Here is a 115,343-nt window from a genome sequence, read left to right as displayed (position 1 = left end):
CCTCCGGAAGCGCGTCGAGCAGGCCCGCGGCCCACTTGAGGTACGAATCGGAGTCGGCCACGGCGAGCAGACGGGTCAAGGAGCGACCTTTCCTTCACTTGTTCGGGGAGAGTCCGGCGGCGCCCCGCTCGTCTGCTGGGGCTGGTGCGCGAACAACTGGAGATGGGAACGGAGCGACGGGGCGGCCGAGGAGGTCCACCAGTCGTCCGGCACGTCCACGGCCTCCACCGGCACGCCCCGGGCCGACAGCAGTACGCGCAGCGAGGTCACGGCGGTGGACGGCAGGCTCAGCACCCGCTGGCCCGGCCGCAGGTCGCGCAGGGTCATCTCGGCCGGGGCTCCGGCGTCGTACACGGTCAGGCCGGAGATGCGGCGCACCCGGTCGAGGTCGCGGGGATCCTCGCGACGATGGGGGTAGTACGCGACGGGCTCCTCGATCCGCTCCAGCCAGCGCAGGTAGCGGTCACGGTGGATGAGCCCGTTGCGTACGAGCGAGGTGCCGAGCACGACCGTGCGCTCCGGTGGCGGCCGGTCGGCGGGCTGGGCGCGCAGCCAGGCGAAGTCGTGCCGGACCAGCCGGACGCCCGCGCCCTCCACCTCCTCGGCGAGGCCGGCGGGCACGGGGAGCGCGGTGAAGACCGACGGCCGGCGCGTGCGCAGGCGGAGCCCCGCCGCCGCGCCCAGGACCCTGCGGCCCAGGCTCGCCGTCGCCCGGGCGCGCAGCAGGGGGCGCCGCGCGACCAGTAACTCCAGCAGACGGATCGTGGCGAGCCCGTCGTCCACGAGCACGGTGTGCCCGGGAACGGCCGTCACGAGGGCGAGCTGGACCCGTCCCGAGAAGGCGTCGCCCACCGCCCAGGTGCGGCTCGGCCGGGGAATCCGCTCGGACGGCTCGGCGAACTCCAGCCCCTCGGGCAGCCCGAGCCGCCCCAGCTCACGCCGGGTGAGCCGGAGCGCGGGCAGCCCTGCCCGCGGCACCACACGGGTGGTGCGGCCGAGGAGCCCCGCATGGTGCGCCTCGACGACGCACAGAAGCTGCAGGGGGGACTCCACCCATGCGACGGCCTGCCCCTGCCCGGCGGCGTGGCGCCGTCCCTCGTCATCCACGCCGCGTGAGGATTCGTTCACGACGCGCTCACCCTAGCCATCCCATGCGACGTACGAGGGAACTCGGGGTGAACGGACCCCGAAGGGATCATGCCGGGGCGTTCGGGCAGCATAGGGGCATGGAAGTCATCGACTTGAACAACGGCGTTCCCATGCCCCGGCTCGGCTTCGGCGTCTGGCAGGTGGCCGACGACGAGGCGGAGAAGGCCGTGACGACGGCGCTCGAACACGGCTACCGGAGCATCGACACGGCCAGGCTCTACCAGAACGAGGAGGGCGTCGGCCGGGCCCTGCGCGCCTCCGGCATCCCCCGCGAGGAGCTGTTCGTCACCACGAAGCTGTGGAACGACCAGCAGGGCTACGACGAGGCGCTGCGCGCGTTCGACGACAGCACGCGGCGGCTCGGCCTGGAGACCGTCGACCTCTATCTGATCCACTGGCCGTCCCCGAAGCAGAACCGGTACGTCGAGACGTGGCAGGCCCTGGAGAAGCTGTACGCCGACGGCCGGGTCCGGGCGATCGGGGTGTCCAACTTCACGGTGGAGACGCTGGAGCGGCTGCTCACCGAGACCGGCGTGGTCCCCGTGCTCAACCAGATCGAGCTGCACCCGCAGCTCGCCCAGCGGGAGCTGCGTGAATTCCACGCGCGGCACGGCATCGCCACCGAGGCGTGGAGCCCGCTCGGGCAGGGCCGGGGCCTGCTCGACCTGCCGGTCCTCGCCGAGATCGGCGCCAGGCACGGCAGGACCGCCGCGCAGGTGGTGCTGCGCTGGCATCTCCAGCTCGGCAACGTGGTGATCCCGAAGTCGGTGACGCCCTCGCGCATCAGGGAGAACATCGAGGTCTTCGACTTCGAGCTGAGCGCGGACGACATGGCCGCGATCGACGCCCTCGACGCCGGCCGCCGCCTCGGGCCCGACCCCGCCACCTTCGGTTGAACTCCTCCCCGGCCTGAGGCCGGAGATTCTCCCGTCGTGTCGCGGTTAAGCGGCGTGCGGGGGTTGACGCTTCGCGGACCGGGCAGCCCCGAGGTCTCCACGTCCTGACACCGCGGTTCCTGCGGCGTTGCGTATGTTGATCGCGGCGTTGGTGTCGGCGTGCCCGGCCCACCCGCACGCGGAGTTGACACAGGCGTACCTGATCCCGTTCCGGGCCGCCGGGTCGCGGTGGCCGCACCGGTGGCAGGTCTGCGAGGTGCCCGGTGCGGGGACCTTCACCACCAGCCCGCCGCGATCACGGGTCTTGTATTCCAGCAGGGTGACGGTGCGGCCCCACGCCTGCCCGGTGATGGCGCGGTTCAGCCCCGCCTTCTGCCGCACGTTCCGGCCGGGGCGCTCGACCGTGCCCGTGGCGGAGCGGACCATGTTCATGATCGGCAGGTCTTCCACCACGACCACGCCGTAGGTGCGCGCGAGTTCGGTGGTGGTCTGGTGCTGCCAGTCGACGGCTCGGCGCTTGGCTGTCGCGCGGAGCCGGGCTATCCGGTCATAGGTACGGGCCAGCCGTCTGGATATGGACCGGCCGGGAGAGCGAGTACGGCGCTGGCGGGCGGACTTCTTCTCCAGCCGGCGAAGGCGTTCCTTCTCACCGCTGGTGAGCCATTCCCCATGCTCACTCGTGGTGCCGTCCGACAACGCCAGGGCGACGGTGACTCCCCGGTCGATCCCGACCGGCTCGCCCCGGTGGACGACCGGGGCCGCCGCGACCACGGCTTCGGTGCGGAACACGATCTGCCACCCGAAGGCGTCCTTGACCAGCCGCGCGCCGGTGATCCGCCCGGCCGGTCCACCCCTGGTGACGCCGGGCAGGTCCCTGGTCCACCGGAAGCGCACCCGCCCGACCTTGGGCAGGTTGACCGCGCCCCACCGCCGGTTCAGCCGGGCGATGTTCAGGTCCCGCCCCTGGGGGACATCCACCGCCAACCGGGACCGGGACCGGCTCTTGAAGCCGGGCCGCCCGGCGGGATGGGCGGGGTCGAAGAAGTTCGCCCACGCCTGCCGGTAGGTTCTCAGCACCGCTTGGGCCGCCTGGGCGGGCAGCCGCCCCACCCAGTCGATCTCGCGGCGGGCCCGCCGGATCGCGGCGTCGCAGTCCTTGACCGAGGCCAACCGGCCCTGCCGGAAGGTGCAGTACTCGTGCAGCAGGTTCCACAGCGCGCGGGCGGTGTGGGCCTGACCGTCCAGCACCGCCACCTGGGCGGCGGTGAGGTCGAGTCGCGCCACGTGCGCCCGCGCCTGCCTGGCCACCTCCACGCCCGGATCGTACCCCCGGGTTTACGCCACCGTGACGGAATCCACACGGTGAGTGACCCGATCTGCGGCGCGGGCGGGCTGGGCGGCCAACCGCACTGAAGGGCGTCTCGGAGCGGATCCCAGCGAGATATACACCGCTCCCGTCCGCTGGTACCCCGTGGAGCGGACACTTCTGGGTGCGGCTGCCCCCTTGCCGGAAGCGTGGGCAACACACCGCTCACGGTCCTCAAGCACTACATCGACTGCTTGACCCATGAGCTGACCTGTTCTCGGGCGTAGGGCCAGGGCACGCTCGCGCCCTGGCGGGCACTCCCGCGTGGGCCTTCACCCCCGGCGTGAACGCCGGAGCACTGGCCCACCGGTCGGTAGAACCGCACCCTATAGAAGCGCCCTATAGAAGACGGTCACCCCGCCCTCCCCGCGGCACTCGCCGCGCGGAGGGCGGAGGGCGGAGGGAGCGCGGGACGGCGCGCGGGCGCGCTCAGGGCCCAGCGCAAGGCGGGCCCAGCGTGAGGGGGCAGGCCCGGCGCGAGCGCGATGAGTGTGGGCAGGCACGGCCGGGCGGGGGCGCATGTCGCGCCGAAGCTCCCCGAACCGGACGCGGCGCGTCCGCATGGTCACCCTCCGTGCGTTTCCCCAGGCGGGCGGAGGGATATGGTTGCTGCCGTGCCGCAACCGCGACGATCGACGAAACTGTGGGCAGGGCTCGCCGCGGCGCTCCTGCTGGCTCTCGGACTCACCGGCGCCGCCCGGGTCGAGCCCGCTCCGACGGAGCACCGGCCCAACATCGTGCTGATCCTGACCGACGACCTCGACGCGGCGGATCTCAGCCGGTTCCCCAACATCTCCAATCTGCTGGTGAGCCAGGGCACCACCCTGTCGCGGTTCTTCGTCACCAATCCCTGGTGCTGTCCCTCCCGCTCCTCGATCCTCCGGTCGCAGTACATGCACAGCCATCAGGTCGAGAGCAACCGGGCGCCGACCGGCGGGTTCACGAGGTTCCGGCCGCTGGAGACGTCCACGCTCGGGACGTGGATGCACGACGCGGGCTACCGGACCGCGCTCTTCGGCAAGTATCTCAACAACTACCCCCAGGGCGCGCCGCGCACGTACGTCCCGCCCGGCTGGGACGAGTGGGCCGTGCCGGTCACCCGCCTCTACCAGGAGTACGGCTACGCGCTCAACGACAACGGCGTGATCCGGCACCACGGCCACGCGCCGGAGGACTACCTGGAGGACGTGCTGAGCGCCAAGGCGGCGGCGTTCGCCTCGTCGGGAGGCGCACCGTTCTTCCTCTACCTCGCCCCCGTCGCGCCGCACCTGCCCGCGCACCACGCGGCGCGCCACGCGGACGCCTTCGCCGACGAGCAGGCGCCGCGGACCGCGTCGTTCGACCAGGCCGACCTGTCCGCCGAGCCCGGCTGGCTCCAGGAGCGGACGCCGCTGTCGGCCGCCGACGTGCGCAGGATCGACCGGGTCCATCGCGACCGGCTGCGCGCCATGCTCGGCGTGGACGACATGGTGGGCGCCCTCGTCGACGCACTGACCCGGGCGGGCCGGCTCGACGACACCTATATCTTCTTCACCTCCGACAACGGCTTCCATCTCGGGCAGCACCGGCTGCGGCCGGGCAAGACGACGCCCTTCGAGGAGGACATCCGGGTGCCGATGGTGGTGCGCGGGCCCGGCGTGCCGGCCGGGGGCGTGATCGACAGGCTCGCCTCGACCGTCGACCTCGCGCCGACGTTCGCCGAGCTGGGCGGAGCCTCCGTGCCGCTCTCCGCCGAGGGCCGGTCACTCGTCCCGCTGCTGCGCGGGCTCGACGTGCCCTGGCGCGACGCCGTCCTGGTCGAGTTCTACCACCCCTCCTATTCACCGCAGTCGCCGCCGAGCTACGCCGTGCTGCGCACCGGCCGGTACGCGTACGTGGAGTACGAGACCGGGGAGCGGCAGCTTTACGATCTGCAGGAGGACCCGGCGGAGCTGCGCAACATCGCGGGCACGGCGGAGCCGGGCGTCGTCGCCGTGCTGTCGGCCCGGCTGGCGCTGCTGCGGGCCTGCGCCGGCATGACCTGCGCGCTGACGGACGCCGCCGGTCTCGGTGACGGCACGGCATAACGGCGACGCCGGTCGCAGATTTGGGGCATCCGGTATTCATTTCTGCCCATATGGTGATGGGAGCGCTCCCATGCGTAGTATGTCCCGTAACATCCCTTTTGGAGTGCCTAACCCCCTGCGGAGTAACAGTTAGGTTTCGGCATATTGACGCCCGCGTTGCTCATAGAGGACCCTTCGTGGGAGCGCTCCCAACAGTGCTCGCTCATACAAGCACAACCATTGATCGCGGGCCGTGACGTCGGGGACCGGCCTGGGATGAACCTCCCAAGAGATTCGGGTACCACCTGAGAGGGGTCCGGAAGAATGTTCAACAACTCGCGCCGCGGCAGGCTGCTCGCGGTCGCCGCGGTGGCGGCGCTGGCGCTCGGCGTCACCACCGCCTGCGGCTCGGACGACAAGCCCGCGGACAACGCGGCAGGCGGCTCCACCGCGGCGGCGGGTCCCGTGACCATCACGCTTCAGACGTTCGGCGGCGGCAAGAACTTCGGTTACAAGGAGGCCGTCGACAAGTGGAACGCCGAGCACAAGGACATCACGATCAAGTATGACAACCTGACCGACCAGTTCGAGCAGGTCTACTGGCCGCAGATGATCCAGTGGCTGCAGTCCGGCGCGGGCGCCGGCGACGTCGTCGGCATCGACGAGGGCGGCATGGGCCTCGCGAAGGCACACCCCGAGTGGTGGGCCGACCTCGGCGAGTTCGGCCTGCAGAACCGCAAGGCCGACTTCGCGGACTGGAAGTGGGAGAACGGCGTCACCGCCGACGGCAAGCTGTTCGGCCTCGGCACCGACGTCGGCGGCATGAGCCTCTGCTACCGCCGTGACCTGTTCGAGAAGGCGGGCCTGCCGGCCGACCGCGACGAGGTCAGCAAGCTCTGGCCGACGTGGGACGACTTCGTCAAGGTCGCCCACAAGTTCCAGGACAAGATCAAGGACACCAAGTTCGTCGACGGCACCAACACGCTCTACAACGTGGTCCTGGTGCAGGAGGCCGCCAAGAACGGCAACGTCTCCTACTTCGACAAGGACAACAACCTGATCGTCGACAAGAACCCGGCGGTCAAGTCGGCGTACGACTTCGCCCAGAAGATCAGCCAGGAGGGCCTCACGGCCAAGCTGCGCAACTTCACGCCCGAGTGGAACACCGGCATGAAGAAGTCGCAGTTCGCCACCCTCGGCTGCCCGTCCTGGATGCTCGGCGCGGTCAGCGGTGACGGCGGCGCCGGACCGGACTTCAAGGGCAAGTGGGACGTCGCGGCGGTGCCCGGCGGCGGCGGCAACTGGGGCGGCTCCTGGCTCGCGGTGCCGAAGCAGTCCAAGCACCCCAAGGAGGCCGCGCAGGTCCTCGACTACCTGACCGGTAAGGACGCCGAGGTCAGCGTCTTCAACTTCGCCGGCAACATGCCGAGCAACGTGCAGGCGCAGCAGGACCCGGCCGTCCAGGGCGCGAAGAACGAGTACTTCAACGACGCCCCGGTCGGCGACATCTTCGCCAAGTCCGCCTCCGCGCTCCAGCCGGTCTTCCTCGGCGTGAAGCACGCCCAGGTCAAGAACGCGGTCGAGTCGGTCGTCTCCGCCATCGACGACGGCTCGGTGCCGTACGCGAACGGCTGGAAGAAGCTCGTCGACGACGCAGTGAAGGCCGCGGGCTGATCCTGCCCGCCAGGTGAGCACCGGCCCGCCGCAGCGGCACCCCGCCGGCGGGCCGGTCGCCTGCTTTCACCCGAAAGGTAACTTATGAGCCTGCACGTCGACGCCGGGCGACCCACCCGCGCACCGATGCCGCCCGGCCGGAGGCACGTCCGGCCGAGATCGGGCCGGTCCTTCCTCACCTGGCTGGACCTCAAGGCCGCTCCGTACCTCCTGGTCTCTCCCTACTACCTGCTCTTCCTGCTCTTCGGGCTCTTCCCGCTCGGGTTCACCCTGTACTACTCGTTCTTCGACTACGACCTCACCGGCACGGTCGAGTGGACGGGCCTCGGCAACTACACCGCCATGCTCGGCGACGCCGACTTCTGGAAAGCGGTCGTCAACACCCTCGCGATGTTCGTCATCGCGACGGTCCCCCAGATGCTGCTGGCCCTGCTGCTGGCCAACGCGCTGAACAAGCGGATGAAGGCGCAGCTGTTCGTCCGGCTGGGCGTCCTGCTCCCCCTCGTCACCTCCGTCGTCGCGGTGGCGGTCGTCTTCACCCAGCTGTACGGCCGCGACTACGGCGTGGTCAACTGGGTGCTGAGCTGGTTCGGCATCGATCCCGTCAGTTGGAAGACCGAGCGCCTCCCCTCCTGGCTCGCCATCGCGACGATGATCGACTGGCGCTGGACCGGTTACAACGCGATCATCTTCCTGGCCGGCATGCAGACGATCCCCAAGGACCTCTACGAGGCGGCCTCGATCGACGGCGCGTCCCGGCGGCGCCAGTTCTGGCAGATCACGATCCCGATGCTCCGGCCCACGATGATCTTCGTGGTGCTGAACTCCACCATCGGCGGTCTCACGCTGTTCTCCGAGCCGACGACGTTCTACAACGGCAACGTCCACGGCGGCACCGACAGCCAGTTCCAGACCGTCTCGATGTTCATCTTCGAGCAGGGCTTCCGCGAGTTCGACTACGGCTACGCGTCCGCGGCCGCCTGGCTGCTGTTCCTGCTCATCCTCGTCGGGTCGGCCATCAACTTCATGCTCATCCGCCGGATCGGGGGCAACAAGTGACCACGCTCTCCGCGCCCGCCAGCACGCGGCGGCGCCGCGCCAAGGCGCCGGGAGGCGCCGCCGGCATCTGGTCGGCCACGCCGATGACGAGGCTCATCCTCGCGGTCACGATCATCATCTCGGCGTTCCCGCTGTACTACATGATCGTCATCGCCTCGCGCACCAACACCGAGGCGACCGACATGCCGCCGCCGTTCCTGCCGGGCGGCAACCTCGGGGAGAACATCAACCGGGTGCTCACCAACCCCGACGCGCACTACCTGACCGGTCTCACCAACTCGCTGATCATCTCTGCGACGGTGACGGTCTCGGTGGTGCTGATCTCGACGTTCGCCGGTTTCGCGTTCGCCCGGCTGAACTTCCGGGGCGGCAAGATCCTGCTGCTGTTCGTGCTGCTGACGATGATGGTCCCGCTGCAGCAGATGGGCATCGTCCCCCTCTACCGGCTCATGGTCAACCTCGAATGGGTCGGCTCGATCAAGGCGGTGATCCTGCCCTTCCTGCTCAACGGCTTCGGCGTCTTCCTCATGACGCAGTACACCGAGCAGGCCGTGCCCAACGAACTGGTCGAGGCCGCCCGCGTCGACGGCGCCTCCACGCTGCGGATCTGGTGGAACGTCATCCTGCCCGCCGTACGGCCGGGCATGGGAGTGCTGGGCATCAACACGTTCATGCTGAACTGGAACGAGTTCATGTGGCCGCTGATCGTGCTGAACCCGGACAACCCGACGGTCCAGGTCGCGATCAACTCGCTCAACGCGAAGTACGGGACGGACTACGTGCTGATCTTCAGTGGCACGCTCTTGTCGATCCTCCCGCTCATCGTCGTCTTCATCCTGTTCGGCCGACAGATCATCGGCGGACTCATGGAAGGTGCGGTCAAGGCGTGACAACGCAAGACACACGACCAGAGGCGGAGGCGGCCGGCCTGATGTTCCCCACAGGGTTCGTCTGGGGCGCCGCGACCTCCGCATACCAGATCGAGGGTGGACTCACCGCGGACGGGCGGGGCACCTCGATCTGGGACAGTTTCTGCCGTCAGGAAGGCCGGATCGTCGGCGGCGACCACGCCGAGACCGCGATCGACCACTACAACCGGTACCGCGACGACGTGAAGCTGATGGCCGACCTCGGCCTGACGGCCTACCGGTTCTCGGTCTCCTGGCCGCGGATCCAGCCCGACGGCTCGGGCGCGTACAACGCCAAGGGCCTCGACTTCTACAAGAGGCTGGTCGACGAGCTGCTCAGCTACGGCATCGACCCGTGGCTGACGCTCTACCACTGGGACCTCCCGCAGGCCCTGGAAGACGCGGGCGGGTGGCCCGCGCGGGACACGTCGAAGCGCTTCGCCGACTTCGCCGCGACCGTCCACGCCGAGCTCTCCGACCGGGTCAGGAACTGGAGCACGGTCAACGAGCCCTGGTGCTCGGCGTTCCTGGGGTACGCCTCGGGCGAGCACGCGCCGGGCAGGCGTGAGCCGGCCGCCGCGCTGCGCGCCGCGCACCACCTCAACCTCGCGCACGGCCTGGCCGTGCAGGCGATGCGGGCGCAGAACGCCGGCTCGCAGATCGGCGGGTGCGTGAACCTCTACCCGGTCACGCCGGCCACCGCCAGCGAGGCCGACCAGGACGCCGCCCGCCGCATCGACGGGCTGCAGAACCGGTTCTTCCTGGACGCGCTGCTCAAGGGCGCGTACCCGGAGGACGTGCTGGCCGACCTGAGCCACATCTCCGACATGTCCTTCATCCAGGACGGCGACCTGGCCGCGATCGGCGCTCCGCTCGACATGCTGCTGGTCAACTACTACAGCCGCTTCACCGTGTCGGGCGCCCCCGGCGGCGCCGTGTCGGCCGCTGCCGCCCCGACCGACTCCGGCTCGCCGTGGATCGGCAGCGAGCACGTCGGGTTCGTCAACGCCGGCCGCCCGGTCACCGCGATGGGCTGGGAGGTCGACGACAGCGGACTGTACGAGACGCTGCGGCGCCTCGCCGACGAGTACCCGCGCGTCCCCCTCTACATCTCCGAGAACGGCGCGGCGTACGACGACGTGCTCGGCGAGGACGGGACCGTGCACGACCCCGATCGCGTCGCCTACATCGAGGCGCACCTGCGCACCTGCCACGCCGCCATCGAGTCCGGCGTCCCGCTCCAGGGCTACTTCGCCTGGTCCCTGATGGACAACTTCGAGTGGGCCTGGGGATACGGCAAGCGCTTCGGCCTCGTCTACGTGGACTACGAGACCCAGGCGAGGACGCTGAAATCGAGCGCGTTGTGGTATGCCGACACCATCAGGCACGGCGGCCTGCTGGGTCGGGCACAATAAGCGCAGACGCGATAAGGGGGCAGTATAGATGAACGGGGACCGCCGTTCCGGAGGTCGGCCGACTCTGGAAGCGGTCGCCGCGCGTGCCGGTGTCGGCCGCGGCACCGTGTCGCGGGTCATCAACGGCTCACCGAAGGTGAGCGACCGTGCCCGCGACGCGGTGTTACTGGCGATCCAGGAGCTCGGCTACGTGCCCAATCGGGCGGCGCGTACCCTCGTGACCAACCGGACCGACACCATCGCCCTGGTGGTGTCGGAATCGGAGCAGCGCGTCTTCGACGAGCCGTACTTCGCCGGGCTGATCCGCGGGATCGGCTCGGCGCTGGGTGAGACCGGCCTCCAGCTGATCCTCACGATGGCGCAGAACCGCACCGAGCACGACCGCCTGGAGCACTACCTGACCGGGCAGCACGTCGACGGCGTCCTGCTCACCTCGGTGCACGGCGCCGACCCCCTGCCGGGACGGCTGGAGGATCTGGGCGTGCCCACCGTGCTCGGTGGCCGGCCCGTCGGGCTGAACCCCTACAGCTTCGTCGACATGGACAACCGCGCGGGCGCGCGGCAGGCGGTCAAGTATCTGGTCTCCAAGGGCCGGAGCCGGATCGCCACAATCGCCGGTCCCCAGGACATGGGCGTGGGTGTCGACCGTCTGGCCGGGTACCGCGACGCGCTGCTCGCCACCGGGATGAGCGAACGCGTCTCGTACGGCGACTTCTCCGAGGAGAGCGGCTCGGCGGCCATGCGTGAGCTGCTGGCCCGCCATCCCGATCTCGACGCGGTGTTCACGGCGTCCGACCCCATGGCGGTCGGGGCGCTGCGCGTGCTCAAGGAGAACGGCATGGTGGTGCCGGACGACGTCGCGCTGATCGGTTTCGAGGACTCGAAGGTCGCCCTGCACACCGATCCTCCGCTGACCAGCGTGCACCAGCCGACGGAGGCGATGGGCCGGCAGATGGTGCAGCTCCTGATCGCCCGCATCAACGGCGAGCCGCTGGAGCAGCCGGTCGTCATACTCGACACGCACCTGGTGATCCGCGCCTCCGCCTGAGGCGGCCACGAACGACGAGACCGCCGCACATCCCCGATGTGTGCGGCGGTCTCGTCGTCGTCGTCCCCTTCGAGAGGGCTGCCTTCGAGAGGGCTCAGCCCTCGGCGGACGAGAGCAGGCGCTCGGCCTCCTCCTCCGACATGCCCTCCAGCTCGGCGACCAGCAGGTCCTCCAGCGCGGCCGCCAGGTCGGCCACGGTGCGCCGCTCGAAGATCGTCCGGACCGGCACCTCCACCCCGGTCGTACGGCGCAGCCGGGCCGCGATCCGCGTCGCGAGCAGCGAGTGCCCGCCGAGGGCGAAGAAGTCGTCGTCCGCGCCGACGGAGGCGACGCCGAGCAGCTCGGCCCAGACCTCGGCCACCAGCAGCTCCGCGTCCGTGCTCGGCGGGACGTGCCCGGCCGACGGCCCCCGGACCGGCTCGGGCAGCGCCGCGCGGTCCACCTTGCCGCGGCTGGTGAGCGGCAGCACGTCGAGACCGACCCAGGCGGTCGGGACGAGATGCCGGGGCAGGGTCCGCGCGAGATGCGCGGCGAGCTCCTCCCCCGTCGCGGTCCCCGTCACGTACGCCACGAGCTCCTCGGCGTGGACCGTCACGAAGGCCTGGCCGACGCCCGGATGGTCGAGCAGCCGCGCCTCGACCTCGCCCGGCTCGATCCGGAAGCCACGCACCTTGAGCTGCCCGTCGAGCCGGCCCAGGAACTCCAGCTCTCCGTCCTGGTTCCAGCGGGCCCGGTCCCCGGTGCGGTACCGCCGCGCTCCCGGCGGCCCGGCGGGGTCGGGGACGAAGGCGGCGGCCGTGAGCGCGGGGCGGCGCAGGTAACCGCGGGCCACGCCGGCTCCCCCGATGACCAGTTCGCCGATCGCGCCCTTCGGGACCGGGGCTCCGACGGCGTCGAGCAGGTGGACCGTCGTCGCGCCGACGGGCCGGCCGATCGGCGGCCTGCCATGCGGCCTCGCGCCATGGTCCGCCGCGAGGCCGGACCCCAGGCCGGACCCGGGTGCAGCCCCAGGACCGGCGCCGAGGTCGGCCCAGGTCGCGATGACCGCGGCCTCGGTCGGGCCGTAGGTGTTCAGCAGGCGGACGCCGTCGCCGAACCGGCGGCGCCAGCGCGTCACCGCGCCGCCGGACGCCTGCTCGCCGCCGATGATCACCAGGCGGAGCGCGGGCGGCCAGGCGATCTGGTCGATCTCCTCGACCAGGTGGTGCCAGTAGGCGGTGGGCAGGTCGAGCACCGTGATCCGCTCGCCGCCCAGCGCGGCCAGCAGGTCGGGCAGCGTCGCCGCCCCGCCAGGGAGGAGCACCAGGGTCGCTCCCGCGGCGAGCGCGGGGAAGACCTCTTCGACGTGGGTGTCGAAGCTCAGCGACGCGAACTGGACGACGCGGTCGCCGGGCGTCAGGCCGTACGCGTCGCGCATCCACCGGATCCGGGCCGCGATGGCGCGGTGCTCGACCGCGACGCCCTTGGGGCGGCCGGTGGAGCCGGAGGTGGAGATCACGTAGGCGACGTCTCCCGGCCGTGTCCCACCCGGCCCCTCCTCGCCCTGCTGCCCGGTGGACCGCTGCTCGGTGGGCCACTGCTCGCCCTGCTCGCCGGGCCACCGAGCGTCCTCTCCCCCGCCGGGGGTCGGGTCGACGGCGGTGAGCCCGGGGGGCGGCGTACGGGTCGTGATCACATGTGTCGCCCCGGCGTCCGCCAGCGAGAAGGTCATCCGCTCGTCCGGTTCTTCCGGCTCGAACGGCAGGTAGGCCGCACCGGCCCGCCAGACGGCGAGCAGCGCGACGATCGCCTCGGCCGACCGGGGCAGGCGGACGCCGACGACGTCGCCGGGGCGGACGCCGGACGCGCGCAGCGACGCGGCGAGCCGGGCCGCCCGCAGGTCCAGCTCGCCGTAGGTGACCTCGGTTTCCCCGCAGACCACCGCGACGGCGCCGGGCGTGCGGCGGGCGGTCTCGGCGATCATCTCGGGGACCGCCGGCCCGGGAACGTCCGCGCCGTCGCCGGCCATGGTGTGGATGTCGGCCACGTCGTCCTCGGTCCAGACGCGCAGCTCGGAGATCCGGCGGTGCGGCTCGTCCGCGGCCGAGGCGAGCAGGAGCAGGAAGCGCTCGGCGAGCCGCCGGACGGCCTCCGCCTCGTGCGGGGACCCGCTGGACCCGTCGTGACCGAACGACACGGTGATCCCGCCGCCGTCCCGCCACGCCTCGGTGTAGAGGCCGAGCTTCACCTGCCGGAAGCCGTCGGGGAAGAAGCCGACGGACAGGTCCCCGAAGGGCCGGGTGGGCCCCACGTCCTGGGTGTGCAGGATGAACACGGTCGGCATCAGCGCCTGGGCGGGGTGCCCGATCCGCTCGAACGGCACCGACGTCTTGCTCATCGCCGTCAGCGCCTCGCGCCCGGTGCTCCGCAGCAGTTCGGCGAACGCGGGATCACCGCGGAGATCGCCGCGCAGCACGACGGTCTGGGTGAGATAGCCGATCAGCGGCTCCAGCTCGACCCGGTCGCGCCCGGCGACGACCGTCCCGACGAGGACGTCGTCGTGGCCGGAGTGGCGGTGCAGGAGCACCTGGTAGGCCGCCATGAGCACGGTGAACAGCGTGGTCCGGTGCTCGCGGGCGAGCCGGTCCAGCCGGTCCGCGACCTCCGGGCCGACCCGGACGATCTGGAACCCGCCCTGCCCGTGGCCCGCGCCGCCCTCCGCGCCGTCGGCGCCCCCGCCGCCGGCGCCCCCGATGCCGAAAGGCAGGTCGGGCGGCGGCGGATCGGCCAGCCGCTCCTGCCAGTACGGCACCGCGCGATCGGCGCGGCGGCGCTGCCAGCGGGCGTAGTCGGACGGGTGGACCGGCAGCGGCGCCAGTTCCGGCGCGCGGCCGCGCAGCCGCGCGGTGTAGCACTCCGCGAGGTCGTCGAGCAGGATCCCCAGCGACCAGCCGTCGCCGATGATGTGGTGCATCGTGACGCACAGGACGTGGTCCAGCGGCCCGATCCCGATCACCGCCACGCGCAGCGGCACGCCGTCCGCGAGGTCGAACGGCGCGTTGACCCGCTCGGCGACGAGCCGCCCGGCGTGCTCCTCGTCCGTCGCGGCCGGCCACGCCACCGGCGGCGGGGACCCGGCCGGCTCCGCGACCGCCCAGGGGACGCCGTCCTCCTCCTCGAACCGGGTGCGCAGGCTCTCATGGCGGGCCACCACGTCGGCGACCGCCCCTTCGAGGGCGTCCCGGTCGAGGGGGCCGCGCAGCCGGCGGACGAGATACATGCCGAAGGAGGCGTCGCGCGGATCCAGCTTCTGCAGGAGCCAGAGCCGCTCCTGGTCCGGAGACAGCGGCGCCCTCATCGGTCCGACATCCCGTCGAGCACCGCCGCGAGGTCCTCGGCGCTGAGGCCGTCGAGTTCGTCGCGGAGCGCGGCGATCTCGGCGAGATCGAGGTCGTCGTCGTCGAGCCGGTCCATCGCCGCCGCCAGCCCGGCCACCGTGGGGTTCTCGAACAGCTCCACGATCGGCACACTGATCGCGAACCGCGCCTGGATCCTGGCGATGATCTGGGTGGCGGTCAGCGAGTGGCCGCCCAGCTCGAAGAAGTCGTCGTCGACGCCGACCGGCTCCGCGATGCCGAGCACCTCCCCCCACAGCGCCGCGAGGTCCTCCTCCAGCGGCGTGGACGGCGGCCGGTACGGCCGGCTCCCGGCGCGGGTCCACTCGGGCGCGGGCAGCGCGGCGCGGTCGAGTTTCCCGTTGGGGGTGAGCGGCAGGGCGTCCAGCACCACGAGACGCGCCGGCACCATGTATTCGGGGACGCTGAGGCGCAACCGGTCCCGCAGGGCGGCCCACAGATCCGCCTCGTCGATGTCCGAGCCGGTTCCCCGGAAGGTCCCCCCGGCCGCCGTTTCCACCGCGGCCTCTTCGACGACGTGCTCCCCCGTGGTGCGCTCTCCGGTGGTGTGCTCTGTGGTGGCGCGCACGACGTAGGCGACCAGGCGCGCGAGCCCGTCGGGGCCGGCGTGGACGCCGACCGCGGCGCCCGCCACCTCCGGCGCGGCCCGCAGCACGGTCTCGATCTCGCCGAGCTCGATCCGGAAGCCGCGCACCTTCACCTGCTGGTCGGCCCGGCCGAGGTAGCGCAGCCTGCCGTTCTCCAGCGCGGCCAGGTCGCCCGTGGCGTACAGGCGGGCCCCGGGCGTCGCGGAGAACGGGTCGGGCCGGAACCGGTCCGCCGTCTGGCCCGGCATGCCGCGGTATCCCCTGGCCAGGCCGGCTCCGCCGATGTGCAGCTCCCCGGCCTCGCCGGGCGGCACCGGACGCCCATCAGGCCCGAGGATGTGCACCGTCGTGTTGCCGATGGGCTCACCGAGGTCCACGGGAGCGGGAGACGGGGCGACCCGCCCGGCCGTCGACCAGACCGTCGTCTCGGTGGGGCCGTACACGTTCCAGAGGCGGGCGCCGTCGGCGAGGAGGGTGTCGGCGAGATCGCGGGGCAGCGCCTCTCCCCCGCACAGCCGGGTCGCGATGTTCGCGGGGACTCCGCCGGACTCGATCAGGATGCGCCAGCTCGCCGGGGTCGCCTGCATGATCGTGACGGCGTCGGTCACGGCGCGCGACCGCAGGGCCCGGCCGTCCGTCGTCTCGTGCGCGGACGCGACCACGACGCGGGCGCCGCAGGCCAGCGGCAGGAGCAGCTCCAGCACGGAGATGTCGAACGACAGCGTGGTGACCGCGAGCCAGGCGTCGCGCGGGGTGAGCTCCAGCAGGGAGGCGAAGGACTCCAGCAGGTTGACCACCGCGCCGTTCGGGACCGCGACCCCCTTGGGCCGGCCGGTGGAGCCGGAGGTGTACATGAGGTAGGCGAGATCCCCCACCGGTCCCGCGCCGTCGCCGTATCCATCGCCGTCGCCGTCCTGCCCCTCGCCCGAGAGCGGCACGCCGTCCCACGCCAGCTCGACGACGTCCGGGACTCCGTCGAGCAGCGCGGAGCCGACGCCCTTCCCGGCCAGCACCAGCCGGATGCCGGCGTCCTCCCGCATGTGGCGGAGCCGGTCCTCGGGGAACGCCGGGTCGAGCGGCACGTACGCGCCACCGGCCCGCCACACGGCGAGCAGCGCGACGACCATGCCGGGGCACCGCTCCAGGCACAGGCCCACCGGCACCTCCGGCCCGACACCGCGGGCGCGCAGCAGTGCCGCCAGCCGGTCGGCCCTGTCGAGCAGCTCCCGGTACGTCAGCACGCCGCCGTCGCCGCTCACGGCGACCGCGTCGGGGCTCTCGTCACGCCACCGGCGGATCAGCGCGAGCGCCGTCGCGGCGTCCGTTCCCGGCCGCCCGGCACCCGAGGTCGCCGGCCCGCCGCTCACCGCGTCACTCACTGTCATGCACCTTTCAATCAGAGAACGCGCCGCTCAGCGCGGACAGACGGGTCTCCGGGTCGGCCCCGGCCCGCCGTACGACCTCGGCGAAACCGCGGACGAGGCGGCGCGCGGTCGCGGGCGTGAACAGGTCGGCGCTGTAGTCGAAGACGCCGCCCAGCCCCTCCGGTCCGCGCCACAGGTCGAGCGAGACCTCGGACTTGGTGTGGCTGGGCGGGATCGTGTGGACCTCGGCGTCGAGGTCGGCGAACCGGGTCCCCAGCAGGTCGTCCTTGGGCAGGTCGCTGTGCAGGTTGAACATGGCCTGGCACAGCGGCGGCCGGCCGACGTCGCGCGGGACGCGCAGCGCGGCCAGGATGTGCTCGAACGGCACGTCCGCGTGCCGCATCCCGGCCAGGGTCGCCTCCCGCACGCGGTCCAGCAGCTCGTGGAACGCCGGGTCGCCGGACAGGTCGGCCCGCAGCACCAGCGTGTTGCCGAAGTAGCCGATCAGCGGGGCGAGCTCGCTGCGGGTCCGGCGGGACACCGGGACGCCGACGCAGAAGTCGGACTGGCCGGACGCCAGGGCCAGGGTCGCCTCGTAGGCGGCGACCAGGGCCATGAAGGACGTGCAGCGCCGTTTCCTGGCCACCCGCTCCAGCGGCGTGACCTCCTCCGGCGGCAGCAGCAGCTCCTCGCGCCCGCCGCGCCCCGACCACCGGGACGGCCGGGGATGGTCGAGCGGCAGGTCGAGTGAGGGGGCGCCGGTCAGCCGGCCCGCCCAGTGCTCCACGCCCGCCGTGTGGTCCCGCTGCCTCTCCTGCACGGCGAAGGAGGCGTACTGCATCGGCAGCTCCGCCAGGACGGGCTCGCGTCCCTCGCGCGCCGCCGCGTAGCACTCGGCGAGCTCGCGCATGAGCACGTCGAGCGACCAGCCGTCCACCACGATGTGGTGCAGGACGATGCACAGCACCACCTCGTCCTCACCCAGCCGGGCCACGCCGACCCGCAGGGGAGGTTCGTTCTCCAGGTCGAACGGGCGCTCGGCGAACTCCCGCAACGCCTCGTCGGCGCCCGCCCCGTCCAGACCAGCACCGTCCGGACCAGCTCCGTCCCGGCCAGCCCCGTCGCGGCCCGCCTCCCCGGAGGCCACGAGGTCCTCCACCGGCGTCGGCGCGGGCGGCAGCACCACCTGCACGGGGGCGTCCCCGCGCAGCCGGAAGCGGGTCCGCAGCACCTCGTGCCGCTCGGTGACCCGGGCGAACGCCGCGGCCAGCGCGGCCGTGTCGAGCCGCCCGCGCAGCCGGACGGACCAGGGCGTGTTGTAGCTGGTGTCGCCGGGGTCGAAGCGGCTGAGGAACCACAGGCGCTCCTGCCCCGGCGACAGCGGCCACTCCTGCCCGCCGGGGTCCGCCGCCGCGCCCCCGAGGGAGCGCAGCAGCGCCGCCCGGCGTTCGGGGGGCAGCCCGGCCAGCTTCTCGATCAGCGCCGCGCGGCGCTCCGCGCCGCTCGCCCGCCCAGTCATCGGCCCAGTCATCGGCCCAGTCATCGGCGCGGTCATCCGCCGCGTACGCTCAGCGGGCGCATGTCGGTCCACACCGTCTCGATGTGGTCCAGGCATTCCTGCCGGCTGCCGGTGAAGCCGGTGGGCCGCCACCCGGCGGGCGGCTCGCGGTCGCTCCACCACACCGAATACTGCTCCTCGTCGTTGACGACCACGAGCATCGAGGATTCGGTCATTTCACCTTCCCAAGGCAGTCATTGCGGAAGAGGGGACCCGGCCGCCGCCCTCGATCAGGCGGGGGCAGTCCGGCCAGGCGGAGGGGCCGACCGGCGGCGCCGGGCACAGCACGTAGTGCCGGGGGGCGAGCACGTCGGTGCGACCGGCCGCGGCCCGCATCACGGCGGCGTGGACGGCGTCGGGCGTGTCCAGCCCGGGACGCGCCACGAGATAGCCGGTCAGCCGGTCCGCCCCGTCGTCGCCGGGCTCCACCACGACCGCGGCCGGACCCCCGCAGACCCGGCGCAGCAGCGCCTCGGTCTCCGGCAGGCTCACCCAGTCGGGGCCGATCCGCGTCCATCCGGCCGGCCGCCGCACCGGGTCGAGGCCGGCGATCTCGGCGATCCGGTTCAGCGGCACGTCGGCCGAGACCGCCCGGACCAGCAGCTCCTCCAGGCCGCCGAGCATCCGCTCGGCGGCCCGCCCGGGCAGGAACGCCGTGTCCACCAGCACGAAGAACCCACAGGTGGAGGGCGCCGGACCGGTCGCGAAGAAGATCTTCGCCTTGACCTTCGAGTAGGCGCCGACGAAGAACGTCCTGGTCCGGCCCCGCAGCGCGGCCAGCGCCCCGGCGTCACCGAAATCGACGTCCGGGAGGCCCGACCAGCGGCCGCCCTGCCGGACGTCGTTGAAGAAGGCGTCCAGGTCGATGTCGGCGCCACGGTGCCACGCCTCCGCGTCCCGGGCGGCGAGCACGAGCGAGGGGTCGTAGTGCCCGTTCCGGTAGGTCGCCAGGGTCCTGCGGTGTCCCGGCCCCAGCGCCTCGGCGAAGGTAACGGCCCTCCGATCACCAGGCCCCGGATCACCGGACCTCTGGTCACCGGCGCCGAGGTCGATGACGCAGAGCCCGTCCTGCGCGGCCGGCCCGGCCATCGCCCCCGTACGGAGGTGGTGCCGGTTCGACACGATGAGCTGCAGCGCGGCGGTGGAGTGCCCGGTGACGGCGGCCAGCAGGGCGGCGCTCGCGACCGTGAGCACGCTGGAGGTCGTCACTCCGTGCCGGGCGGCCAGCGCCTCGGCGGCGACGGCCGCCGCCGGGGAGTCCATCCCGTAGCGGACGAAGCGCGGCTCCTCCGGCTCCCGCTCGGGGAAGTCGAACATCGAGCGCGGCGCGGACGCCAGGCCGGTCCGCCAGTGGCGCAGCGCCTGCGCGCCGGGCGGCGGGTCCGACCGCTCGAAGGCGGCCTGGTCGAGCGGCTGCCACTCGGGGGCGGGCAGCTCCTCCCCGGCGACGAGCCGCGGCCACTCCGCGGCCACCATGTTCAGCGACCAGCCGTCGAGGGCGAGGTGGGACAGCGCGAGCGCCAGCGCGCGCGGCCGGCCCCTCAGGCAGACCACCGCGCACCGGACCGGCAACTCGGCCGCGTAGTCGAACCCGGTCGCGGCCAGTTCGGCGGCCAGCGCCTTGGCCGCGGTCATCGGCTTCGCCGCCGCCTCGTACACGCCAACCGTGAGCCGGCCTTCGCGCCTCACCCGCTGGACGGCCCCCTCCCCGGCACCCGTCTCCGTGCCCTCCCCGGCGGCCATCTCGGTGCTCTCCCCGGCACCCGCCCCAGTGCTCGCCTCTGTGCCCTGGGTGACCACCTCCGCGCCGGTCCCGGGGCGTGCGCCCTCCCGGACGTACGCCGTGCGCAGCGTCTCGTGCCGCTCGACGAGGCGTCCGACGGCGCGCAGCACGGCGTCCAGGTCGACGGCGCCGGTCACCGGCAGGGTCCAGGCCAGGTTGAAGTAGGGATCGCCGTCGTCCAGCCACTGGGTGGAGCGCCAGATGCCCTGCTGCCCCCAGGTCAGCGCGGCCTGCCCGCCCCGCGCGCCGCGGAACTCCACGGTGCGGGGCGGCAGCGCGGTGAGGCCGGGCGCCTGCGGTGCGGGCGGGCTGCCGGTCACCTCCGCTGCCCGCCGGAGTGCTCGCCGTCGCCGTCCTCGCCGGTGTGCGCGGCGATGTGCCCGGCCAGGCCGTCGAGTGTGTCGAGGTAGCCGCCGTCCAGGTCGACGTCGCAGCCGAACTCGGTCTCCACCATGTCGATCAGCCGGAGGTAGGCGAGCGAGTTGAGGCCCAGCGCGGGCAGGCTGCAGTCGGCCGCCAGCACGTCGGCGGCGGCCAGATCTCCGCCGCTCGCCTTGGACACCAGCTCGGCGAGGCGTTCCCTCAGCATGCCTCCTCCCGGAGGAGGGCGACCTCCGCGGCGACCCCCGCGATCGTCGGCTCGTCGAAGAACAGGTCGAAGGACAGCTCCACGTCCATCCGCTCGCGCACCTTCGCGATGATCTCGACGATCGTCAGCGAGTGCCCGCCGAGGTCGAACAGGTCCTCGTCCGGCCCGATGTCGGGCCGTTTGAACACCTCGCTCCAGATCTCCGCGACCTCCGCCAGGTAGGGCGTGGCGTCCGCCTCACCGGTGCGTGGCGCCGCGGCCGGGTCCGTTCCGCTCCGCCCCGCCTCCGTCGGTACGGACGAGGACTCGACCTGAGCCGGCAGCGGCAGGTGGGAGAGGTCGGTGTCGGGGGCGGTGACCACCGCCTCCAGGAGGGCGAGCAGGTGCCCGACGAGGGACTCGCAGCCGGAGCGGCTCAGGATCGCCGGGTTGAACTGCAGGCGGGCCGTGATGCCGTCCGGCGCGTCGACCACCTGCAGGTGCAGCGTGCCGCGCACCTGGTGGTTGAACGACATCCAGTCGACCGTCGCCGCCACCCCGGGAAACTCCGGCGCGCTCCCGTCGCGTCCGCGGTAGCTGACCGAGACCGGAGTCAGCGCGGTCCGCGGGCTCACGCCGCCGACCGCGCGGGCGAGCGGCACCTGCCGGAACCGGTAGACGGCCCGCAGCTCGCCGCGCACCGACCGGGCGAAGTCGGCGAACGTCCCGCTCGGGGCTCCGGCCCGCACCGGCAGCTCGTTCACGAAGAGGCCGATGTGGCCCCGCGTCTCCTCGGTCCTGGTCGACAGGTCCACCGACACCGCCGCGTCCTCGTTGCCGTACGCGGCGAGCAGCGTGTGGACGGCGGTGAGCACCAGCTCGAACCGGGTGACGCCCATCTTGTCGGCGGCGACGGCGAGCCCGGTGGGAAGGGCGAAGTCGACGGCCTCGCCCGCGGCGGCCCGCGTCGAGACCCCCGTCAGCCCGGGAAGCCGCAGGTCCTGCCGGTCCTGCCAGCGGTCCCGCCAGAACGCGGCGGCCTCGTCGAGCAGCTCGGCCACCCGGGTGTTCTCCCGATCGACGGCCTCGCCGTACGCCAGGGGAAGGACCGGCAGCGGCAGCCCGGCGTAGGCGTCGGCCAGGCCGCGCACCAGGAGATCCTTCGACATGCCGTCGAAGACCGCGTGGTGGGCGACGACGACCAGGAGGTGCCGCTCCGGCGCGAGCCGGAAGAGCCTGAACCGGGCCGTCGGGCCGGTCCCCAGGTCCAGGTCGAGGGACGCCTCGCGGTCGACCAGCTCGGCCGCCTCACGCCCGGTGGCGTCCTCGAACCCGATCGGCGGCGGCACGGCGGCCAGGGCGGGGCGCAGCACGGCGTCCCGCTCCGCCAGGGCCGTGCCCAGCTGGGGATGCGCGCGGACCACGTCGTGGCAGGCGGCCAGCAGCCGGTCCGCGTCGAGAGGGCCGTCGAAGTGGATGGCGAGCGGCATGTGGTACACCTGACCGCCGCAGCCCATCCGCTCCGTTACCCACATGCCGTGCTGCGCGAGGGACGCCTGCTCCCCCTCGCCCGTGAGCGTCGGTGACATCTCACTCGCCTTCTTTGCTGATCATGGAGTCGCCCAGCAACGTGAGCAGTTCCTTCTTGATGACCTTTCCTGACTGGTTCCTGGGCAGGTCGTCGACCACGAGGATGCGTTCGGGCAGCTCGTGCCAGGCCAGCCGGTCCATCAGGAAGGCGCGTACCTCGCTCGCCGACAATCCCTGCCCCGGCCCCGGAACCGACCCGGGAACCGACGCCGAGCCCGGCCCCGCGGCCGACGCGGGGCCCGATCTGGCCACGACCGCGGCGCCCAGCACGGAGCCCAGCACCGGGTGCGGGAGGCCGAAGACGGCCGCCTCGGCGATCTCCGGGTGCTCGTACAGCGCCGCCTCCACCTGCAGCGTGGACACCTTGTACGCGCCGGTCTTGACCACGTCGCTCTCCCGGTCGACGAGGTAGAGGTAGCCGTCGGCGTCGACGTATCCGACGTCGCCCATCCGCACCCAGCCGTCGCGGAACGCGCGGGCGCTGGCCTCCTCGTCGCCGTAGTAGGACCTGCTGGCGGCGGGCGACCGCATCCACACCTCGCCGGTCTCCCCGGGCGGGAGCGGGTTGCCCTCCTCGTCGGCGATGCGCAGCGACCCGTCGAACGCGGGCCGCCCCAGCGCGGCCGGCCGGGCCCGGTCGTAGATCATGATGGTCTGGGCGGGGGCGGCCTCGGTGGACGTGTAGTAGTTCGTCACCGTCGCGTTCGGGAAGGCCGCCGCCAGCCGCTCCGCCAGGGCGGGGGGCAGCGCCGCCGCCGCCGAGCCCAGCAGCACCACACCGGACATGTCGTGCCGCTCGTGCAGCCCCGCGTCGAGGAGTTCGACCGCCATGGAGGGCACCAGGAACACAGTGCCGGGGCGGTAGGTCTCGATGAGCCGGGCGAACCTGCCGGGGGTGAACCGCGCGGGGGTCAGCACGGTGGGCCGGGCGTCCAGTGCGTTGATCAGCATCGTCTGGCCGGCGTTGGTGCCGATCGGGAAGGCGTGCAGCAGATGCCGCGAGTGAGCGAACCTGCGGTGCCGGGGCTGTGTGACGCACCCGTAGGCCAGGTTGGCGTGGCTCGCGCCGACTCCCTTGGGCCGCCCGGTCGTGCCCGAGGTGTAGAGGATCTGCGCCAGGTCGCCGGGCCGCACCGGCGGCGCGGCCGGGCGGGAGCCGGGCGCGGCGCCGGATCCAAGCACGGATTCGAGCTCCGCCGGGGTCGCGGTCCACGGCTCCGGCGCCGCCGGAGCCTGCGACTCGTCCGTACGGGCCGGCGGGAGAGCGAGGTCCCGGCCGAGCAGCACCGCCGACGCCGAGCAGTGCCCGACCATGTAGCGGATCTCGGCCGGCGCCAGCCGGTCCGACATCGGCACGGCCACCGCGCCCGCTTCGAGCACCCCGCAGAACGCCACGGCGAAGTCGATCCAGTCACGGCTGCCGAAGTGCAGCGCCACCCGGTCGCCCGGGGCGACGCCCTTCTCCGCCAGTCCGGCGGCGAGCGCCGCCGACCTGCGCTCCCACTCCGCGAAGGTGAGCGTCCCCTGCCCCTCGACGATCATCGCGACGCCGTCCGGCTCCTGCTGGGCACGCAGCCGCAGCAACTCCGGCACGGTGAGCGCGGGCATCCGCCGCGTCCTCGTCGTGCGCGTCATACCTGCTCCTTCTCGGGTGCCCGGCCGGACGTGGCGGCGGGTACGGAGGCGGGCTCACGCGCCGGCTCAGGGGCCGGCCCGACCGGGGCGACCGCGTCGAGCACCCGTCCCGGCGCGGGCGGGCCGTCTCCCGCACCGTCCGTCCCGTCGGCCGCCCGGACCGACGCGATCCGCTGGGTGAGGGCCTGGTAGCCGACGACGTCGTCCGGCAGGGCGTCGGGCACCTCGTCGTCGAACCGGCGCAGCACCCCGATCCGCATGCCGACCAGCGCCACGGCGGCGATCGCCAGGGCGAAGCAGGCGTACATGAAGCCGATCCCGCGCCCGGGCCCGGTGCCGAGCACCGCGCCCACCGTCCCGGCGAGCGGCCCGCCGGGGGCGAGCAGCGGCTCGAAGACCTGCGCGCCGTACGGCGCGACCAGGCCGAACCCGATGGGCAGGGTGGACCAGGCCACCAGCGTGTTCAGCGCGATGACCCGGCCGTGGAACCGCTGCGGCACCTTGACCTGGATGATCGTGGCGTAGACGCCGTTCAGCAGGGTGAGGCACAACGACATGCCGAACGCGCCCGCGGCGATCGGGAACAGGTCCGGGCGCAGCCCGGTCAGCAGGCAGAACACCGACAGGGCGAGCGTGGACACCAGCACGCCGTGCAGCCTCCGGCGGCGCGGCCCGCCCCACGCGGCCATGGCGAGGCCGCCGAGGAAGGCGCCCAGACCGCCCGCGAACGACACCCGGCCGACCTCCGCCAGCGACGCGAAGGACAGCACCAGCGGCGAGATCATCAGGAACAGCGGGGACAGGAAGACGTTCAGCACCGCGAAGTAGAACAGCATCGCGCGGAAGCCCCGGTTGCCCCAGGAGTGGCGGATGCCGCCCATCATCTCCGCGAGCACGCTCTCCCGCCGCTTCCACGCCATCGTCGCCGGGAAGCGGACCAGCAGGAGGGTGACGGTGGCGACGACGTAGCTCGCCACGTCGATGACGAGGATCCCCTCCAGCCCGATCGCCGCCATCAGCCCGACGGCGATCAGCGGCACGATGAGCTGCGCGGTGCCGGCGGCCATCTGGACGACGCCGTTGGCGTGCCCGAGGAACCGTTTCGGCACGAGCTGCGGGATCGCGGAGCCGTACGCGAGCCGCTGGAAGGTCAGCGCGACCGACAGGCAGACCAGCAGCGGATAGATGTGCCAGACCTGCAGGTTGCCGGTCCAGAGCAGGACTCCCAGCGCGAGCTGGGTGCCGCCGGCCGCCACGTCGCCGGCGAGCATGACCCTGCGCCGGTCGAACCGGTCGACGATGGTGCCGGCCAGGGGCGCGACGAGCATGCCGGGCAGCAGGCCGAGCACGGAGAACAGCGCGAACCTGGCCAGCGACCCCGTCGTGAGATAGATCCACAGCGGGATGGCGAACTCGGTCAGCGCGGAGCCGGTGATCGAGACGAGCTGGCCCGCGGCGACGACGAGGAAGCGGCGCATGCTGGGGGGCGGGCCGACCCGTGGCGGTGCCTCCGCCGAACCGACCGGCGCCTCACGCCCCTTCTGCCCGGCCTGCCCGTTCCGCGTCGTGCTTGCGAAGCCGTCCTGACCGGCGGCTTCAGGACCGTCGTGGCCGGGGCCTTCCGCGCCGTTCCGCGTGGCGACCGTCAGGCCGTCATGACCGACGCCTTCCGCGCCGTTCCGCATGGTGTCCGCCGGGCCGTCCTGGAGGACGGCGTCCGCGCCGTTCGATCCTGCGCCTGCCGCAAGCCCGGCGGGCTGGCGCGAGACGCCCTGCAGCCACCAGGTGCGGCTCTCGTCCCGTGCCATCCCCTCGGTACGCCCGGAGGCGAGGGCGGGGTGCGTGCCGGTGACGATGTCGGCCAGCTCGGTGTTCCGGTACCGGAGGAAGAAGTGCCCGGCCTCGTCGAGCACGACGCACGCCGTCTCATCTGACAGGCAGTGCCACTCCTTGTAACGTTCCTGGTAGAACTCGGCCGCCGGATCACGTTCGCCGACCACGGCGATCACCGGCGCGCGCAGCGCCGGGCTGCCGCCCTCCTCGAAGATCCGGGTGAAGTACCGCTCCGCGGCGCGGGTGCCCTCGCGGCGGTTGCGCACGATGAGCTTGACCTGCTCCCGGCCGAGGTCCTCCACGTCGAGCCCGGCCGCGGTGAGGGCGTTCACCCGCTGCTGGTCGCTGGTGAGGCGGTCGAAGAACGTCCCGAGCCAGTTCAGGCCGCGTCCTGGCCGGGCGAAGGGGAACACGCCGCCGAGATACAGCGCGTCGACGGCGTGACCCTCGGCCTCCAGCTTCCGGGTGATCTCGGCGGACAGCATGACGCCGAGGCCGCAGTGGCCGTACAGCACGAGCGAGCCGCCGTTGCGGTCCATGATCTCGGCGATCTCGGCCACGCAGCCGAGGACGACCTCCTCGAACGGCCGGGGCTCCTCCCCCAGTTCGTGACCCGGCACGGCGACCGAGTAGAGCGCCCAGTCGGCGGGCAGCGCGTCGGCGAGCGGCTGGTAGACGACCGCGCTGCCCCCGCCGTACGGCACGCAGACCAGGGTGGTGGTGGCGGTCCGGGCGGGGGTGAGCCGGTGCAGCAGGGAGCGCGGCACGTCCCCCTCGGCCGTGAGCAGCCGGGCCAGCTCGCGCACGGTGCGGTGCTTGAACACGTCGAGCACGGTGACGGGCCGGTCCGGGTACGCCCTGCGCAGCCGGGCGATGACCCGCATCGCGAGCAGCGAGTGGCCGCCCAGCGCGAAGAAGTCGTCGTGGGCGCCCACCCGTTCGACCTCCAGCACCTCCGCCCAGACGCCTGCCACGTCCTCCTCGGGGCCGGGCTCCGGGGCGACGTACTCGGCCGCCGGGACGTCGGCCTCCGGCTCGGGCAGGCGTGAGCGGTCCACCTTGCCGTGCGACTTGAGCGGCAGCTCGTCCAGCCAGGCGTAGCGCGAGGGGATCATGTAGGCGGGCAGCCGGTCGGCCAGCCAGGCGCGCACGGCCGCGGCGCCGGGCCGTTCCGCGGGCCCGTCCGGCGTGCTCCCGGCGTCGGGCCCGGTCGTGCTTCCTGCGGCGGGGACGAGGTAGGCGACGAGCTGTTCCCCGCGCGGCTCGACGACGGCCTGCGCGACGTCCGGGTGGTCGGTCAGCACCGACTCGATCTCGCCGAGCTCGACGCGGTAGCCGCGGATCTTCACCTGCAGGTCGCGGCGGCCCAGGAACTCCAGGTCGCCGGAGTCGGTCCACCGGCCGAGGTCCCCGGTGCGGTACATGCGCGCGCCGGGCGGGCCGTACGGGTCGGGGACGAACCGGTCGGCGGTGAGGCCCGGACGGTTCAGGTAGCCGCGGGCCAGCCGGTCGCCGCCGAGGTAGACCTCGCCCGGCACCCCGGCGGGGACCGGCCGCAGCCGCTCGTCCAGCACGTACGCCCGCGCCCCGGGCAGCGGCGAGCCGATCGGCAGGCTCACGCTCGCCTCGGCCGGGCCGTCGGGAGCCGGAAGCCGGGCGACGTCGTAGGTGGTGACGCCGACGGTGGCCTCGGTGGGCCCGTAGTGGTTGACGACCCGGCAGCGGCCCGTCGCCTCCAGCTCGGCGGCCCAGCCGCGCGGAGCCGCCTCGCCGCCCAGCAGCAGCAGCTTCCTGGGCAGCAGGTCGGCCGATCCGCCGTCGGCGAGCCGGCCGGACACGGGCTCGGTGGCATCGCTCGCGGCCGCGAGCAAAGTGGCCTCGTTCACCGACGCGAGCAGGGTGGCGAGGTGCGACGGGGTGATCTTGAGGTAGTCGATCCCGGTCCGGCGGAAGATCTCCGCCAGCTCCGGGCCCGCGGTGCGCGAGGGCACCAGGTGCAACGTGCCGCCGGTCATCAGGCAGAGGTAGAAGACCGTGACGCCGAAGTCGAAGGCGAGGGACTGGAGCAGGGCGAAGGACGAGGCGGGCTCCACGCCCAGCCTCTCGCGCACCCCGGCGAGGTAGACCAGCACCTCGTGGTGCTGCACGGCGACGCCCTTGGGCCGCCCGGTGGTGCCGGAGGTGTAGATCACGTACGCGAGGTCGCCCGGTGTCCCGGTCTCCTCGTCGGCGGCGGGGGCCTCCGGCGCGTGGTCCTCGTCGAGGTACACCGGCGTGACGTCGTCCGGGAGACGATCCAGCAGGTCGGCGCTCGTGACGACGAGCCTGGCCCCGGCGTCGGCCAGTACGTAACCGAGCCGGCTCGCCGGGTGTTCCGGGTCGAGCGGCAGGTAGGCCGCGCCGGACTTCAGCACGCCGAGCACCGCGACCGCGAGCCCGGTGGACTGCTCCAGGCAGATCGCCACCCGGTCGTCGCGCCGCGCGCCGAGCGCGCGCAGCCGTCCGGCGAGCCGGTCGGCCGCCGCGTCCAGTTCGGCGTACGTGAGCGCGTCGCCGCCGCACACGACGGCGGTCGCGGACGGAGTGCGGGCCGCCTGCGCCGCGATCACCTCGTGCAGCCGCACGGAATTCCACTCGTGCGGACGGGCGGCGATCGGCTCGGGTAGGTGCGCCGGCTCGGGCGAGGCCGGGGGCACGCCGGATACGCCGGCGGCGGGCAGGTCCGCCGGCGCGCCGGCGAAGCCGAGCACGCGGCGCCGCTCCGCCTCCGGGAGCAGCTCCAGGTCCGACACCCGCGTGCCGGGGGCGGCGACGATCGACCGCAGCAGGTTCTCGAAGCACTCCGCCAGGCGTGCGACAGTGGCCGGGCGGAACAGCTCGGTGCGGTAGGTGAGGTTGCCGTGCAGGCCGTCGCCGAGATCCATCAGGTACAGCCCGAGGTCGAACCGGCTCGCGGTCACCTCGAACGGGTACGCCGACAGCGTCAGCCCCTGCCCGCGCAGCGGGGCCGACCGGTAGTTCTGCAGCGCGAACATCACCTGGAACACCGGTGACCTGCTGACGTCGCGTTCGACCCCGAGCTCGCCGACGAGCCGGTCGAAGGGCAGCTCCTGGTGGGCGTAGGCGTCGAGCGCCGTCTCACGCACCCGGCCGAGCAGCTCGGTGAAGGCCGGGTCGCCGGACAGGTCGGCCCGCATCGGCAGCGAGTTGATGAAGAGGCCGACCACCCGCTCCAGCTCCGGGAGTTCGCGCCCGGACACCGGGGATCCCACCGCGAAGTCGTCCTGGCCGGAATACCGCGCGAGCAGCACCTCGAACGCGGCGAGCAGCGTCATGTACAACGTCGCGCCGTTCGCCCGGCCCAGCTCGGTCAGCGCGTCCGCGAGCGCGCGGTCGAGCACGAAGCGGTGGGCGGCGCCCGCGGCGCCCTGCTCCGGCGGGCGCGGCAGGTCGGTCGGCAGCTCCAGCGGCGGCAGCCCGGCCAGCCGCTCCCGCCAGTAACGGATGTCGTCGTCGTGGGTCCGTCCACGTTCCCACACGGCGTAGTCGCCGTACTGCACGGGCGGGGCGGCGAGATCGGCCTCGGTCCCGGTCCGGTACGCCTCGTGCAGGGCGAGCAGTTCCTCCATCACGATGTCGCAGGACCAGCCGTCGGTCACGGCGTGGTGCATGGTCAGGAGCAGCACGTGCTCCCGGGCGGCGAGCCGGACCAGGAGCACCCGCATCAGCGGGCCGTTCGCGAGGTCGAACGGCCGGTCCAGCTCCTCCTGCACGATCTCGTGCGCGGCGGCGGCGTCGCCGGACACCCGGAACCCGACCCGCGGATCGTCGTCCAGCACGATCTCCGGCGTGCCGTCGTCGGTGGTGACGAACCGGGTGCGCAGGCTCTCGTGACGCCGGGCGACCTCGGCGAGGGCGCGCTCCAGGGCCGCCTCGTCGATCTCGCCGCCCTCCAGCCGTACGGCGAAGGCGACGGTGTACGCGGTGGTGCCCGGCGCGTACTGCTCCAGGAACCACAGGCGCTCCTGGGCGTGCGAGAGCGGCGGGTGCGTGCCGGCCGGCCGCGGCGGCACGGTGACCCTCGCGGCTTTCCCGGCCTTGAGCCGCTGCGCCAGCAGGGCCTGCTTGGCAGGTGAGAGACCGGTTCGGGTCACGTCGCCGGCACCTCGGGTGAGACCTGCGTAATGAACAACATGGCGATTCCTCTGTGCGCTTCGCACCCCGGCACGCCGGCGGGCCGGTGCGGATACGCGGGCGGCCGACGATCCGGCGGCGACCGAATCACCGCCGGCGGGCCTCCCGCCTGATGCCGGCGCGCGCGGCGCGGAATTCGCCGCTGTTCGCGCCGGTAAACCCCCCTCAAACAAGACGCATAAGTGGGAACGCTCCCACGGCAACGGAGGCTATGGACGGGACCTTTCGTTCGTCAAGAGTCATGGAAGTTTCTGTCCGTTATTAGACCCAGGAGGGGGAATGTGAGGATATTGCCGCAGATCACGGACAATATGGGCTACAACCAGCCAAATCACCCCCAACGCCGAGGATTGACAGCACCCCCTGCCCCACCTACGCTCCGTGGGAGCGCTCCCAGAATGGGTGCTTCAGTCCCTGACGCCGGGAACCCGGTGCCGAGCGCGCCCCTCCCGTCAGTGACGCACCAGGAGCGGACCACCTTTGACCGTCACCGCCGCCGCGCCCCCTCGGAGCCCACGGCCCGCCGTGGCCGACCGGGATCTCCGCTCGCTGCTTCTCATCCGGCACTTCGAGCGAGCCCTGCTGCGCCTGTTCGAGCGGGGTGTGCTGAGCGGCACCACCCACACCTGCCTCGGGCAGGAGTACGTCCCGGTCGCCCTGTCGGCGTTGCTCCGGGACGACGACTTCGTGTTCAGCAACCACCGCGGGCACGGCCACTTCCTCGCCCGCCATCCGGACCCGCACGGCCTGCTCGCCGAGATCATGGGGCGCGAGGGTGCCCTGTGCGGAGGCGTCGGCGGCAGCCAGCACATCTACCACCAGCGCTTCCTGTCCACCGGTGTGCAGGGCGAGAGCCTTCCGGTGGCGACCGGGGTGGCCCTGAAACTGGCCGGCACGGGCGCGCTGGCCTGCGCGTACATCGGGGACGGCACCTGGGGTGAGGGCGCCGTCTACGAGGCGCTCAACATGGCGTCGCTGTGGCGGGTGCCGCTGCTGGTCGTGGTCGAGCACAACGGCATCGCCCAGTCGACCCCCACGTCCGTCCAGATGGCCGGCACGATCGCCGCCCGGGCGGCGGCCTTCGGCGTCCGCCACCACCACGTCGCGTCCGCCGACGTCGAGGAGATCAGGGCGGGCCTCGCCCCGCTGCTGGACGCCGTACGGACTGAGCCGTCCCCGCTGGTCGTGGAGTTCGCCACGCACCGTCTCGGACCGCACAGCAAGGGCGACGACACCCGCTCGCCGGAGGAGATCCGCCGGGTCCGGGAGTCCGACTGGTACGACCGGTACGCCGAGGCCGATCCCGAGCGGTTCGCCCGGATCGACGCGGAGCAGCGAGATCTCGTCGAACGGGTGGTCGCCGAGGTCTCCGCCCGGCCCGCCGCCGCGTCCGTCGCCCCCTCCGCTCCGTCACCGGAGGCGCGGCCGTGACCAGAGTCTCCGAGCACATCAACCAGGCGCTGCACGATCTCATGGAGTCCGACCCCTCGGTCCACCTGCTGGGCGAGGACGTCTGCGACCCGTACGGCGGCGCGTTCAAGGTGACCCGGGGGCTGTCCAGCCGGTTCGGTTCCCGGGTGCGGTCCACTCCGCTGAGCGAGGGCGCCATCGCGGGGGTCGGCGCGGGGCTGGCCCTGGCCGGTGACAAGGCCATCGTCGAGATCATGTTCGCCGACTTCGTGGCCCTGGCGTTCGACCAGATCACGAACTTCGCCGCCAAGTCCACCGCGATGTACGGCAGGCCCGTGCCGGTGCCGCTCGTGGTCCGCTGCCCCACGGGCGGCAACCGCGGCTACGGCCCCACCCACAGCCAGAACCCGCAGAAGCACTTCATCGGGGTGCCGGGGCTGTCCCTGTTCGAGATGACGCCGTTCCACGACGCCGGCGACCTGCTCACCCGGATGTTCGACCTGGGCCGGCCCTGCCTGTTCTTCGAGGACAAGGTCCTCTACACCCGGCAGATGCACGACACCGGCGACCTGTTCCGGTTCGAGGTGGCCGGCGACGTGGCGCGGGTGTACGTCGACGGCGCGGGACCGCCCGACTGCACGCTGGTCACCCACGGCGGGCTCGTCCACCGGACGCTCGACGCCATGCGGGCGCTGCTGCTGGAGGACGAACTGGTCTGCGAACTGCTCGTGCCGGCCCAGCTCTATCCGGTGCCCCACCTGCCCGGGCTGGAGGACGCGCCGCACGTCTGCGTGGTGGACGACGGCACCGAGGGCGGCACCTGGGCGGCCGAGGTGGCCACGGCCCTCTACCCGCGCCTGTGGGGCCGCCTGCGCCGCCCGATCACCCTGGTCAACTCGGCGGACAGCGTGATCCCCGCCGCCCCCCATCTCGAACGCGAGGTGCTCGTGCAGGCCGGCCGCATCCGGGCCGCGGTGAGGGAGGCCCTGTCGTGACCGGCTTCCCCGTGCCCAAGCTGAACAACAACGACACGACGTACGTCCTGGTGGAGTGGCTGGCCGAGGACGGCCAGGCGGTGCGCGACGGTGATCCGGTCGTGCTGCTGGAGACGTCGAAGGCGACCGAGGAGGTCGTCGCCCCGCACGACGGCGTCCTGCGGCGGCTGCTCGCCGAGGGGGCCGAATGCGAGCCGGGTCAGGTGATCGCCCACCTGCTCGGACCCGGTGACGAGGCGGCCACGGAAGGCCCGGCCGGCACCGCGGCCAGCACCGTGACCAGCACCGTGGCCGGCGCCGCTACCACGGAGAGCGCGGGCGTCGACGCACGCGGGCCGGGCCTCCCGGCGGAGCCCGGCGCCTCCGTTTCCGGCGGTCCGGGCCTCCCGGCCGGGCCGGGCGGTCCCGGGCCGGGCGGTCCCGGGCTGGGCGGTCCCGGGCCGGGCGGTCCCGGCGGCGCGGGTGCGGGCGACGGCTCCGGCGTCGTCGTCACCATGCCCGCCCGCGAGCTGATCGAGGCGCACGGCGTCGCCATGGAGCGGGTGTACGCCCTCGGCCGCAAGATCATCAGGCGGGCCGACGTCGAGGAACTGCTCGCCGGTCCCTCTTCCGCCACGCCCCAAACCACCTCCGCAGCCGGAGCCACCGCCACGAACGGAGACGCCTCCGGGAGCGCCCTGCCGTCGACGGCGGGCCAGGCGAACGGCCGGCCGGCCCCGGCCCTCTCGGCAGCTCACCCGGCGACCGGCTCTGCCCTGAACGGCGCGGAGCGTGCCGGTGCCGCCCTGGACGGTGCCGCCCTGGACGGTGCCGCCCTGGACGACGACGCCCTGGACGGCGCTGCTCTGGACGGGGCGGGACCGGACGACGGCGCGCAGTGGATCACGCTGTCCCGGGCGCAGCAGCGGACGGCCGAGGTCGTCGAGCGGTCCCGGCGCGAGATCCCCGCGGCGTTCACGGTGATGACCGTCGACGTGACCGAGGTGCTGTCGCTCGCCCGCGACCTCACCCGGCGGCTGCGCGCCCTGGTCGGCCTGCCCGAGATGGTGATGAAGGCGACGGGCGGGCTGCTCGACCGGTTCCCGGTCTTCTTCGCCGAGCCCGGCCCCGGCCCGCGCCCGCGCCTGCGGCGGGCCGCCACCGCCGACGTGGGCGTGACCGTCGACGTCGGCCGGGGGCTGTTCATCCCGGTCGTCCGCGACGTGGGCGACCGGCCGCTCTCCGAGATCGCCGGCGACCTGGCCGGTTTCCGCAAGACGGCTCTCACCGGGTCGTTCCGGGAAAGCGACCTCCAAGGAGGCAATATCACGCTAACCCTGCACACCCACGACGGCATCGTGCACGCCGTCCCGATCGTCTTCCCCGGCCAGACATGCGCGCTGTCGCTGACCGCGCCCCGCCCGGAGGTCGTCCCCGACGGCGCGGGCTTCGCCGTACGGAAGACCGTCGCGATCGGCCTGGCGTACGACCACCGTTTCGTCAACGGTCGCGATGCCGCGGAGTTCCTCGGCGAACTCCGGTCGGCGCTCGAATCACCCGCGCGTTTCCTCACCGAGAATGGATGAATCCCATGAACTCACCCGCACGGTTTCCGACCGACTTCGTCTGGGGTGCGTCGACCGCGGCGTACCAGGTCGAAGGCGCGACCACGGAGGACGGCCGCGGGCCCTCGGTGTGGGACACGTTCTGCGCGGTCCCGGGGAACGTGCTCGACGGCGACAACGGTGACCAGGCCGCCGACCACTACCATCGCTACAACGACGACCTGGACCTGATCGCCGATCTCGGCCTGGGCAGCTACCGCTTCTCGATCGCGTGGCCGCGGATCCAGCCGACCGGGTCGGGGAAGGCCAACCAGAAGGGCCTCGACTTCTACCGCAGGCTGGTCGACGGGCTCGTCGAACGCGGCATCCAGCCGATGGCCACGCTCTTCCACTGGGACCTGCCGCAGGCGCTGCAGGACCGAGGGGGCTGGGAGAACAGGGACACGGCCGAGCGCTTCGCCGAGTACGCCGAGATCTGCTTCGACGCCCTGGAGATCCGTGACTGGCTGACGATCAACGAGCCCAAGACGGTCGTCGACTGCGGCTACCGGGAAGGCCAGCACGCGCCGGGCTTCAAGGACGACGCGCGCGCGTTCGTCGCCTGCCACCACCTGCTGCTCGCCCACGGACTCGCCTCGCGGGTGCTGCACGAGCGGCACGCGGGACGCCGGATCGGGCCGGCGCTCAACCTCCACCCGACGTACCCGGCCGACGACACCCCCGAGGCGCTCGAGGCGGCCCGCCACCAGGACGGCCTGGAGAACCGGCTCTACCTCGACCCCATCTTCAAGGGCTCCTACCCCGAGGACACGCTGCGCTGGATCTCCGAGCGCGGCCCGATGGCCGACCACATCCTGGACGGCGACCTCGCCGTCATCAACGAGCCCATCGACATGCTCGGCGTGCAGTACTATACGCCGATCTTCGTGGACGCCAAGGGCGAGCGGGTCTTCCTGCACGAGCGGACCCAGGCCGAATGGCTGGAGGTCTACCCCGAGGGCTTCCACGACATCCTGATGCGGGTGCAGCGCGACTACCCCGGCGTGCCGATGATCATCACGGAGAACGGCCTGCCCACGGAGGACGTGCCCGGCCCCGACGGCCGCGTCCGCGACGAGCGGCGCATCACGTTCCTGCGCGACCACCTGGCCGCCATGCACCGCGCCATGGAGGAGGGCGCCCGGGTCGAGGGCTACCACGTGTGGTCGCTGCTCGACAACTTCGAGTGGGCGCAGGGCTACAGCCAGCGGTTCGGCATCGTGTACGTGGACTACTCGACCCAGAAGCGCACCCCCAAGGACAGCGCGCTCTGGTACCGCGACGTCGTGAAGAGCGGCGAACTGCGCTGACGCGGCCCGCGCGGGAACCCGCGCATCCGCATTCGGGGTGTCACGCCACCCGCCCGCCGCCCCTCGCCCGGCGAGAGGGCGGCGACGCGTGCCTTGAGCGGCTGAAACTTTCAGCGTTGTCAGGTGGGCGATTTCCCATGCACGTGCAGCGGAACGCGCCGAACGGCAAATTCAAAGCCGTTATACCGATCTACGCCACAATCCCGGAATAAGTTGACGCGTTCGTCGGAAAGACTTAGCTTTACCTCCGGTGGGAGCGCTCCCACTTATTGCCCACCCCGCTTGGATCAAGGGCAATGAGCTGGGATAAAGTCCCTGCACACCGGCAGATGACCTATTTCTTGACCTCGCGTCAGCGAAAGGACTCCCCCCGTGCCTGACTACACGATCACCGGCGGCGGCTACCAGGCCACGATCAGCGAGCGGGGCGGCGCGCTCCGGGTGCTGCGGCACGGAGACCGCGACCTGGTGACGAGCTGGCCGGAGGGCGGGCCGGTCCCCTACTACAGCGGCACGATGCTCGCCCCCTGGCCGAACCGGGTGGTCGGGGCCGAGTACGCCTTCGACGGGCGGCGTCACCGCCTGCCGGTGAACGAGCCCGACCGCGGTCACGCCCTGCACGGCCTGGTCTCCGACCGCGACTGGGAGTGCGCGGAGCTGCTCGTGGTGGAGGACCACCACGGCCACGTGCGGCTGACCTACATCGTGGAGCCGGTCGAGGGCTATCCCCACAGGATCGCCCTGGAGGTGCGGCACTCGATCTCCGAGAAGGGCCTGTCCACCACGCTGACCGCGCAGAACGTCGGCGAGAGCGCCGCGCCGTACGGCTGCGGGCCGCACCCCTGGCTGCTGGCCGGGCCTGACGTGACCGCCTACGAGCTGGAGCTTCCGGCCGGCCGGGTGCTGCTCACCGACGACCTGCTCGCCCCCACCGACCTGGTGGACGTGGCGGGCACGCCGTACGACTTCCGGGCGCCGCGCGTCATCGGGGAGACGGCGGTCGACCACGCCTTCACCGGCGTGGCGGAGGGACGGGTGCGCGTGCGCGGCCCGGAAGGCGTGGTGGACCTGACCTGGGACCCGGAGGTCATGCCGTGGGTCCAGATCTGCACCGGTACGGGGCTCGGCCACCGGGGGCTGGCCGTGGAGCCCATGACCTGCCCGCCCGACGCGTTCAACTCGGGCACCGATCTGGTCGTTCTGCAGCCGGGGGACAAGCACGAGGCCACGTGGACCATCGCGGCCGCCAACGAGGAAGACTGAATTGGACAGCAGGACCAAGAGACGACTGTCCCCCGCGCAGCTCGGTGAGATCGCCCGTGACGCCCTGGGCCGCGCGCTGACCTCTTCGGAGGAGCTCACCGACGGCTTCGCCAACGCCGCGTGGCGGCTCGGGCTCGACGACGGGCGCCAGGTGGTGCTCAAGCTGGGACCGCCGCCGGACCTCCGGATGCTGACGTACGAACGGCACCTGCTGCGCACCGAGGCGATGGTCTACCACCTGGCCAAGCCCGCCGGGGTGCCGATGCCCGACCTGCTGCACGCCTCGTTCGACGATTCGGCGCTCGGCGGCGACTACCTGATCCTGTCCGCCCTCGACGGCGCCGCGTGGAGCGCGACCTCGCTCGGCCCGGCGGAGGAGAGCGCGATCCGGTTCGAGCTGGGCCGCCACCTCGCCCGGCTGCACGCGATCCCGGGCACCGGCGTCTTCGGCTACCCGTACGCCGGGCTCACCGGGCGCACGTGGCGGGACGCGTTCCTCGTCATGATGGGCGCGATGCTCGACGACGCCGTCCACTACAACACCCGGCTTCCCGCGACGATCGTGGAGATCGCCGGGCTCGTCCACCGGAACGCGCACGTCCTCGACGAGGTGGTCACTCCGGCTCTGGTCCACTTCGACGTGTGGCCCGGCAACGTGTTCCTCGACGGCGACCGGCGCATCCAGGCGATCATCGACTTCGAGAGGGCCTTCTGGGGCGACCCGCTGGCCGATTTCATCACTCCCACCCTGTTCGGCGAGCTGCGCGAGGACGACCCCCTGCTCACCGGCTACCGGAGCGAGGGCGGCAGAGCGGACCTCGGCGAGGGCGCCTGGACCCGGCTCGCCCTCTACCGGGTCTACCTCTACCTGATCATGCTCGTGGAGGACGGCCCGCGGCAGTACCCGGAGGAGTCCTACGGCCGCATCCGTGACCTGTCCACCCGATCACTCGCGAGCTGCCTCGACACCCTGAGGGCCGGCCTGCGGCAGCACGGGCCACACGCCCGCGTCTGAACCGGGCTCCGGCCCGGCCCCGTCCCACCGTCCGACGGGCACGCCACACCCCCGTGACCACCCAGGGTCACGGGGGTGTGGTCCGTTCCGGATCAGGCGTCCAGCACGAGCGACTGCGAGCCGCAGCCGGTGCCGGTGTGCGGTTCGGCGTCTCCGGTCGCCGCGACGGCCGCGGGGGCGCCGACGGTCACCGAGGCCACGAGGGCCAGGACCATCGCTCCGGCCGCGACGCGCGGCGCGCGGGGGACACGAGCAATCACGACGACTCCTCACAGCCGATATTCCGTTGATCACAAAATAGCGCGCCCGCGGCCGCTCCGGTAGGCCCGCTTCGCCCCGCTCCCCTCGGCTCCCCCGGCCCGCGGCGGGTCACCATGTGCTTCCCCTCCGGGTATGGAGTCCCCGAGCCGCTCGTGCGACAATTTCAGCGGGTGATGAATTATGGACACGACATGCGTGATCGCGGGCGGCGGGCCCGCGGGGGCCGTGCTCGGGCTGCTGCTGGCCCGTGCGGGCGTCGACGTCACACTCCTGGAGAAACACGCGGACTTCCTGCGCGACTTCCGCGGTGACACGATCCATCCCTCCACCCTTCAGGTGCTGGACGAGATCGGGCTGGCCGAGGCGTTCCACCGGCTGCCGCACTTCGAGGCGCACACCATGTCCGTGGAGACCGACGAGGGCCGGGTGCCCATCGCCGACCTGCGGAGGCTTCCCGGCAAGTACCGGTACATCGCCTTCGTCCCGCAGTGGGACTTCCTCGACCTCGTGACGGGAGAGGCGCGCCGTTACCCCAACTTCCGCCTGCTGATGAACGCCACGGTCACCGACCTCGTACGGGACGACGGCGTCGTCCGGGGGGTGCGCTACCGCGACGAACACGGCGCGGAGCACGAGATCCGGGCCACGCTGACGGTCGCGGCGGACGGCCGGACCTCCGTCCTGCGGCAGGCGGCCGGTCTCGCGCCCCGGCGGTTCGGCGCGCCGATGGACGTCGTCTGGTTCCGGCTGCCGCGCGAGGACGGCGATCCGGGGCAGCCGTTCCTGCGGGCGTCGGCCGGGGAGCTCATGGTCGCCATCGTGCGCGAGACGCACTGGCAGCTCGCCTACGTCATCCCCAAGGGCGGCTTCGAGGCGCTGCGGGCTCAGGGCGTCGGGGAACTGCGCGACCGGGTGCGGCGCCTGCTGCCCTTCCTCGGCGGCCGGGTGGACGAACTGCGCTCCTTCGACGAGACCGGCGTGCTGCGGGTCGAGGTGAACCGGATCTCCCGGTGGCACCTTCCCGGCCTGCTGCTGATCGGCGACGCGGCGCACGCGATGTCGCCGGTCTTCGGCGTCGGGATCAACCTGGCGGTGCAGGACGCCGTCGCGACGGCCAACATCGTCGGGCCGGCCCTGCTGCGCGGCCGGGCGCCCTCGGCGCTGCTGGCGAGGGTGCAGCGCCGCCGCCGGGTCCCCACGGTCGTCGTCCAGACCGCGCAGCGGCTGGTGCAGGACCGGTTCATCCGGCCCGCCCTCGCCTCCCGTTCCGTACGGACGATTCCCGATCTCACCCGCGTGCCGGTGGTCCGCTCACTGCTGCCCAGATTCGTCGGCCTCGGCGTGCTTCCCGAGCACGTCCGTCTTCCGCCACGAGTGAAAGGATCTCAGCAGATGGACAAGGAGGAGGCCACAGGGGACGCGGTGCAATAACCTTGGTGTCCGTGAGCGCATCGAACCTGGACTCCTGGCGTGACCTGGCCGCGGCCCAGCAGCCCGACTGGCCCGACCGCGCTGAGCTCGACAAGGTCGTCGCGGAGCTGGCGAGCCTGCCTCCGCTGGTCTTCGCGGGCGAGTGCGACCAGCTCAAGGACAGCATGGCCGCGGTCGCCCGCGGCGAGGCGTTCGTCCTGCAGGGCGGCGACTGCGCCGAGACCTTCGCGGGCGCCACGGCCGAGAACGTGCGCAACAAGCTCAAGACGCTGTTGCAGATGGCGATCGTGCTGACCTACGCCGGCCGCGTCCCGGTCGTCAAGATCGGCCGGCTGGCGGGCCAGTTCGCCAAGCCGCGCTCCAAGCCCACCGAGGTCCGCGACGGCGTCGAGCTGCCCGCCTACCGGGGCGACATGGTCAACGGGTTCGACTTCACCCCCGAGGCCCGTCGTCCCGACCCGAACCGGCTGCTGCGCGCCTACCACTCCTCGGCCGTCACGCTGAACCTCGCGCGGGCCTTCACCAAGGGCGGCTACGCCGACCTCCGCCAGGTGCACGCGTGGAACCAGGACTTCGTCGCCGAGTCCCCGGCCGGGCGGCGCTACGAGCAGCTCGCGCGGGAGATCGACCAGGCGCTCGCGTTCATGCGGGCCTGCGGGGCCGACCCCGAGGAGTTCCACACCGTCGAGTTCTACTCCTCGCACGAGTCCCTGATCCTCGACTACGACCGGGCGCTCACCCGGATCGACTCGCGTACGGGCCTGCCGTACGACGTGTCGGCGCACATGGTCTGGATCGGCGAGCGCACCCGGCAGCTCGACGGGGCGCACGTGGAGTTCTTCAGCCGCATCCGCAACCCGATCGGCGTGAAGCTCGGCCCGACGACCACGCCGGAAGAGGCCATCAGCCTGATCGACAAGCTCAACCCCGACAACGAGCCGGGGCGGCTCACCTTCATCACCCGAATGGGCGCCGGGAAGGTCCGCGACGCGCTGCCGACGCTCGTCGAGAAGGTCAACGCGAGCGGCGCGACCGTGGCCTGGGTGTGCGACCCCATGCACGGCAACACGTTCGAGGCCCCGAGCGGCCACAAGACCCGTCGGCTCGACGACGTGCTCGACGAGGTCGCGGGCTTCTTCGAGGTCCACCACGCCCTCGGCACGCACCCCGGCGGCATCCACATCGAGTTCACCGGCGACGACGTGACCGAGTGCGTCGGCGGCGGGCACGCGATCGTGGAGGAGGACCTGGCGCTGCGGTACGAGACCGCCTGCGACCCCCGCCTCAACCGCGGTCAGTCCCTCGACCTCGCCTTCCGCGTCGCGGAGCTGTACCGAGCCAGCTGAGCGCGACGCCTCGCCCCCGACGCCGTCTCCCCCGGCCCGCGTGACTCCGGGCCCGGGGTGAGGGGGCCGGAGGTGAAGGGTGGCCGGGGTGACGGGGGCCGGGCCGATCCGGCCCGGCGCGGCCCGGCGCCTCAGCCGTTCTTGGCCTCCGCCTCGATCTGGGCACGGATGGAGTCCATGTCCAGCGCGCGGAGCTGACTGATCAGGTCCTCAAGCGCCGGCTTGGGCAGCGCGCCCGGCTGCGCGAACACCACGATGCCGTCCCGGATCGCCATGATCGTGGGGATCGCCGTGATCTCGAAGCCCTCCGACAGGCCCGGCTGCGCCTCGGTGTCGATCTTGCCGAACGTGATGTCCGCGTGCTCTTCGGACGCCTTTTCGAAGATCGGTGCGAACGATCGGCAGGGGCCACACCAGGACGCCCAGAAATCGAGCAGTACGATGCCGTTGTCGGCGATGTCGTTGAAGTTCTTCTCGGTCACCTCGACGGTTGCCATGGGCGACTCCTTTCAGTCGGTCTTCAGCGGGCATAACCAGCCGGACGATCCCAGCATTCCATTCGCGATGAGCCTCATGTCACCGGGCAGGAGACCCCCTTGAGCTGACTCTAGAAGGAGCAGGCGGATGACGACTCACGCCGTACGGCCGAGTGATCTGGTGCCCCAGCGGGGCCCCGGCGCCCGCATCACCTCGTGGCTGTCGACCACCGACCACAAGGTCATCGGCAACCTGTACATGGTCACCGCGTTCTGCTTCTTCCTTGTCGGCGGCCTGGAAGCGATGATCATCCGCGCGGAGCTCTTCGAGCCGGGAATGCAGTTCGTCACCCTGCAGCAGTACAACATGATGTTCACGCTGCACGGCAGCGTCATGCTGCTGCTGTTCGCGACCCCGTTGTTCGCGGGCTTCGCCAACGCGGTCATGCCGCTGCAGATCGGCGCTCCGGACGTCGCGTTCCCCCGGCTGAACATGGCGAGCTACTGGCTGTTCCTGTTCGGCGGGCTGATGGTGGTGGGGTCGTCGCTGGCGGGCGGGGCGCCGACCTTCGGGTGGACGGCCTACACGCCGCTGTCGACCGCGCCCTTCACCCCGCAGCTCGGCGGAGACCTGTGGATCATGGGGCTGGCCCTCTCCGGCCTCGGGACGATCCTCGGCTCGGTCAACTTCATCACCACGATCATGTGCATGCGCGCGCCGGGCATGACCATGTTCCGGATGCCGATCTTCACCTGGAACGTGTTCTTCACCTCGATCCTCGTGCTGATCGCCTTTCCGGTGCTCGCCGCCGCGCTGCTGGCCCTGGAGATCGACCGCAAGCTCGGCGCGCACATCTACGACCCGCAGACGGGCGGCCCGCTGCTCTGGCAGCACCTGTTCTGGTTCTTCGGCCACCCCGAGGTCTACATCATCGCGCTGCCGTTCTTCGGCATCATCACCGAGGTCATCCCCGTCTTCAGCCGCAAGCCGATCTTCGGGTACATCGGCCTGGTCGGCGCGACGATCGCGATCACCGCGCTGTCGGTGACCGTGTGGGCCCACCACATGTTCGCCACCGGGCGCGTGCTGCTGCCGTTCTTCTCGCTGATGTCGTTCCTCATCGCGGTGCCGACCGGGGTGAAGTTCTTCAACTGGACCGGCACGATGTGGCGGGGCCATCTCACGTTCGAGACACCCATGCTGTGGGCGGTGGGCTTCCTCGTCACGTTCCTGCTCGGCGGGCTGACCGGGGTGATCCTCGCGTCGCCGCCGCTGGACTTCCACGTGACCGACACCTATTTCGTGGTCGCCCACTTCCACTACGTGGTCTTCGGCACCGTGGTGTTCGCGATGTTCGCGGGCTTCTACTTCTGGTGGCCCAAGTTCACCGGCCGGATGCTGAACGAACGCCTCGGGAAGATCCACTTCTGGATGCTGTTCGTGGGGTTCCACATGACGTTCCTCATCCAGCACTGGCTCGGCGCGCAGGGCATGCCGCGACGGTACGGCGACTACTCGCCCAACGACGGCTTCACCTGGATGCACCAGTTGTCGAGCGTGGGATCGTTCCTGCTCGGGCTGTCCACCCTGCCGTTCATCTACAACCTCTGGTGGACCTGGCGGCACGGGGAGAGGGTGACGGTGAACGACCCGTGGGGGCACGCCAACTCGCTGGAGTGGGCCACCTCCTGCCCGCCCCCGCGGCACAACTTCGTGTCGATCCCGCCGATCCGCTCCGAGCGGCCCGCCTTCGACCTGCGCTATCCGAGGGTCGGTGGTAAGCCGGGCGAGCCGCCGGAGACCAAGCGGGACCTGGTCGATCCCAACGCGTGAGCCTCAGCCCCTGCCGCCGGGCAGGTTCAGCCCGACGAGCAGCGGGTCGTGGTCGGAGGAGCGGAACGCGTCGGGCCGGTACAGCCCCGGCGGGTTGAACTCGGTGGTGTAGTCGAGGATGCGGAGCTCGTCGGAGTTGACGTGCCAGATCGTCGCCCCGGTGACCCGGCTCGCCAGCCGTCGGCCGGCGAGGGCGTGGTCGAGCTCGCCCGACAGCCCGCCGAACAGGAAGCTGTAGCGCAGGGGCTCCGGGACGAACCGCTTGGTGAGGCTGGTCAGCCCGCCCTGCTCCAGCGTGTGGATCGGGTCCTCCTCGCCGTACGCGTTGAGGTCGCCGATCACCAGCGGGTCGGGCAGGTCCATGCTCTCGATCAGCCCGAGCACGGCCCTGGCCTGCCGCACCCGCTCGTCGTTGTAGCAGCCCTGGCCGTGCTCCCGGTCCGGCGCGGGCGCGTCCGCGTCGCAGCCCTTCGACTTGAAGTGGTTCACGACCAGGGTGAACGGCTGACCGCCACCGGCCCGGCGGAACTCCTGGATGAGCGGCGGACGGCGGAAGACGGGGTCGGTGGACGACCGGGCGGCGCCGACCGGGGTGACCCTGGCCGGCTTGTAGATCGCCGCCACGCGGATGGCGTCGCCGCCCGGATGAGGGTGGACCAGCGCCTGGTAGGTTCCCGCGCCGGCCTTGGCGTTGAGCGCGTCCACGAGGGCCTGGAGCGCGGTCTGGCCGTTGTTCTCGACCTCCATCAGGCCCACGACGTCGGCGTCGAGGCCCTGCAGCGTGGCGACGATCTTCGCGAGCTGGCGCTGCTGCTCCACGGCAGTGTTCGCGCCGCGGGAGCCGAGCGTGGTGAACCAGTTGAGCGTGTTCAGGCTCGCCACCCGCACGGTGCCGCCGACCGGCAGGGGGGCGCTCAGCCGGGGATTGGTGCGGGCGAAGCGGATCTCCTGGGTGGGCTCCAGGCGGTACGCGTCGAAGCCGTAGGTGAGGACTCCGGTGATCCCGGGCGCGGTGTCGCCCAGGCGGGGAACCGCTGGGGAACCGGCGTACGGGATGGTGGCGGGGTTCCGCACGGTGGAGCCGTCGTCGACGAGCAGCGACCGGCGCGCGTCGAGCGCCGGGTCGACGCCCTCGCGGTCGGTCGGCTGGAAGAGCCGGCCTCCGGCCGCGACGGTAACCTCGCCATACCGGCCGAGGTTGTAGTGGTCGGTGAGGGTCAGTGGGCCGGGGAACGTCACGAGCATGTTCTCCAGCGGCTCGTAGGTGGCGCCCGCGGCCCTCGGCAGGACGACGCGGGCGGGCCTGACGGTCCCGGCGCCGCAGACGTCGACGGCGGTGACCGGGGAGAGCTCGGTCAGCCCGTCGAACTCGGCCACCCGGCCGGTGACGAGCACCCGGTCACCGGCCCTGACGTCCGTGACGGATTCCCGGGCGAGCGCGAACAGGCCGTCGGAGGTGGCGGGGTCGGCGTCGAGCGCCGGGTCCTGGAAGTAGAACCCGCCGAGCTGGTCGGTCCGCTGGAAGTCTCCGGTCACCACGCCTTCGACCCGGACCGTCTGCCCGGTGAGCGGAGAAGCGGTCCCGCTGCCCTGCACCTCGGCGATCCGCCGGTCCGGCGGCACCGTGCAGCGATCCCCGGCCGTCACGACGGTGCCCGTCTCGGCCGAGCCGGGCAGCGTCGTGACGGCCATGGCGAGGGCGGGCAGCAGGCCGGCCGCGGCGAGCACGGCGGCGGCCCGGCCGCCGATACGGCGGCGAAGGCCACGACCACCGGGGTGGTCAGCGGGGCTGACTCGGCGGAGAGCACGCATGCCCCGGACCTTAGGGGCACGCCTCCGCAACACCAGGACCAAGCGGTGGCTTTGGGAAAACCTTGGCCTTATTTGACGAGCTGTGTACGGCACGGCAGTGCGCGTGCCGCCGTCGCGCGGTGCTGTAGTCGCGCGGTGCGGCCGGCGCGGGATCGGTCCACCGGACAGGCCCGGCCGCACCGGTTCGGGCGGGTCGAGGGGCGCGCGGTGGCGGGCGGGTCAGGGATGGACGACCGCCACCGGACAGGTGACGGCGTCGATCAGCGGCCGGGTGACCGACCCGAGCCTCGCGAGCACGCTCTTCTCCCGGGTCGCGCCGACGACCAGCATCGTCGCGCCGGAAGAGGTGTCGGCCAGCACGTCGAGCACCGGGCCTCCGACGGGCTGGAGCACCGTCTCCACGTGCGGGTACCGCTCCCGCCAGGGCCGTACGGCGGCTTCCAGCAGCTCGACCGCCTCCCGTCCGGGGACGTCGGCCATCACCATGGGCGCCATGCCCGCGCTCCAGGCGGCGGCCGGGTGGCGCATGGCGTGCACCGCGATCACCGACAGTCCGCGCAGGGCGGCCTCACGGTAGGCGAAGGCGAGGACGTGGTCGTCGCCGCCCCCGACGCCCGCGACGATCGGGCCGGGATGGCGCGGATGCGGCAGCGATCCCACGCCACGCACCACGATCACGGGACAGCGCGCGTGCGTGGCGACGTGCCCGGCGACCGATCCCATCACACGGCGGGCCGGTCCGCTCAGGCCCCGCGACCCCACCACGACGAGACCGGCGGCATCCGACAGCTCGACGAGCCGCTCGGTGGCCGGGCCCTCGAACAGGTCCTCCCGCACGCGGACGCCGCTCGTGCACTGGCGCGCGCACTCGGCGCCGTGCCACAGCACGTGCTCGGCCGCGTGGTGCAGCGACTTGCGCGCCTCCTCGTCGCCCTGGGCGTACGGCGACTGCCAGGCGTGGCACACGGTGATGGGAGCCCGGCGGAACTCGGCCTCGTCCATCGCCCAGTCGAGCGCCTGCATGGCGTAGTCGGAGCCGTCGTATCCGACGACGATCCCCCGGCCGATCTCCTCGCCGGTCTCCTGGCTGGTTTCCCGGCCGATCCGACGGCCGGTCTCCTGGCTGGTCCCCTGCTGCCTGTCAGCATCCATGTCCCCAGGCTGCCCCGGAGCCGTACGGCCGGGCAGGGCGGAAAGTCCCGAAACGGGGAGGACGTCCGGCCCCGGCCGGATCAGGAGCAGCTCAGGAGCGGCTGCCGGCGAGCATCCCGGGACGACGGTCGTGCTCCATGCCGGGCAGCACGACGACGACCGGGCACCTGGCCCGCAGCAGACAGGCGGAGACGACGGGGTTGAGCACGGGGTAGGGCTCGGACTCGGCCTCGTGGGCGCCCAGCACCAGCAGGTCGGCGCCGTCCGTCGCGCGGAGCAGGACCTGTGCCGGGGGGCCCTCCACGACGACGGGCTCGACGTGGCGCTCGCCAAGCTCGGCGACCGCCTGCCCGGCGATGTCCAGGGCGGCCCGGCGTTCCTCCTCCCGGGAGGTGCGGCCCGCGATCGGCGCGTAGTGCGCGTGCAGCCCGCCCGTCCACTCCCAGGCGTACACCGCCTCCACCACCGCGCCGCGCAGCGAACCCTCGGCGGCGGCCCACCGAAGTGCGGCCTGCGACGCCATCGACCCGTTGATTCCCACCACGATCTTCGGCTGGTTCACGTCCCGCCTCGCTCTCCGCTCTCAGTCTCGCCCACCGGGGTTAACGGCACGTTGCCGCGGCGAAACAGTCAGAAGACAGGGGTCCACGAGCATCCTCGTACCCACAAAGCCCCTCTGCCCCTCGCGCCCCACGGGGAACAGGCCATGTTTTGGAACGCGGCCCGGTCTGAGGACAGGGTATCGGTGGACCGGAGTGGTGCCGTTCCGCCGTTTTGCTCAATCAGGTGCTCTTCTTTCCCGGTTGTTGCCACATCTCAAGGAGATCGTGGCGCGGCGGGCCGGCGGCAGTGCCGTACGGCTCGCACGGGGGTGGCGCAGGTCCCCGCGGTCAGGGACCTTCGCCCAGGACGGCCGGCGGATCGGCGGGGTCAGGGATCGCCCTGATGCGCCCCGGCCGCCCGGACCGTACGCTGGCCCTGGCCGGGGAGGGAGTCCATGGCGGGGGCAGGTGTGATCGACGAGTACGTCGCGGCGCTGCGGTGTGCGCTGCGCGGGCCGTACGGCGCGCGGCGCGACCTGCTGGCCGAGGCGCGCGACGGCCTGCTGGACGCCGCCGAGGCCTACGAGGCCGAGGGCCTGCCCCGGGCCGAGGCCGAGCGGCGGGCGATCGCCGACTTCGGCACGGTGGACGAGATCGCGCCCGGTTTCCAGCGGGAGCTCGCGGTGAGCCAGGGCAGGCGCACTGCGGCGCTGCTGTTCCTGAGCGTGCCGCTGACCGCGTTCCTGTGGGCGGTGATCTGGCGCGTCTTCCCCGAGGCCGCGCGGATCGAGCAGGTCAAGCCCAACTGGTTCGGGTTCCTGGCCAAGGCGGTCGACCTGCTGCAGCTCGGCGTGGGAGTCGTGGGCGGGCTCACGCTGCTCGCGCTCGGCCGCGGCCTGCGGCGGATCCGCCGCCCCGCGCTGGTCACCCGGCGGCTGGGACTGTTCGTCTGGGTGCAGACGCCGCTGGTCGCGGCGATGGGCCTGACGCTGGCGGCGGCCGCCCGGGGCCCGGTGGGGTTCACGACCTACCCGCCCGGGGTGGCCGTGTCCGCCCTCAGTTATCTGCTCGCCGGATCCGCGCTGTTCAGCGCGGCCCGCTGCCTGCGCTGCACCACGGCGGTCACCGCGCCCGGGGAGACGCCCGGGAAGACGAGGCCTAGCGGAGGGGATCGAGAACGCTTCCTATCGCGCTGGTGAACGACCGCCAGGCCGACCGTTCCCCCGCGAGCGCTCTGCGCCCCAGGTCGGTGAGCCGGTAGGTCCGCCGCCTGCGCCCGCCGTCGGCGGCCCACTCCCCGGCGAGCAGCCCGGCCCGCTCCAGGCGCCGCAGCGCGGGATAGACCGTCCCGGTGGGCACGTCGAGCGCGCCGCCGCTGCGCTCGCGCAGCGCCTCGATGATCGCGTAGCCGTGCAGCGGCTCGCGCTCCAGCACGGAGAGCAGCAGGGCGTCCATGTGGCCCCGGAGCGCGTCGGCGTTCACGATCGCAGCCTATCCAGGTTCGTCACGCCCTCAGTCTATATGTAGGCTGTCTATATGTAGGCTGCCTACGCTTCCCCCCTGGGAGAATCATGGATGTCGTCGACCTCGCCCGGCTGCAGTTCGCCGTGACGGGAAATCTCCATTTCCTGTTCGTCGTGCTGACACTCGGGCTGGCCCCCCTGGTGGCGATCATGCACACCCGCCTCGTCATCAGCGGAAACCCCCTGTACGAGCGGATGACCCGCTTCTGGGGACAGATCTATGTGATCAACTACGCGCTCGGCATCTTCACGGGCCTGGTGATGGAGTTCCAGTTCGGCCTGAACTGGAGCGGGCTGACGTCCTACGCGGGCGACGTGTTCGGCACGCCACTCGCCCTGGAGACGCTGCTCGCCTTCTTCCTGGAGTCCACGTTCCTGGGGTTGTGGATCTTCGGGTGGCACCGCCTGCCGCGCGGGCTCCACGTGGCCTGCATCTGGCTGGTGACCCTGACGGCGTACGCCTCGGCCCTGTTCATCATGGTCGCCAACTCGTTCCTGCAGCACCCGGCGGCCGCGGTGGAGGAGGGCGGGCGACTGGTGCTGCGCGACTTCGGCGCGCTGTTCACCAATCCCAGCCTCGTCGCCGCCCTCCCCCACGTGCTGGGCGCGGGAGTGTGGGCCGGCGGGTCCGTCGTCGCGGGCGCCAGCGCCTATCACCTGTTCCGGCGCACCGCCGAGCGGGAGTTCTTCACACGCTCGCTGCGCATCGGCATGCTCGCCGCGTTCGTCGGGTCGTCCGTCACGGTCTGGTTCGGCTACACCCAGTTCGACAAGGTGTCCTCCATCCAGCCTGACAAGTTCAAGGGCGTGGTCCCGGGGCTGGGGATCGCCCTGATGATGGGCCTCGGCCAGCTGGTCCTGCTGGTCGTGTGGTGCCTGGTGCCGCTGCTGTTCCGCGACCTGCTGGCCCGCTGGCGCTGGACGCACCCGGTGCTGATGGTCATCGCCCCGGCCCCGTTCGTCCTGGTGATCGCCGGCTGGCTCACCCGCGAGGTGGGCCGCCAGCCCTGGCTGGTGTACGGCAAGCTCACCGTGGCCGACGCCCTCACCCCGGGACTGACCCCGGCGGCGATCACGGCCTCCTTCGCCGCGTTCGCCGGCGTGCTCGGGCTGCTCGCCGTCGTGGACTGGACCCTGATCATCCGCGCCGTACGGCGGGGCCCCGGGGAGGTCGCCCTCGGCGCGCCCGACCAGTCCGCCGACCCCGCTCCCACCCCCGCCCACTCGTTCTGAGGACCCCGCACATGGAGATTGTCTGGTTCACGACGTTCGCCGTCCTGCTGGCCGGTTACTTCGCCCTGGAGGGCTTCGACATCGGCCTCGGGGTGCTGCTGCCCGTTCTCGGGCGCTCCCCCGCCGCGCGGGACCGTCTCGTCGGCGCGATGGCCCCGTTCGTGCTCGCCAACGAGGTGTGGCTGCTCGCGCTCGCCGGAGTGCTGTTCGGCGCGTTCCCGGCGCTGGAGGGCACGGTCCTGAGTGGCCTCTATCCTCTGGTCGTCGTCGTGCTGCTGGCCTGGATCGTGCGTGACGCCGGGCTGTGGTTCCGGCGCAGGGCCGACGGCGCGCGCTGGCGGCTGGTGTGGGACGGCGCGGTGTGCGCGGGTTCCGCCGGGCTGGCCCTCGGCTGGGGCGCGGCACTGACCGCCGTCGCACGCGGCCTGCCCGACTCGCCCCTCGACCCGCTCGGCCTGGCGGGAGGCGTCGCGCTGCTGGCGCTGCTCGCCTGGCACGGGCGGACGTTCGCGGCCTGGCGGCTCGACGGCGCCCGGGGCGGTGCGCTGCTGCTGTCGGCCTGCGCCGCCGCGCTCCCCGCCGTGCTGGTCGTGGCGGGGGCGGCCGGGCGGATGCTCGGCGACGCCGCCCCGGATCAGACACTGACCGTGCTGGGTGTCATGGTGGTGCCGTTCGTCCCGTTCCTCGTGGGCGCGCAAGTATGGGTGTGGCGCACCTTCTCAAAGGGCGCCCTGCCGACGTTCTTCTAGGGCCGACGTTCTTCTAGGCCGACGTTCTTCTGGATGGGTGACCGTTGCACAAGGATCTCCTGCGACTGGCCCGCGCCGAGCGGAGCGTCCGCCGCCACCTCGCCTGCTGCCTGGCGGCGGCGGTGGCGGCCGGTCTGCTCGTGCTCGTGCAGGCGGAACTGCTCGCCGGGGTGCTGTCGGGCCGCTTCGCCGTCGCCGCGCTGTTCCCCCTGGCGCTGGTGGTCGCGGCGCGCGGGCTGTTCGGCTGGGCACAGGGGGTTCTCGCGGGGCGGGCGGCCACCGCGCTGAAGTCGGCCCTGCGGCGGCTGCTGCTGGGGCGCGTCGACGATCTCGGGCCGTCGTACCGGTCGGGTGAGGTGGTGACGCTCGCGGGGCGGGGGCTCGACGCGCTCGATCCGTACCTGACGGGCTATCTCCCGTCGGCCGCCGTGGCCGGGGTCGTGCCGTTCGCGGTCGTGGTGCGGCTGTTCGCCGCCGATCTCGCCACGGCGGTGATCGTGGTGCTCACGCTGCCGCTGATCCCGGTCTTCGGGGCGCTCGTCGGCTGGACCACCAGAGCGGTGACCGAACGCCAGTGGCGCGCCCTGGCCCGCCTCGGCGGACACTTCCTCGACGTGGTGCGCGGCCTGCCGACACTGCGGGCCTTCGGCCGGGCCCGCTACCAGGCGTCGGTGATCCGCGAGGTGGCCGAGGCGCACCGCGCCGCGACCATGCGCACGCTGCGGGTGGCCTTCCTGTCGTCGCTGGTGCTCGAACTCGTGGCCTCGCTGTCGCTCGCCCTGGTGGCGGTGCCCGTGGGCCTGCGACTGCTGTCGGGCTCGCTCGACCTGCACACGGCGCTGCTCGTGCTGCTGCTGGCGCCGGAGGCGTACCTGCCGCTGCGAGCGATGGGCACCCGGTTCCACGCCGCGATGGAGGGCGTCGCCGCCGCCGACGAGGCGTTCGCCGTCATCACGCCCCCCGCGACGACCGGCGCGACCGACGAAACCGGCCGCGAAACCGGCCCCGGAACCGGTCACGAAGCCGTACGGGAGGACGCGCCTGCCGGGACACCCCCGGCGCCGGCGGAACACACCGCGCCGCAGCGGAAGCGTACGAAACGCGCCGCGTCCGCCGGGACGACGCGGGCGAGGGGCGCCGCTCCGCCCGGCGGGCCCGAGCCCCCGGAGATCCGCCTGGAGAACGTCACCGTGCGCTATCCGGGACGGGCCGAGGCGGCGCTCGACCGGGTCACGCTGGTGGTCGAGCCGGGCGAGCGGGTGGCGATCGCGGGCCCGAGCGGTGCGGGGAAGAGCACGCTGCTGCACCTGCTGCTCGGCTTCCTGACCCCAGACGAGGGGCGGGTGCTGGTCGGCGGGGAGGACCTCGCGAGCCTCGACCTCGGCGAGTGGCGGCGGCGGCTCGCGTTCGTGCCGCAGCGCCCGCACCTGTTCGCGACGTCGGTGGCCCGCAACATCGCGCTCGGCTCGGCCGCCACGGCCGGGGAGATCCGGGCCGCCGCCGAGGCGGCCCAGGTGGCGGAGTTCGCCGAGGCCCTGCCCCAGGGGTACGACACCCCGCTCGGCGAGCGGGGGGCGAACCTGTCGGCGGGCCAGCGCCAGCGGGTCGCGCTGGCCCGGGCCTTCTGCCGCGCCGGGACCGAGGTGCTGCTGCTGGACGAGCCCACGGCCCGGCTCGACGGCAGGAGCGAGGCGGCCGTCGTGGCGGCCACGCGAGGGCTGGCGCGGGACCGTACGGCGATCATCGTCGCGCACCGCCCCGCGATGATCGAGCTTGCCGACCGGGTCGTCCGCCTCGACGGCGGCGCCCTCGTCACCCCCGCGGGCCAGCCCGCGTACGACGGGCGGGAGAACGGCCCGCTCGGTGAGGCCGCTCTCGCCCGCCCGCGTGCGGGGCGCGACCGGGCCGGGCACGGAACCGGCGGCCCAGGGGACGTGCGAGGACCGGTGGATCGAGGCGAGGGCGAGGAGGCGGGATGAGCCGCACGAAGGCAACAGGCCCCTCACCGCTGTCCGTGGTCGCCGTCGCCGGGACGCGGCGGCGGCTGGTGCTCGCCGCGCTGGCCGGGTCGGCCGCCGACCTCGCGGGGGTGGCGCTCATCGCGTCGGCCGCCTGGCTGATCACCAGGGCGGCCGAGCAGCCGCCGCTGGCGGCGCTGTCGGTCGCCATCGTGGCGGTGCGGGCGTTCGCCACCACCCGGGGGATCTTCCGCTACGGCGAGCGGCTGGCCGGGCACGACGTCGCACTGCGGGCCCAGGCGGGCACCCGCGAACGTCTCTACCGGGCGCTGATCCCCGCCGGGCCGCTGCCGCAGCGCGGCGCCGACCTGCTCAGCCGCATGGTGGACGACACCGACGCCGTGCAGGACCTGCTCGTGCGGTGCCTGCTCCCGGCCGTCGCGGCCCTGGTCACCGGGCTCACCGCCGTCGTGATCGCGGGCTTCCTGCTGCCGGTCGCCGCGCCGGTGCTCGCCGCCGGCCTGCTCGCCGCCGGATTGGCCCTGCCGGCCGGCACTGCCGCCGCCGCCCGGCGCTGGTCGGCGCGGATCGCCCCGGCCCGCGCCGACCTCGCCGCCCGGGTGGCCGACCTGGTGCACGGCGCGGCCGACCTCGCGGCGTACGGCGCGCGGGACGAGGCCCTGTCGGCCGCGATGGACGCCGACAGCCGGCTCACCCGCCTGGAACGGGGCCAGGCCCGGATCAACGCGGCGGCGCTCGGGATCGGCGTGCTGGCCCAGGGGCTGACGGTCGCGGCGGTGGTCTGGGTGGCCCAGGGCGCCGGGCTGGACCGGGTCGCGACGGCCGTGCTCGCCCTGACCTCGCTGGTGGCCTTCGAGCCCGCGCTCGCGCTGGGCGCGGCGGGCGAGCGGTTCGCCGCGGTGCTCGCGGCGCTGCGCAGACTGCGGGAGACGGCCGCCACGCCCCCGGCGGTCCGCGAGCCGGACGAGCCGGCGCCGCCCCCGGAGCCGCCGCTGACGGTCGAGGTGGAGGACCTGGTGGTGCGGCACGGCGGGCGCGAGCCCGCGCTGAACGGTGTGAACCTGACGTTGACGCCGGGCCGCCGGGTCGCGGTGGTCGGGCCGAGCGGCGCCGGGAAGAGCACGCTGCTGTCCGCGCTGATGCGCACGGTGGAGATCGAGTCGGGGACGATCCGCCTCAACGGGACGGACGTGCGCCGCCTGTCGTCCGACGACGTGCGGGCCCGCGTCACCGGCCTCACCCAGGACCCGTACGTGTTCCAGGCCTCGTTCCTGGACAACCTGCGCCTCGCCGGGCCGCGCGCCTCCACCGGCGAGATCGAGGCGGCCGTACGGCGGGCCCGCCTGGACGCGTGGGCGGGGCGCACCGGGTGGGACACGGTGCTCGGCGAGGACGGCCGCACGGTCTCCGGCGGCCAGCTTCAGCGGCTGGCGCTGGCCCGGGCCCTGCTGTACGACCCGCCCGTGCTGCTGCTGGACGAACCGGCCGAGGCGCTGGACGAGGAGACGGCCGACCTGCTGACGGCCGACCTGCTGGACGCCACCCGGGGCTGCACCACGCTGCTGGTCACCCACCGGCTGCGCGGCCTGGAGCAGGTCGACGAGATCGTGGTGCTGGAGGGCGGCCGGGTCACCCAGCGCGGCTCCCACGCCGACCTCGTCGGCGTGCCCGGCTACTACCGCGACCTGTGGGAGTCGGAGGCGCTGACCCGGCGCCACGCCTGAACGCCGATCGCCGGCGGGCCGTCCCCCCGGAGGCCCGCCGGCGACGATCGTGGACGCCGTCAGTTCGTCGGCGCCTGCTCGGCGAGCGCGGTGGTGATGGTGTTCTCCTTGCCGTCGCGGGTGAAGGTGACGGTCACCTTGTCGCCGGGGCGGGAGCTGCGGATGACGCCGACGAGCGCCTCCGCGCTGTCCACCATCTTGTCGTTGATCTTGGTGATCAGGTCGCCCTCCTTGAGGCCGGCCTTCTCCGCGGGGCTGCCCGCCGTGATCGAGCTGACCACCGCGCCGGGCGCGCCGCCGACCGAGTCGGCCACGCTCACACCGAAGTACGCGTGGGTCGCCTTGCCCGTCTTGATCAGCTGCTCGGAGACCAGCTTCGCGGTGTTGATGGGGATCGCGAAGCCGACGCCGATGTTGCCGGAGCTGGAGCCCGAGGTGGCGATCGCGGTGTTGACGCCGACGACCTCGCCGGCCGCGTTGACCAGCGCGCCGCCCGAGTTGCCGGGGTTGATGGCGGCGTCCGTCTGGATCATGCCGCCGATCGTGGTGCCCTGGCTCTGCTGCTGCGGTTCCTGCTGTCCCATTCCCCAGGGGAGCTGCGGCTGCTGCTGCTCCTCCGGGCTCTCGGTCAGGGTGCGGTCGAGCGCGCTCACGATGCCGGAGGTGACCGAACCCTCCAGGCCGAGCGGGCTGCCGATCGCGAGCACCGCGTCGCCGACCTGGAGCTTGTCGCTGTCGCCGAGCGAGGCGGGGGTGAGCCCGGAGACGCCCTGCGCCTGGATGACCGCGAGGTCGGTGGTGGGGTCGGTGCCCTTGACGACGGCGTCCGCCGTCTTGCCGTCGCTGAACTTGACCCTCACCGTGCCGCCGCCCGCGCCGCCGGCCGTCACCACGTGGTTGTTGGTCAGGATCAGGCCGTCGGCGGACAGGATGACGCCGGAACCCTCTCCCCCGCCCGCGTTGGTCTTCACCTCGATCGACACGACCGAGGGCATGATCGCCTTGGCCACCGCCGCGATGGTGTTGCCGGAAGCGTTGGAGACCCCCCTGACCACCGGGCTCGCGATCACCGGCCGGTCGCCGTTCACACTGTTGGCGACGAGGGCCCCGGTGACCCCGCCGCCCAGCGCCACGGCCACGAGAGCGAGACCCGCGCCCGCCTTCTGGCGAGCGGTCAACGTGCCCTTCCGCACCGGAGGCGCCGGGAACTGCGCCGTGTCATAAGGACCGCCGCCGTACGAGCCGTACGACTGGTAGGCCCCGGTGTACTGCCCGTGCTGCGGCGGAGTGCTGCCGAACTGGCTCCAGCCGTGGCCGGGGAGCACATCGGTGTTCTCGTTGCCGGGACCGTGCTCAGGTGAGCTCATCGCCATCCCCCTCAATGGATCCGCCGGTTATCCCGGCTCTCCGCCGGTACAGGTAATACGATGGCGCATCGGCGATAAGGTCACGCTAAGCGATCAGCTACAGGGTCCCCCAAGCGCCCTACGCGTACTTTATGCGAGGCCGCCCGATGCTCACGGCTCAGGCCGTACGCTGCCGGTATTCGTCCCTGAGCAGCCGCTTGTACAGCTTGCCGCTGGCGTGGCGGGGCAGTTCGTCGCGGAAGTCGACCGACTTCGGGCACTTGTAGTGCGCCAGGCGCTCCCGGCAGTAGGCGATGAGCTCCGCCTCCAGAGCGGGACCGGCCTCCGCCGGGTCGAGCGGCTGCACGACGGCCTTGACCTGCTCGCCCATCTCCGGGTCCGGCACCCCGAAGACGGCCACGTCGGCCACCTTGGGGTGCACCGCCAGCACGTTCTCCGCCTCCTGCGGATAGATGTTCACACCGCCAGAGATGATCATGTACGAGCGCCGGTCGGTGAGGTAGAGGAACCCGTCCTCGTCCACGTATCCGATGTCTCCCAGCGTGGTCCAGCCGCGGCCTCGGGGGTCCCGCGCCGACGCGGTCTTCTCCGGGTCGTCGTGGTACTCGAACCGCGGCCCCTCGGAGAAGTAGACGATGCCGTGCTCACCCGCCGGCAGTTCGCCGCCGTCCTCGTCGCAGACGTGGGGGATCCCGAGCAGCGGGCGGCCGACCGTGCCCCGGTGCGTGAGCCAGTCCTCCGGCGAGGCGTAAAGGAAGCAGTTGCTCTCCGTCCCCGCGTAGTACTCGTGGATGATCGGGCCCCACCACTCCATCATCCGTTCCTTGACCTCGACGGGGCAGGGCGCGGCGGAGTGGACGGCGCAGCGCAGCGACGACAGGTCATAGCGCTCGCGCGTCTCCCGCGGCAGCTTGAGCATCTTGACGAACATCGTGGGCACCCACTGGGCGTGGGTGACCCGGTGCCGCTCGACGAGCGCCAGCGCCTCCTCCGGGTCGAACCGCTCCATCACGACGACGGTCGCGCCGAGGCGCAGGAAGGTCAGGCAGTAGCGCAGCGGGGCGGCGTGGTAGAGCGGCGCGGGCGAGAGGTACACACTGTCCGCCGTCGGCGCGAACATGTGCCCGATCAGCCGGAACAGGACCCCGGGAGCGTCCAGCGGCGCCAGGCTGAGCGGCGGCTTCACCCCCTTGGGCCGGCCGGTGGTGCCGGAGGAGTAGAGCATGTCGATGCCCTGGCACTCGTCCTCGACCGGCGTCGCGGGCTGCCCGGCCACGGCCTCCTCGTACGACGCGAAGCCCGGGGCGACGCCGTCGAGCATGAGCCGCGTCTCGACGCGGGGCGTGGCCTCGGTGACTGCGCTCGCGACCTCGGCGAGCCGCGCCGAGGAGATGAAGACCCGCGCCCCGCAGTTGTCGACGATGTACGACAGTTCGTCCGCCTGGAGGTGGGAGTTGATCGCCGTGTAGTACAGCCCGGAGCGGTGCGCGGCCCACGCGATCACCAGAAAGAGCGGGTGGTTCTCCAGCATGAAGGCGACGTGGTCGCCGGGACGCAGGCCGGCGGCCCGCAGCAGGTGCGCGAGACGGTTGGACTCCTCGTCGAGCTCCCGGTAGGTGATCACACGGCCGGAGCCCGCCATGATCACCGCCGGCTTGTCCGGCGTCACCGCCGCGATCGCCCCAGGGTGCATGACCGAAAGTTACTCGCTCCGCCACCGGTGCGGTAGGCGCGAGTTCCCGATGGCGTCCGCTCAGCGCTCCAGTGTGCGGTAGGGGTCGCGCAGCGGCGTGACCCGCTCGGCGAACGCGGCCTTGATCTCCGTCATCCTCGGCCCCGGGGCGTAGAAGCGGCCCTTCGTCTCGCCGTACGGCTGGAGCCATCCGGTGGCTGTCAGCTCGCGCAGGTCGCGGGCGGCCTGGCCCTGGCTCAGCCCCTCGTCGGCCTGGTACATGCCGCGGCGCAGCCGCCGGGAGACGAACACCTGGTAGAGCGCCGAGACCGTGCGCGGGTTCAGGCCCTGCTTCCCGGTCCACTCCTCCAGCAGCATCCACACCTCGCCGGCCTCCGCGAGCCGGCGCCCCACCCGCTGGGCCTGCATGTGGTGGCAGCGCAGGACGAATCTCACCCACGGAAGGGTGTCCCCATGCGGGCTCCACCGGCTGCGCCCGACCAGGCCGAGTACGTCGTAGTACTCGTAGGTGGTGCGGCCCTCGCCCAGCCACTCCTCGATCGAGGCGAACTCCGGCGTGGTGATCTGGTCGCGGCCGAGCACGAGCGTCTGCAGCGCCCGCGACCCGCGCCCGTTGCCGTCCCGCCACGGGTGGATCTTGACGAGGTTGAGGTGGGCCATCGCGGCGCGCACGTAGCCGGCGGCGTCGAGATCGCCCTCGTTGAGCCACTCGACCAGCTCCGCGAGCAGGCCGGGCACCTGCTCGTGGTCCGGGCCCTCGTAGACCACCTCGCCGGTGGCCGAGTTCCGCACGTAGATTCCGCCGGGCCGGACCGTGCCCGGGGTCTTGTTCATGTGGTGGCCGATCATCATGAAGTTCAGCGCGTGCAGCAGGCCGGCGTCGTAGCGGAAGGCCCACGCCCGCGAGAGGGTGCCGATGTAGGTGAGCGCCTGCTGGTACCCCGAGATCTCGCGGGCGACGGCCGCCGACGTCTCCAGGGGGTCCTCCCCCGACATGATCGACTCGATGTCCTCGACGCTGGCGTGGTAGCCCTCGATGGAGTTCGACCCCTGGATCGCCCGCGCCTGCAACTGCCTCCGCAGCAGGCCGTCCCACCGGTGCGCCTCGGCCAGCCGGTACTTCAGGTCGCGCCGCATCTCCTCGATCTCGGCGAGCACCTTCTCGTCCTCGGCCTCCAGCGCCGGTGTGCCGTACAACATGGGGCCATGACAGCACGAACGAATCATCCGGTCAAGCGACCGGATGATTCGTCCATTTATGCCGGTTAGGCGACGGCCTGCCGCGTGACCGTCGCGGGGGTCAGGGCCAGGTCGAGGACCTCGCGGACGTCGCTCACCGCGTGGACGGTGAGGTCGGCCAGCACCTCGGCCGGCACGTCGTCCAGGTCGGGCTCGTTGCGCGCGGGGATGAGCACGGTGGTGACCCCGGCCCGGTGGGCGGCCAGCAACTTCTGCTTGACCCCGCCGATCGGCAGCACCCGGCCGGTCAGGGACACCTCGCCGGTCATCGCCACGTCGCCGCGGACCGGGCGGCCCGACAGCAGGGAGGCCAGGGCCGTGGTCATCGTGACGCCCGCCGACGGGCCGTCCTTCGGGACCGCGCCCGCGGGCACGTGGATGTGCACCGACCGGTCCCGGAGCGACCCGACCGGCAGCTCCAGCTCCGCGCCGCGCGACCGCAGGAAGGACAGCGCGATCTGCGCCGACTCCTTCATCACGTCGCCGAGCTGCCCGGTGAGCGTGACGCCGGTCGCCCCGGTCTCCGGGTCGGCCAGCGACGCCTCCACGTAGAGGACGTCGCCGCCCGCGCCGGTCACCGCGAGGCCCGTGGCCACACCCGGCACCGCCGTACGCTGGCGGGCCTCCGGCAGGGACGACTCGGGCACGTGCCGCGGCCGGCCCAGGTAGGCGACCAGGTCGCCGGGGGCGACCGTCACCGGCAGCTCCGTCTCGCCGAGGGCGACCTTCGCCGTCACCCGGCGCAGGACGCGGGCGATCGACCGCTCCAGCGAGCGGACGCCGGCCTCGCGGGTGTACTCGCCCGCCAGGCGGCGCAGCGCCGCCTCCTCGACCGTCACGTCGGCCGGGGTGAGGCCCGCCTTCTCCAGCTGGCGCGGCAGCAGGTGGTCGCGGGCGATGGCGACCTTCTCGTCCTCGGTGTAGCCGTCCAGCGTGACGAGCTCCATCCGGTCGAGCAGCGGGCCGGGCACCTGCTCCAGGACGTTGGCCGTCGCGAGGAACAGCACGTCGCTGAGGTCGAGCTCGACCTCCAGATAGTGGTCGCGGAAGGTGTGGTTCTGCGCCGGGTCGAGCACCTCCAGCAGCGCCGCCGTGGGATCGCCCCGGTAGTCCGCGCCGACCTTGTCGATCTCGTCGAGCAGCACGACGGGGTTCATCGAGCCCGCCTCGCGGATCGCCCGGACGATGCGGCCCGGCAGCGCCCCGACGTACGTGCGCCGGTGGCCCCGGATCTCGGCCTCGTCGCGCACGCCGCCCAGGGCGACCCGGACGAACTTCCGGCCCATGGCGCGGGCGACCGACTCGCCGAGCGATGTCTTGCCGACTCCGGGAGGGCCGGCCAGCGCGAGCACGGCGCCGCTGCGGCGCCCGCCGACCACGCCGAGTCCCTGGTCGGCCCGGCGCTTGCGGACCGCGAGGTACTCCACGATGCGGTCCTTCACGTCGTCGAGGCCGGTGTGGTCGGCGTCGAGCACCGCGCGGGCGCCCGCGATGTCGTAGGAGTCGGTCGTGTGGACGTTCCACGGGACGTCCAGCACCGTGTCGAGCCAGGTGCGGATCCAGCCGGTCTCGGGCGACTGGTCGGAGGTCCGCTCCAGCTTGGCGACCTCCTTGAGCGCCGCCTCCCTGACCTTCTCGGGCAGGTCGGCGGCCTCGATGCGGGCCCGGTAGTCCTCCTCCTCGTCGGAGGGGTCGCCGCTCAGCTCGCCCAGTTCCTTGCGTACGGCGGCGAGCTGCTGGCGCAGCAGGAACTCGCGCTGCTGCTTCTCCATGCCCTCCTGAACGTCCTTGCGGATGGTCTCCGCGACGTCCATCTCGGCGAGGTGGTCGCGGGCCCAGCCGACGAGCTTGTCGAGACGCTCCGCGGGGTCGGCGATCTCCAGCAGCAGCAGCTTCTGCTGGATGGTCAGCCAGGGGGCGTACCCCGAGCTGTCGGCGAGGACGGCAGGGTCGGTGATCTGGTTGACGGCGTCGACGACCTGCCACGCGCCCCGCTTCTGCAGGATCGTGGTGGTCAGGGCCTTGTACTCCTTGGCCAGCTCTCCCGCTCTCGGCCCGGCGGCGACCGGCTCCAGCACCGTCGCCTCGACCCACAGCGCCGCGCCGGGGCCGGTGGTGCCGGTGCCGACGCGCATGCGGTGCACGCCGCGCACGACGGCCGCGGGCTCGCCGCCCGGCAGCCGCCCGACCTGTTCCACGACGGCGCTCACCCCCACCGGGCCGTAGCGGCCGTCCACGCGGGGCACCAGCAGGACCGTGCTCTCTCCACCGGCCCGGGCGGCGTCGATGGCCGCGCGGACCTCCGAGTCCGACAGGTCGAAGGGAACGACCATGCCGGGCAGGACTACCTCGTCGTCGAGCGGGAGGACGGGAAGGACCTGGGACATCAGCACTCCAATGGGTTGAGTTATGCCGACTCAACTAACAGGAGCCCGTCCCTGTTCCCTGTTCTGCGTCAGTTCGCTGTGAGCGATCGTAATCGTGTAATCGCTGTTCGATTCCCCCGATGCCGGGGCATGCCCACGCCTCCGGATGGCGCATGATGGCCTGCATGACATCCGGGCATATCCGACTCCGCTCGGCGACGGGCCGCTGGGTGCTGCTCACCACGGTCCTCGGGTCGTCCCTGGCGACCCTCGACGGCACCGTGGTCAACGTGGCCCTCCCCGCCCTCGGCCGCGACCTCGACGCCGGGATGTCCGGCCTCCAGTGGACCGTGAACGGCTACACGCTCACGATGGCCGCGCTGATCCTGCTCGGCGGGTCGCTGGGCGACCGGCTCGGCCGGCGCAAGATCTTCGTCGTCGGGGTGGTGTGGTTCGCCCTGGCCTCCGCCCTCTGCGGGATCGCGCCGAACGCCCCCGTGCTCGTGCTCGCCCGCGCCCTCCAGGGCATCGGGGCGGCCCTGCTGATCCCCGGCAGCCTCGCGATCATCCAGGCGAGCTATGTGCCGGACGACCGGCCCCGCGCCGTCGGCGCCTGGTCGGGGCTGGGCGGCGTGGCCGCCGCCGTCGGCCCGCTGCTCGGCGGGTGGCTGGTCGAGGCGGCCGGCTGGCGGTGGGTGTTCCTGCTCAACCTGCCGCTCGCCGCCGTCGTGGTCGGCGTCGCCGCCCGGCACGTGCCCGAGACCAGAGACACCGGGCCGCACGGCCGCTTCGACGTGCTCGGGACCGTCCTCGCCGCGCCCGCGCTGGCCGGGCTGACGTACGGCCTGATCCTGGCGGGTGACGGGCTGGTGCCGCTGGCCGCCGGGATCATCCTGTCCGTCTGCTTCGTGGTGGTGCAGATCCGGCGCTCCCCCCGGTCGCTCGTCCCCGTGGGGGTCTTCGCCTCGCGGGAGTTCACCGCGGTCAACGTCGTCACGCTGGTCATGTACGCGGCGATGGGGCTGGTGTTCTTCCTGCTGGTCGTCCAGCTCCAGGTGTCGGCCGGGCTGTCTCCCATCGCGGCCGGGTCGGCGATGCTCCCGGTCACGATCCTCATGCTGCTGCTGTCGTCCCGGGCCGGCGAGCTGGCGAGGAGGATCGGCCCGCGCCTCCCCATGACGGGAGGCATCCTGCTGTGTGCGGCCGGGCTGCTGCTCATGAGCCGCATCGGCCCGGGCACGTCCTACCTGGCCGACGTGCTGCCCGCGGCGTGCGTGTTCGGGCTCGGGCTGTCCGCCGCCGTCGCCCCGCTCACCGCGACCGTGCTCGCCACGGCGGAGGAGCGGTACGCGGGTGTCGCGAGCGGGGTCAACAACGCCCTGGCCAGGACGGGCGGCCTGCTGGCCGTCGCCGCCGTGCCGCCGCTCGTGGGGCTGACGGGCGACGCCTACGAGTCGCCCGCCGCGTTCACCCGGGGGTACCACACCTCGATGCTGGTCTGCGCGGTCATGATGGTCGTCGCGGCGGTCATCGCCTTCGTCACGATCAGGACGAACGTGCTCGCCGCGCAGGAGGTCGCGCCGCCCGCCCCCGAACGCCCGGACGAGGCGTCGCCGCTCGGCTCCCGCCCTCCGGCGAGTTCGGGCACCTGACGCGGGGGGTCTAGTGCGCCCCCTCCGCCCCGGGCACGGGGGGCCACGCGCTCAGCCGAGAAGCGACTTCAGGTCCTCGCGTAGGGCGGCGGCGTCGCGGAAGTGGACGGCGGCGAGCCCGGCCCGCTCGGCCGCCGCGACGTTCTCCAGCCGGTCGTCCACGAAGACGAGGTCGCCGGGAGCGACCCCGAGCCAGGCCACGGTCTCGTGGAAGATCTCCGCCTCGGGCTTCACCAGGCCCATCCGGCCGCTGTAGAAGCGTGGTCCGATCGGCCGCATGAACGGCAGGGCGTCGATGCCCTCGGCGACGCAGACCGGCATGTTGGACAGCAGCGCCATCGGCACCCCGACCTTGGCCAGCTCGTCGACGATCGCCACCGTCTCCTCGTTGGGCCGCGACCAGCTCGCCACGTCGAGGGCGACGACCTCGTCCAGGCCCGCGCCGCCCATCGGCCTGCCGTACACGTGGGACCAGTACGCGGCCGGGTCGAGCGAGCCGCGGTCGAAGTCGAGCCGCACCTCCCAGTAGCGGTCCTCGAACCCGGCCTCGGCCCCCGTGACGTACGAGGCCAGGCGGGCGACGTCCTCGGGGGCCTGGGGCAGGGAGACGACGTTGCCGTAGTCGAAAAGCACAGTCTTCATGGTCGTACGATCATAACGCGTGTGCGCGACTCAGGCGACGAAGGGCTTCAGATACTCGTTGGCACCCCCGCAGCGCAGGTAGTTGCGCACGGTGTGGAAGTCGAGCCAGTCGATGTCGCAGGAGACGTCCCGCTCGACGCCGTCGAAGCACGACGCCAGCGCGGCCGGGATGGCGGCGATGTCGTCCTTGTCGGCGATGTTGATCCAGCGGCGCACGCCCGGCGGGCGCGCTCCCCGGCCCCGGACCGGCACGGGGGCGAGCCGGTCGAACACGACGCGGCGCATGCCGAGGGGGCTGCCCAGCGTGACCAGCAGGTCGACGGACAGGTCGGGATGGGCCCACAGCGCCTCGTACGTGACCACGCTGCCGAGGGAGTGCGCGACGACGGCTCGGGGGCGGCGCCGGCGGATGACGTCGGCCACGGTGTCGCGGGCCCGTACGCGCGGGGCGCCGCCGCCGAGATAGGTGGCCACCTCCGGGCAGAAGTCCTGCGCGAAGCGCACCGCCGCGGGGCCCAGCCTCGCGAGCAGCCACTCGGCGAGCAGGTGCGCGATGCCGGTCAGCGACTCCCCCGCCGCGTCCCGGAACGGGCCGCCGAGCTGGGCGGCCCAGTCGGCGAAGACCAGCTTCGACGGAGTCGCCATCTGCCGCACCGGCCGGGGCGGGCCGCTGTGCAGGTGATGGGCGTAGTAGGCGATCTCGGTGAAGTAGTCGCCCGCGCCGCCCGCCCGTCCGCCCAGCCCCTGGTGCAGGTAGGCGTTCCACTTGGCCCGCACGGCCGCGGCGGCGCCGTCCGCCGATCCGCCGGCGTCCTCGTAGTAGTGGTACTTGCCGATGCCGTGCACGCCGACGATCGAGGTCATGCTCCCGCCCCACCATGTCGCCCGTATTCGGAACCCACCGGTTTCCGGAGGTCATGCGGTTTCCGGAGGTCATAGGGTTTTCGGAGGTCACTGTGCACGACGTGCTGGACCGTGACAACCACAAGCCGCGTTTACGGTGATAAATGACGCGCGCCGGTGGTATCTACACGGATAAGTTGTTCGTCCTGTCCGTTCGACCCGCCTGTTGGTCCCGTCCGTTCGACCGAAGAGGAATCGTCATGCCAGGCCCGCTGCCCGTCCGTGGCTCGATCGTCGTGCCGGAGGCCGAGCTGACCTGGCGTTTCTCCCGTTCGTCGGGCCCGGGCGGCCAGGGCGTCAACACCACCGACAGCCGGGTCGAGCTGGGCTTCGACGTCGCGCGCACGACCGCCTTCGGTCCGGTGCTCCGGGCCCGGGCGCTCGAACGCCTCGCCGCCCGGCTGGTGGACGGCGTGATCACGGTGACGGCCTCGGAGCACCGGTCGCAGTTGCGCAACCGCGAGGCGGCGCGGGAACGGCTGGCCGCCCTGCTCCGCGACGCGATCGCGCCGCCGCCCAAGCGGCGCCGTTCCACCAAGCCCTCCAGAGGCGCGGTCGAGCGCCGCCTCGCGGCCAAGAAGCACCGCTCCGACCTCAAGCGCCTGCGCCGTACGGAGGACTGAGCCCCTCGGCGGGCACGCCCGCCGCGCTCCCAGAATCCGGCGAAAAGGCCATATCCAAGGGCGTCGTCAACGAAGCGACAATCGGCGGGACAAGAGCTCCCCGACTGTCGTTTGCCGCTCCTTCGGCCGAGGAATTCGGCGGACGATCCGTGATGGATCCGAAGGAGAAATTCTCGCCGCGACCGGCACATCTGGCGGATTTCCGGCGAGAATCGACGCAGAAGGAATCACGTTGCCCAGAGCCAGCGACTTTGTCAGATTTCTCGCTATAAGCACCGCATTGATCATGCTCTCCCCGCTGCTCCACGGTGCCGCCACGGCCGCGGCGAAGGGAGACTCCGGCGGCACGGCCCTCCTTTCCGCGCCCCCGCCAGGCGGGAAGGGCAAGGACAGGAACAAGAACAGGAAGCGGCACTCGCAGCACGAGCGGCAGAACGGCACACAGACGCAGCACGCGCTGCGCGATCTCACCCAGGTCCTCGCACCGCTGCAGAAGGCGGTCACGGGCACGGGGGCGCTGCCGTACAACTGGCAGGCCGCGGACGGGAAGGCCGTCACCGCGGGCGACCTGAACGCCGTAAGGAGCGTGGGCGACGCGCCGGTCGGCGAGGAGATCGCGGGTCCCGGTGAGCGCGCTCCCGGCGACGGGCGGGGCGGCGCGCCGGGCGATCCCCGGACGGATCCCGCGGACCCGGCCGACCCTCCCGTGGTGGGGGCGCAACCGGTCCCGACACCGGTCCCGATGCGCACCACCAGCCCCGCCGACTTCACCCTGCACTGGGACGACCGGAACGGCCCGTACGCCTACGACGATCTCAACGAACGGCTCCGCACCGATCTGCGGTTCTCGCCGCCGGGCTACCGCTACAGCACGGTGTCGGAGGTGCTGGCCGGCTCCCTGCCGCGCGGCCCCTTCGCCAACCGGAGGTGCCCCATGCCGGTGCAGGACAGCGGAGCGCTGGTCACCCCGCAGGGCGACCGGGTCCGTGACGTCGTCGACTGGTTCTGCCTGGCTCCGGGCGACGCCACCGGCCCGTGGACGCCGCAGGGGATCAGCGGCACCTGGGACTCGACCGCCCAGGGCACGGCCTACGACGACACCGCGCGGGCGTTCGTCTTCTCGTGGCACGGGCCGGCCAACGACGAGTCGCGCGTGACGTTCCTGAACGAGGTGGGCGTCGGGCCGTTCAACCACTACCAGCACGTCCTTCTGGTGAATCCGTTCCAGAGCGAGAGCGGGGCCGTCTCCTTCGGGCCCATGCGGATCCACGCGGGCGGAGTCGTCTGGTATCACCAGTACCTGCTCGTCGCCGACGACAACCGGCAGCATCCGGAGAACAACGGCATTCTCGTCTTCGACCTGCGGGATCTGTTCGATCTGTCCCTGAGCGCGGTGAGCGACATCGGTACGACGGGAGGGCCGATCGGCCTGCGGGGCGGCACCTACTACACGAACGGATACCGGTACATCCTGCCCCTGCGGGGCATCTGGCGACCGGGGATCACCGGGGTGCGCTGCCGGTCCAACAGCAGCCCGCCGTGCTTCGGGTATCTCGGCCTCGACCGGAGCACGACGCCGCCGAGCGTCCTCACCGGCGAGTGGTGCGACCCCCGTGAGCCCACCCCGACCTGCCGGCCGGCCGCCGGGCAGGCGGCGCCGACGGGCCGGGTCGCGCGGTACGCCATGGCACCCGACGCCGGCGTCTGCGACCGCGGCTGCCTCGCGTACGGCGCGGACGGCAGTGCGCGCGCGACCCAGGCGTTCACCCAGCCGACGCCGTGGACCCAGGGCAGCGTCTCGTGGAACGGCCTGTACCAGTTCACGATGAGCAACAACAGGACCGCCACGCTGGGCCGGCGGTACGAGGCCGTGCCGGGCGGACAGCCGACGCCGCACTTCGCGGGCAGGGGCGTGCAGGACCTGTACTGGCACCGGTCCGCCGACCCGGCCCAGCCGCCGATCCTCTGGTCGCTCACCGAGGGGGAAGGGGTGAAGAACCGGATCCTGTACGGCGTCGACCCCTGGGTCCGGTGATCCGCCGGACCCTGTGAGCCGCCGCGGCGAGCCGTGACGCCGGTCGTTCTCCCGGAGGCCCCCGGCCCCGGGAGAACGACCGGCCGAACCGGCCGGCGGTCATCGGCGGGGACGCCCGCATCCTCTACCGATCTCCTCCGGACGTCTCGAGGTGGGCGGCGATGGCCTCCTCCCAGGAGAGGAGGAACGCGGGGTAGCCGTCGGCGAACCCGGCCAGTTCGGCCTCGGCCGCGGCGGTCAGCGGAGTGAGGTCGTAGGTGACCGTCACGTCGCTGTGCCCGTCCTCGCCCGGCGCGAGCGTGACGCCGACCGTCCCGGCGTGGACTCCCTCGCGCACGCGGGCGTAGGAGACCGACGAGCCGGGCTCGCGGGGGTCATGAGTGCGGTGGAGGACGATCCAGGTGGTGATCGCGCCGTCCGCGCCGGTCTGGAAGACCGTCCCCGGCGCCGTGTCGTCCGCGACCTTGTCGGGGAACCGCGGCTCCCAGCCCTCGACCCACTCGCGCTCGCCGTACGGCGTGAAGAGCCGGAACGCCTCGGCCGGCGGGAGCGCGACCCGCAGGCCGCCGGTGAGACGGCGGCGTCGCGGCGCGGCGCTCACCTCTCCTCCAGCAGGTGGGCGTCGGCGGCCGTGAGCGTCAGGCCGTAGACCTCTCTGAGCTGCCCGATCTTCGTGAGGGTCTCCGGCCCGAACGGCGCCTTGCCCTCGAAGGCGTGCAGGACGATCCCCTCGACGAGGTCGCCGAGGGAGATGTCCAGGTATTCGGCCAGGCCCTTGAGCACCTTCAGCGTGTTGCGTTCGACGCGCAGGCCGGTCTGGGTGCGCTCTACTGTTACCATGGTAACAAGTTACCACCCTAGATTCGCCGGTCCTCCATCTCCCAGATGTGGTCGGCCACGTGCCAGACGATCCGGCGGGCGGCGTAGCGGGCCGGCCATCCGCCCTCGACGAGCGGCCCGCCGTCCGACGGCCGCGACAGGACACGGACGATGTCCTCGCGCAGGGCGGCCAGACCGGCCGTGTCCTTGAACGGCTTGTGCCGTACGCCGATCTTCCTGGCGTAGGCCCGCTCGGCCTCGACGACGTGGGCGACCATCTTGTCCCGGTCCCTGCCGCCGCCCCTCGGGCCCTTGCGCAGCTCCTCGGGGGACGCCGCGGCCACCTCGGCGAAGACGTCCCACGCCGCCCGGGCGAGGGCGACCGTACGGGCGGCCTCCGGCGCGCCCACCGGCTCCCGGTCGAGGCCGGGGATCGCGCCGATCGCGCCGAAGTCCGTGTTGCGGTCTCCCTTGACCCGCTCGACGATCTCGGGGTCCCCCGGCGCGAACTCCAGCCCGGCCCGCCCGGCGATCACGCGGTAGCGCGGCGTGTAGTCCAGGAGGGCCTCGATCGCGGCCTCCTCGGTCCTGCCGATGCGGCACCAGCCCGGCCAGTCGGCCGAGCAGGCGAAGACCCTCTTGGGCCCGATCTCCAGATAGACGCGGTGGTTCATGGGGCCAGCATGGCAGCGGTACCTGCCAGCCCCTGTCAGGTTCCCGCCCGCCGGATCAGACGAGGTCGATGAGGTCGGCCACGGAGTTGACCACCTGCGTGGGCCGGAAGGGGTACCGGTCGATCTGGTCCTTCTGGGTGACGCCGGTGAGCACCAGGATCGTGTTCAGGCCCGCCTCGATGCCGCAGACCACGTCGGTGTCCATACGGTCGCCGATCATCGCGGTGCTCTCGCTGTGCGCGTCGATCTGGTTGAGCGCGCTGCGCATCATCATCGGGTTCGGCTTGCCGACGAAGTACGGCTCGACCCCGGTCGCCTTGGTGATCATCGCGGCGACCGCGCCGCAGGCCGGCAGCGAGCCCTCGGTCGACGGGCCGATGGGGTCGGGGTTGGTCGCGATGAACCGGGCGCCGTTGTCGATCAGCCGGATCGCCCGGGTTATCGACGTGAAGCTGTAGGTGCGGGTCTCCCCCAGCACCACGTAGTCGGGGTCGAGGTCGGTCAGCACGTAGCCGACCTCGTGCAGGGCCGTGGTCAGCCCCGCCTCGCCGATGACGTACGCCGAGCCCTCGGGCCGCTGGTCGGCGAGGAACTTGGCGGTGGCCAGCGCGGAGGTCCAGATCGACTCGGCGGGCACGTCCAGCCCCGCCGCGCGCAGCCGTACGGACAGGTCGCGGGCGGTGTAGATCGAGTTGTTGGTGAGGACGAGGAACCTCTTCCCCGACTCCTTCAGCCGCCTGATGAACTCGTCCGCGCCCGGCACCGGCTGGCCCTCGTGGACCAGTACGCCATCCATATCAGACAACCACGACTCAATGGGCTTTCGCTCGCTCATGCGTCCAAGCATGGCAGGTGACGGGGCACCGAAGCACATTTCGCCGGGCACCGGGAATTATCCGGATGCGACCTCAGGTTGGGGCGAACATGAGCGAGCGAAACAGACAGGACGGCACGCACGGCCCGACCGGCCCACGCGATCCCGGACCGCGCGGCGAGGGAGTGGCATGAGCGGCGAGGATGCGATCCGCGGCGTGCCGCGCGGGACGGCCGGAGTGACACTGTCGATCCTGGAGCTCGCGACCGTCGGCGAGGGCCAGACGGCCACCGAGTCGCTGCGCGACGCCACCGAGCTGGCCCGGCGGGCCGAAGAGTGGGGGTATCACCGCATCTGGGTCGCCGAGCACCACGGCATGCCCGGGGTGGCGAGCTCCTCCCCGGCCGTGCTCATCGCGCATCTCGCGGCGGCCACCCGGACGATCCGGATCGGGTCGGGCGGCGTGATGCTGCCCAACCACGCCCCGCTGGTGATCGCCGAGCAGTTCGGCACGCTGCACGCGCTGCACCCCGGCCGGATCGACCTCGGCCTCGGCCGCGCCCCGGGCACCGACATGGCGACGGCGAACGCGCTGCGCCGCTCCGCCGAGGTGGACCCCGACGACTTCCCCCGGCAGGTGGCCGAGCTGACCGGGTTCCTCGACGGCTCCTTCCCGTCCGGGCACCCGTACGAGAGGATCCGGGCCGTGCCGGGCGGGCCCGACTCGGCGGCCACGGGCCGGCCGCCGATCTGGCTGCTCGGATCCAGCGGGTTCAGCGCCAGGCTGGCCGGGCTGCTGGGGCTGCCGTTCGCCTTCGCCCACCACTTCAGCGCCGCCAACACCGAGCCCGCGCTCGACCTCTACCGCTCCTCCTTCCGTCCCTCCGAGGTGCTCGACCGCCCGTACGCGCTGATCGGGGTGGCGGCGGTCGCCGCCGACACCGAGGAGGAGGCGCTGCGGCAGGTCATGCCGGGCGCGCTGTCGTGGCTGCGGATGCGCCACGGCCGGCCCGGCCGGATGCCGACTCCCGAGGAGGCGCTGGCCTATCCGTACACCCCGATCGAGCGGGACTTCGTCCGCGACCGGCTGTCGACCGTCGTGCACGGCGACGCCGAGACCGTCCGGGCCGGGCTGGAGGAGCTGCGCAAACGCACCGGGGCCGACGAGCTGATGATCACCACGATGGTCCACGGCGCCCCGGCGCGGCTGCGCTCCCACGAGCTCGTCGCCCGCGCGTACGGCATGATCTAGCGCCGCATCGAGCAAGTCCGCGCTCACCTCGGGAGGGCCGGCGAGCCGACTGGGGTGATCCTGTCGTTCACGGCGGCCTCCTCGGTGATCAGGATGAGTCCGGACGGTGCGTTCCGGGGATTCGGGCGGTGTCCTCTCGCAGAGCGTCCCGCAGCCGCAACAACTCGCGACGCCGGGCCCGCGCTCGGACCAAAACAAGTCCTGCCGCGGCGACGAGCGCGACACCGGCCAGGGCAGTGGCCAGGGCCTCGGCCGTGGTACCGCGTGCCGCGGCCAGTGCCGTCCCGGCCACGCCGGTCACCACGGTGACCACGAGCGCGAGCCAGGCTCCCAGCACCCGGTCCCGGGCGAACAACGGCCGGCGCCTGCTCAGCGTCCAGCCGGCGAAGGCGGCCCAGGCCAGCCCGATCGCGATCAGCGCGGCGAAGGCGGCCTGGGTGCGCGCGGGAAGCGGATACGGCTCTGTGGCCCACAGCACGGCGATCAGTGCCGCCGCACACCCTCCCGCCAGGCCCACCGCCACGTGGCGCATCCGGGAGCCCAGCGAGATCTCCGCAGCCAGCGCGCGCTCGAGTTCCGTGGGCACATCCCGCCGAGCTGCGGGAGTCTGCTCGCTCATGCCTCATATCCCCTTTCGGCAAGGGCACTGCGCAACATTCGGCGTGCGCGGTGCAGCCTGCTCTTGACCGTGCCGGGCGGTACGCCGAGCACCTCCGCGCAGACGGTCAGAGGCAGATCCTGCAGGTGGAACAGGATCAGCACCTCACGCTCCGGAGGCGGCAGTTCGCCAAGACCGGCTTCTACCTGCATCGTGGTCAGCACGTCGCCGAGAGAGTCGTCGCCGGCGACGGCGTCCGCCTCCTCCATGGACGTCTCCGAAGCCTGGTATGCCTGCCGCAGGTGGTCGGCGACCGCGCGCCGAGCGATGGTGAACAGCCACGGGGCGAACCGCTCCGGCTGCCGCAGCCGTGGCAGTCCGCGCACCACGGCGACCCACACCTCCTGGGAGAGATCGTCCGCGAGGTGCGGCGAGCCGACCATGCCCCGCACGTAGCGCCACACCGGGGCATGCCAGACACCCACCAGCTCCCGGAAGGCTTCTCGCTCCCCGAGCTGGCAGCGCACCACCAGCAGCCTGTCGTCGCTCACCGCACCCACCTGTCTCGCGCCACACGTCAGAGAGACAGTCGGCATTCAAGGCGGAAAGGTTCACCGGACCCGAGCGGCGCCCGCTACGGGGCGAGGGCGTCGAGGGCCTCCTCGGCACGGCGCAGGGACTCTCCGGGGTCGGCCTCGGGGTTGCCGATCTCGGGGTCGAAGTTGAGGTCGTGGAACACCTCGGTCACCCCCCTGGCCGCGAGCTCCTCGACGTCCCGCCGGATCTTGTCGTACGGCCCGGTCAGCGGGCCCTCGTCCGCCGGGCGGACGCGGGTGACGCCTCGTACGACGAACCGCAGCGCGTCCGGGTCGCGTCCGGCCTCCCGGGCCGCCTCCTTCACGATGGCGATCTGCTGGTCGATGGTGCCGAGGTCGGCGCGGCTGGAGCTGATCCAGCCGTCCGCGATCCGCCCGGCGCGCTCCAGCGCGACCCGCGCGGTGCCGCCCAGCAGGACGGGCGGCGGCGTGGCGGGCCGGGGGTCCTGGTGGGAGCGCGGCACCTCGTAGAACTCGCCCCTGTGCTCGACGACGTCCTCGGTCCACAGCCGCCGCAGCAGGCCGACGTACTCCTCCGCGCGCCTGCCCCGCCGCTCCATCGGCACGCCGGACGCGGTGAACTCCTCCGGCAGCCAGCCCAGCCCGAGACCCACGTCGAGCCTGCCGCCGGACACCTGCTGCAGGGTGGAGAGCTGCTTGGCCAGCAGCACCGGGCTGACGAACGGCAGGTTGAGCACGGCCACGCCGAGCCGTACCCGCTCGGTGATCCCCGCCAGGTACGCGAGCGCGACGACCGGGTCCTGCACGCTCCGGTAGACGGGCCCCATCGCGTGGCCCTCGGGATAGAGCAGCCGCTGGAACGCCCACACCCCGTGGTAGCCGAGCTCGTCGGCGCGGCGGGCGATCCGCCTCATGTTCTCCGGCGTCGCCCACGAGCCCGACACCGGCACGGCAAATCCAATCCTCATACCCGCACACTAGGGTGTCCGCCGTGGACGATCATCGCTTACAGGCCGGCGACCTGGCCCGTCTGGCGGGACATGACGGGCCGGTGACGGTGCTGAAGCGGACCAAGGTGCTCGTGGTCCGGGCCGGCGACGTGGTCGTCAAGGCGCACCCGCCCGGCACCGACGAGGAGGCCCTGCGCGCCCGGCTCGACGCGGCCCGCGCGCTCGACGGCGTCATGCTGGCCCCGCTCGGCCTCGAACGGCTGGACGGCCGCCTGGTCACGATCTGGCCCGCCGGCGAGCCGCTGACCATGGACGACGTGGAGGCGGGGGCGACGCCGTGGGAGGAGGGCGGCCGGCTGCTCGCGCGGCTGCACGCCCGGCCGGTCCCCGCGGGCCTGCCGCCCGCCGGAGGGCCGTCGCGGCTGCCGCGGGCCATGGCCGACCTGGCGTCGGCCGGCGTTCCCGCCTCCGTCGCGGCGCCGATCCTGGAGGCGTACGCGACGCTGCCGCCGGCGCGGGAGGGCGGCGCGCTGACGCACGGCGACTGGCACCTCGGCCAGATCGTCCGGCACGGCGGCGGCTGGCTGCTGATCGACCCCGACGACCTCGGTCCGGGCGACCCGGCCTGGGACCTGGCCCGTCCCGCCGCCTGGTTCGCCGCCGGGCTGCTCGCCCCGGACGACTGGGAGCGGCTGCTCACCGCCTACCTCGCGGCGGGCGGGACCGCGGTCTCCGCGGACGACCCGTGGCGGGAACTCGACGCGCCCGCCCGGGCGTTGACCGTTCAGCTGGCCGCGACGGCGGTGGCCGCGGGGGCGAGAGCCGGGGAACCACCCGACGACGCCGCCGAGGCACTGGTGTCCGCCTGCGGGAGGATCGTCGCGGCCACCCGTGCCGGGACCTGACAGAGGGAGAGTTCGTACATGCAGTGCCCCAAGTGCCGTGGCCGGATGCGGACGTTCGACCGCAACGGGGTCCACATCGAGCAGTGTGACAACTGCCGCGGCATCTTCCTCGACTACGGCGAGCTGGAGACGCTGACGAACATGGAGGCCCAGTGGGCCCAGCAGACCTACGCTCCCCCGCCGCCGGCACACGGCGGCCCCGCCTGGGGCGGCGGCCACCACGGAGGCCACCATGGGGGCCACTACGGCCACCGGCGCAACAGCTGGGTCGGCATGCTGTTCTCGAGCTGAGCGCCATCCGTCGCGAAGGAGGCCGCGGCCCGGTCACGGGTCGCGGCCTCCTTCATGTCCTCGTTCATGTCCTCGGTCATGTCCTCCGTGCGGTCAGACGGGGAACGCGTCGGGGTCGACGTCGCTCGTGCTGGCGTTCCCGCCGAACACGGTGTTGAGGGTGAGGGTCCAGTTGTCCCAGCTCACCCGGCCCGCCGAGTAGACGGTGCGGAAGCGCAGCGGATCGTCGAACTTGGAGAAGCCGCAGTCTCTGGTGAACGCGCGGGCGCCCCTGTCGTAGTCGGCCCCGGTGGTGAAGTAGACGCGGTAGGTCCCGTCCTTGACGTTCGCGAGCTTCGCGTTCGCCCCCTTGCGCACGTAGACGCTGACCGCCTTGCGCCCGCCGCGCACGAGGGTGACGACGCCGTCGTGCGATCCGCCGTTCTTCACGGTCAGGGCGCCCCGGCCGCCGCGGATCGCCGACAGCAGCACCGTGCCGTTGCCGAGGCGGCGGGTGTGCCGGGCGGGCGGCTTGAGCGGGACCACCGGGTAGTCGCCGGCCTTCGCCAGGTCGTCGGCGGACGCCCGGAAGCTCTTGAAGTCTCCCGACGCGCCCAGCTTCGCCAGCACGGCCGTGCCGTTGCACAACGCGTGCGACGAGACGTCCTCGTCCAGCGCGCCGAGCCTGCCGTTGAGGGCGCGCAGCGCCGCCACGTAGTCGGCGTGCTCGGGGGCGACGTCCCCGGGGGGCCGCAGGGCCCCGAGCCGCGCCACGGCGGACTCCAGTGCGCTCTCCGCCCGCCCGATGCGCTGGTGGAGCGACTTGAAGGTACGCGCCTTGACGATGGCGGCGAGGGCTGTGCCCGCGGGGCGGCGGGCGGCGGCGAGCGCGCTCCGGTACGCCTCCGGGGTCATCGCCGCCGGTTCCGTGGAGGAGGCGGCGGCCGACGTCCCCGCCGTGTCACCGGAGGCGTTCCCGCCCGTTCCGCCGGGCTGCGCCGTACAGGCGGCGAGCGCGCAGGTCGCGGCCAGTGCGGCGACGACGCCGGGAACGGGGCGTGTGAAGGTCCGAGGGAAGATCACCCGAGACACTGTCGGCCTGTCGGCAGGCCCTGTCAACGCGATTCAGGACATAGGTCGCCAACCGAGACCTACGCCGCCCGCCCGGCAGCGGGAGGGAGGCGGACCACGGTGTGGCAGCGCCGCGCTCACCTGCCCCAACGGTCCCGCGAGGTGACAAAGACCCTACCCGGTTACTCGGCATCGTGGTCTTGTCGGTAAGGTGAACCTGACCTAAGTTAGGTAAGGCTTACCGACTATCCGGAGGGCGACGTGTTCGCGAGTTACCTCATCGGCCTTCGCGAGGGCCTGGAGGCGACCCTGGTCGTCTCCATCCTGGTGGCCTTCCTCGTGAAGAGCGGCAGGGGTGACCGCCTGCCGCTGGTCTGGGCCGGTGTCGGAGCCGCCGTCGCGCTCTCCGTGGCGTTCGGGGCGTTGCTGACGTTCACCGCGGCCAACCTCGGCTCCCGGCAGCACGAGATGTTCGACGCCTTCGCCTCCCTGGCCGCGACCGTCTTCGTCACCTTCATGATCTTCTGGATGCGTACCGCGGCCCGCCGGATGTCGGGCGACCTGCGCGAGAAGCTCAGCGACGCCCTGCAGCTCGGGTCCGTGGCCGTGGTCGTGGTGGCCTTCCTGTCGGTCGCCCGCGAAGGGCTGGAGACCGCCCTGCTGTGGTTCGCCGCCGTCCAGGGCGCGACCACCAGCGCGAGCCCGCTCACCGGCATCACGCTCGGCCTGCTCACCTCCGTCGCGCTGGGCTACGGGCTGTACCGCAGCGCGGTGCGGATCAACCTCACCAAGTTCTTCACCTGGACCGGCCTGCTGCTGATCCTGGTCGCCGCCGGGATCTTCAAGTACGGCGTGCACGACCTGCAGGAGGCGGGCCTGCTGCCCGGCCTGAGCACGTACGCCTTCGACATCAGCGGCGTGCTCGACCCCGGCGCCTGGTACTCGACGCTGCTGAGCGGCATGTTCAACATCACGGCCCAGCCCAGTGTGCTGGAGACCGTCGCCTGGGTCGCCTACGCCGTGCCCGTGCTCGTGCTGTTCCTGCGGCGGCCCTCGGCCAAGGCGCCCGCCGGCACCGCCCCCCAGTCTCAGCAGCCCCAGTCTCCCCAGCCCGCTTCGTGACCGGAGTCCACCCGATGCGCACCCCCACCGTCCTGGCCGTCGTGACCATGGCCCTGGCAGGCCTCACCGCGTGCTCGTCCTCCGGCTCCGGCTCCGGTGCCGACACCGAGGCGACCGCGGCGGGCTCCGGCGCGATCGCCGTGGCCGCCACCGACACCGAGTGCAAGGTGGCGAAGTCCGACCTCGCGGCCGGCACCTCGACCTTCGCCATCACCAACAGCGGCACGAAGGTCACCGAGTTCTACGTGTACGCGCCGGGCGACCGGGTGATGGGCGAGGTGGAGAACATCGTGCCCGGCCTGACCCGCGAGGTCGTGATGGAGCTTCCCGCCGGCATGTACGAGACCGCCTGCAAGCCCGGGATGACCGGCAAGGGCATCCGCGGCCCGCTCAAGGTCAGCGGCGAGCACAAGCCGCTGAGCGGCGACGCCGGGCTCGCCGAGGCCGTGGCCAGCTACAAGCGCTACATCAAGAGCCAGTCCGACACGCTGCTCGACAAGACCAGGGAGTTCACCGAGGCGGTCAAGGCCGGCGACGTGGCCGCCGCCAAGAAGCTCTACCCGGTCGCCCGCACCTACTGGGAGCGGATCGAGCCCGTCGCCGAGGTCTTCGGCGACCTCGACCCGGCCATCGACGCGCGGGAGAACGACGTCCCGGACGGCGAGGAGTGGACCGGCTTCCACCGCATCGAGAAGGACCTGTGGGTCAAGAAGGACGTCGGCGGCGACGGCCCGATCGCGGACAAGCTGATGACCGACGTGAACACGATCGTGACGAAGTCCGCGACGGTCGACCTCTCCCCCGTGCAGCTCGCCAACGGCGCCAAGGGGCTGCTGGACGAGGTCGCCACCGGCAAGATCACCGGCGAGGAGGACCGCTACTCGCACACCGACCTGTGGGACTTCGACGCGAACCTGCAGGGGTCGAAGGCGGCCGTACAGGCACTGCGCCCGGTCCTGGAGGAGCGCGACGCCGATCTGGTCAAGACGCTCGACGCGAAGTTCGCCGACGCGGAGGCGGCGCTCGGCCGGCACCGCGACGGCGACGGGTGGAAGCTGCACACCGAGCTGTCCAAGGACGACCTGCGGGCGCTGTCCGACGCGATCAACGCGCTGGCCGAGCCGATCAGCAGGGTCGCGGCGGTGGTGGTCAAGTGAGCCCGCGAGGCGGTACGGAAGGCAGTCCCGAAGGCACGGCGACGAGGGGGCGCACCATGTTCGAGGTGGAGGAGGAGGCACCGTGAGCGAGGGCTTGAGCCGCAGGCGGCTGTTCGGCCTCGGCGCGGCGGGGGTCGCCGCCGTCGGAGCGGGCGCGCTCGCCACCCGGTCCCTCGCGGAGCAGCCGGTCGCGCTCGCCTCCGCCACCTCCGACGCCGTCCCCTTCTACGGCGCCCACCAGGCCGGCATCACCACCCCCGCCCAGGACCGGCTCCACTTCGTGGCCTTCGACGTGATCACGAAGGACCGGGGCGAGCTGGTGGAGCTGCTCCAGGAGTGGACGGCGGCCGCGGCCCGGATGACCCAGGGCAGGGACGCCGGCACCTTCGGTGCGGTGGGCGGCGCGCCGGAGGCGCCGCCGGACGACACCGGCGAGGCCCTCGGCCTGCCCGCGTCCGGCCTGACCCTGACCGTCGGCTTCGGCCCCTCTCTGTTCGACGGCCGGTTCGGCCTCGCCGACCGCAGGCCGCCCGCGCTGGCCGACCTGCCCGCCTTCCCGGGTGAGGACCTCCAGCCCCAGATCTCCGGTGGGGACATCTGCGTGCAGGCGTGCGCGCACGACCCGCAGGTGGCGGTGCACGCGATCCGCAACCTCGCGCGCATCGGCTTCGGCAAGGTCTCCGTGCGCTACTCGCAGCTCGGCTTCGGCCGCACCTCGTCCACCTCCCGGGCGCAGGCGACGCCGCGCAACCTGATGGGCTTCAAGGACGGCACCAACAACCTCAAGCTGGAGGACACCTCCATGCTGCGCGACCACCTGTGGGCCGCGCCCGGCGACGGCCCGGCCTGGATGGACGGCGGCTCCTACCTCGTCACCCGCAAGATCAGGATGCACATCGAGACCTGGGACCGCGCCCCGCTGGCCGAGCAGGAGGCCATCTTCGGCCGGGACAAGGGCAAGGGCGCGCCGCTCACCGGCAAGGAGGAGTTCGACGCGCCGGACTTCGCCGCGAAGGGCCCGGACGGGCAGCCGGCGATCGCCGGCAACGCACACGTACGGCTCGCGCACCCCGACGCGCACGGCGGCGCGCGGCTGCTGCGGCGTGGCTACAACTTCGTTGACGGCTCCGACGGCCTCGGGCGGCTCGACGCGGGCCTGTTCTTCATCGCCTACCAGCGCGACCCGCACAAGCAGTTCGTGCCGATCCAGCGCATGCTGGCGCAGAAGGACGCGCTGAACGAGTACATCAAGCACGTCTCCAGCGGCCTGTTCGCCTGCCCGCCCGGGGTGATCGACGGCGGCGACTACTGGGGCCGCACGCTGTTCGCCTGAGCGCGGGTCCCGCCCGGCCCTCAGGGCCGGGCGGTCCTACAGGGCCAGGCAGTGCGGCAGGGCCGACGCGGGACACCGGCGCCCGATCCAGCTTGTCCTGCAAATAGCACTTTGCCCCTTTTCGGGGGTAACGACATTCAGGCCGAAGAGGTCCTGATCGTCGCGTCGATGAATTCGTCGTGAACATGCACCGAATTTCGCGCGATACCCCTTTCCTTTCGCTCGTGAATTTCCCTTGTCTCCCATAATTCGGGTACGGGGATCAGGGCCACGGGGCGAAGGAAACCGGGAATGAAGCGGTGGATCGGGATCGGGCTGGCGTTGCTGCTGGGTGCGGCCGTCGTCCTCGCCCTCGTGCTCGGCGACGACCGGGGCGACGGCGACGGGCAAAGCGGCGGCCAGGGGGCGCTGACGACGGTCCGCGGCGTCATCGGCTCGGAGAAGAAACCCTTCTTCGACGACCCCGCGGTCAGGGCGGCGTTCGCCCGGCACGGGCTGCGGGTCGAGGTCGACACCGCCGGATCCCGCGAGATCGCGTCCACGGTCGACCTGGGTCCGTACGACTTCGCCTTTCCCTCCAGCGTCCCGGCGGCGGAGAAGATCCGGCAGGCGCGCAAGATCACCCGGACCTACTCCCCGTTCTACTCGCCGATGGCGGTCGCGACGTTCCAGCCGATCGTGGACGTGCTGGCGAAGGCGGGGGTGGTCCGCGACTCGGGCGCGGGCTACCAGGTCCTCGACCTGCGGCGGTTCCTCGACCTCGTCGCCCGGGGCACCCGCTGGGACGCGCTGCCCGGCAACACCGCGTACCGGGCGCGCAAGCGGGTCCTGCTGACCACCACCGACGTCCGCACGTCGAACTCCGCCGCCATGTATCTCGCGGCGACCAGCTACGTGGCCAACGGCGACGACGTCGTGAGCTCGCGGGAACAGGTCACCGCCGCGGCGGCGAAGATCGCGCCGCTCTTCCTCGACCAGGGCTACTCCGAGTCCAGCACCGAGGCGCCCTTCGAGGACTATCTCGCGCTGGGGATCGGCAAGACCCCGATGGTGGTGATCTACGAGGCGCAGTACGCCGCGCGGCTGTTCGCGGGAGGCGGGGCCGTCCGGCCCGGCATGCGGCTGCTCTACCCCGCGCCGACCGTGCTGAGCAAGCACACGCTCGTTCCGCTCACGGCCCGGGCGGCCGAGGTCGGGCGGCTGCTGCAGGAGGACCCGGAGTTCGCCCGGCTCGCCGCGAGGTACGGCTTCCGCACCGCCGATCCCCAGGTGTTCGCGGACCTGGTGACCAAGGCGAAGGCGCCGATCCCCGCGAGCCTGGTCGACGTGGTCGAGCCGCCCGCCTACGACCGCCTGGAGGAGCTCGTCGCGACCATCGAGCAGCGCTATCTGGCGGGTGCGAAGCCGTCGTCCTGACCCCCCGGTTTCTTAGGCAGGGCTCCACGCGGAGCTCCACGAAGAGTCCCAGGAAGAAGAGAGGACATCCGTGTCCGAAGATCTGGTGCTGACCCCGCCCGCCCCGGTGGCGGCGGTGCCGGTCGAGAAGGCGGCCACCATGCTGCCGCTCCCCGGCGAGCGCGCCGGCGAGCTCGCCCGGAAGGCGGCCGGCTTCGCCGACGAGCTCGGCACGCTCGACCACCGGTCGCCGGAGTTCACCAGGAAGGTGAACGACATCACTTCGATGGGCGACGCGGAGATCCGCGCCTCGTCCCAGGTCGCCAACCGGATGCTCAGGCGCCCGGTGGCGGCGCTGGCCTCGGCCAAGGGCGAGGGCGCCGACGGCCAGGCGCGGGTCGCCGGGCAGCTCGTGGCGCTGCGCCGGACGATCGTCGACCTCGACCCCAAGCAGGCGACCGCCGGCACCCGGCGGCTGCTCGGCCTCATCCCGTTCGGCGACCGGCTGCGCGACTACTTCGCCAGGTACCGCAGCGCGCAGAAGCACATCGACGACATCATCCGGGCGCTGAAGTCCGGGCAGGACGAGCTGCGCAAGGACAACGCCGCGATCGAGGGCGAGAAGGCGAACCTCTGGGAGTCGATGACGAAGCTCCAGGAGTACGCCGTGCTGGCGGCGGCGCTCGACTCGGCCCTCCAGGAGCGGATCGACCGGATCGAGCTCAGCGACCCGGACAAGGCGAACGCCCTGCGGTCGGACGCGCTGTTCGGGGTGCGTCAGAAGCACCAGGACCTGCTGACCCAGCTCGCCGTCTCGGCCCAGGGCTACCTCGCGCTCGACCTGGTGCGCAAGAACAACCTGGAGCTGATCAAGGGGGTGGAGCGGGCGACCACCACGACGATCGCGGCGCTGCGCACGGCCGTCACGGTCGCCCAGGCCCTGGCCAACCAGAAGCTCGTGCTCGACCAGATCACCGCGCTGAACACCACCACCTCCGACCTGATCCTCGCCACCAGCGAGATGCTGCGCACCCAGGCCGGGGACATCCAGACCCAGGCCGCCGCCACGACGGTGAGCATGGAGGCGCTGAGCAAGGCGTTCGACAACATCTACTCGACGATGGACATGATCGACGGCTTCCGGGCCAAGGCCGTGGAGAGCATGGCCGTCACCGTCGGCAACCTGACCGTCGAGCTCGACCACGCCCGCGCCTACCTGGAGCGGTCCCGCCGTGCCGACGAGGCCGCGTCGTGAGGAGCGTGTCATGAGGAGGAGCGCGGTCACGGCCGCCGTCCTGACCCTGCTGCTGTCCGCCACCGGCGCCTGCTCGGGCGGTGGCGGGGCGGAGTCCCCGCCGGACGACCCCGCCGTGCTGCGCGTCCTGGCGGGCAGTGAGATCAAGGACCTGGAGCCGCTGCTCGCCAAGGCGGCCGGCGCGGCGGGCGTGAAGGTGTCGCTCTCCTACACCGGCACCCTGGACGGCGCCGAGCAGGTGGCGAGCGGCGCCGCGGACGGCCGCTACGACGCCGTCTGGTTCTCCTCCAACCGCTACCTGTCCCTGATCGACGGGGCGACCGCGCGCCTGTCCACCCAGACCAAGATCATGGTGTCCCCGGTCGTCCTCGGCCTCACCCGCGCCAAGGCCCGCGAACTGCACTGGGACACCGGCGAGGTCACCTGGACCGACATCGCCGAGGCCGCCGCCAAGCGCCGCTTCACCTTCGGCATGACCAACCCCGCGTCGTCCAACTCCGGGTTCTCCGCCCTGGTCGGGGTGGCGGCGGCGTTGTCGGACGCGGGCGAGGCGCTCGGCCAGGCCCAGATCACGGCCGTCACCCCCAAGCTGACCGGGTTCTTCGCCGCCCAGACCCTCACCGCCGGCTCCTCCGGCTGGCTCGCCGACGCCTTCCGCCGGCGCACCGACGTGGACGGGCTGATCAACTACGAGTCGGTGCTGCTCGGCCTGCGCTCCGCCGGCGGCGAGCCGCTCACGCTGGTCTACCCGGCGGACGGCGTCGTCACCGCGGACTACCCGCTCACGCTGCTCGCCTCCTCCCCCAAGAAGGCGCAGTACGGCAAGCTGGCGGCCTGGCTGCGCACCCCGGAGGCGCAGCGCGAGATCATGACGGCCACGGCCCGCCGGCCCATCGTGCCCGAGGTGCCGCCCGACGCCAGGTTCGGCACGGCCCCGCTGCTGGAACTGCCCTTCCCCAACCGGCGCAGCGCCGCCGACGCGCTGATCAGCGCGTACCTGAACAAGGTGCGCCGCCCGTCGCGCACGCTGTTCGTGCTGGACACCTCCGGGTCGATGGAGGGCGACCGCATCGCCGCGCTGAGGGCGGCGCTGGCCACGCTGACCGGCGCGGACACCTCCGCCTCGGGGCGGTTCTCCCGGTTCCGCGACCGCGAGACGGTCACGCTGCTGCCGTTCAACACCGCGACCGGCCCGGGGAGCACGTTCACCGTGCCGGAGGGCGACCCCGGCCCGGTCCTGGCCCGGATCCGGGCGTACGGCGACGCGCTGGCGGCGGGGGGCGGCACCGCCATCTACGACGGCCTGCGCGCGGCCTACCAGACGATCGGGAGCGAGCGGGACGGCGGAAGCTTCACCTCGGTGGTCCTGATGACCGACGGCGAGAACACCGACGGCTCCTCCTACGCGGACTTCGCCGCCTTCCACCGGACCCTGAACACCCATGTGCCGACGTTCGTCGTGCTGTTCGGCGACAGCGACGTCTCCGAGATGCGCCAGGTCTCCGAGCTGACCGGCGGCGCGGTGTTCGACGCCCGGCAGGCGTCCCTCGCCTCGGCGTTCAAGGAGATCCGTGGCTACCAGTGACCGCGTCCTCGCCTACCTCGGCTCGCTGAAGAACATCACCGGCTCCGCTCTCGCGCTCGGCGGTCTCGCGCTGCACTTCCTCGGCCTCGCCGGGTCGCTGTGGCCGGTGGTCGTCGCCGGGCTGTACGGCGTGGGCGCCCTGCTCGCCCCGCCCGACCGGGTCCGGCTGACGATCTCCCACGCCGAGGTGGAGACGCGCGCCCTGCGGGCCGACCTGGACGCCCTCGTGGCGAAGGTGACGACCACCCGTTTCCCCGAGGACGTGGTGGCGAAGGTCGGCGACCTCGCCGGGATCCTGCGTGAGGTGCTGGCCAGGGCGGAGGCGCTCACCTCCGCCCCCGACCACCTGCACGTCGTCTCGCAGGCCGTCCGCGACTACCTGCCCACCAGCCTGGAGGCGTACGCCAACCTGCCCAGGTCGTACGCGCTGACCCGGCGGGGGGCGCGTGAGCGCAGCGCGCACGAGGAGCTGATGGCCCAGCTCGGCCTGCTGGAGTCGGGGCTGTCGGCCGTCGCGGAGGCCGTCTACCAGGGGGACGAGCAGGCCCTCAGGGACCAGGGACGGTTCCTGCGCGACCGCTTCGGCGGCTCGTCGCTCGATCTGTGAAGCCGGAGGGCCGGCGGGTCACAGACGCGACTCGTACACCGCCCTGGCCTTCTCGACGAGGTCGAGGTGGTCGCGGAGCTGGGCCCGGGTGTGCAGCCGGGCCCGGTCCCTGATCAGCTCGTCGAGCAGGTCGAGCCAGCGCAGGCACCACCGGACGTCCTCCGGGCGGGCCACGCGCCGTCCCCGCACGTCGAGGTGGACCGGGCTGGTGTGGGCGTACACCCGGCCGCCGGAGGACCACGGACGGGCGCCGCCCCGGGCGACCGCGACCACGTAGTCCGGCGCGTCCACCGTCAGGGACGCGGTGATCTCGGAGCCCGGTCCCTCGGCCAGCACGCCGTCCGCGGTGCGGATCTCCAGGTGCTCCACCTCCGGCCCGGCGGCCCGCGCCCGGATCGTCGCCGTCTCGCCGCCGTCCAGGCCGAGCGTCTCCCCCGGGCCCCGACCGTCCACCGTGAGCTCCAGCCAGGGGCCGGTGGTGGCGAACGTGCGGCCCCGCCGTACGGCCTCGGCGAACGACTCGGCGCTGAGCGGGGCGTCCACGCGGGCGTAGACGCGCTCCCAGCCCGGCGGGCTGGAGACCGTGTCCTGGCGGGTGAACGAGAGCATGGTGTCGGTCCCGGCGAGCGCGGCGAGGCGGTTGCCCGCGCCGAGCAGCCTCCGGTAGACCTCGGCGGTCCCCGGCGTGGCCGACAGGTCGCTGAAGTGGAGCACCTCCATCCCGTCGACCAGGCCGAGCGCGGCGTCCACCACCAGGGCGCGGCCGGTGCAGTTCCTGACGCCGTCCGCGGCGACGTCCTCGGGCGAGGAGATCGGCCCATGGAAGGGGTGGGCGTATCCCAGCACGGCGCGCGGCTCCCGCAGGTCCCCGCAGACCGTCCCGTTGGGCGGCCAGTCGGCGTCCGCGCCGAAGCCGGTGTGGTAGACGGCGGGCGGCGCGGCCACCCCGAACACGTGGACGTGGCCGAACAGGTCGTTGCGATACTCCACCCCCATCCGGGCGACGTGCCCGGCGTCCGACCACGGCAGGTCACGACCGGCCCAGTGCCGCAAGGCCTCCAGGTCGTAGACCCGGTCGCCCGCGACGTTCCCGGCGACGAGGTTCAGCACGTGCAGGTCCTCGCCGTGCTGCGCCGCCGCCGCCTCGGCCGGAACCGCGACCAGGTCTCCCGCCCAGTTCAGGTGGACGTGCAGGTCCGCGCCGTACCAGCCCCGGGCGGCGGCGTCGTACAGCCGTTGCGGCGTGAGCCCGACCAGCGTCTCCTCCCCCTCTCTCGGGACCACCGTGGTCTCGGCCACGCCGTACTCCATGCCGCGGGTCACCCTGATCGCGACCGGCTCGGCGGGTACGGCGACGACAAGGTCGTCGCCGTGGAAGAACGGCACGTCGTCGTTGTCCCGCCGCTCGGGCGCCCCGTCCGGATACCACCCCTGGCCGTCGCGGGAGGTCACGCTCCAGCGGCAGGGAAAGCCCGCGCGCAGGCGCAGCCGCGCGGCCCGCGCCGGCCGGGTGAGCCCGGACAGGTCCACCGCCTCGCCGTCGACCGTCAGCGCGGTCGCGGTCGTGACGTCGAGAAGCCGGGCGCCGCCCGCGGCGATGGCGTACGGCACGCCGTCGGCCGTCAGCTCCGCCGGGCCGGGGAGCGCGGAGTCGGCCAGCAGGACGACGGGCACGGCCTCCTGGGCCAGCAGCGGCCGGGCCGGGCCGTGCTCCAGCCGGTGGCCGTCCGGGGTCAGCCGCAGCACCACCAGGCCCCGGGGCACCCCGCCGTCCAGAGCGTCCCGGAAGGCCGCGTCGAGGTCGGGCCCGTACGCCATTCGCTCGGCCACCATGGGAAACCGAAGGAATGGCATCATCCGGACGTATCCCAGCGCCGGCTCACCCCAGGTGATCCCGTGCGCGGACAGCAGCGCGCCGTACTCCCGCAGCGCCCGCTCCACCTGCGGCGGCATCATCGGATCGCGGGTCATCGCACCTCCCCGTAGTCGAAAGCGCCCACATCGTGACACGGTTTCGGCCGGAGAAAATGCGCACCAGAGCGTTCCCGGGCTTCCAGGTAGCGATCTGTCTCACCCGGGAGGAAAGGTGATGTCCCGAGTTGGCCCGCGGTCCTCCACCGGCTCCCGCGCTCGCCCCTCCGGTGGAGTCCGCGGCGGGTCCTCACGCGTCAGGCGGGCGGGGTCTCCGCGGCGGCGTCCGGTCCGGAGCCCGAGGTGCCGGGAGCGGCGGGCAGGAAGGCCGCCAGGATGCGGTCGGCGGCGAGGGCCGGGGTGAGGGTGCCGTCGAGGACCCGCCGCTCGATCTCCGGCGCGAGCGGCGCGACCGTCTCGCGCAGCATCGCCAGCAGGCGGTCGGTGACCAGCGCCCACGTCCACTCGACCTGCTGGCGGCTGCGCCGGGCGGCGAGGTCGGCGCCCTCCTGGTGACGCACCACGTGCGCCCACAGCTCCTCCAGGCCCGCACCGGTGAGCCCGCTGCAGGTCAGCACCGGCGTGGCCGAGCGCAGCAGCCGGAGCGCCCCGGACAGCTCCCGCGCGGCCCTGCGCGCCGCCATCTCGTGTTCGCCGTCGGCCTTGTTGACCGCGATCACGTCGGCGAGCTCCAGCACGCCCTTCTTGATCCCCTGGAGCTGGTCTCCCGTACGGGCGAGGGTGAGCAGCAGGAACGTGTCGACCATGTCGGCGACCGCGGTCTCCGACTGGCCGACGCCGACGGTCTCGACGAGCACGACGTCGTAGCCGGCCGCCTCCACCACGACCACGGCCTCCCTGGTGGCCTTCGCCACGCCGCCGAGGGTCCCGGCGGTCGGGGACGGCCGGATGAAGGCGTTCGGGTCGGCCGACAGCTTGGCCATCCGGGTCTTGTCCCCCAGGATGCTGCCGCCCGAGCGCCGCGACGAGGGATCGACGGCCAGCACGGCCACCCGGTGCCCCTGCCCGGTGAGATAGGTGCCGAGCGCCTCGATGAAGGTCGACTTGCCGACCCCCGGCACGCCCGACACGCCGACCCTGCGGGCCTTTCCGGCGTGCGGGGTGAGCTCGACCAGCAGCCGCTGCGCCAGCTCCCGGTGATCGGCCCTGGAGGACTCCACCAGCGTGATCGCCCGGGCGGTCCACCGGCGGTCGCCCGACAGCACGCCCTTGACGTAGTCCTCGATCGCCGATGCGGCCACCGGTGCGGTCACCCGTGACCCAGCCGTGCGGACAGCTCGCCCAGCAGCTCCAGCGCGGCGTCGGCGATCACCGTGCCGGGCAGGAAGATCGCGGAGGCGCCCGCGGCCCGGAGCTCCTCCACGTCGTCCGGCGGGATCACCCCGCCGACCACGATCATGATGTCCCCCGCGCCGAGGCCGGCGAGCGCCTCGCGCAGCGCGGGCACCAGCGTCAGGTGCCCGGCCGCGAGCGAGGAGACCCCGACCACGTGCACGTCGGCCTCGACGGCCTGCCGGGCGACCTCCTCGGGCGTCTGGAACAGCGGGCCGACGTCGACGTCGAAGCCGAGGTCGGCGAAGGCGCTCGCGATCACCTTCTGGCCCCGGTCGTGGCCGTCCTGGCCCATCTTCGCGACGAGGATCCGGGGCCTGCGGCCCTCCGCCTTCTCGAACTGCGCGCTCGCCTCGCGGACCCGGTCCGCGGCGCCGCCCACCTCCGCGCGGTACACCCCCGATATCGTACGGATCTGGGCGGCGTGCCGTCCGAAGACCTTCTCCAGCGCGTCGGAGATCTCCCCGACGGTCGCCTTGGCCCTGGCCGCGTTCACCGCCAGCTCCAGCAGGTTCTCCCCGCTCGCCGCGCCCTTCGTCAGCGCCTCCAGCGCCCCGGCGACCGCGTCGGCCGACCGCTCCTCACGGAGCCTGCGCAGCTTCTCGATCTGCTGCCCGCGCACCGCCGTGTTGTCGACCTTCAGCACCTCGATCGGCTCGTCGGCCTCGAGGCGGTACTTGTTGACGCCGATCACCGGCTGGCCGCCGGAGTCGATGCGGGCCTGCGTGCGGGCCGCCGCCTCCTCGATGCGCATCTTGGGCAGCCCCTGGTCGATGGCCTTCGCCATGCCGCCCGCCTGCTCGACCTCCTGGATGTGCGTCCAGGCCGCCTTCGCCAGCTCGCGGGTCAGCCACTCGACGTAGTGGGAGCCGCCCCACGGGTCGATCACCCGGCCGGTGCCCGACTCCTGCTGGAGCAGGAGCTGGGTGTTGCGCGCGATCCGGGCCGAGAAGTCGGTCGGCAGCGCGAGCGCCTCGTCCAGCGCGTTCGTGTGCAGCGACTGGGTGTGCCCCTGGGTGGCCGCCATCGCCTCCACGCAGGTCCGCACGACGTTGTTGAACACGTCCTGCGCGGTCAGCGACCAGCCCGAGGTCTGGCTGTGCGTGCGCAGCGACAGCGACTTGGGGTTCTCCGGCCCGAAGCCCTTCACCAGGCGGGCCCACAGCAGCCGGGCGGCGCGGAGCTTGGCCACCTCCATGAAGAAGTTCATGCCGATGCACCAGAAGAACGACAGCCGCGGCGCGAACTCGTCGATGCCGAGCCCGGCCCCGACGCCCGCCCGCAGATACTCCAGGCCGTCGGCCAGCGTGTACGCGAGCTCCAGGTCGCAGGTCGCCCCGGCCTCCTGGATGTGGTAGCCGGAGATCGAGATGGAGTTGAACTTCGGCATGTTCCGCGAGGTGTACTCGAAGATGTCGGAGATGATCCGCATCGACGGGCCCGGCGGGTAGATGTAGGTGTTGCGGACCATGAACTCCTTGAGGATGTCGTTCTGGATGGTCCCCGCCAGCTTGTCGGGCGAGACCCCCTGCTCCTCGGCGGCGACGATGTAGAGCGCCAGGATCGGCAGCACCGCCCCGTTCATGGTCATCGACACGCTCATCCGGTCGAGCGGGATCCCCTCGAAGAGCTGCCGCATGTCGTAGATCGAGTCGATCGCCACGCCCGCCATGCCGACGTCGCCGGCGACGCGGGGGTGGTCGGAGTCGTAGCCCCGGTGGGTCGCGAGGTCGAAGGCGACCGACAGGCCCTTCTGCCCGGCGGCGAGGTTGCGCCGGTAGAACGCGTTGGACGCCTCCGCGGTGGAGAACCCGGCGTACTGCCGGATGGTCCACGGCTGGGTGACGTACATCGTGGGGTACGGTCCGCGCAGGAACGGCGCGACGCCGGGATAGGTCCGCGGGGCGCCGTCCTCCCCGAGGTCGGCGGCCGTGTAGAACGGCTTCACCGCGATGCCCTCAGGGGTCTCCCACGCCGGCCCGCCGCCGGGGACCTCCGGCGCGGCCGCGCCCGATCCCAGATCGATCTCCGAGAAATCCGGAATCATCGGCTCACTCCCAGGTCGTCGAACGTCGCGCGGAGCACCCCGAGCGCGTCGCATCCGGCGTACACGTTGGCGTCCACCCCTTCATACTCGCCCTTCCCCGCCAGCCACACCTTCCGCGCCCCCGCCTCCCGGAGGGCCGCGGCGACCGCCGCCGCGTGCTCGCCGTACAGGCGGTCGCTGGAGCACAGGCACGCCACGGGGGCGCCGGACTCGCGGAAGGCCGCGGCGATGGCGGCCGGGTCGGCGCCCGGCCCGCCGCTGACGGTCGCGATGCCGCCCGCGGCGAACAGGTTCGCGGCGAACGTCGCCCTCGCGGTGTGCGCGGCGACCGGCCCGATCGTGGCGAGGAACACCGTGGGCCGGCTCGGCTGCGCGTCGGCGAGGTCGCGCAGCGCCTCGAACTCCTCGGCGTGGCGCACCAGCGGCAGCCCGTCGCCGGGCGTCCGGGCGAGGCCGGGGCCCGGCCTGCGGGTGACCGGCCGCTCCCCCAGGTCGGGAAACTCGCTGACCCCGGTGATCGGGTCCCGCCGGTGGGCGATGTTCACCGCCCGCGCGGCCCGCGTCTCCGCCAGGCGCTCGGGGACCAGCCGCTCCAGCGCCGCGGCCATCCCGCCGGACCGCTCGATCTCCTGGAACCACTCCCAGGCCCGGCGGGCGAGGTCGTCGGTGAGCCGCTCCACGTACCACGAGCCCCCGGCGGGGTCGGCGACCCGGGCGACGCCGGCCTCCTCCACCAGCAGCGCCTGCGTGTTGCGCGCGATGCGCCGGGCGAACGCGTCGGGCAGCCCGAGGCAGGCGTCGAACGGCTGCACGGTCACCGCGTCGGCCCCGCCCGTCCCGGCGGCGAAACAGGCCAGGGTCGTGCGCAGCATGTTCACCCAGGGGTCCCGGACGGTCATCATCGCCGAGGACGTGACGGCGTGCTGAAGCTGACGCCCCGGCCCTCCGGCGACCTCGGCCACCCGCGCCCACATCCGCCGCGCCGCCCGCAGCTTGGCGATCGTGAGGAACTGGTCGGCGGTCGCGGCGTACCGGAACTCGATCTGGCCCAGCGCCTGCTCCACCGGCAGCCCCGCGCCGGTCAGCGCGCGCAGGTAGGCCACCCCGGTCGCGATCGAGCAGCCGAGCTCGTCGGCGTCCGCGCCGCCCGCGTCGTGGTACGGCAGTGCGTCCACGGTGATCGCCCGCAGGCCGGGGTGATCCGCCGCGCAGCGGCGGGCGAGCGTCACCGCGTCGTCCAGGACGGGCGGCGTGCCGGTGCGGGCCGCCAGCCCGATCGGGTCGGCGCCGAGGTTCCCGCCGGGCAGCGCCACGCCCCCGGCCAGGCGCAGGAACGCCTCCGCCGCCTCCGCCGTACGGGGCCCGGCGTCGAGGACGACCGGGGCGAGGTCGAGCAGGACGCCGTCCAGCACGGCCGGCAGGGCGGCGGGGTCGATCGCGGTCAGGTCGAGCCAGAGAGAGGTGACTCCGTTCTCCAGGTCGGCGTGGATCGCCTCGCGGGTGACCGCCGGGTCGGGGTCGGCATGCCGCTGCCGCACGTCCCACACGCCGGGGCCGCGCACCACGCGCGGCGCGTCGGGCAGGTCGTCCGCGTCGTACAGCGGGGCGATCCGGACACCGTCGTAGGAGACGGTCGACAGGGCCTCCTCGGCCGCGTCGTCCGTCCCCTCCCAGCCGGTTTTGCGCAGCACCCCGAGCGCGAGCGCGCGCCACCGTTCCCGCGTTGCCTGCGGAAACCCTGCGGTGGGATCGGCGAGGTCGTCGAGTTCAACAGGCGGCACCGTCATGAACCGGATGCTATGGGCATTCTCACGTCCGCGGGGCGTCGGCCCCCCGAGTCTGGGGTCCCCGGGTCCCGAATCTGGGGACGGCGTTGGCCTTGCCCTCTCGGGTGTCCCGCCTGCGGACGTCTCCGCTGATCAGCCTTCCGGCGGGTCGAGCGACAGGTCCAGGTCGTCGAGACCGAACCACCGGCCGGACGGCGGCTGGTCGGCCAGGGGGTCGTCCCAGCGCAGCCGGACCCCTCCGGGGGCGGCCTCGACGATCCGGGCCCGCCGCCAGGCGGGGTCGTCACCGGCGCGGGCCCACCAGGGCTCGGCCAGGCAGGCCAGCCCCCGGTCGTGCAGGACGGCGACGGCCTCGTCGTGGCCGCCGGCGCGGCCGAGCGGCGCGCCGAAGACCGTCACGGCCTGCCAGCCTCCGGACGTCGGCACGACCCTGCCGAGGATCTCGCCGTCCTCGCGCCGCACCTCCTCGGGGCCGGGCAGCCCGGGCCACGTCTCGGTGATCGCCTGGACGATCCGCTCCGTGGACTCCCGTTGCCATCGCACGCCCTCACGCTCGGCCTCGCCGCCGGAGTAGGCGCCGTGATCGACGCGCCGGCCGAGCACCCAGACGTCGCGGATCCTCTCCGTCGCGGTGATGTCGGCCGCCGGGTCGCCGTCGACCAGCACGAGGTCGGCCCGGCGGCCCACGGCGATCTCGCCGCGGTCGGCCAGGCCGAAGACCCCGGCCGGAGCCGAGGTCGCGGCGGTCAGCGCCTCGGCCGGGGCGAGGCCCGCCTCGACCAGGTGCCACAGCTCCCGGTGCAGGCTCGCGCCGAACACCAGCCCCGGGTTGGGCACGTCCGTGCCGGCCAGGAGCCGCAGGCCCGACTCCAGCAGCGCCACGGTGTTGTATCGCTGCGCGGCGCCGTCCGGCGGCTCGGGCGGCATCCACCGGGTCGCCTGGCGCTCGACCACGCGACGCCATCGGGCGCCCAGCCGCCCGGCCAGACGCGGCCGGGCGAGCAGCGGCATGACGCCGTCCCTCCCCGGGAACCCGTCGAGGACGCCCAAGGTCGTGATGACGGCCACCCCGCACCGGGCCACGTCGCGGACCTGCCCGTCCGTCATGCGGTCGAACGGCACGTGCGCGAGGACGTCGACGCCGCACCGGGCCACCGTCACCGCCCCCGCCGAAGTGGAGGCGTGCGCCACGACCGGCAGCCCGTCGCCGTGCGCGGCGGCCACCAGTGCCTCGATCGTCCGTACGTCGAGGGCGGGGATGTCGAGCATCGCGCCCGAGCCGTCGTCGTAGATCACCTTGAGGTACGTCGCGCCCTCGGCGACCCGGTCCGCGACGAAGGACGCCGCGTCCCGCGGTCCCGTGACGTACGGGAAGGGCGCGTAGGCCACCGTCGGATGCCCGCCGGGCGCGGTCGCGCCGACGCCCGACGTCCGCATGTCCGCGCGCACCGGCCCCCGCCCCGCCTCCGACGCGGCGACCGCGGCCCGCTCCGGGACGATCGTCTCCGGTTTGCTGAACATGTCGAGAACCGTGGTCACGCCGAACCCGGCCGCCAGCCGGGTGCATCCGGGAAGCAGGTGGACGTGCGCGTCGACGAGGCCCGGCAGGAGGGTGGCGCCGGAACCGTCGACGAGGACGTCACCCGGGCGCGCCACGGAGGCGTCCCCGGCGCCGGCGATACGGCCGTCGCTGACGCGGACGTGCGTGACGCCGGGGAGCGGTCCGCCGCCGCCGAACACGCGGACGCCGGTGATGGTGAAGGGCTGATGGCTGTTGCTCACGGCGCCGACGCTAGAAGTTGACGCGACGAGAAGGTCCAGCCCGCTCCCCGGAGCGGGTGCGTAGGATCCCCGGCATGGCGCTGCGACCTGTCATGGTGAACATCAAGGCACGTGATCATTCGGCGGTCGGCCGCTTCTGGGCGGAGGCGCTCGGCTGGAACGCCACCGGCGGAGGATCCGGCGTGACCACCTATGTCGGGCCCGCCGGCGACTTCGTCTGGCCGGACCCGGTCTACGTCTGCGTCGACGTCGTCACCGTCCCGGAGCCCAAGACGACGGCGAAGAACCGGGTGCACCTCGATCTCGCCACCACCTCCGCGGCCCACCAGGCGGAGCTGGTAGTGCGCCTCAAGGATCTCGGTGCGACGCCGGCGGACGTCGGGCAGGGCGACGTGCCGTGGACGGTTCTGGCCGATCCGGAGGGCAACGAGTTCTGCGTGCTTGAACCGCGGGAGAAGTACCGGGACACCGGGCCGATCGCCGCGATCGTGGTCGACTGCGCTGACCCCCGGGCCATGGCCCGGTTCTGGGACGAGGCGATGGACTGGACCCTCCACGAGGTGAGCGACGACCAGGCGACGCTGCGCTCCGCCAAGGGCGTCGGGCCGTACCTGGAGTTCCTCCGCACGCCCGGCGTGACGACCGTGCCGGACCGCGTCCATCTCGACCTGCTGCCGTACCCCGGTGACGACAAGGCGGCGGAGGTGGCCCGGCTGCGGGCCCTCGGCGCCACCGACCTCGATGTCGGGCAGGGCGACGTCCCGTGGACGTGCCTCGCCGACCCGGAGGGCCACGAGTTCTGCGTCCTCGCCCTCTCCTGATGCCGCGCCACCCTTTATTGTGCGGGCGTGGAGCACTCGATCAGCGAGGTCGCCCGCGTGTCCGGCCTCACCCCGCGCACGCTGAGGCACTACGACGACATCGGGCTGCTGCGCCCCGCCCGGACCGCCGGAAACGGCTACCGCTGGTACGGACGCCGTGAGCTGCTGCGCCTGCAGCGGATCCTGCTGCTGCGGGAACTGGGCGTCCCGCTCGCGCGGATCGGCGAGATCCTCGACGGAGAGAGGGACGAGGTCGCCGCACTGCGGCGGCACCGCGAGGAGCTCGCCGCCCGCCGCGACCACATCGAGGAGGTCATCGCCACGGTCGACCGGACCATCGCCGACCTCACCGGGCAGGCGCATCTCAGCGAGGAGGAGTTCTTCAGCGGCCTGACGGCCCGGCGCGAGGCGTTACGGCGCGATCTGGAGGCGCGGTACGGGCCCGGCGTCGGGGAGCACTTCGCCGCGGCGGCCGAGGAGACCGGCCGGTGGACCCGCCAGGAGCACGAACAGGCCGCGGCACAGGGGCGGCGGCTCCTGCGGAGGCTCTCTCGGGCCCGGGCCGGCGGCCTGGCTCCCGGCAGCGCCGCTGTCCTGAACCTCATGGCCGATCACTACCGCGCCGTACGGCTGCTGTGGCCGGCCGACGCGGCCGCCTACCACGCCCTCGCGGACGTCGTGACCGCCGACCCCGGGCAGCGCGCCATGATCGAGGACGTCGACCCGCTCCTCCCACCCTGGCTCGCCGACGCGATCCGCGCCTACGCCACCCACAGGCTCGGCCACCTCCCCCCGGCGGCCCCCGCCGTACGGCCGCGAGCGGGCGCGTCGGCTCACGGCGAAGGCGCTACTCGGTGAACAACTCGTGGGCCGAGGTGACGGTGACGGCCCGGCGCACCCAGGTCCGCAACTGGTCCAGGTCCTGGCACCGGCGGATCCGCTCGCGTACGTCGTCGTGAACCTCCAGGCCCCGGGCCTCCAGCACGTTGGTGATCGCGTCGCTCTCACCTTTGGCGAGCCAGCGGGAGAAGTACTTCTCGCCGAGGTGCTCGAAGTCCTGAATGGTGGTCACCATCTCCTCCAGACGCTTGACGGTCACTGCGGGTAGTGAATCGAACACGTAGTCCAAATATGCCGTCGCCCGGTCCTCGTCAAGCGTCGCGAGCCCGGCCAGCAGGGCCTCCAGGGCGGGCCCGTCGTCCGCCTCCTCGGCGTGGGCCACGACCGACATGACCGCGAGCTCGGGGCTGGTGCGCGCGACGGTGGGGTCGGTGACCAGGGGGATGTCGCCGGGTTCGATCGCCAGCGGGGTGATGACGCCACCCGGGCCCAGCCCGATGACCTGCCGACACCAGCGAGCCATGGCCTGGTCGGGGCAGATGACCAGCAACGCGGTGTCGCATTGGTAGCGGGAGCGCACGGTTGCGACGCAGACCGGCCAGCTGAACCGTTTGGCCGAGTCGTGGCCGCGCCACACTTCGACGATGACGGCCATGGTCGCCTCGCCGGTCTCGTCGCGGACCACGACGACCGAGTCGGCGCGGCGTTCGACCGGCACCGGCTGGCCGCTGTCCACCGCTTCCACCCGGGCGGCCGTGAAGGACGGGATCGGAGCCCCGGTCGCGACGCGGAGGAGTTCCAGCGCGGTCTCCGGCCGGTTGCGGATGAGAGCGATGGGCATCTCGTGGTCGAGTCCAGGCATGACCCCGATGTTACAAGGAGTCGCTTCGTGATTACTTAGAGTCGCGATATTCTATAGCGCGTCGGCTGATCGAGGAAGTATTGAACGCTTCCGGCTCAGGGGTGGGGGATCCGGCTGCCGGGCCTGGCCTCCGGATGCGCGTGCCTTCTTTCGTACAACGCGGCCTGCAGCCGGGCGACGTCTTCGAGGTCCTTGGGACGGCGGGGCATTCCGGGAACCCAGGCCGGCATCATCCGCTTGATCTCGATCTGCGCGGCGGCGCTGATGATCGGGCACCGCAACCGGCCCAGCCGGCCGGGCGGCGCGTCGAGCATCCCGTCCGGCCATGGCTCCCCCTTCCACGGCCCGCCTCCGACCACCACCCGGCCGTCTTCGTCTCTTCCGAGAAGAGCGAAGCTCAGCTCCACGTCCCCACGGCCGAAGTCCAGTTGTTGCCCGGGCGGCGGGCCGGGCAGCGGCTCGTAGCCGCGCCCCGCCAGCTCCGCGGCCAGCTTGGGCGCGTCCTCCACCCAGGCGAACCAGTCGATGTCCCTGTGGTCGCGGGTGATCTCACCGAGGTAGAAGTCCATCGCCCAGCCCCCGCGCAGCCAGACCTGGACGCCGATCTCCTCCGCCAGGCCGACCACCTCGTCGATCGCGTGCAGGTGCCGGGCCGCGCGTTCCTCATCCACGTATGGGACGCTACGCCACGATCTTTCCGCGTGGGCGACGCCTTCTCCGGCGTATGCGTCAGCGACCGGATTCGAGATAGCCGGCCAGACAGGTGAGCGCCGCGGCGTCACCGCCGGGGCCGTGCGGCCGGCGCAGACCACCGGCGAAGGCGGCGATGTCGGCGAGCCGCCACCACAGGGGACAGAGAGCGAGGCCGGCCGCTGTGACGGCCCTGCCGGTGACGCCGGTGTAGCGCGCGAGCACGTCGCCGCCGTCACCCGTCTCGTCCTCGCCGAGCACGCGGGCGGGCACGCGCCGGCGCCGGGTCAGGACTTGGCGGCGAAGGCGGCGTCCCAGGTCTGCCTGCCGACGATCCCGTCCACGTCGAGGTGCTTGTCCTTCTGGAACCGGCGGCAGATCTCCTGGGAGTCCGGCCCGTACGCGCCGTCCACCGTGATGTCGTAGCCGAGCGTCTTCATCCGCGACTGCCAGGCGCGCACGTCGTCGCCGTGCATCACGGGCGGATACTTCAGGAGCCGCCCGGGCCACTTCTGGGTGGGCTGCGGCCCGGGCGGGGGATCGGGCAGGCTGGTGCCGCCGGGGCGGGGAGCGCCCTTCTTGACCCAGGCGTACAGGGCGTCGCCGGGGCAGTCGGTGGAGTAGCCGTCGCGGTGGCCCTTGATCTCCTTGCCCGCGCCGCCCTTCGTGCGGAGGTACTCCACCGCGTCGAGGATGGCGTGCAGGATCCCGTCGGTGGGCTGGACCAGCCCGGCGTTGCCGACCAGGCCGAGCACGGCGTAGTGACCGGAGTTCAGGCCGGGGCCGTTGGCGGCGGGGAGGTGGCCCGGCCCGCGGCCGACGAACACCTTCCGGTGCGGGCACGCGACCATCGAATAGCCGATGTCGAGCCAGCCGTTGCCGTCCATGTGGAAGTTCTGGATCGACTTGACCATGGCGACGCACTTGGCGTGGTCGCCGACGATGCCAGGGTCCACCCGGCCGCCGGTGTAGTGGACCTTCACGCCCCGGGTGGAGGCCAGCGAGGAGTACGAGCCCCTGGGCGGGCGCGCGCCCCAGGCGGCGCGGGACACGAGATCGATGGCCACAGTTCTCTCCGTAGAAACCGTACGACTGGACACCGAGGGTAGCGGCAACTCCTCAGCAACTACTGCCTTTTGCCGATAAGAAACCTCTTAAACAGCAAGCAAACTGAATAGAGTGATAAATCCGTCGACAATCCATGTCGAACGTCGAGATCATGACCGTATGTCCGTTGTCAGGGAGGTCGACTTCACTCCGCCGTCCATGCCCACGCCCCCACCGTCGCCGTCTGGACCCTCCGGACCGTCCGGGCCGTCGTCCGGACCGTCGGCACTGCCGATGCGGATCTGGCTCGACGACGCCGACACCCCGGCCGACGTGATCGACGCCCTCGCGCTGTCGCCGTTCGCCACCGGGGAGCAGCCCTGGTCGCGTACCACCAACCTCAGCCGGGTCCGCGCCGACGCCCCTCTCACGGCCGAGGGCGGTCGCCTGCTGCGCGTGGCGCAGCACACCGACGGGTACGAGACCCGGTTGTTCGCCGGTGAGGGGTGGACGCTGCGGGTGGTCCGCAACCTCAACCGGTCGGCGATGCTCACCGCCACCGCCGTCAGCGAGGAACTGGCCGGCACGGTTCTGGAGCAGGCGACCAAGGGCGCGGAGGAGGAGCCGCCCGGCGGCGACCACGTGCGGATGGGCTTCTGGTGGAGCTCGGGCCACGGCCCCCGCCGTTCCGCCAAGCCCATCACGACCTCGTCCTGGCAGGAGATCAGGCGCAACTACCCGGCGGCCGCCGCCGGTCGCCTCGACGCACTTATGGCGGTCAGCCCGCACGACGTGGCCGGCCGGCTGATCCTCCTGCACGGCCCGCCGGGGACCGGCAAGACGACGCTGCTGCGCACGCTCGCCCGCGAGTGGGCGTCCTGGTGCCAGGTCGACTGCGTGCTCGACCCCGAGTTGCTCTTCAACGACCCCGGCTACCTGATGGATGTCGCGGTCGGCTGGGACGGCCCGGACGACGACGACGAGGAGCCGCGCTGGCGGCTGCTCGTCCTGGAGGACTGCGACGAGCTGATCCGCGCCGAGGCCAAGCAGTCGACGGGCCAGGGCCTGTCGCGCCTGCTCAACCTGACCGACGGGCTGCTCGGCCAGGGCCGGGACGTGCTCGTGGCCATCACGACGAACGAGGACCTCAGCCGGCTCCACCCGGCCGTCGTACGGCCCGGCCGGTGCCTCGCCCAGATCGAGGTCGGCCGGTTCGACCGGCCCCAGGCGGCGGAGTGGCTGGGCGGCACGACGGCGACTCCCCCGGACGGCGCCACGCTCGCCGAGCTGTTCGCCCTGCGGGACGGCCGTCCGACGCCCCTTTCCGAGCCGCCCGCCACCACCGGCCAGTACCTCTGAAACGACAGGTCCCCGGCCCGCCGGGCCGGGGACCTGCGTCCGTCATCGAGTGCGAGGGCCGCTCGATCACGGACGCGGCTCTGGGGTGCCGAGGTCGCTCAGTTGTACGGGTTGTCGTAGGTGCCGGTGCTCTTGGTCCGCGACTTGTACTGGCCGTTCGAGCCGAACCACCCTCCGGTCACGTCGAACCGAACGTTCTGGACGGTGCTGCCGAAGTTGACCTCCGCGTTGTAGAGGTACACCTGCGAGCAGCCGGGGGCGCTCGAGTAGCCGGTCTGGGTCGGCCAGTTCGTGGTCGTGCCGTTGACGTTGATCAGGAAAGACGGCGCGGGGTAGGCGTGCTGCCAGCACAGGCTCAGCGAATAGCGGTACTTGGTGTTCCCGTCGTCGAACGCCACCGTGCCCTGCAGGACGGCCAGTTCGAGCCCCGTGCCGTCGTTGCTGATCAGCCCCAGATAGACCGGCTGGTCCGGGCCGTACGCGGCGTGGGCGGGGCTGAGCGGCGCGAGCGCGGCGGCCAGCGCCGCGATGGCCATGGCGATCGACGTCGTCAGGCGACGTCCCCTTGAGCGCGCGGTCAATTCACACCTCATCCTGTTCCAGGAGTACCGGGCGCTCGGAGGCTATTTCCGCATTTATGGACCCGTCCAGCGCCGCTTTCCCGGGCCGCGATTCGGCTGGGCGTTAATCCGGCACGCGGAACGCCCTTTCATTACCGCCCCCCGGTCGGCAGGGCGAAAGAACGGTGGGTGACCGATCACATTCGCGATGTGGCCGGTGAAAATTTCACTCCCACTGGTTCATGAAGGCGAGGCGGGCGGGGCCGCCCCGGCGCCCGTGAAGATAGACCGGCGCGGCCGGGCAGGCGGCGCACCCACCACAGAACCCGCCAGGGGACCTCCCAGCGCACGCCGCCGGGAGACAGGGGCGGCGAGAAGGGGCGCTCCCGGAATTCCGGCTTCGCCCCCTGTCGCGCGAATCAGGACAAAACATCACTGTCTCACCATTCTCCGCATCTGCCGATATCTACATATGTCCGCCTTTGGATATCGGCCCACCAGGGGTTTTGAACGTCGCGGCGAATTCCTTGCGCTGCGCCTGAATGAAGATCGGGTAGGCACGAATTCACACGCGTCAGAGCGATCGCGGGATTTCCCTTATAAGGCTCGATCTGATGCGACATGTCCAGATCGCATGCTCTGTGCGCATTCTCGGGAGAATTCGTGCGCTTTTACTCTCGCAAAACGTCCCTGGCCGCCTGTGCCCTCACCGTGGCGGCCCTGACCGGAGCCCTGGCCCAGACCTCGGCCGCGTCCGGTCAGACCGCGGCCGGATCCGCCAAGGGCGTCCCGGCCGCCGCGCTTCCGGCCCGGAGCGCGACGTGGGGCGCGCCCTGCGGGCCGCCGTTCGTGCAGGACGACAAGCTCCTCGGCCCGGTGTTCCTGCCGCACACCTTCCCGCTGGACAAGATCCTGGCCGGCTACCGGCGGTACGGCGGCCTCATCCCGGCCGACTTCCTGCGCCGCTACCTGAACCCGGTGACCAACTTCTACCGCTTCCCCCCGGACTCCGGCTTCGCGCACGCGGGCGGGTTCAGCAACGCGCGCGTGCTCGTCACGCAGGTCAAACTGCCGATCGGCTACCGGGTGGACCGCTTCGGCGGGGAGACCGGCGCGTTCCTCGCGCCCTACGGCACGCCGTTCCCCGCCCGGGCGCTCCCGCCGAGCAACCTCAACAACGTGCCGGGCGATCCCCACCTGTGCAACTACCACGTCTACCGGGTGATCCGGCCGTTCTACGTCGACGGCGGCCCGGCGGCCCCGGCCTTCCAGCAGCCCGGCCAGGGCGAGCAGTTCCACACGCTCGCCCGGTACATCCCCGGCGCGCCGGCCAACCCGGACGGCGAGGTCTCCATCGGCTGGCTGGTCGGCAACGGCTACCTCCTCCCGCTCAACTGAGCCGGCGTCATCCGGCGGCGACGAGGCGCAGGACCAGGCCGGCCACCTCGTCCGGGCGGGACAGGAACGGGTGGTGGCCCGCGTCGATCTCCACCACCCGGTCCGCCCGCGCCGCCTGGGCGCGCTGCAGGGACGGCGGCGTCCCGTTGTCGCGGGCGCAGACGAGGTAGGTCGACGGGATCTCCTTCCAGGCGGCGGCGCTGACCGGCCGCACGGTGACGGCGGCGGTCTGCCGCACGAGGCGGGCGTGCGCCCCCGCGACGGCCTCCTCGTCGCAGTCCTGCAGGAACGTCTCCGTCGCCGTCTCCGGGCGTACGCCGAACGTCCCGTCGGGGCCGAAGTCGAGATAGGGCGCGGGCCCGCCGTCCCCGAAGGACGACAGGCTCTCGCCCGGCTCGGGCAGGAAGCTCGTCACGAACAGCAGGTGCCGCACCGAGGGCAGCCCCGCGACGGCCTCGGCCACGACGACGCCCCCATAGCTGTGCGCCACCACCACGACCGGACCGGCGACGGACGCGAGATGCGCCCGAACCGCCGCCACGTCGTCGGGCAGCGACGGCCCGTCCGTGCCCGGGAGCCGCCCGCCGTCCTCATGGCCTCCCTCTCCGCAGCTCGGCAGGGGCGGCGCGCTGCTGGGGACGCCCTCGGGCTCCAGGATCGCGGCGGTGCGGTGCCACCACCACGCTCCGTCCCGTACGCAGGCTCCGTGGACGAACACGACATGCACGACGGCCTCCTCCGGCGACTGTAGGCTTATAAGCGTAATGCGTGTTACGTGAAAGGCGGCCGCGATGCCCCGGCGTCCCCAGCCGGAGATCAGGGCCAGGCTGCTCGACGCCTGCGCCGACCACCTCCTCGCCCACGGCCTGCCCGCGAGCCTGACCGCCCTCGCCACGAGCGCCGGCACCTCGCCGCGCATGCTGATCTATCACTTCGGCACCCGGGAGCGGTTGCTGCGCGAGGCGCTCCAGCAGGCGAGGACCCGTCAGCTCGCGTTCTTCCGGGAGGCCCTCGCGCTCCGCGACGAGCCGTACACGCGGACGCTGGAGCGCGCGTGGCGCACGCTGACCGGGCCGGAAGGCGCGCCGTTCCTCCGGCTGTTCGGCATGGTGCACGGCACGCCCGAGGGGGCCGCCCTGTGGCCGGACTTCCGCGAGGCCGCCACCACGGACTGGCTCGGCGTGCTGGAGGAGGGCCTGCGGCCCGAGCACGGCGAGGCGGCCCCCGCCCTGGCGACCGCGACTCTGGCGGTCGTACGCGGGCTGCTCCTGGACCGCGACGCCATGGGAGACGGCGGCCGTACGGACGCCGCTTTCGCCGCGTTCCTGCGCCTGCTCGGCCCGGACGGAGCACGGCGCGCGATGCCGTAGCGTCCGGTGTGTCGGATACGTAAACCATCCGATGCGCCAGGTCAGGGCGGAAACGACAATCGGCGAGGTGGTCACCCTGCTGTATGCCGAGCGGAGCCCCAGTTGAGCCTCGTCGTCCTGCACCGATGGTCCGTGGGCGGGCAGGAGAGCGGGACGGCGAAGTACCTGGACCCGTTCGCGCCCGGCGGTGAGCGGGAATGGCCCTACACCCGCTGGACCTCCGAGGAGCGGGAGATCGGCTTCCCGGCCACCGAACTCGTGCCGTCGTGGACGGCCGCCACGCCGCCCGGAGCGTGGCTGGAGATCGAGATGCGGGCCCGGACCGTGAGCGGCGCCCTGACCAAGTGGTACGTCATGGGCCGGTGGGCCGAGAGCGACGCCGACGTCCACCGCACATCCCTGCCGGGCCAGGGGGACGCCGACGGCGACGTGACGGTGGACACCCTCGTCGCGATTCGGCCCGTCACGTCGTACCGGGTGCGGGCCACCCTTTACGGCAGCGGCGGCCACGTGCGGTCCCTCGCCGTGATGGCCTCCTCCGTACGGCCGGGCGGACCGGGCGGCTCGGCGCCGGGGGCGCGGGGGATCGAACTGGATGTGCCGCGCCGGTCGCAGAAGGCGCACCTCGGGCACTACCCGCAGTGGGACGGCGGCGGCGAGTCGTGGTGCAGCCCCGCGTCGTTCACCATGGTGCTCGGCTACTGGGGACGCGGGCCCGCTCCGGCGGACCTCGCCTGGGTGACCCCCGGCGACCCGTGCCCGGCGGTCGACCACGCCGCCAGGGACATGTACGACCACAGCTACCAGGGCACGGGCAACTGGCCGTTCGGCGTCGCCTACGCGGGCCGTTACGGGCTGGACGGCTTCGTCACCCGGCTGCGCTCGCTGGCCGAACTGGAGCGTTTCATCGCCGCCGGGATCCCGGTGATCACCTCCCAGGCGTTCCGCGAGCACGAGCTGCCCGGCGCCGGATACTCCACCAGCGGTCACATCATGGTCGTCACCGGGTTCACGGCGGAGGGCGACGTGATCGCGAACGATCCGGCCGCGCCGGACGACGACGGCGTACGGCGGATCTACCCGCGCGCCGCCTTCGAGAGGGTCTGGCTGCGCGGCACGAGCAGTGGGGGGATCGTGCACATCGTCCACCCCCCGGGTACGACTCTTCCGGACTCGGGGGGGAACTGGTGACGATTCGGGCCGTGGACGTCGCGCGGGTGGACGACCGCCCGCTGTGGGTGGAGATCTCGGGCGACGAGGTCTGGTGGGACGAGCCCCGGCCGCACGAGGGCGGCCGGCGCTGCGTGGTGCGGCGCACGGCCGGGGGCGCGATCGAGGACGTGCTGCCGCAAGGCTGGAACGCCAGGAACCGGGTGATGGAGTACGGCGGGCGGTCCTGGCGTGCTCACGAGGGCCGGCTGGTGTTCACCAACTGGGCGGACGGCCGGATCTACCTGTGCTCCCCCGGCGAGGAGCCGGTCCCGCTCACCCCCGAGGGCCCCGCCCGCTACGCCGACCTGGTCGTGCGCGGCGACGAGATCTGGTGCGTGCGGGAGCGGGGCGGCCCCCGGAGCGCGGACCGCGACATCGTCGTGGTGCCGCTCGACGGCTCCCCCCTCCGCAGCGTGGTCGCGTCCCACCGCTTCCTGATGAACCCCCGGGTGTCGCCGGACGGCCGCACGCTCGCCTACATCGGCTGGAACCACCCCGACATGCCCTGGGACGCCACGGAACTGTGCGTGGCGCCCGTCGCCGGCGGCCCGCACCGCGTGCTGCTCTCCGGCGCGTCCACCTGCCAGGCCGAGTGGCGCGACGCCGAGAGCCTCTACGCCGTCACCGATCCGACCGGCTGGTGGAACATCCACCTCGTCGGGCTGGACGGCACGACGCGCGACCTCACCCCCGTCCCCCTGGAGTTCGGCGACGCCACCTGGAAGATCGGCGGCACGTTCTTCGCCGTCGCCGGCGGGCGGATCGCCGCCGTGTACGGCACCGCCGACGAACGGCGGCTCGGCGTGCTCGACCGGCCCCTGCCGAACGGCTCGGGCGGCGCCGCCATCCGCGACGTCGGCGGCGGCTACACATTCTGGGCGCCCACGCTGTCGGCGCGGGGCTCCTGCGTCGTCGGCGTCGCGGCCTCGCCGCACCGGCCGTACGAGGTGGTGCGGGTCGACCTGGAGACCGGGCGGCACGAGGTGCTCTCCCCCGGCAAGCCCGTGCCCGGCGACGCCGAACTGCCCACGCCCGAGGCCGTGACCGTCGACGGCGTCCACGCCCACCTGTACGCCCCGCCCGGCGGCGGGCCCGCGCCGTACGTGGTGTTCGTCCACGGCGGGCCGACCGGGTCGGCGGCGCCGGTGCTCGACCTGGAGATCGCCTACTTCACCAGCAGGGGCATCGGCGTCGCCGAGGTCAACTACGGCGGTTCCACCGGGTACGGCCGGGCCTACCGGGAGCGCCTGCGGCACAACTGGGGGGTCGTCGACGTACGCGACTGCGAGACCGTGGCGCGGTGGCTGCTGCGCACCGGGCGGGCGGAGAAGGTGGCGATCAGGGGCGGCAGCGCGGGTGGCTGGACCTCGATGGCCGCACTCGTCCACAGCGACGTCTTCTGCGGTGCGGTGTCCCACTACGGCATCTCCGACCCCGAGCGCTGGGCGGCGCAGACGCACGACCTGGAGTCGCACTACCTCGACGGGTTGATCGGCCCGCTGCCCGAGACCCGCGACCGGTATCTCGACCGGTCGCCGGAACGGCACGCCGCGCGGGCGTCGGGCCCGGCGCTGCTCCTGCACGGGCTGGAGGACAAGGTGGTCGATCCCGCCGAGTCCGAGCGCTTCGCCGCCGCGCTCGCCCGGCACGGCCACCGGTGGGCGTACCTCACCTTCGAGGGGGAACAGCACGGGTGGCGGCGGGAGGACACCATCGTCCGGGCGCTGGAGGCGGAGCTCGCGTTCTACGGGATCGTCTTCGGCTTTCCCACGCCCGAGGTCCCGCCGCTGACGCTGCACAACGGGGAGAAGGAATGACCGAGGTCGCGACGATCTGCTCGGAGCTGCTGAGGATCGACACCACCAACGACGGATCGGGTGACGGCCCGGGCGAACGGCGGGCCGCCGAATACGTGGCGTCACTGCTCGCCGAGGCCGGCATCGAGCCGGTCGTCTTCGAGTCGGCGCCGCGCCGCACCAGCGTGGTGGCCCGCATCCCCGGCGACAGCCCCGACGCGCTGCTCCTGCACGGGCACCTCGACGTCGTGCCCGCCGACCCCGCCGAGTGGCGTATGCACCCGTTCTCCGGGGAGATCGACGACGGCTGCGTACACGGCCGGGGCGCGGTCGACATGAAGGGCACGCTCGCGATGACCCTCGCCTGGGCCCGCGAGAACGCGCGCCGTGGCGTGCGGCCCCGGCGCGACCTGGTGCTGGCGTTCCTCGCCGACGAGGAGGCCACCGGGGAGTACGGCGCGGGGCACGCGATCGAGCGGCACCGCGACCTGTTCGAGGGCTGCACCGAGGCGATCAGCGAGTCCGGCGGTTTCTCCTGGTACGAGGGCGACGTGCGCGTCTATCCGGTGGCCGTCGGGGAACGCGGCACCGCGTGGATGCGGCTGACCGCCCGCGGCGTGCCGGGACACGGGTCCAAGCCCGCCGTGGACAACCCCGTCGCCGAGCTGGCCGCCGCCGTCGCCCGCGTCGCCGCCCACGACTGGCCCGTACGGCTCACGCCCGAGGTGGCCCGGCTGATCGAGGAGCTGTCGCGGGCGCTCGGCCGGCCGATCGACGTCGACCGGCTGGACGAGGAGATCGAGCGGATGCCCCGCGCGGCCGCCCTGTTCAAGGGGGTGCTGCGCAACTCGGCCAACCCGACGATGCTGAACGCGGGCTACAAGGTCAACGTCATCCCCGGCACGGCCGAGGCCCACGTCGACGGCCGTTTCCTGCCGGGACAGCGCGAGGAGTTCCTGGAGACGATCGACCGGCTGCTCGGCCCGAAGGTCGCCCGCGAGTTCGTCAGCTTCGAGGAGGCCGTCTCCTCCCCCGCCGACGGCCTGTTCGACGAGCTCACCGCCGCCCTGCTCGCCGAGGACCCCACCGGCAGGCCCGTGCCGTACGTGATGACCGGCGGCACGGACGCCAAGTGGTTCGCCAGGATCGGCATCCGGGGATACGGCTTCGCGCCGCTGCTGCTGCCCCCCGGCCTCGACTACTTCGGCATGTTCCACGGGCTGGACGAGCGGGTTCCCGTCGAGGGCCTGGAGTTCGGCGTCCGCGTCCTCGACCGCCTCCTCGTGGGCGATCAGCCGGCCGAACTACCGTGACAGATGCCTAGGCGCGCCGGTGGTCGCCGCTCGCGCCGTCGATGAGCTCGCGCACGATGTCCATGTGGCCGACGTGCCGGGCGGTCTCCTCGATCATGTGAATGAGCACCCAGCGCAGCGTCATCCTCTCGCCGCGCTCGTTGGTGCCGAGGTCCTCGAGGCCGAACTTCTCGATGACCCCGTCCGAGGAGGCGCGGGCGCGGGCGTAGAAGGCGAGGACGTCGGCCGTGGTCTCGCCGGGGTCGACGCGCAGGTCGGCGTCCTCGTCATCGTCGTCGAACGGGAGCTCCTCGTGCTCCTGCCCGAACGCGTCGGCGAACCACCAGTACTCGACGGCCGCCAGATGCTTGACCAGGCCCAGGAGGTTCGTCCCAGACGGGGTCATGGGGCGTCGCAGCGCCTCGTCGTCCAGGCCCTCGACCTTCCACAGCACCGCGTCGCGATGCCGGTCCATGCTGGCCTGGAGGCTTTCCTTCTCACCACCGGTGAATGGGACTCTTTTCATGCCCGGAACGTAACAGTTGCCCCGTCACTCGGGCCGCCTGACGACCTGCCCGCACCAGCAGCCGGTCAGCATTGGAATTAGGGTGGGCACTCCGAGCACGGCGCGGAGGACTGTGTTCAGCAGGCTGGATATCGGTAACCGATATGAGCGGGAGCGGCTCTCTCACAGCACCGGGGAGGGCGGCTTTTCCGGATCAACCAGCGTGGCATGGACGAGGTGCCCTATGGCATCGGAACCCTCGTAGCCGATGCTGTCCGCGAGGGCGGTCACCACGGCCAGGCCACGGCCGCGCTCGGCTGTGGCACGGAGGGACGTGCCGAATCGGGCGATGCCGCCCCAGCCGCAGTCGTGGACCGCGACACGGACGCTGTCCCGCGTGCGGGTGACCTCGACGATGAAGGTGCCGCCCTGCTTGCCGCTGCCGGTGTGCCGGACGGCGTTGCCGGCGAGTTCGGTGACAATAAGCGCGGCATCTTCCCGGCGCCACGCATCGGCCAGGAGGAACCGGACGAAGTGACGAGCATGTGGGATCTGGTCGAGCGTGCCCATGAAGGTACGCCGCCAGATCAGCCGGCCGGGTGGAATCTCCATCATCGCGTGTAGGTGCACGGGAGGCACTTCACCCGGAGTGGCCAGGGGAAAATCCTGCTCACACTGCGGCGGCACGAACGCGACAGCGGGCTTTTCGGTGACGGCGTCGATGAGACGGGCCTGGCGTGGCATGGGGCTCCTTCAGCGGGCTGCGAAATCGCAGGTGGCGGAGGTGCGTGAATGTCAGGTGAGGGTTACCGCGTGCTGCTTCGCACCCGCGCCCGAAGTACCCAACTGCGGGCGAAGCGATTCACCTGGGACCAGATCGCCGACGTCCTCGCACTCGATCACAATGTGAGCCCGCTGCGCCTCTACCGGCTCGCGCACGGCCGTACGGCCGCCGAGGTCGTGAGTCTGGTCAGCGATCTCGGCCCGGCGGGCACCGCCTCGGTACGTGAGGCCCGGCTGTACGACTTCGAAGCCTGGCCTGCCGGTGGGCGAAAACCGCCGGTGAGGATTGTGCAGACGGTGGCGGCCTTCGAGAAGCGCCTGTACTGGATCTCGCCCTCGATGCTGGATTCCAAGGCGGTCATGTCGCTGGTCCGGCTGCGGCAGCCGCGCGAGGCGGTCGCCGCTGCCCGGAGAACCCTCGCCGGGCTCGACCCCCGCTTCAAGGCCGACCGCGGGCTCGCCCTTGCCCAGTACGCCACCGCGCTGACACTCGCCCGGGAGATTCCGGAAGCCGTCGCGCGGCTGACGGAGGCGGCCGACATCGCCGCGCAGCACACCTCGGCCCGCCTCGCCCATCAGATCACCCATGCGCGGGCCGGCCTGCAGCCCTGGGCGGCCAGCGCCCACGTCAGGGCATTGGACACCACGTTGCGGGCCCACGGTCTCCCCATCACGTGAAGCCGGCGGCCGACACCGCGAGCCGGGTCCCCGTCCCTGGCCCGGAGTTCGGCGTCCGCGTCCTCGACCGCCTGCTGGTGGGCGATCAGCCCTGATAGAAGGCCATGTCCACGCCGGAGACGGTGTGCCGGACGAGGGTGAACCCGTCCGGACCGGCGTGCGCGCCGACCGCCTCGCTCAGGCAGACCAGCCCGGGAGCGGCGAGGTCCTGCGCCATCTTGGACGCCAGGTTCACCGGCGCGCCGGCCACGTCCCACCCGCCGCCGGGCGTCGGCCCGGCCAGCACCGGACCGGTGTCCACCCCGATCCGGCAGGTCATCCCGGCCTCGGCCAGGGCGGCCCGCAGGTCGCGGGCGAAGCGTGCCGCGGCGGTGGGCTCGTCGAACAGGTAGATGCCCAGCCGGCCGGCCACCTTGATCTCGACGGTGCCCACCGGTGGCAGGAGACGCAGCCCGGTTTCGCGCATGGCGACCGACAGGTCCAGCTCCCGCAGGATCGCGGCCTCGGAACCGCCGTCCCCGTCCCCGGTGCCGGCGGCGGACCCGTCCACGGACTGGGTCACGGACTGGGTCACGGATTCAGCCACGACGCCGCGGTCACCGGCTTCCGCTTCTCCGCGCTCGGCGAGGACCACCGTTCGCTCGCGAAGGTGCCGTTCGGCCAGTGTCGCGGCGAGCCCTGCGTTCTCCGGGTCGCGCTCCAGACCCAGCAGGTCCTCGTAGAAGGCGGCGGAATACGGGATCGGATACCGCTCCCCGTCATCGGGGACAGCCTCGGCGGCGGCCCGCGGGCCGTCGAGCACCCGGTAGACGGCCCGCAGCGGACCACCGGGGACACCCGGCACGTCCTTCCTGCGCAGGACGAACGAATGGCCCGCCGGCAGCCGCTCGGCGACCGCCTCGGTCACCGCGATCTCACCGCCTTCGGTGTGGTTCTCCGCGAGGATCTCGACGGCCTCGGCCTCCGCGCCGTGCAGGCCGCCGTCCAGGTCGTAGAAGTTCCCGTGGTGCACGCCGACGCCGATCCGGACCCGGCAGCGGCGGGCGATCTCGTCCTGCGTCCGCAGCAGGGCCGACAGCAGCACGTCGGCGCCGGTCGAGGCAGGATGGAACATCTGCGCGTTGTCCGCCGCCCAGACGCCGACCGCCCGGCCTCCCGCCGCCGTTCCGTACGCGTGCAGGAGGCGTTTCGGGCCGTCGATGAGCGCCAGCACCTCCAGCAGGCCGAGGGTCCGGCTCATCTTGGTCAACCCGGCCGAGTCGGAGACGACGGCGTATCCGGTGGTCACGTGCTCGCCGAGCAGCCGCCGCGCATCGGCGACGGTCCTGCCGCCCGCGCGCCAGCGCTCGACCAGCGTCACCGGCAGGCCCGGGGCCGCGTCCCTGGCGAGGTCGAAGGCCCCCGGCTCGTAACCGGGCTTTGGAGTGTCAGGGCTCACACGCGAACGCTACTATCCGCGCACGGATAGTAGCGTTCGGTTGCCTGGTCCAAGTTGGAGCTGCCGGCCCGAGCGGGGTCAGGGGCTGGTGCAGGTGGCGTTGGGGGTGGCCGCGTTGCCGTTGGCGGTGAAGCCGAAGGTCGTGGAGCCGCCCGCCGCGATCGAGCCGTTGTAGGACTCGTTGGTGACGGTCACCGAGGAACCGGACGTGCTCTGCCGGCCGTTCCACAGGCTGCTGATGCTCTGGCCGCTCGGCCAGGTCCACTTCACGGTCCAGCCGTTGACCGCCGAGCTGCCCGCCTGCACCGTCACCTCGGACTGGAACCCGCCACCCCAGCTGTTGACCGTCCTGATCGTCGCTGAGCACGCCCCGGGCGGCGGAGTCGGCGAGCTACTCGGAGAAGGCGAGGGCGAGGCGCTGGGAGAGGGTGACGGCGAGCTGCTCGGGGAGGGTGACGGGGACGGAGACGAGCCGTCGGGGGGCAGGAGAGTGATGGTGAAGGTGTCGTCGACGGCGGTGTGCGGCAGGTTGACGGTCGTGCCGTTGTTCGACAGGGTCACCACCGTGTTCTGCACGGTCACCGGGCCGGTGACGGCGCCGCCGCCGTTGTAGGGGACGCGCTCGACGAGCACGCGCACCTGGTTGTTCTGAATCAGACCGCTGGTGGTGTCGAGCCGCTGCAGGTTGACCGCCACGTTCCCGGTGGTGCGGCCGCCCCCGACCAGGATCTTGGCGGTCCCGCTCGCCTTGGTGGCGAAGGCGTCGTAGTTCGAGCTGGGGGTGACCGAGGCGATCTGCCCGGTCTGGGAGCCGTAGAAGCGGTAGACCCACCACTCGCCCTTCGGCGAGTACTGACCGGCGGAGTTGTGGGTCAGGAGATTGGCCAGGTCGTTGTGCAGGTTGCTGCCGCCGGCCCAGTTGGCCCGCAGGCCGTCGGCCCCCGCCCGCTCCAGCCGGGCGATGTACCACGCGCCGTCGGCCGGGTTCTGCTCGTTCGACGCGCCGTACTCGTTGATCTGGTACGGGCGCGGATGCGCGATGCCCCGCGAGCCGAGGCTGGTGTTCGCGGTGGCCACGTTCGCCACCGGGTCGCCGGGCAGCGAGTGCCAGCTGACGATGTCGGGAACGACGTTGTTGGCCTTGACGTAGTCGAGGTACTGCGTCCACCAGCCGCCCGTGGACGGCACGCCCGCGAAGCTCGGCCCCACGATCAGGTGGGACGGGAACGCGGCCCGGATGCGCTGGTAGGCCCGCTTCCACATCTCGAAGTACTGCGACTGCGTACGGTTCCAGAACAGGGTGATGTTCGGCTCGTTCCACAGATCCCACTGCACCGGGACACCGGTCGCCCGCACGTCGTTGATCAGGCGGGTCAGGAAGTTGTCGTAGTCGGTCCAGTTGCCGTTGTCGCCCGGGAAGCGGGAGATCGCGTAGCCGTCGGCGCCCCACAGGTCGTGCACCAGCAGCACGAACTCCCCGCCCAGCGACCTGGTGCGCAGGAGCTGCGCCCGGGTGGCGTTCCACCGCCGGTCGTACTTGCCCGACACCCACCCGCCCGGACCGTCCAGCTGGGCACCACCCGCCCGCATGTACCGGTACTTCACGTCCGTGAAGAAGTGGTCGGGCGGGTTGGCGCCGTTCTCCGTCATGCCATAGATCCACCCCGACGCCCGATACGTGGGGGAACCACTCCCGGCGGAGAAGTTGACCGTGATCGACTCGTCCGCCGCCTGGGCCGGCCCGGCGGTCGCGACGACGGACGCGGCGACGAGCGCCGCGGCCGACAGCAGCGCGGCCAGGCCGCGGCGGCGCCTGTGCCGCCGGCTGAATCCGATGTTCACTCGTGGCTCCTTCGACGGAAGGGGTGGGGATGGCGGGACAGGCCGTGTCCTGGAAACCGCAGCGTCTCCGCCGGTCTCATTGAATCGATTCGAGACGGAAACCTGTCAAGGAGATCGCGAACCGTTTCGACGGCCAGGGCCAGGGCTTCGTGGCTGTGGGCCTGCGGTAACGGACGACCTGCGGCCGGATCGACTCACCGGCAGAGGATGAAATGTTCATCGACGGGCGCAGGAACCGATTCGACTATAATCCGGCACACGAAAGAGCCCGCAGTATCGGACGCTCCCGACCCACCGCGGCCGGCACCCCTAACGTCCCCCCTAAAGCTCCACAGGCCCGGCGACGGGGAACGGCCACATCCTTACAGTGAAGATATGTCTGGTGAAATGACGCCCGGTCGGGGCGAGCTGCGCGCGTCTGACAAGGATCGAGAGCAGGTCGTGGAGCTGCTACGAGTCGCCGCCGGAGACGGCCGGTTGAGCGCGGGCGAGCTGGACGCACGGCTCGAAGCGGCGCTGACGGCGCGTACGTACGGGGAGCTCGACGCGCTGCTCACGGACCTTCCAGGGGCCGGACCGGCGTTGGCGCGTGGTGTCGCGGCCACTCTTCCGAAGGAGTTGACGCGGATCGCGGTCGGCAGCGCGAGCGCGAAGCGCGACGGCGATTGGGTGGTGCCGCAGCGCATGCAGGTCGAGTGCAAGAGCGGATCCGTCGTTCTCGACTTCACCGGTGCCGTCATCACGTCACCCACGTTGGAGATCGAGGCGTCGGTGGGCAGCGGATCGGTGACGCTGGTGGTTCCGCCGGACGTCCTCGTGGATGTCGAGGATGTGGCGGTGGGCAGTGGCAGCGTACAGAATCGCACGCGTGTCGCCCCCGGCACGCCGGTTCGGCTGCGCGTCCACGTAACGGGGAAGGTCGGCCCGGGCAGCATCACCGTGCGATAGCCAGGGCCCCCGCCGCAGTTTCCGGCAATGGATGCTGCGGCGTCCGAGGCCGGACAACCCACTCCCCCGCTGACGATTCGGGCAGCCCTCGGGCATGCGGGCCTTTTCCGGGGCCCGGGTCCCGGGGCTCGCCCGAGCGGTCGGTGCCGGGCGGTGTGCGGTGCCGGCTCGCGCGCCGTGCGCCACGAGTCGGCGCAGGCGCGCGTCGGCGCAGGCGGGGGTCGGCGTAGGCACGGGTCAGCGGAGGCGGGGGTCGAGGGCGTCGCGGACGACGTCGCCGAGCATGAGGAAGCTCAGCACGGTCGTGGTGAGGAACAGCGCCGGGAAGACCAGCAGGTGCGGGTGCTCGGCGAAGAACGTCTGCGCGGTGTTGAGCTGCAGGCCCCACGACACGTCGGGGTACTGCAGGCCGACGCCGAGGTAGTCGAGCGTCGCCTCGCCCGCGATCACGTTGCCGACGTTCAGCATCGCGACCACGAAGACCGGCGCGACCGCGTTGGGCAGGATGTGCCGGACCATCAGCCTGCGGTCGCTCGCGCCCAGCATGCGGGCGGCGGCGACGTAGTCCATGTGCTTGATCGCGATGACCTGGCCGCGCATCAGGCGGGTCATCGTCGTCCAGCCGAGCAGGACGAGGACCAGCGTCATCGCCCACATCCCGTGGTCGGGGAAGGCCACCAGCACGACCGTCGCCCCCAGCACGAAGGGGATGCCGAAGAACACGTCGGTGGTCCGGGAGATCAGCGCGTCGGCGAGGCCCCCGTAGAACCCGCCCACGAGCCCGAGCACGATGGCGATCAGCAGGGCGAACACGGTCACCGCGACGCCGACCACGATGGACGCCCGGGTGCCGTGCACGACCTGCGACCAGTAGTCGCAGCCCTGCAGGTCGTACCCGAACAGCGCGCCGCTCTGCGGGCCGCGCTTCGACATGCGCAGGTCGCAGCGCTCGTTCGGGCCCAGGGCGGCGAACAGGCCGGGGAAGGCCGCCATCACCGACGCGACCAGCAGGACGGCGGCGGAGAGCCAGAAGACCACCCGGCCGCGCAGTTCCAGCCAGGCGTCACGCGCGAGCACGGCGGATCCTCGGGTCGAGCACGCCGTACAGCAAATCGACGGCGAGGTTGGCGGCGATGAAGACCATGACGAGCAGGGTGACGACGCCGACGACGACCGGGCCCTCCTGGAGCTGGATCGACTGGAACACCTGCTGGCCGATCCCGGGCAGGTTGAAGATGCCCTCTGTGACGACCGCGCCCGCCATGAGGTTGCCGAAGTCGACGCCGAGGAAGGTCACGACCGGGATCAGCGAGTTGCGCAGCGCGTGCAGCCCGACGACCCGCCGCCGGACCATCCCCTTCGCGGTCGCCGTACGGACGTAGTCGGCGCGCAGGTTCTCCACCAGCGAGGTGCGGGTGAGCCGGGCGACGTACGCCAGGCCGAACGAGCCGAGCACCATGCCGGGCAGCAGGTAGCTCCCCGGCCAGCCGTCGTCGGTCCCCGCGGTCGGAAACAGCCCCAGGTTGAGGCCCAGCACGATCTGGGCCGTGTAGCCGACCACGAACACCGGGACCGCGATGACGAACGTGGTGCCGGCGAGGACCGCCGTGTCGGCGGCCCCGCCCCGGCGCAGGCCGGCCAGGACGCCGAGGCCGATCCCCACAAGGAGCTCGAAGACCCAGGCGGTCAGCGCGAGCTGCGCGGTGACCGCCCACCGGTCCTGGAGCAGCTCGCTCACCGGCTGCCCGGTGAAGGTCTCCCCCAGGTCGCCGTGGAACACCCCGAGCATGTAGTGGCCGTACTGCACGAGCAGCGGCTCGTCGAGGTGGTAGCGCTGCCGCATGACGGCGAGGACCTGCTCGGGCACCGGCTTGTCGCCCGCGAGCGCCAGCATCGGGTCGCCGGGCAGCGCGAACACCATCGTGTAGATCAGGAAGGTGGTCACGACGAAGACCGGGACCGCCTGCGCCAGCCGCCGCGCGGCGTACCTCACTCCCCCGTCACCCCTGCTTCACGCTGATCGCGTAGAGGTTCTTGCTGTACGGGGTCACGTTCACGCCGCTGATCCGGGTGGAGTAGCCGACCTGGTTCTGCCAGTTCCACAGCGGGATCATCGGCATCTCGGCGAGCGCGACGTCCTCGGCCTTCTGGTAGAGCGGCAGGCTGGCGTCGAGGCCGGGCGCCGAGTTGGCCTGCTTGATGAGGTCGTCGAACTCCTTGTTCTCCCAGCCCATGCGGTTGCCCGCGCCCCACATGTACTCCAGGTAGTCCTGCGGGCTGGGGTAGTCCATGACCCAGTTGTTCCGGTACGGGCCGTCCTCCTTGCGCTCGCGCAGCGACGACAGGTAGTCGGAGGCTGGGACCTTGCGCAGCTTGATGTCGGAGATGCCGAGGTTCTGCTTGAGCTGGTTGGCGACGGCGGTCATCCACTGCTCGTAGCTGGGGTCGGCGTTGGAGAACCACAGGGTCAGCGTGCCGCTGAACCCGCCGGCCTGGTCGAACAGCGCCTTGGCCTTCGCCGGGTCGTACGCGCAGGCCTCGCCGCAGGCGTTCTCCCGGTAGCCGGGCACCAGCGGCGCGAGCAGCGACGCCATCGGCTTGAACGCGCCGTCGTAGACGGCGTCCACGATGGCCTTCCGGTCGATCGCCATCGAGAACGCCCGGCGCAGGTCGCGGTTGGCGAACCGCTTGTCGAACGTCGGGAAGCCGAGGTAGTCCATCGTGCCGTCGGGGGTCCGCAGGAACCGGTCGCCGAGCAGCCGCTGCGCCTCGGCCGTGCTGGCCGGCGGGATCGTGGTCAGCAGGTCCACCCGGCCGGCCCGCAGGTCGGTGTAGGCGGTGTCGCGGCCGGCGTAGATCCTGAAGGTGACCGCGCCGGCCTTCGCCCTGCGCTCGCCGTTGTAGGCCGGCGAGCGCTTCACCTTGATCTGCCGGTCGTGCTCCCACGCGCCGTCGAGGACGAACGGCCCGTTGCCGACGGGCGCCTGGTCGTACGCCTTGAGGTCGGCGAACGCCGCCTTGGGCATCGGCGCGAACGCGATGTACGCGAGCGTGATCGGGAACTGGCTGAACGGCGCGGTGAGCGTGACCTCCAGGGTGTGGTCGTCCACCACCTTGAGGCCGCTCAGCTTGTCGGTGGACGGGTCGCCCTTCTCAGGGTTGAGCTTGTCGTAGCCCTCGATGTTGGCGAAGTAGTAGTTGTTGGTCCAGCCGTTCGGGCCGTACGCGGTGGCGTTCCAGGAGTCGGCGAAGCTCTGGGCGGTGACGGGCTCGCCGTTGCCGAACGCGCCCCCCTGCCTGATCTTGATCGTCCAGACCTTCTGGTCGGTGCTGGTCACCGACTCGGCCGCGCGCATCACCGGCTTGCCGCTGGCGGCGTCGATGGAGACCGGGGTCTCGAAGAGCGTGTCGAGCACGGTGATCGAGTAGTCGCTGGACGTGTTGCCGGGAGTGAGGTGGTCGGGCTCGGTCAGCGCGACGGAGAAACGGTCGGCGTCCGCGCCCTTCGCGCCGCCGGACGAGGATCCCCCGCAGCCGCCGCTCAGCATGACCGCGGCCGCGGCGAGGGCGGCCGCCCGGCTTCTCGTGACCCGCACTGTGCTCCGCCTCTCCGTGGTGTTGCGGGTGAGGGTAGGAAACGGGGCCGCCGTCGGCATCGGAGACTTTACGTATTGCTCGCGGGATCTTTACCGGGCAGTCTGAGCGTGGAGGGATCGATGAACCCAATCAGCCTCAGCGCGCGCGGCCTGCACGCGGTCGCCGAGCTGGGCTTCCAGGTGGCCCGGCAGGGGGCGCACGGGGCGATGACCGCGCTGGGCGAGGTCATTCCCGTGGAGGCCTACGAGTTCGTCGCGTTCGACCCGGCGACCGGCCGGCACCGCTCGCTGGTCTCGGCCGGCTACACCCGCGTGGACGACGACGCGGCCGAGGAGTACGCCGGGCTCGACGCCTACCGCCGGGCGATGTCCGCACGGGCACCGGTCGTCATGGGCTCTCCCGGCACCGAACGCTACTTCCGCCGTCATCTGGAGCCGTACGGCTGGCGCTCGGGGATCACGACGCCGCTGTTCCTGACCGGCGGTCGCTACACCGGCCTGTTGCACGTCGGCTCGCGCGCGGACCTGCCGCCCGAGGCGCCCGCGGTGATCAGCGCGGTGTCGCCCGCCCTGGCCCACCTCACCGACGTGACCCGCTGCGTGGTCGATCCCCTCGGCCTGCCGCCGGGCTTCCACGCGCTGTCGTTCGAGCGCGGCGGCCGGCGGCGCGACGTGGCGGGCTGGCCGCCCTCACGGGCCCTCGCCGCCGAGCCGGCCATGGCGGACCTCGCGCGGGAGTTCATCGACTCACGGGAGCTGTCCCGCCGCGGGCTGTGGCTCGACGGCACGGGCCAGTGGCGGGAGATGCGCCTGCACCGGGCCGGCGTCGGCTTCCAC

The 115,343-nt window shown here is 72.4% G+C and carries 95 protein-coding genes (2 of these 95 cut by a window edge); 45 read left to right on the top strand and 50 right to left on the bottom strand.

What is annotated here, in order from left to right:
• Window positions 1-79, bottom strand: the start of a protein-coding gene (locus F5972_RS19120; protein WP_150934904.1) for a DUF6716 putative glycosyltransferase. Its footprint begins 1,199 nt before the window's first position; only the first 79 of its 1,278 coding nucleotides appear in the window; its start codon is at window positions 77-79; its stop codon lies off the left edge, out of view.
• Window positions 76-1,128 (bottom strand): hypothetical protein, encoded by a 1,053-nt coding sequence (locus F5972_RS19115; protein ID WP_225311634.1) that lies wholly within the window; start codon window positions 1,126-1,128, stop codon window positions 76-78. The genes F5972_RS19120 and F5972_RS19115 overlap by 4 nt, the downstream gene beginning before the upstream one ends.
• A gap of 98 nt (window positions 1,129-1,226) precedes the next feature.
• Between F5972_RS19115 and F5972_RS19110 the strand changes: the two genes are divergently transcribed.
• Entirely contained in the window at window positions 1,227-2,045 is an 819-nt protein-coding gene (locus tag F5972_RS19110; RefSeq protein WP_150934903.1) for an aldo/keto reductase, read from the top strand.
• 45 nt (window positions 2,046-2,090) lie between these two features.
• Here the strand turns inward: F5972_RS19110 and F5972_RS19105 are convergent, their stop codons facing one another.
• Window positions 2,091-3,359 carry an RNA-guided endonuclease InsQ/TnpB family protein gene (locus F5972_RS19105; protein WP_225311633.1) on the bottom strand — a complete coding sequence of 423 codons (1,269 nt, stop codon included), beginning with the start codon at window positions 3,357-3,359 and terminating at the stop codon, window positions 2,091-2,093.
• A gap of 666 nt (window positions 3,360-4,025) precedes the next feature.
• Here F5972_RS19105 and F5972_RS19100 point away from each other — a divergent pair.
• From F5972_RS19100 to F5972_RS19075, 6 genes are all read left to right on the top strand, one after another.
• A complete protein-coding gene (locus F5972_RS19100) occupies window positions 4,026-5,477 on the top strand; it encodes a sulfatase family protein (protein WP_225311632.1) in 1,452 nt (483 codons plus the stop codon).
• A gap of 303 nt (window positions 5,478-5,780) precedes the next feature.
• Complete coding sequence (locus F5972_RS19095) at window positions 5,781-7,130, top strand: ABC transporter substrate-binding protein (RefSeq protein ID WP_150934901.1); 1,350 nt, start codon at window positions 5,781-5,783, stop codon at window positions 7,128-7,130.
• 84 nt (window positions 7,131-7,214) lie between these two features.
• Window positions 7,215-8,189, top strand: coding sequence for a carbohydrate ABC transporter permease (locus tag F5972_RS19090; protein WP_150934900.1), 975 nt, complete (start codon window positions 7,215-7,217; stop codon window positions 8,187-8,189).
• Window positions 8,186-9,079 carry a carbohydrate ABC transporter permease gene (locus tag F5972_RS19085; RefSeq protein WP_225311631.1) on the top strand — a complete coding sequence of 298 codons (894 nt, stop codon included), beginning with the start codon at window positions 8,186-8,188 and terminating at the stop codon, window positions 9,077-9,079. The genes F5972_RS19090 and F5972_RS19085 overlap by 4 nt, the downstream gene beginning before the upstream one ends.
• A gap of 41 nt (window positions 9,080-9,120) precedes the next feature.
• Entirely contained in the window at window positions 9,121-10,512 is a 1,392-nt protein-coding gene (locus F5972_RS19080; protein WP_150935067.1) for a GH1 family beta-glucosidase, read from the top strand.
• A 28-nt stretch (window positions 10,513-10,540) separates the two neighbouring features.
• Window positions 10,541-11,560, top strand: a complete 1,020-nt coding sequence (locus F5972_RS19075) for a LacI family DNA-binding transcriptional regulator (RefSeq protein ID WP_150934899.1) — start codon at window positions 10,541-10,543, stop codon at window positions 11,558-11,560.
• 94 nt (window positions 11,561-11,654) lie between these two features.
• On the opposite strand, the gene F5972_RS19070 is transcribed toward F5972_RS19075, so the two are convergent.
• Genes F5972_RS19070 through F5972_RS19030 form a run of 9 tightly spaced genes read right to left on the bottom strand, consistent with a single transcriptional unit; the run spans window position 11,655 to window position 30,027 of the window.
• Complete coding sequence (locus F5972_RS19070; RefSeq protein ID WP_150934898.1) at window positions 11,655-14,897, bottom strand: non-ribosomal peptide synthetase; 3,243 nt, start codon at window positions 14,895-14,897, stop codon at window positions 11,655-11,657.
• On the bottom strand, window positions 14,894-16,921 hold the full coding sequence (locus F5972_RS19065; RefSeq protein WP_191910205.1) for a non-ribosomal peptide synthetase: 2,028 nt from the start codon (window positions 16,919-16,921) through the stop codon (window positions 14,894-14,896). The genes F5972_RS19070 and F5972_RS19065 overlap by 4 nt, the downstream gene beginning before the upstream one ends.
• A 13-nt stretch (window positions 16,922-16,934) precedes the next feature.
• On the bottom strand, window positions 16,935-18,425 hold the full coding sequence (locus F5972_RS19060) for a condensation domain-containing protein (RefSeq protein WP_191910204.1): 1,491 nt from the start codon (window positions 18,423-18,425) through the stop codon (window positions 16,935-16,937).
• 32 nt (window positions 18,426-18,457) lie between these two features.
• Window positions 18,458-18,640, bottom strand: a complete 183-nt coding sequence (locus tag F5972_RS19055) for an MbtH family protein (RefSeq protein WP_150934895.1) — start codon at window positions 18,638-18,640, stop codon at window positions 18,458-18,460.
• Window position 18,641: 1 nt separating this feature from the next.
• Complete coding sequence (locus F5972_RS19050) at window positions 18,642-20,567, bottom strand: condensation domain-containing protein (protein ID WP_150934894.1); 1,926 nt, start codon at window positions 20,565-20,567, stop codon at window positions 18,642-18,644.
• Window positions 20,564-20,836: a phosphopantetheine-binding protein gene (locus F5972_RS19045; RefSeq protein ID WP_150934893.1), complete on the bottom strand. Its 273-nt coding sequence runs from the start codon at window positions 20,834-20,836 to the stop codon at window positions 20,564-20,566. The genes F5972_RS19050 and F5972_RS19045 overlap by 4 nt, the downstream gene beginning before the upstream one ends.
• A complete protein-coding gene (locus F5972_RS19040) occupies window positions 20,830-22,404 on the bottom strand; it encodes a condensation domain-containing protein (protein WP_150934892.1) in 1,575 nt (524 codons plus the stop codon). The genes F5972_RS19045 and F5972_RS19040 overlap by 7 nt, the downstream gene beginning before the upstream one ends.
• 1 nt (window position 22,405) lies before the next feature.
• Window positions 22,406-24,040 (bottom strand): class I adenylate-forming enzyme family protein, encoded by a 1,635-nt coding sequence (locus F5972_RS19035; protein ID WP_225311630.1) that lies wholly within the window; start codon window positions 24,038-24,040, stop codon window positions 22,406-22,408.
• On the bottom strand, window positions 24,037-30,027 hold the full coding sequence (locus F5972_RS19030; protein ID WP_150934891.1) for a non-ribosomal peptide synthetase/MFS transporter: 5,991 nt from the start codon (window positions 30,025-30,027) through the stop codon (window positions 24,037-24,039). Before F5972_RS19030 ends, F5972_RS19035 begins: the two co-directional genes overlap by 4 nt.
• 520 nt (window positions 30,028-30,547) lie before the next feature.
• Between F5972_RS19030 and F5972_RS19025 the strand changes: the two genes are divergently transcribed.
• The 6 genes from F5972_RS19025 (at window position 30,548) to F5972_RS19000 (ending at window position 37,643) form a co-directional block, all read left to right on the top strand.
• Entirely contained in the window at window positions 30,548-31,498 is a 951-nt protein-coding gene (locus F5972_RS19025; protein WP_150934890.1) for a thiamine pyrophosphate-dependent dehydrogenase E1 component subunit alpha, read from the top strand.
• Window positions 31,495-32,472 (top strand): alpha-ketoacid dehydrogenase subunit beta, encoded by a 978-nt coding sequence (locus F5972_RS19020; RefSeq protein WP_150934889.1) that lies wholly within the window; start codon window positions 31,495-31,497, stop codon window positions 32,470-32,472. Before F5972_RS19025 ends, F5972_RS19020 begins: the two co-directional genes overlap by 4 nt.
• On the top strand, window positions 32,469-34,037 hold the full coding sequence (locus F5972_RS19015; RefSeq protein WP_150934888.1) for a 2-oxo acid dehydrogenase subunit E2: 1,569 nt from the start codon (window positions 32,469-32,471) through the stop codon (window positions 34,035-34,037). The genes F5972_RS19020 and F5972_RS19015 overlap by 4 nt, the downstream gene beginning before the upstream one ends.
• A gap of 5 nt (window positions 34,038-34,042) precedes the next feature.
• Entirely contained in the window at window positions 34,043-35,365 is a 1,323-nt protein-coding gene (locus F5972_RS19010; RefSeq protein ID WP_204288440.1) for a GH1 family beta-glucosidase, read from the top strand.
• A 372-nt stretch (window positions 35,366-35,737) separates the two neighbouring features.
• On the top strand, window positions 35,738-36,628 hold the full coding sequence (locus tag F5972_RS19005) for an aldose 1-epimerase family protein (RefSeq protein WP_150934886.1): 891 nt from the start codon (window positions 35,738-35,740) through the stop codon (window positions 36,626-36,628).
• Between the two features lies 1 nt (window position 36,629).
• Window positions 36,630-37,643, top strand: coding sequence for a phosphotransferase family protein (locus tag F5972_RS19000; RefSeq protein WP_150934885.1), 1,014 nt, complete (start codon window positions 36,630-36,632; stop codon window positions 37,641-37,643).
• A gap of 92 nt (window positions 37,644-37,735) precedes the next feature.
• Here F5972_RS19000 and F5972_RS37320 read toward each other — a convergent pair whose 3' ends face one another.
• Window positions 37,736-37,903, bottom strand: a complete 168-nt coding sequence (locus F5972_RS37320; RefSeq protein ID WP_191910203.1) for a hypothetical protein — start codon at window positions 37,901-37,903, stop codon at window positions 37,736-37,738.
• A gap of 181 nt (window positions 37,904-38,084) precedes the next feature.
• Between F5972_RS37320 and F5972_RS18995 the strand changes: the two genes are divergently transcribed.
• On the top strand, window positions 38,085-39,335 hold the full coding sequence (locus F5972_RS18995; RefSeq protein ID WP_150934884.1) for an FAD-dependent oxidoreductase: 1,251 nt from the start codon (window positions 38,085-38,087) through the stop codon (window positions 39,333-39,335).
• Window positions 39,336-39,346: 11 nt separating this feature from the next.
• Complete coding sequence (locus tag F5972_RS18990) at window positions 39,347-40,681, top strand: class II 3-deoxy-7-phosphoheptulonate synthase (protein ID WP_404803064.1); 1,335 nt, start codon at window positions 39,347-39,349, stop codon at window positions 40,679-40,681.
• Window positions 40,682-40,812: 131 nt separating this feature from the next.
• Here F5972_RS18990 and trxA read toward each other — a convergent pair whose 3' ends face one another.
• Window positions 40,813-41,178 (bottom strand): thioredoxin, encoded by a 366-nt coding sequence (trxA, locus tag F5972_RS18985; RefSeq protein WP_111701033.1) that lies wholly within the window; start codon window positions 41,176-41,178, stop codon window positions 40,813-40,815.
• Window positions 41,179-41,305: 127 nt separating this feature from the next.
• On the opposite strand from trxA, the gene ctaD reads away from it, so the two are divergent.
• The gene (gene ctaD, locus F5972_RS18980; protein ID WP_150934883.1) at window positions 41,306-42,991 is read left to right on the top strand and encodes an aa3-type cytochrome oxidase subunit I; all 1,686 of its coding nucleotides are present in this window, start codon (window positions 41,306-41,308) and stop codon (window positions 42,989-42,991) included.
• Between the two features lie 3 nt (window positions 42,992-42,994).
• On the opposite strand, the gene F5972_RS18975 is transcribed toward ctaD, so the two are convergent.
• The 3 genes from F5972_RS18975 to F5972_RS18965 all read right to left on the bottom strand — a co-directional run bounded on the left by F5972_RS18975 (window position 42,995) and on the right by F5972_RS18965 (window position 46,517).
• Window positions 42,995-44,803 carry an ExeM/NucH family extracellular endonuclease gene (locus F5972_RS18975; RefSeq protein ID WP_150934882.1) on the bottom strand — a complete coding sequence of 603 codons (1,809 nt, stop codon included), beginning with the start codon at window positions 44,801-44,803 and terminating at the stop codon, window positions 42,995-42,997.
• A gap of 219 nt (window positions 44,804-45,022) precedes the next feature.
• Complete coding sequence (locus F5972_RS18970) at window positions 45,023-45,955, bottom strand: universal stress protein (protein WP_150934881.1); 933 nt, start codon at window positions 45,953-45,955, stop codon at window positions 45,023-45,025.
• A gap of 91 nt (window positions 45,956-46,046) precedes the next feature.
• Entirely contained in the window at window positions 46,047-46,517 is a 471-nt protein-coding gene (locus tag F5972_RS18965) for a universal stress protein (RefSeq protein WP_150934880.1), read from the bottom strand.
• A gap of 435 nt (window positions 46,518-46,952) precedes the next feature.
• Between F5972_RS18965 and F5972_RS18960 the strand changes: the two genes are divergently transcribed.
• Window positions 46,953-47,696: a permease prefix domain 1-containing protein gene (locus F5972_RS18960; RefSeq protein WP_150934879.1), complete on the top strand. Its 744-nt coding sequence runs from the start codon at window positions 46,953-46,955 to the stop codon at window positions 47,694-47,696.
• On the opposite strand, the gene F5972_RS18955 is transcribed toward F5972_RS18960, so the two are convergent.
• Window positions 47,656-47,979, bottom strand: coding sequence for a PadR family transcriptional regulator (locus tag F5972_RS18955; protein WP_150934878.1), 324 nt, complete (start codon window positions 47,977-47,979; stop codon window positions 47,656-47,658). The two genes, F5972_RS18960 and F5972_RS18955, sit on opposite strands and share 41 nt — an antisense overlap.
• A gap of 89 nt (window positions 47,980-48,068) precedes the next feature.
• On the opposite strand from F5972_RS18955, the gene F5972_RS18950 reads away from it, so the two are divergent.
• From F5972_RS18950 to cydC, 4 genes are read left to right on the top strand one after another with little or no spacing between them, the layout of a single operon-like run.
• Window positions 48,069-49,253, top strand: coding sequence for a cytochrome ubiquinol oxidase subunit I (locus tag F5972_RS18950; protein ID WP_150934877.1), 1,185 nt, complete (start codon window positions 48,069-48,071; stop codon window positions 49,251-49,253).
• Window positions 49,254-49,264: 11 nt separating this feature from the next.
• The gene (locus F5972_RS18945; RefSeq protein ID WP_150934876.1) at window positions 49,265-50,002 is read left to right on the top strand and encodes a cytochrome d ubiquinol oxidase subunit II; all 738 of its coding nucleotides are present in this window, start codon (window positions 49,265-49,267) and stop codon (window positions 50,000-50,002) included.
• Window positions 50,003-50,046: 44 nt separating this feature from the next.
• Window positions 50,047-51,981, top strand: coding sequence for a thiol reductant ABC exporter subunit CydD (gene cydD / locus F5972_RS18940; RefSeq protein ID WP_150934875.1), 1,935 nt, complete (start codon window positions 50,047-50,049; stop codon window positions 51,979-51,981).
• Entirely contained in the window at window positions 51,978-53,705 is a 1,728-nt protein-coding gene (gene cydC / locus F5972_RS18935; protein WP_150934874.1) for a thiol reductant ABC exporter subunit CydC, read from the top strand. The genes cydD and cydC overlap by 4 nt, the downstream gene beginning before the upstream one ends.
• A gap of 59 nt (window positions 53,706-53,764) precedes the next feature.
• Here the strand turns inward: cydC and F5972_RS18930 are convergent, their stop codons facing one another.
• From F5972_RS18930 to lon, 4 genes are all read right to left on the bottom strand, one after another.
• A complete protein-coding gene (locus F5972_RS18930) occupies window positions 53,765-55,072 on the bottom strand; it encodes a S1C family serine protease (protein ID WP_150934873.1) in 1,308 nt (435 codons plus the stop codon).
• A gap of 157 nt (window positions 55,073-55,229) precedes the next feature.
• Complete coding sequence (locus F5972_RS18925; protein ID WP_150934872.1) at window positions 55,230-56,765, bottom strand: acyl-CoA synthetase; 1,536 nt, start codon at window positions 56,763-56,765, stop codon at window positions 55,230-55,232.
• Window positions 56,766-56,825: 60 nt separating this feature from the next.
• Window positions 56,826-57,965: a Fic family protein gene (locus tag F5972_RS18920; protein ID WP_150934871.1), complete on the bottom strand. Its 1,140-nt coding sequence runs from the start codon at window positions 57,963-57,965 to the stop codon at window positions 56,826-56,828.
• A gap of 65 nt (window positions 57,966-58,030) precedes the next feature.
• The gene (lon, locus tag F5972_RS18915) at window positions 58,031-60,391 is read right to left on the bottom strand and encodes an endopeptidase La (RefSeq protein ID WP_150934870.1); all 2,361 of its coding nucleotides are present in this window, start codon (window positions 60,389-60,391) and stop codon (window positions 58,031-58,033) included.
• Between the two features lie 164 nt (window positions 60,392-60,555).
• Between lon and F5972_RS18910 the strand changes: the two genes are divergently transcribed.
• Complete coding sequence (locus F5972_RS18910) at window positions 60,556-62,022, top strand: MFS transporter (protein WP_225311629.1); 1,467 nt, start codon at window positions 60,556-60,558, stop codon at window positions 62,020-62,022.
• A gap of 51 nt (window positions 62,023-62,073) precedes the next feature.
• On the opposite strand, the gene F5972_RS18905 is transcribed toward F5972_RS18910, so the two are convergent.
• Window positions 62,074-62,664: an HAD-IA family hydrolase gene (locus tag F5972_RS18905; RefSeq protein WP_150934869.1), complete on the bottom strand. Its 591-nt coding sequence runs from the start codon at window positions 62,662-62,664 to the stop codon at window positions 62,074-62,076.
• 30 nt (window positions 62,665-62,694) lie between these two features.
• Complete coding sequence (locus F5972_RS18900) at window positions 62,695-63,528, bottom strand: hypothetical protein (protein ID WP_150934868.1); 834 nt, start codon at window positions 63,526-63,528, stop codon at window positions 62,695-62,697.
• Between the two features lie 239 nt (window positions 63,529-63,767).
• Between F5972_RS18900 and arfB the strand changes: the two genes are divergently transcribed.
• Both arfB and F5972_RS18885 read left to right on the top strand, forming a co-directional pair.
• Entirely contained in the window at window positions 63,768-64,190 is a 423-nt protein-coding gene (arfB, locus tag F5972_RS18895; RefSeq protein WP_150934867.1) for an alternative ribosome rescue aminoacyl-tRNA hydrolase ArfB, read from the top strand.
• A 280-nt stretch (window positions 64,191-64,470) separates the two neighbouring features.
• Window positions 64,471-66,225, top strand: a complete 1,755-nt coding sequence (locus tag F5972_RS18885; RefSeq protein ID WP_191910201.1) for a hypothetical protein — start codon at window positions 64,471-64,473, stop codon at window positions 66,223-66,225.
• Between the two features lie 124 nt (window positions 66,226-66,349).
• Here the strand turns inward: F5972_RS18885 and F5972_RS18880 are convergent, their stop codons facing one another.
• The 4 genes from F5972_RS18880 to F5972_RS18865 are packed head-to-tail and all read right to left on the bottom strand — an operon-like array spanning window position 66,350 to window position 68,553.
• Window positions 66,350-66,826 carry an SRPBCC family protein gene (locus F5972_RS18880; RefSeq protein ID WP_150934864.1) on the bottom strand — a complete coding sequence of 159 codons (477 nt, stop codon included), beginning with the start codon at window positions 66,824-66,826 and terminating at the stop codon, window positions 66,350-66,352.
• Window positions 66,823-67,065 (bottom strand): hypothetical protein, encoded by a 243-nt coding sequence (locus F5972_RS18875; RefSeq protein ID WP_150934863.1) that lies wholly within the window; start codon window positions 67,063-67,065, stop codon window positions 66,823-66,825. Before F5972_RS18875 ends, F5972_RS18880 begins: the two co-directional genes overlap by 4 nt.
• Before the next feature lie 17 nt (window positions 67,066-67,082).
• Entirely contained in the window at window positions 67,083-67,718 is a 636-nt protein-coding gene (locus tag F5972_RS18870) for a hypothetical protein (RefSeq protein ID WP_150934862.1), read from the bottom strand.
• A gap of 55 nt (window positions 67,719-67,773) precedes the next feature.
• Window positions 67,774-68,553 (bottom strand): HAD-IIA family hydrolase, encoded by a 780-nt coding sequence (locus F5972_RS18865; protein ID WP_117410502.1) that lies wholly within the window; start codon window positions 68,551-68,553, stop codon window positions 67,774-67,776.
• A 169-nt stretch (window positions 68,554-68,722) separates the two neighbouring features.
• Here F5972_RS18865 and F5972_RS18860 point away from each other — a divergent pair, with 169 nt between their 5' ends.
• Window positions 68,723-69,784: an LLM class flavin-dependent oxidoreductase gene (locus tag F5972_RS18860; RefSeq protein ID WP_150934861.1), complete on the top strand. Its 1,062-nt coding sequence runs from the start codon at window positions 68,723-68,725 to the stop codon at window positions 69,782-69,784.
• Window positions 69,785-69,872: 88 nt separating this feature from the next.
• Here F5972_RS18860 and F5972_RS18855 read toward each other — a convergent pair whose 3' ends face one another.
• From F5972_RS18855 to F5972_RS18845, 3 genes are all read right to left on the bottom strand, one after another.
• Entirely contained in the window at window positions 69,873-70,403 is a 531-nt protein-coding gene (locus F5972_RS18855; protein WP_150934860.1) for a transmembrane transport protein, read from the bottom strand.
• Window positions 70,400-70,933 carry an RNA polymerase sigma factor gene (locus F5972_RS18850; RefSeq protein WP_225311628.1) on the bottom strand — a complete coding sequence of 178 codons (534 nt, stop codon included), beginning with the start codon at window positions 70,931-70,933 and terminating at the stop codon, window positions 70,400-70,402. Before F5972_RS18850 ends, F5972_RS18855 begins: the two co-directional genes overlap by 4 nt.
• A gap of 83 nt (window positions 70,934-71,016) precedes the next feature.
• Entirely contained in the window at window positions 71,017-71,907 is an 891-nt protein-coding gene (locus F5972_RS18845; RefSeq protein ID WP_150934858.1) for a TIGR03619 family F420-dependent LLM class oxidoreductase, read from the bottom strand.
• 23 nt (window positions 71,908-71,930) lie between these two features.
• Here F5972_RS18845 and F5972_RS18840 point away from each other — a divergent pair, with 23 nt between their 5' ends.
• On the top strand, window positions 71,931-72,794 hold the full coding sequence (locus tag F5972_RS18840; RefSeq protein WP_150934857.1) for a phosphotransferase family protein: 864 nt from the start codon (window positions 71,931-71,933) through the stop codon (window positions 72,792-72,794).
• Between the two features lie 18 nt (window positions 72,795-72,812).
• Window positions 72,813-73,085: a TFIIB-type zinc ribbon-containing protein gene (locus tag F5972_RS18835; protein ID WP_150934856.1), complete on the top strand. Its 273-nt coding sequence runs from the start codon at window positions 72,813-72,815 to the stop codon at window positions 73,083-73,085.
• Between the two features lie 93 nt (window positions 73,086-73,178).
• Here the strand turns inward: F5972_RS18835 and F5972_RS18830 are convergent, their stop codons facing one another.
• Entirely contained in the window at window positions 73,179-74,147 is a 969-nt protein-coding gene (locus F5972_RS18830) for a hypothetical protein (RefSeq protein WP_150934855.1), read from the bottom strand.
• Window positions 74,148-74,396: 249 nt separating this feature from the next.
• Here F5972_RS18830 and efeU point away from each other — a divergent pair, with 249 nt between their 5' ends.
• The 7 genes from efeU (at window position 74,397) to F5972_RS37315 (ending at window position 82,589) form a co-directional block, all read left to right on the top strand.
• A complete protein-coding gene (gene efeU, locus F5972_RS18825) occupies window positions 74,397-75,257 on the top strand; it encodes an iron uptake transporter permease EfeU (RefSeq protein ID WP_150934854.1) in 861 nt (286 codons plus the stop codon).
• 14 nt (window positions 75,258-75,271) lie between these two features.
• Window positions 75,272-76,414: an iron uptake system protein EfeO gene (gene efeO / locus F5972_RS18820; RefSeq protein WP_150934853.1), complete on the top strand. Its 1,143-nt coding sequence runs from the start codon at window positions 75,272-75,274 to the stop codon at window positions 76,412-76,414.
• Between the two features lie 82 nt (window positions 76,415-76,496).
• Complete coding sequence (gene efeB / locus F5972_RS18815) at window positions 76,497-77,747, top strand: iron uptake transporter deferrochelatase/peroxidase subunit (protein WP_150934852.1); 1,251 nt, start codon at window positions 76,497-76,499, stop codon at window positions 77,745-77,747.
• A gap of 291 nt (window positions 77,748-78,038) precedes the next feature.
• Window positions 78,039-79,163: a hypothetical protein gene (locus F5972_RS18810; protein ID WP_150934851.1), complete on the top strand. Its 1,125-nt coding sequence runs from the start codon at window positions 78,039-78,041 to the stop codon at window positions 79,161-79,163.
• A 70-nt stretch (window positions 79,164-79,233) separates the two neighbouring features.
• Window positions 79,234-80,397: a toxic anion resistance protein gene (locus F5972_RS18805; RefSeq protein WP_225311627.1), complete on the top strand. Its 1,164-nt coding sequence runs from the start codon at window positions 79,234-79,236 to the stop codon at window positions 80,395-80,397.
• 10 nt (window positions 80,398-80,407) lie between these two features.
• Entirely contained in the window at window positions 80,408-81,982 is a 1,575-nt protein-coding gene (locus tag F5972_RS18800) for an extracellular solute-binding protein (protein ID WP_150934850.1), read from the top strand.
• Window positions 81,969-82,589, top strand: coding sequence for a hypothetical protein (locus F5972_RS37315; RefSeq protein ID WP_191910200.1), 621 nt, complete (start codon window positions 81,969-81,971; stop codon window positions 82,587-82,589). The genes F5972_RS18800 and F5972_RS37315 overlap by 14 nt, the downstream gene beginning before the upstream one ends.
• A gap of 18 nt (window positions 82,590-82,607) precedes the next feature.
• Here the strand turns inward: F5972_RS37315 and F5972_RS18790 are convergent, their stop codons facing one another.
• The 5 genes from F5972_RS18790 to F5972_RS18770 all read right to left on the bottom strand — a co-directional run bounded on the left by F5972_RS18790 (window position 82,608) and on the right by F5972_RS18770 (window position 91,469).
• Complete coding sequence (locus tag F5972_RS18790; protein WP_150934849.1) at window positions 82,608-84,560, bottom strand: CehA/McbA family metallohydrolase; 1,953 nt, start codon at window positions 84,558-84,560, stop codon at window positions 82,608-82,610.
• A 197-nt stretch (window positions 84,561-84,757) separates the two neighbouring features.
• Window positions 84,758-85,774 carry a methylmalonyl Co-A mutase-associated GTPase MeaB gene (meaB, locus tag F5972_RS18785; protein ID WP_225311626.1) on the bottom strand — a complete coding sequence of 339 codons (1,017 nt, stop codon included), beginning with the start codon at window positions 85,772-85,774 and terminating at the stop codon, window positions 84,758-84,760.
• Window positions 85,771-87,900, bottom strand: a complete 2,130-nt coding sequence (scpA, locus tag F5972_RS18780; RefSeq protein WP_150934848.1) for a methylmalonyl-CoA mutase — start codon at window positions 87,898-87,900, stop codon at window positions 85,771-85,773. The genes meaB and scpA overlap by 4 nt, the downstream gene beginning before the upstream one ends.
• Window positions 87,897-89,687: a methylmalonyl-CoA mutase family protein gene (locus F5972_RS18775; RefSeq protein ID WP_150934847.1), complete on the bottom strand. Its 1,791-nt coding sequence runs from the start codon at window positions 89,685-89,687 to the stop codon at window positions 87,897-87,899. The genes scpA and F5972_RS18775 overlap by 4 nt, the downstream gene beginning before the upstream one ends.
• Window positions 89,688-89,819: 132 nt before the next feature.
• Entirely contained in the window at window positions 89,820-91,469 is a 1,650-nt protein-coding gene (locus F5972_RS18770) for an amidohydrolase family protein (RefSeq protein WP_150934846.1), read from the bottom strand.
• Between the two features lie 74 nt (window positions 91,470-91,543).
• Between F5972_RS18770 and F5972_RS18765 the strand changes: the two genes are divergently transcribed.
• Both F5972_RS18765 and F5972_RS18760 read left to right on the top strand, forming a co-directional pair.
• Window positions 91,544-92,290 (top strand): VOC family protein, encoded by a 747-nt coding sequence (locus tag F5972_RS18765; RefSeq protein ID WP_150934845.1) that lies wholly within the window; start codon window positions 91,544-91,546, stop codon window positions 92,288-92,290.
• 27 nt (window positions 92,291-92,317) lie between these two features.
• On the top strand, window positions 92,318-93,148 hold the full coding sequence (locus F5972_RS18760) for a MerR family transcriptional regulator (RefSeq protein WP_150934844.1): 831 nt from the start codon (window positions 92,318-92,320) through the stop codon (window positions 93,146-93,148).
• Here the strand turns inward: F5972_RS18760 and F5972_RS18755 are convergent.
• The 4 genes from F5972_RS18755 to F5972_RS18740 all read right to left on the bottom strand — a co-directional run bounded on the left by F5972_RS18755 (window position 93,138) and on the right by F5972_RS18740 (window position 95,749).
• Complete coding sequence (locus F5972_RS18755) at window positions 93,138-93,992, bottom strand: hypothetical protein (protein WP_150934843.1); 855 nt, start codon at window positions 93,990-93,992, stop codon at window positions 93,138-93,140. The two genes, F5972_RS18760 and F5972_RS18755, sit on opposite strands and share 11 nt — an antisense overlap.
• Before the next feature lie 95 nt (window positions 93,993-94,087).
• Window positions 94,088-94,663, bottom strand: a complete 576-nt coding sequence (locus tag F5972_RS18750; protein WP_150934842.1) for a nucleotidyltransferase domain-containing protein — start codon at window positions 94,661-94,663, stop codon at window positions 94,088-94,090.
• Window positions 94,664-94,721: 58 nt separating this feature from the next.
• Window positions 94,722-94,955 (bottom strand): hypothetical protein, encoded by a 234-nt coding sequence (locus F5972_RS18745; protein WP_150934841.1) that lies wholly within the window; start codon window positions 94,953-94,955, stop codon window positions 94,722-94,724.
• 14 nt (window positions 94,956-94,969) lie between these two features.
• Entirely contained in the window at window positions 94,970-95,749 is a 780-nt protein-coding gene (locus F5972_RS18740; RefSeq protein ID WP_150934840.1) for a peptidoglycan recognition protein family protein, read from the bottom strand.
• Window positions 95,750-95,909: 160 nt separating this feature from the next.
• Between F5972_RS18740 and F5972_RS18735 the strand changes: the two genes are divergently transcribed.
• Window positions 95,910-97,088 (top strand): DUF5925 domain-containing protein, encoded by a 1,179-nt coding sequence (locus F5972_RS18735; RefSeq protein ID WP_225311625.1) that lies wholly within the window; start codon window positions 95,910-95,912, stop codon window positions 97,086-97,088.
• Window positions 97,089-97,186: 98 nt separating this feature from the next.
• Here F5972_RS18735 and F5972_RS18730 read toward each other — a convergent pair whose 3' ends face one another.
• Window positions 97,187-97,669: a hypothetical protein gene (locus F5972_RS18730; RefSeq protein ID WP_150934839.1), complete on the bottom strand. Its 483-nt coding sequence runs from the start codon at window positions 97,667-97,669 to the stop codon at window positions 97,187-97,189.
• A gap of 642 nt (window positions 97,670-98,311) precedes the next feature.
• Between F5972_RS18730 and F5972_RS18725 the strand changes: the two genes are divergently transcribed.
• A complete protein-coding gene (locus F5972_RS18725; protein WP_150934838.1) occupies window positions 98,312-99,046 on the top strand; it encodes a TNT domain-containing protein in 735 nt (244 codons plus the stop codon).
• Between the two features lie 7 nt (window positions 99,047-99,053).
• On the opposite strand, the gene F5972_RS18720 is transcribed toward F5972_RS18725, so the two are convergent.
• The gene (locus F5972_RS18720; protein WP_150934837.1) at window positions 99,054-99,773 is read right to left on the bottom strand and encodes an alpha/beta hydrolase; all 720 of its coding nucleotides are present in this window, start codon (window positions 99,771-99,773) and stop codon (window positions 99,054-99,056) included.
• Between the two features lie 64 nt (window positions 99,774-99,837).
• On the opposite strand from F5972_RS18720, the gene F5972_RS18715 reads away from it, so the two are divergent.
• The 4 genes from F5972_RS18715 to F5972_RS18700 all read left to right on the top strand — a co-directional run bounded on the left by F5972_RS18715 (window position 99,838) and on the right by F5972_RS18700 (window position 104,737).
• Window positions 99,838-100,416 carry a TetR/AcrR family transcriptional regulator gene (locus F5972_RS18715; protein WP_150934836.1) on the top strand — a complete coding sequence of 193 codons (579 nt, stop codon included), beginning with the start codon at window positions 99,838-99,840 and terminating at the stop codon, window positions 100,414-100,416.
• Between the two features lie 102 nt (window positions 100,417-100,518).
• A complete protein-coding gene (locus tag F5972_RS18710) occupies window positions 100,519-101,607 on the top strand; it encodes a C39 family peptidase (protein ID WP_225311624.1) in 1,089 nt (362 codons plus the stop codon).
• Window positions 101,604-103,445 (top strand): S9 family peptidase, encoded by a 1,842-nt coding sequence (locus F5972_RS18705; protein WP_191910199.1) that lies wholly within the window; start codon window positions 101,604-101,606, stop codon window positions 103,443-103,445. The genes F5972_RS18710 and F5972_RS18705 overlap by 4 nt, the downstream gene beginning before the upstream one ends.
• Window positions 103,442-104,737 (top strand): M20/M25/M40 family metallo-hydrolase, encoded by a 1,296-nt coding sequence (locus F5972_RS18700; RefSeq protein WP_150934835.1) that lies wholly within the window; start codon window positions 103,442-103,444, stop codon window positions 104,735-104,737. Before F5972_RS18705 ends, F5972_RS18700 begins: the two co-directional genes overlap by 4 nt.
• 7 nt (window positions 104,738-104,744) lie before the next feature.
• Here the strand turns inward: F5972_RS18700 and F5972_RS18695 are convergent, their stop codons facing one another.
• Both F5972_RS18695 and F5972_RS18690 read right to left on the bottom strand, forming a co-directional pair.
• A complete protein-coding gene (locus F5972_RS18695) occupies window positions 104,745-105,242 on the bottom strand; it encodes a DinB family protein (protein WP_150934834.1) in 498 nt (165 codons plus the stop codon).
• A gap of 162 nt (window positions 105,243-105,404) precedes the next feature.
• Window positions 105,405-105,965, bottom strand: a complete 561-nt coding sequence (locus F5972_RS18690; RefSeq protein ID WP_150934833.1) for an ATP-binding protein — start codon at window positions 105,963-105,965, stop codon at window positions 105,405-105,407.
• A 48-nt stretch (window positions 105,966-106,013) separates the two neighbouring features.
• Here F5972_RS18690 and F5972_RS18685 point away from each other — a divergent pair, with 48 nt between their 5' ends.
• On the top strand, window positions 106,014-106,682 hold the full coding sequence (locus F5972_RS18685) for a hypothetical protein (protein WP_150934832.1): 669 nt from the start codon (window positions 106,014-106,016) through the stop codon (window positions 106,680-106,682).
• 85 nt (window positions 106,683-106,767) lie between these two features.
• Here the strand turns inward: F5972_RS18685 and F5972_RS18680 are convergent, their stop codons facing one another.
• Both F5972_RS18680 and F5972_RS18675 read right to left on the bottom strand, forming a co-directional pair.
• Window positions 106,768-108,120 (bottom strand): nucleotidyl cyclase domain-containing protein, encoded by a 1,353-nt coding sequence (locus F5972_RS18680; protein WP_150934831.1) that lies wholly within the window; start codon window positions 108,118-108,120, stop codon window positions 106,768-106,770.
• A gap of 78 nt (window positions 108,121-108,198) precedes the next feature.
• Complete coding sequence (locus F5972_RS18675; RefSeq protein WP_225311623.1) at window positions 108,199-109,962, bottom strand: cellulose binding domain-containing protein; 1,764 nt, start codon at window positions 109,960-109,962, stop codon at window positions 108,199-108,201.
• A gap of 375 nt (window positions 109,963-110,337) precedes the next feature.
• On the opposite strand from F5972_RS18675, the gene F5972_RS18670 reads away from it, so the two are divergent.
• The gene (locus tag F5972_RS18670) at window positions 110,338-110,910 is read left to right on the top strand and encodes a DUF1707 SHOCT-like domain-containing protein (RefSeq protein ID WP_191910198.1); all 573 of its coding nucleotides are present in this window, start codon (window positions 110,338-110,340) and stop codon (window positions 110,908-110,910) included.
• Window positions 110,911-111,147: 237 nt separating this feature from the next.
• Here F5972_RS18670 and F5972_RS18665 read toward each other — a convergent pair whose 3' ends face one another.
• From F5972_RS18665 to F5972_RS18655, 3 genes are read right to left on the bottom strand one after another with little or no spacing between them, the layout of a single operon-like run.
• Window positions 111,148-111,987, bottom strand: a complete 840-nt coding sequence (locus tag F5972_RS18665; protein ID WP_225311622.1) for an ABC transporter permease — start codon at window positions 111,985-111,987, stop codon at window positions 111,148-111,150.
• Window positions 111,974-112,903: an ABC transporter permease gene (locus tag F5972_RS18660; protein ID WP_150934829.1), complete on the bottom strand. Its 930-nt coding sequence runs from the start codon at window positions 112,901-112,903 to the stop codon at window positions 111,974-111,976. Before F5972_RS18660 ends, F5972_RS18665 begins: the two co-directional genes overlap by 14 nt.
• Before the next feature lie 7 nt (window positions 112,904-112,910).
• Window positions 112,911-114,506, bottom strand: a complete 1,596-nt coding sequence (locus F5972_RS18655) for a peptide ABC transporter substrate-binding protein (protein WP_191910197.1) — start codon at window positions 114,504-114,506, stop codon at window positions 112,911-112,913.
• A gap of 120 nt (window positions 114,507-114,626) precedes the next feature.
• On the opposite strand from F5972_RS18655, the gene F5972_RS18650 reads away from it, so the two are divergent.
• A protein-coding gene (locus tag F5972_RS18650; RefSeq protein ID WP_150934827.1) for a helix-turn-helix transcriptional regulator crosses the window boundary here: on the top strand, window positions 114,627-115,343 show its 5' portion. 255 nt of this gene lie beyond the right edge of the window; only the first 717 of its 972 coding nucleotides appear in the window; its start codon is at window positions 114,627-114,629; its stop codon lies beyond the right edge, outside the window.

The sequence above is a fragment of the Microbispora cellulosiformans genome (assembly GCF_008728085.1).
GTDB lineage: Bacteria > Actinomycetota > Actinomycetes > Streptosporangiales > Streptosporangiaceae > Microbispora > Microbispora amethystogenes.
This window is presented reverse-complemented; position numbering and strand designations above follow the sequence as displayed.

Excerpts from the sequence above, each read along its gene's own strand:
- arfB (WP_150934867.1), top strand. The coding sequence starts at position 63,768 with ATGCCAGGCCCGCTGCCCGTCCGTGGCTCGATCGTCGTGCCGGAGGCC.
- F5972_RS19010 (WP_204288440.1), top strand. The coding sequence starts at position 34,043 with ATGAACTCACCCGCACGGTTTCCGACCGACTTCGTCTGGGGTGCGTCG.
- F5972_RS18945 (WP_150934876.1), top strand. The coding sequence starts at position 49,265 with ATGGAGATTGTCTGGTTCACGACGTTCGCCGTCCTGCTGGCCGGTTAC.
- F5972_RS18950 (WP_150934877.1), top strand. The coding sequence starts at position 48,069 with ATGGATGTCGTCGACCTCGCCCGGCTGCAGTTCGCCGTGACGGGAAAT.
- F5972_RS18975 (WP_150934882.1), bottom strand. The coding sequence starts at position 44,803 with ATGCGTGCTCTCCGCCGAGTCAGCCCCGCTGACCACCCCGGTGGTCGT.
- F5972_RS19095 (WP_150934901.1), top strand. The coding sequence starts at position 5,781 with ATGTTCAACAACTCGCGCCGCGGCAGGCTGCTCGCGGTCGCCGCGGTG.
- F5972_RS18835 (WP_150934856.1), top strand. The coding sequence starts at position 72,813 with ATGCAGTGCCCCAAGTGCCGTGGCCGGATGCGGACGTTCGACCGCAAC.
- F5972_RS18810 (WP_150934851.1), top strand. The coding sequence starts at position 78,039 with ATGAAGCGGTGGATCGGGATCGGGCTGGCGTTGCTGCTGGGTGCGGCC.
- F5972_RS18690 (WP_150934833.1), bottom strand. The coding sequence starts at position 105,965 with ATGCCACGCCAGGCCCGTCTCATCGACGCCGTCACCGAAAAGCCCGCT.
- F5972_RS18925 (WP_150934872.1), bottom strand. The coding sequence starts at position 56,765 with ATGCACCCTGGGGCGATCGCGGCGGTGACGCCGGACAAGCCGGCGGTG.
- F5972_RS19055 (WP_150934895.1), bottom strand. The coding sequence starts at position 18,640 with ATGACCGAATCCTCGATGCTCGTGGTCGTCAACGACGAGGAGCAGTAT.
- F5972_RS19045 (WP_150934893.1), bottom strand. The coding sequence starts at position 20,836 with ATGCTGAGGGAACGCCTCGCCGAGCTGGTGTCCAAGGCGAGCGGCGGA.
- F5972_RS19110 (WP_150934903.1), top strand. The coding sequence starts at position 1,227 with ATGGAAGTCATCGACTTGAACAACGGCGTTCCCATGCCCCGGCTCGGC.
- F5972_RS19060 (WP_191910204.1), bottom strand. The coding sequence starts at position 18,425 with ATGACTGGGCGGGCGAGCGGCGCGGAGCGCCGCGCGGCGCTGATCGAG.
- F5972_RS18995 (WP_150934884.1), top strand. The coding sequence starts at position 38,085 with ATGGACACGACATGCGTGATCGCGGGCGGCGGGCCCGCGGGGGCCGTG.
- F5972_RS18755 (WP_150934843.1), bottom strand. The coding sequence starts at position 93,992 with ATGCCTGGACTCGACCACGAGATGCCCATCGCTCTCATCCGCAACCGG.
- trxA (WP_111701033.1), bottom strand. The coding sequence starts at position 41,178 with ATGGCAACCGTCGAGGTGACCGAGAAGAACTTCAACGACATCGCCGAC.
- F5972_RS19080 (WP_150935067.1), top strand. The coding sequence starts at position 9,121 with ATGTTCCCCACAGGGTTCGTCTGGGGCGCCGCGACCTCCGCATACCAG.
- F5972_RS18700 (WP_150934835.1), top strand. The coding sequence starts at position 103,442 with ATGACCGAGGTCGCGACGATCTGCTCGGAGCTGCTGAGGATCGACACC.
- F5972_RS19090 (WP_150934900.1), top strand. The coding sequence starts at position 7,215 with ATGAGCCTGCACGTCGACGCCGGGCGACCCACCCGCGCACCGATGCCG.
- F5972_RS18860 (WP_150934861.1), top strand. The coding sequence starts at position 68,723 with ATGAGCGGCGAGGATGCGATCCGCGGCGTGCCGCGCGGGACGGCCGGA.
- F5972_RS18775 (WP_150934847.1), bottom strand. The coding sequence starts at position 89,687 with ATGACGGTGCCGCCTGTTGAACTCGACGACCTCGCCGATCCCACCGCA.
- F5972_RS19075 (WP_150934899.1), top strand. The coding sequence starts at position 10,541 with ATGAACGGGGACCGCCGTTCCGGAGGTCGGCCGACTCTGGAAGCGGTC.
- F5972_RS18670 (WP_191910198.1), top strand. The coding sequence starts at position 110,338 with ATGTCTGGTGAAATGACGCCCGGTCGGGGCGAGCTGCGCGCGTCTGAC.
- F5972_RS18865 (WP_117410502.1), bottom strand. The coding sequence starts at position 68,553 with ATGAGCGAGCGAAAGCCCATTGAGTCGTGGTTGTCTGATATGGATGGC.
- F5972_RS18790 (WP_150934849.1), bottom strand. The coding sequence starts at position 84,560 with ATGACCCGCGATCCGATGATGCCGCCGCAGGTGGAGCGGGCGCTGCGG.
- F5972_RS18715 (WP_150934836.1), top strand. The coding sequence starts at position 99,838 with ATGCCCCGGCGTCCCCAGCCGGAGATCAGGGCCAGGCTGCTCGACGCC.
- ctaD (WP_150934883.1), top strand. The coding sequence starts at position 41,306 with ATGACGACTCACGCCGTACGGCCGAGTGATCTGGTGCCCCAGCGGGGC.
- cydC (WP_150934874.1), top strand. The coding sequence starts at position 51,978 with ATGAGCCGCACGAAGGCAACAGGCCCCTCACCGCTGTCCGTGGTCGCC.
- efeO (WP_150934853.1), top strand. The coding sequence starts at position 75,272 with ATGCGCACCCCCACCGTCCTGGCCGTCGTGACCATGGCCCTGGCAGGC.
- F5972_RS18695 (WP_150934834.1), bottom strand. The coding sequence starts at position 105,242 with ATGAAAAGAGTCCCATTCACCGGTGGTGAGAAGGAAAGCCTCCAGGCC.
- F5972_RS18800 (WP_150934850.1), top strand. The coding sequence starts at position 80,408 with ATGAGGAGGAGCGCGGTCACGGCCGCCGTCCTGACCCTGCTGCTGTCC.
- F5972_RS19040 (WP_150934892.1), bottom strand. The coding sequence starts at position 22,404 with ATGTCACCGACGCTCACGGGCGAGGGGGAGCAGGCGTCCCTCGCGCAG.
- F5972_RS18765 (WP_150934845.1), top strand. The coding sequence starts at position 91,544 with ATGGCGCTGCGACCTGTCATGGTGAACATCAAGGCACGTGATCATTCG.
- F5972_RS19035 (WP_225311630.1), bottom strand. The coding sequence starts at position 24,040 with ATGACGCGCACGACGAGGACGCGGCGGATGCCCGCGCTCACCGTGCCG.
- F5972_RS18960 (WP_150934879.1), top strand. The coding sequence starts at position 46,953 with ATGGCGGGGGCAGGTGTGATCGACGAGTACGTCGCGGCGCTGCGGTGT.
- F5972_RS18900 (WP_150934868.1), bottom strand. The coding sequence starts at position 63,528 with ATGACCTCGATCGTCGGCGTGCACGGCATCGGCAAGTACCACTACTAC.
- F5972_RS18735 (WP_225311625.1), top strand. The coding sequence starts at position 95,910 with ATGTCCGTTGTCAGGGAGGTCGACTTCACTCCGCCGTCCATGCCCACG.
- lon (WP_150934870.1), bottom strand. The coding sequence starts at position 60,391 with ATGTCCCAGGTCCTTCCCGTCCTCCCGCTCGACGACGAGGTAGTCCTG.
- scpA (WP_150934848.1), bottom strand. The coding sequence starts at position 87,900 with ATGATTCCGGATTTCTCGGAGATCGATCTGGGATCGGGCGCGGCCGCG.
- F5972_RS19070 (WP_150934898.1), bottom strand. The coding sequence starts at position 14,897 with ATGAGGGCGCCGCTGTCTCCGGACCAGGAGCGGCTCTGGCTCCTGCAG.
- F5972_RS18855 (WP_150934860.1), bottom strand. The coding sequence starts at position 70,403 with ATGAGCGAGCAGACTCCCGCAGCTCGGCGGGATGTGCCCACGGAACTC.
- F5972_RS18870 (WP_150934862.1), bottom strand. The coding sequence starts at position 67,718 with ATGAACCACCGCGTCTATCTGGAGATCGGGCCCAAGAGGGTCTTCGCC.
- F5972_RS18685 (WP_150934832.1), top strand. The coding sequence starts at position 106,014 with ATGTCAGGTGAGGGTTACCGCGTGCTGCTTCGCACCCGCGCCCGAAGT.
- F5972_RS18910 (WP_225311629.1), top strand. The coding sequence starts at position 60,556 with ATGACATCCGGGCATATCCGACTCCGCTCGGCGACGGGCCGCTGGGTG.
- F5972_RS18905 (WP_150934869.1), bottom strand. The coding sequence starts at position 62,664 with ATGAAGACTGTGCTTTTCGACTACGGCAACGTCGTCTCCCTGCCCCAG.
- F5972_RS18875 (WP_150934863.1), bottom strand. The coding sequence starts at position 67,065 with ATGGTAACAGTAGAGCGCACCCAGACCGGCCTGCGCGTCGAACGCAAC.
- F5972_RS18920 (WP_150934871.1), bottom strand. The coding sequence starts at position 57,965 with ATGTTGTACGGCACACCGGCGCTGGAGGCCGAGGACGAGAAGGTGCTC.
- F5972_RS18970 (WP_150934881.1), bottom strand. The coding sequence starts at position 45,955 with ATGGATGCTGACAGGCAGCAGGGGACCAGCCAGGAGACCGGCCGTCGG.
- F5972_RS18930 (WP_150934873.1), bottom strand. The coding sequence starts at position 55,072 with ATGAGCTCACCTGAGCACGGTCCCGGCAACGAGAACACCGATGTGCTC.
- F5972_RS18845 (WP_150934858.1), bottom strand. The coding sequence starts at position 71,907 with ATGAGGATTGGATTTGCCGTGCCGGTGTCGGGCTCGTGGGCGACGCCG.